The organism is Pseudarthrobacter sp. 10T415, assembly GCF_056394175.1.
The window spans coordinates 1-110,184 of sequence record NZ_JBFTHJ010000010.1; the positions used below are offsets into that span (position 1 = coordinate 1).

Annotated in this window: 110 protein-coding genes, 1 pseudogene and 1 riboswitch; of the genes and pseudogenes, 51 read left to right on the forward strand and 60 right to left on the reverse strand. The window is 67.9% G+C overall.

Translation table 11 applies throughout. The features are described 5' to 3' along the window. Positions 1 to 941: HNH endonuclease signature motif containing protein (locus AC1DBN_RS13565; protein ID WP_477723441.1), on the forward strand; the 941-nt coding region annotated here is incomplete at its 5' end. A gap of 143 nt (positions 942 to 1,084) precedes the next feature. Here the strand turns inward: AC1DBN_RS13565 and panC are convergent. The 15 genes from panC to AC1DBN_RS13640 all read right to left on the reverse strand — a co-directional run bounded on the left by panC (position 1,085) and on the right by AC1DBN_RS13640 (position 14,765). Further along, positions 1,085 to 1,990: a pantoate--beta-alanine ligase gene (gene panC / locus AC1DBN_RS13570; RefSeq protein WP_477723442.1), complete on the reverse strand. Its 906-nt coding sequence runs from the start codon at positions 1,988 to 1,990 to the stop codon at positions 1,085 to 1,087. A gap of 2 nt (positions 1,991 to 1,992) precedes the next feature. After that, positions 1,993 to 2,886, reverse strand: a complete 894-nt coding sequence (locus AC1DBN_RS13575) for a Rossmann-like and DUF2520 domain-containing protein (RefSeq protein WP_477723443.1) — start codon at positions 2,884 to 2,886, stop codon at positions 1,993 to 1,995. Then, positions 2,879 to 4,426 (reverse strand): PH domain-containing protein, encoded by a 1,548-nt coding sequence (locus AC1DBN_RS13580; RefSeq protein WP_477723444.1) that lies wholly within the window; start codon positions 4,424 to 4,426, stop codon positions 2,879 to 2,881. Before AC1DBN_RS13580 ends, AC1DBN_RS13575 begins: the two co-directional genes overlap by 8 nt. Positions 4,427 to 4,563: 137 nt before the next feature. Next, entirely contained in the window at positions 4,564 to 5,076 is a 513-nt protein-coding gene (locus AC1DBN_RS13585) for a PH domain-containing protein (protein ID WP_091717426.1), read from the reverse strand. Beyond that, positions 5,057 to 5,605 (reverse strand): DUF3180 domain-containing protein, encoded by a 549-nt coding sequence (locus AC1DBN_RS13590; protein WP_477723445.1) that lies wholly within the window; start codon positions 5,603 to 5,605, stop codon positions 5,057 to 5,059. Before AC1DBN_RS13590 ends, AC1DBN_RS13585 begins: the two co-directional genes overlap by 20 nt. Beyond that, the gene (gene folK, locus AC1DBN_RS13595) at positions 5,602 to 6,147 is read right to left on the reverse strand and encodes a 2-amino-4-hydroxy-6-hydroxymethyldihydropteridine diphosphokinase (RefSeq protein WP_477723446.1); all 546 of its coding nucleotides are present in this window, start codon (positions 6,145 to 6,147) and stop codon (positions 5,602 to 5,604) included. The genes AC1DBN_RS13590 and folK overlap by 4 nt, the downstream gene beginning before the upstream one ends. Further along, positions 6,144 to 6,551: a dihydroneopterin aldolase gene (gene folB, locus AC1DBN_RS13600; RefSeq protein ID WP_477723447.1), complete on the reverse strand. Its 408-nt coding sequence runs from the start codon at positions 6,549 to 6,551 to the stop codon at positions 6,144 to 6,146. Before folB ends, folK begins: the two co-directional genes overlap by 4 nt. A gap of 14 nt (positions 6,552 to 6,565) precedes the next feature. Then, on the reverse strand, positions 6,566 to 7,486 hold the full coding sequence (gene folP / locus AC1DBN_RS13605) for a dihydropteroate synthase (RefSeq protein ID WP_091717418.1): 921 nt from the start codon (positions 7,484 to 7,486) through the stop codon (positions 6,566 to 6,568). Positions 7,487 to 7,498: 12 nt separating this feature from the next. Then, entirely contained in the window at positions 7,499 to 8,143 is a 645-nt protein-coding gene (gene folE, locus AC1DBN_RS13610) for a GTP cyclohydrolase I FolE (RefSeq protein WP_477723448.1), read from the reverse strand. 9 nt (positions 8,144 to 8,152) lie between these two features. Continuing rightward, positions 8,153 to 10,216, reverse strand: coding sequence for an ATP-dependent zinc metalloprotease FtsH (ftsH, locus tag AC1DBN_RS13615; protein ID WP_091717414.1), 2,064 nt, complete (start codon positions 10,214 to 10,216; stop codon positions 8,153 to 8,155). A 164-nt stretch (positions 10,217 to 10,380) separates the two neighbouring features. Then, positions 10,381 to 11,427: a LacI family DNA-binding transcriptional regulator gene (locus AC1DBN_RS13620; protein WP_091717412.1), complete on the reverse strand. Its 1,047-nt coding sequence runs from the start codon at positions 11,425 to 11,427 to the stop codon at positions 10,381 to 10,383. Positions 11,428 to 11,429: 2 nt separating this feature from the next. Beyond that, the gene (locus AC1DBN_RS13625) at positions 11,430 to 11,801 is read right to left on the reverse strand and encodes a VOC family protein (protein WP_091717410.1); all 372 of its coding nucleotides are present in this window, start codon (positions 11,799 to 11,801) and stop codon (positions 11,430 to 11,432) included. 6 nt (positions 11,802 to 11,807) lie between these two features. Continuing rightward, complete coding sequence (gene hpt, locus AC1DBN_RS13630; protein ID WP_015935538.1) at positions 11,808 to 12,359, reverse strand: hypoxanthine phosphoribosyltransferase; 552 nt, start codon at positions 12,357 to 12,359, stop codon at positions 11,808 to 11,810. Positions 12,360 to 12,389: 30 nt separating this feature from the next. Beyond that, positions 12,390 to 13,445: a tRNA lysidine(34) synthetase TilS gene (tilS, locus tag AC1DBN_RS13635; RefSeq protein ID WP_477723490.1), complete on the reverse strand. Its 1,056-nt coding sequence runs from the start codon at positions 13,443 to 13,445 to the stop codon at positions 12,390 to 12,392. 189 nt (positions 13,446 to 13,634) lie between these two features. Continuing rightward, positions 13,635 to 14,765: a zinc-dependent metalloprotease gene (locus AC1DBN_RS13640; protein WP_477723449.1), complete on the reverse strand. Its 1,131-nt coding sequence runs from the start codon at positions 14,763 to 14,765 to the stop codon at positions 13,635 to 13,637. 234 nt (positions 14,766 to 14,999) lie between these two features. Here AC1DBN_RS13640 and AC1DBN_RS13645 point away from each other — a divergent pair, with 234 nt between their 5' ends. Further along, positions 15,000 to 15,182, forward strand: coding sequence for a hypothetical protein (locus tag AC1DBN_RS13645; protein WP_477723450.1), 183 nt, complete (start codon positions 15,000 to 15,002; stop codon positions 15,180 to 15,182). Between the two features lies 1 nt (position 15,183). On the opposite strand, the gene dacB is transcribed toward AC1DBN_RS13645, so the two are convergent. After that, entirely contained in the window at positions 15,184 to 16,713 is a 1,530-nt protein-coding gene (dacB, locus tag AC1DBN_RS13650; RefSeq protein WP_477723451.1) for a D-alanyl-D-alanine carboxypeptidase/D-alanyl-D-alanine endopeptidase, read from the reverse strand. Between the two features lie 154 nt (positions 16,714 to 16,867). Between dacB and AC1DBN_RS13655 the strand changes: the two genes are divergently transcribed. The 3 genes from AC1DBN_RS13655 to AC1DBN_RS13665 all read left to right on the forward strand — a co-directional run bounded on the left by AC1DBN_RS13655 (position 16,868) and on the right by AC1DBN_RS13665 (position 19,619). Continuing rightward, positions 16,868 to 17,356, forward strand: coding sequence for an inorganic diphosphatase (locus AC1DBN_RS13655; protein ID WP_015935533.1), 489 nt, complete (start codon positions 16,868 to 16,870; stop codon positions 17,354 to 17,356). Positions 17,357 to 17,501: 145 nt separating this feature from the next. Beyond that, complete coding sequence (locus tag AC1DBN_RS13660; protein ID WP_477723452.1) at positions 17,502 to 18,845, forward strand: carboxylesterase family protein; 1,344 nt, start codon at positions 17,502 to 17,504, stop codon at positions 18,843 to 18,845. A gap of 6 nt (positions 18,846 to 18,851) precedes the next feature. Next, on the forward strand, positions 18,852 to 19,619 hold the full coding sequence (locus AC1DBN_RS13665; protein WP_477723453.1) for a DUF429 domain-containing protein: 768 nt from the start codon (positions 18,852 to 18,854) through the stop codon (positions 19,617 to 19,619). 24 nt (positions 19,620 to 19,643) lie between these two features. Here the strand turns inward: AC1DBN_RS13665 and AC1DBN_RS13670 are convergent, their stop codons facing one another. Continuing rightward, positions 19,644 to 22,118, reverse strand: a complete 2,475-nt coding sequence (locus AC1DBN_RS13670) for a phosphoketolase family protein (protein ID WP_477723454.1) — start codon at positions 22,116 to 22,118, stop codon at positions 19,644 to 19,646. A 175-nt stretch (positions 22,119 to 22,293) separates the two neighbouring features. On the opposite strand from AC1DBN_RS13670, the gene AC1DBN_RS13675 reads away from it, so the two are divergent. After that, positions 22,294 to 22,857, forward strand: coding sequence for a hypothetical protein (locus AC1DBN_RS13675; protein ID WP_477723455.1), 564 nt, complete (start codon positions 22,294 to 22,296; stop codon positions 22,855 to 22,857). Between the two features lie 56 nt (positions 22,858 to 22,913). Further along, entirely contained in the window at positions 22,914 to 23,513 is a 600-nt protein-coding gene (locus AC1DBN_RS13680; RefSeq protein WP_477723456.1) for a hypothetical protein, read from the forward strand. A gap of 5 nt (positions 23,514 to 23,518) precedes the next feature. Here AC1DBN_RS13680 and AC1DBN_RS13685 read toward each other — a convergent pair whose 3' ends face one another. The 9 genes from AC1DBN_RS13685 to AC1DBN_RS13725 all read right to left on the reverse strand — a co-directional run bounded on the left by AC1DBN_RS13685 (position 23,519) and on the right by AC1DBN_RS13725 (position 33,611). Beyond that, positions 23,519 to 24,103 carry a histidine phosphatase family protein gene (locus AC1DBN_RS13685; RefSeq protein ID WP_314212178.1) on the reverse strand — a complete coding sequence of 195 codons (585 nt, stop codon included), beginning with the start codon at positions 24,101 to 24,103 and terminating at the stop codon, positions 23,519 to 23,521. A 129-nt stretch (positions 24,104 to 24,232) separates the two neighbouring features. Beyond that, entirely contained in the window at positions 24,233 to 24,619 is a 387-nt protein-coding gene (locus AC1DBN_RS13690; protein WP_314212182.1) for a hypothetical protein, read from the reverse strand. A 13-nt stretch (positions 24,620 to 24,632) separates the two neighbouring features. Further along, positions 24,633 to 25,502, reverse strand: a complete 870-nt coding sequence (locus AC1DBN_RS13695; protein WP_091717395.1) for an HAD family hydrolase — start codon at positions 25,500 to 25,502, stop codon at positions 24,633 to 24,635. A 287-nt stretch (positions 25,503 to 25,789) separates the two neighbouring features. Beyond that, positions 25,790 to 27,496 (reverse strand): dipeptide ABC transporter ATP-binding protein, encoded by a 1,707-nt coding sequence (locus AC1DBN_RS13700; RefSeq protein ID WP_477723457.1) that lies wholly within the window; start codon positions 27,494 to 27,496, stop codon positions 25,790 to 25,792. Next, positions 27,493 to 28,482 carry an ABC transporter permease gene (locus AC1DBN_RS13705; protein ID WP_091717391.1) on the reverse strand — a complete coding sequence of 330 codons (990 nt, stop codon included), beginning with the start codon at positions 28,480 to 28,482 and terminating at the stop codon, positions 27,493 to 27,495. The genes AC1DBN_RS13700 and AC1DBN_RS13705 overlap by 4 nt, the downstream gene beginning before the upstream one ends. Before the next feature lie 8 nt (positions 28,483 to 28,490). Next, positions 28,491 to 29,438 carry an ABC transporter permease gene (locus AC1DBN_RS13710; RefSeq protein WP_091717389.1) on the reverse strand — a complete coding sequence of 316 codons (948 nt, stop codon included), beginning with the start codon at positions 29,436 to 29,438 and terminating at the stop codon, positions 28,491 to 28,493. Beyond that, positions 29,435 to 31,096, reverse strand: a complete 1,662-nt coding sequence (locus AC1DBN_RS13715) for an ABC transporter substrate-binding protein (protein ID WP_091717387.1) — start codon at positions 31,094 to 31,096, stop codon at positions 29,435 to 29,437. Before AC1DBN_RS13715 ends, AC1DBN_RS13710 begins: the two co-directional genes overlap by 4 nt. After that, positions 31,093 to 32,505, reverse strand: coding sequence for an NtaA/DmoA family FMN-dependent monooxygenase (locus AC1DBN_RS13720; protein WP_091717385.1), 1,413 nt, complete (start codon positions 32,503 to 32,505; stop codon positions 31,093 to 31,095). The genes AC1DBN_RS13715 and AC1DBN_RS13720 overlap by 4 nt, the downstream gene beginning before the upstream one ends. An 11-nt stretch (positions 32,506 to 32,516) precedes the next feature. Beyond that, entirely contained in the window at positions 32,517 to 33,611 is a 1,095-nt protein-coding gene (locus AC1DBN_RS13725; protein WP_091717372.1) for an LLM class flavin-dependent oxidoreductase, read from the reverse strand. Positions 33,612 to 33,646: 35 nt separating this feature from the next. Further along, positions 33,647 to 33,755: riboswitch (SAM riboswitch) on the reverse strand. A 215-nt stretch (positions 33,756 to 33,970) separates the two neighbouring features. Between AC1DBN_RS13725 and AC1DBN_RS13730 the strand changes: the two genes are divergently transcribed. Both AC1DBN_RS13730 and AC1DBN_RS13735 read left to right on the forward strand, forming a co-directional pair. Then, positions 33,971 to 35,239: an LLM class flavin-dependent oxidoreductase gene (locus AC1DBN_RS13730; protein ID WP_477723458.1), complete on the forward strand. Its 1,269-nt coding sequence runs from the start codon at positions 33,971 to 33,973 to the stop codon at positions 35,237 to 35,239. A 40-nt stretch (positions 35,240 to 35,279) separates the two neighbouring features. Further along, entirely contained in the window at positions 35,280 to 35,657 is a 378-nt protein-coding gene (locus tag AC1DBN_RS13735; protein WP_091717368.1) for a rhodanese-like domain-containing protein, read from the forward strand. 93 nt (positions 35,658 to 35,750) lie between these two features. Here AC1DBN_RS13735 and AC1DBN_RS13740 read toward each other — a convergent pair whose 3' ends face one another. Then, positions 35,751 to 37,406 carry an MFS transporter gene (locus AC1DBN_RS13740; RefSeq protein WP_477723459.1) on the reverse strand — a complete coding sequence of 552 codons (1,656 nt, stop codon included), beginning with the start codon at positions 37,404 to 37,406 and terminating at the stop codon, positions 35,751 to 35,753. Positions 37,407 to 37,694: 288 nt separating this feature from the next. On the opposite strand from AC1DBN_RS13740, the gene AC1DBN_RS13745 reads away from it, so the two are divergent. Next, entirely contained in the window at positions 37,695 to 39,251 is a 1,557-nt protein-coding gene (locus tag AC1DBN_RS13745) for a PLP-dependent cysteine synthase family protein (RefSeq protein WP_477723460.1), read from the forward strand. Between the two features lie 431 nt (positions 39,252 to 39,682). Here the strand turns inward: AC1DBN_RS13745 and AC1DBN_RS13750 are convergent, their stop codons facing one another. Then, positions 39,683 to 40,225: a hypothetical protein gene (locus tag AC1DBN_RS13750; RefSeq protein WP_477723461.1), complete on the reverse strand. Its 543-nt coding sequence runs from the start codon at positions 40,223 to 40,225 to the stop codon at positions 39,683 to 39,685. Between the two features lie 313 nt (positions 40,226 to 40,538). On the opposite strand from AC1DBN_RS13750, the gene AC1DBN_RS13755 reads away from it, so the two are divergent. Further along, positions 40,539 to 41,042: a GNAT family N-acetyltransferase gene (locus tag AC1DBN_RS13755; RefSeq protein ID WP_477723462.1), complete on the forward strand. Its 504-nt coding sequence runs from the start codon at positions 40,539 to 40,541 to the stop codon at positions 41,040 to 41,042. A gap of 91 nt (positions 41,043 to 41,133) precedes the next feature. On the opposite strand, the gene AC1DBN_RS13760 is transcribed toward AC1DBN_RS13755, so the two are convergent. Both AC1DBN_RS13760 and serS read right to left on the reverse strand, forming a co-directional pair. Beyond that, entirely contained in the window at positions 41,134 to 42,189 is a 1,056-nt protein-coding gene (locus tag AC1DBN_RS13760; RefSeq protein WP_477723463.1) for a hypothetical protein, read from the reverse strand. Between the two features lie 151 nt (positions 42,190 to 42,340). After that, positions 42,341 to 43,621 carry a serine--tRNA ligase gene (gene serS / locus AC1DBN_RS13765; RefSeq protein ID WP_091717360.1) on the reverse strand — a complete coding sequence of 427 codons (1,281 nt, stop codon included), beginning with the start codon at positions 43,619 to 43,621 and terminating at the stop codon, positions 42,341 to 42,343. 90 nt (positions 43,622 to 43,711) lie between these two features. Here serS and AC1DBN_RS13770 point away from each other — a divergent pair, with 90 nt between their 5' ends. Continuing rightward, on the forward strand, positions 43,712 to 44,791 hold the full coding sequence (locus tag AC1DBN_RS13770; protein WP_314212208.1) for a diacylglycerol/lipid kinase family protein: 1,080 nt from the start codon (positions 43,712 to 43,714) through the stop codon (positions 44,789 to 44,791). A gap of 28 nt (positions 44,792 to 44,819) precedes the next feature. Here AC1DBN_RS13770 and AC1DBN_RS13775 read toward each other — a convergent pair whose 3' ends face one another. The 3 genes from AC1DBN_RS13775 to AC1DBN_RS13785 all read right to left on the reverse strand — a co-directional run bounded on the left by AC1DBN_RS13775 (position 44,820) and on the right by AC1DBN_RS13785 (position 46,439). Beyond that, positions 44,820 to 45,038 (reverse strand): hypothetical protein, encoded by a 219-nt coding sequence (locus AC1DBN_RS13775; protein WP_091717356.1) that lies wholly within the window; start codon positions 45,036 to 45,038, stop codon positions 44,820 to 44,822. Between the two features lie 94 nt (positions 45,039 to 45,132). Next, on the reverse strand, positions 45,133 to 46,113 hold the full coding sequence (gene pheA, locus AC1DBN_RS13780) for a prephenate dehydratase (RefSeq protein ID WP_314212212.1): 981 nt from the start codon (positions 46,111 to 46,113) through the stop codon (positions 45,133 to 45,135). Continuing rightward, positions 46,113 to 46,439 (reverse strand): rhodanese-like domain-containing protein, encoded by a 327-nt coding sequence (locus AC1DBN_RS13785; RefSeq protein ID WP_091717352.1) that lies wholly within the window; start codon positions 46,437 to 46,439, stop codon positions 46,113 to 46,115. The genes pheA and AC1DBN_RS13785 overlap by 1 nt, the downstream gene beginning before the upstream one ends. Positions 46,440 to 46,551: 112 nt before the next feature. Here AC1DBN_RS13785 and AC1DBN_RS13790 point away from each other — a divergent pair, with 112 nt between their 5' ends. From AC1DBN_RS13790 to AC1DBN_RS13810, 5 genes are all read left to right on the forward strand, one after another. After that, positions 46,552 to 47,961: an amidase gene (locus tag AC1DBN_RS13790; protein WP_314212215.1), complete on the forward strand. Its 1,410-nt coding sequence runs from the start codon at positions 46,552 to 46,554 to the stop codon at positions 47,959 to 47,961. Between the two features lie 118 nt (positions 47,962 to 48,079). Then, positions 48,080 to 48,310: a hypothetical protein gene (locus AC1DBN_RS13795; RefSeq protein ID WP_091717348.1), complete on the forward strand. Its 231-nt coding sequence runs from the start codon at positions 48,080 to 48,082 to the stop codon at positions 48,308 to 48,310. A 111-nt stretch (positions 48,311 to 48,421) separates the two neighbouring features. Beyond that, positions 48,422 to 48,625, forward strand: coding sequence for a hypothetical protein (locus AC1DBN_RS13800; protein ID WP_091717346.1), 204 nt, complete (start codon positions 48,422 to 48,424; stop codon positions 48,623 to 48,625). Between the two features lie 82 nt (positions 48,626 to 48,707). Then, on the forward strand, positions 48,708 to 49,112 hold the full coding sequence (locus AC1DBN_RS13805) for a hypothetical protein (RefSeq protein WP_091717344.1): 405 nt from the start codon (positions 48,708 to 48,710) through the stop codon (positions 49,110 to 49,112). 80 nt (positions 49,113 to 49,192) lie between these two features. After that, complete coding sequence (locus AC1DBN_RS13810; RefSeq protein WP_091723769.1) at positions 49,193 to 49,633, forward strand: LapA family protein; 441 nt, start codon at positions 49,193 to 49,195, stop codon at positions 49,631 to 49,633. 141 nt (positions 49,634 to 49,774) lie between these two features. Here the strand turns inward: AC1DBN_RS13810 and AC1DBN_RS13815 are convergent, their stop codons facing one another. From AC1DBN_RS13815 to AC1DBN_RS13825, 3 genes and pseudogenes are all read right to left on the reverse strand, one after another. Further along, entirely contained in the window at positions 49,775 to 51,292 is a 1,518-nt protein-coding gene (locus AC1DBN_RS13815; protein WP_091717342.1) for a carboxyl transferase domain-containing protein, read from the reverse strand. 1 nt (position 51,293) lies between these two features. After that, on the reverse strand, positions 51,294 to 52,520 hold the full coding sequence (locus AC1DBN_RS13820) for a CaiB/BaiF CoA transferase family protein (protein WP_091717340.1): 1,227 nt from the start codon (positions 52,518 to 52,520) through the stop codon (positions 51,294 to 51,296). 60 nt (positions 52,521 to 52,580) lie between these two features. After that, positions 52,581 to 53,949: pseudogene (locus AC1DBN_RS13825) on the reverse strand (SLC13 family permease). Between the two features lie 136 nt (positions 53,950 to 54,085). On the opposite strand from AC1DBN_RS13825, the gene AC1DBN_RS13830 reads away from it, so the two are divergent. After that, a complete protein-coding gene (locus AC1DBN_RS13830; RefSeq protein WP_091717336.1) occupies positions 54,086 to 54,784 on the forward strand; it encodes a FadR/GntR family transcriptional regulator in 699 nt (232 codons plus the stop codon). A gap of 104 nt (positions 54,785 to 54,888) precedes the next feature. Here AC1DBN_RS13830 and AC1DBN_RS13835 read toward each other — a convergent pair whose 3' ends face one another. Both AC1DBN_RS13835 and AC1DBN_RS13840 read right to left on the reverse strand, forming a co-directional pair. Continuing rightward, on the reverse strand, positions 54,889 to 55,461 hold the full coding sequence (locus tag AC1DBN_RS13835; RefSeq protein WP_477723464.1) for a DUF4190 domain-containing protein: 573 nt from the start codon (positions 55,459 to 55,461) through the stop codon (positions 54,889 to 54,891). A gap of 59 nt (positions 55,462 to 55,520) precedes the next feature. Then, positions 55,521 to 56,093 (reverse strand): LysE/ArgO family amino acid transporter, encoded by a 573-nt coding sequence (locus AC1DBN_RS13840; RefSeq protein ID WP_477723491.1) that lies wholly within the window; start codon positions 56,091 to 56,093, stop codon positions 55,521 to 55,523. A 94-nt stretch (positions 56,094 to 56,187) separates the two neighbouring features. Here AC1DBN_RS13840 and AC1DBN_RS13845 point away from each other — a divergent pair, with 94 nt between their 5' ends. Continuing rightward, on the forward strand, positions 56,188 to 57,135 hold the full coding sequence (locus tag AC1DBN_RS13845) for a LysR family transcriptional regulator ArgP (protein WP_091717330.1): 948 nt from the start codon (positions 56,188 to 56,190) through the stop codon (positions 57,133 to 57,135). On the opposite strand, the gene AC1DBN_RS13850 is transcribed toward AC1DBN_RS13845, so the two are convergent. Continuing rightward, on the reverse strand, positions 57,095 to 58,039 hold the full coding sequence (locus AC1DBN_RS13850; protein WP_091717328.1) for a nuclease-related domain-containing protein: 945 nt from the start codon (positions 58,037 to 58,039) through the stop codon (positions 57,095 to 57,097). The genes AC1DBN_RS13845 and AC1DBN_RS13850 overlap by 41 nt on opposite strands. Before the next feature lie 273 nt (positions 58,040 to 58,312). Between AC1DBN_RS13850 and pgm the strand changes: the two genes are divergently transcribed. Further along, positions 58,313 to 59,974 carry a phosphoglucomutase (alpha-D-glucose-1,6-bisphosphate-dependent) gene (pgm, locus tag AC1DBN_RS13855; RefSeq protein ID WP_197676728.1) on the forward strand — a complete coding sequence of 554 codons (1,662 nt, stop codon included), beginning with the start codon at positions 58,313 to 58,315 and terminating at the stop codon, positions 59,972 to 59,974. A gap of 233 nt (positions 59,975 to 60,207) precedes the next feature. On the opposite strand, the gene AC1DBN_RS13860 is transcribed toward pgm, so the two are convergent. After that, positions 60,208 to 60,813 carry a malonic semialdehyde reductase gene (locus AC1DBN_RS13860; RefSeq protein ID WP_012631002.1) on the reverse strand — a complete coding sequence of 202 codons (606 nt, stop codon included), beginning with the start codon at positions 60,811 to 60,813 and terminating at the stop codon, positions 60,208 to 60,210. A 238-nt stretch (positions 60,814 to 61,051) separates the two neighbouring features. Here AC1DBN_RS13860 and AC1DBN_RS13865 point away from each other — a divergent pair, with 238 nt between their 5' ends. Continuing rightward, positions 61,052 to 62,404, forward strand: a complete 1,353-nt coding sequence (locus tag AC1DBN_RS13865) for a uracil-xanthine permease family protein (RefSeq protein ID WP_091717325.1) — start codon at positions 61,052 to 61,054, stop codon at positions 62,402 to 62,404. Positions 62,405 to 62,480: 76 nt separating this feature from the next. After that, complete coding sequence (locus AC1DBN_RS13870; RefSeq protein WP_231994424.1) at positions 62,481 to 62,957, forward strand: hypothetical protein; 477 nt, start codon at positions 62,481 to 62,483, stop codon at positions 62,955 to 62,957. A 12-nt stretch (positions 62,958 to 62,969) separates the two neighbouring features. On the opposite strand, the gene AC1DBN_RS13875 is transcribed toward AC1DBN_RS13870, so the two are convergent. The 3 genes from AC1DBN_RS13875 to AC1DBN_RS13885 all read right to left on the reverse strand — a co-directional run bounded on the left by AC1DBN_RS13875 (position 62,970) and on the right by AC1DBN_RS13885 (position 67,461). Further along, the gene (locus AC1DBN_RS13875; protein ID WP_477723465.1) at positions 62,970 to 63,875 is read right to left on the reverse strand and encodes an SGNH/GDSL hydrolase family protein; all 906 of its coding nucleotides are present in this window, start codon (positions 63,873 to 63,875) and stop codon (positions 62,970 to 62,972) included. Next, positions 63,872 to 64,759, reverse strand: a complete 888-nt coding sequence (locus AC1DBN_RS13880) for a GAF domain-containing protein (RefSeq protein WP_477723466.1) — start codon at positions 64,757 to 64,759, stop codon at positions 63,872 to 63,874. Before AC1DBN_RS13880 ends, AC1DBN_RS13875 begins: the two co-directional genes overlap by 4 nt. A gap of 188 nt (positions 64,760 to 64,947) precedes the next feature. After that, positions 64,948 to 67,461: a beta-glucosidase gene (locus tag AC1DBN_RS13885; protein ID WP_477723467.1), complete on the reverse strand. Its 2,514-nt coding sequence runs from the start codon at positions 67,459 to 67,461 to the stop codon at positions 64,948 to 64,950. A 90-nt stretch (positions 67,462 to 67,551) separates the two neighbouring features. Here AC1DBN_RS13885 and AC1DBN_RS13890 point away from each other — a divergent pair, with 90 nt between their 5' ends. Continuing rightward, positions 67,552 to 68,139 (forward strand): TetR/AcrR family transcriptional regulator, encoded by a 588-nt coding sequence (locus AC1DBN_RS13890; RefSeq protein WP_477723468.1) that lies wholly within the window; start codon positions 67,552 to 67,554, stop codon positions 68,137 to 68,139. Positions 68,140 to 68,209: 70 nt separating this feature from the next. On the opposite strand, the gene AC1DBN_RS13895 is transcribed toward AC1DBN_RS13890, so the two are convergent. Continuing rightward, positions 68,210 to 69,430, reverse strand: coding sequence for an ROK family transcriptional regulator (locus tag AC1DBN_RS13895; RefSeq protein ID WP_477723469.1), 1,221 nt, complete (start codon positions 69,428 to 69,430; stop codon positions 68,210 to 68,212). A gap of 193 nt (positions 69,431 to 69,623) precedes the next feature. Here AC1DBN_RS13895 and AC1DBN_RS13900 point away from each other — a divergent pair, with 193 nt between their 5' ends. From AC1DBN_RS13900 to AC1DBN_RS13950, 11 genes are all read left to right on the forward strand, one after another. Continuing rightward, a complete protein-coding gene (locus tag AC1DBN_RS13900) occupies positions 69,624 to 70,727 on the forward strand; it encodes a Gfo/Idh/MocA family protein (RefSeq protein WP_477723470.1) in 1,104 nt (367 codons plus the stop codon). After that, positions 70,724 to 71,551 (forward strand): hypothetical protein, encoded by an 828-nt coding sequence (locus AC1DBN_RS13905; RefSeq protein WP_477723471.1) that lies wholly within the window; start codon positions 70,724 to 70,726, stop codon positions 71,549 to 71,551. Before AC1DBN_RS13900 ends, AC1DBN_RS13905 begins: the two co-directional genes overlap by 4 nt. A gap of 109 nt (positions 71,552 to 71,660) precedes the next feature. Further along, complete coding sequence (locus AC1DBN_RS13910; RefSeq protein WP_091717310.1) at positions 71,661 to 72,986, forward strand: ABC transporter substrate-binding protein; 1,326 nt, start codon at positions 71,661 to 71,663, stop codon at positions 72,984 to 72,986. A gap of 13 nt (positions 72,987 to 72,999) precedes the next feature. Beyond that, positions 73,000 to 73,962, forward strand: a complete 963-nt coding sequence (locus AC1DBN_RS13915; RefSeq protein ID WP_426765107.1) for a carbohydrate ABC transporter permease — start codon at positions 73,000 to 73,002, stop codon at positions 73,960 to 73,962. Then, positions 73,962 to 74,852, forward strand: a complete 891-nt coding sequence (locus tag AC1DBN_RS13920) for a carbohydrate ABC transporter permease (RefSeq protein WP_477723472.1) — start codon at positions 73,962 to 73,964, stop codon at positions 74,850 to 74,852. Before AC1DBN_RS13915 ends, AC1DBN_RS13920 begins: the two co-directional genes overlap by 1 nt. A 40-nt stretch (positions 74,853 to 74,892) precedes the next feature. Further along, the gene (locus AC1DBN_RS13925) at positions 74,893 to 75,645 is read left to right on the forward strand and encodes a sugar phosphate isomerase/epimerase family protein (RefSeq protein WP_091717304.1); all 753 of its coding nucleotides are present in this window, start codon (positions 74,893 to 74,895) and stop codon (positions 75,643 to 75,645) included. Then, a complete protein-coding gene (locus tag AC1DBN_RS13930) occupies positions 75,642 to 76,763 on the forward strand; it encodes a Gfo/Idh/MocA family protein (protein WP_477723473.1) in 1,122 nt (373 codons plus the stop codon). The genes AC1DBN_RS13925 and AC1DBN_RS13930 overlap by 4 nt, the downstream gene beginning before the upstream one ends. A gap of 31 nt (positions 76,764 to 76,794) precedes the next feature. Then, positions 76,795 to 78,006 (forward strand): Gfo/Idh/MocA family protein, encoded by a 1,212-nt coding sequence (locus AC1DBN_RS13935; RefSeq protein ID WP_477723474.1) that lies wholly within the window; start codon positions 76,795 to 76,797, stop codon positions 78,004 to 78,006. A gap of 2 nt (positions 78,007 to 78,008) precedes the next feature. Next, positions 78,009 to 79,010 carry a sugar phosphate isomerase/epimerase family protein gene (locus tag AC1DBN_RS13940; RefSeq protein WP_477723475.1) on the forward strand — a complete coding sequence of 334 codons (1,002 nt, stop codon included), beginning with the start codon at positions 78,009 to 78,011 and terminating at the stop codon, positions 79,008 to 79,010. Positions 79,011 to 79,013: 3 nt separating this feature from the next. Then, positions 79,014 to 79,907, forward strand: a complete 894-nt coding sequence (locus tag AC1DBN_RS13945) for a TolB family protein (RefSeq protein WP_231994423.1) — start codon at positions 79,014 to 79,016, stop codon at positions 79,905 to 79,907. A gap of 4 nt (positions 79,908 to 79,911) precedes the next feature. Then, on the forward strand, positions 79,912 to 80,925 hold the full coding sequence (locus AC1DBN_RS13950) for a Gfo/Idh/MocA family protein (protein WP_091717297.1): 1,014 nt from the start codon (positions 79,912 to 79,914) through the stop codon (positions 80,923 to 80,925). A 77-nt stretch (positions 80,926 to 81,002) separates the two neighbouring features. On the opposite strand, the gene AC1DBN_RS13955 is transcribed toward AC1DBN_RS13950, so the two are convergent. Together AC1DBN_RS13955 and AC1DBN_RS13960 are read right to left on the reverse strand one after the other, a co-directional pair. Continuing rightward, on the reverse strand, positions 81,003 to 81,359 hold the full coding sequence (locus AC1DBN_RS13955; RefSeq protein WP_091717295.1) for a hypothetical protein: 357 nt from the start codon (positions 81,357 to 81,359) through the stop codon (positions 81,003 to 81,005). A gap of 43 nt (positions 81,360 to 81,402) precedes the next feature. Continuing rightward, positions 81,403 to 82,317 (reverse strand): SDR family oxidoreductase, encoded by a 915-nt coding sequence (locus tag AC1DBN_RS13960; protein WP_091717293.1) that lies wholly within the window; start codon positions 82,315 to 82,317, stop codon positions 81,403 to 81,405. A 210-nt stretch (positions 82,318 to 82,527) separates the two neighbouring features. On the opposite strand from AC1DBN_RS13960, the gene AC1DBN_RS13965 reads away from it, so the two are divergent. From AC1DBN_RS13965 to AC1DBN_RS13975, 3 genes are read left to right on the forward strand one after another with little or no spacing between them, the layout of a single operon-like run. After that, entirely contained in the window at positions 82,528 to 83,040 is a 513-nt protein-coding gene (locus tag AC1DBN_RS13965) for a DUF6328 family protein (RefSeq protein WP_091717291.1), read from the forward strand. Between the two features lie 15 nt (positions 83,041 to 83,055). Beyond that, positions 83,056 to 83,718, forward strand: coding sequence for a DUF6766 family protein (locus AC1DBN_RS13970; protein WP_477723476.1), 663 nt, complete (start codon positions 83,056 to 83,058; stop codon positions 83,716 to 83,718). Positions 83,719 to 83,758: 40 nt separating this feature from the next. Then, positions 83,759 to 84,094 (forward strand): LuxR family transcriptional regulator, encoded by a 336-nt coding sequence (locus AC1DBN_RS13975; RefSeq protein ID WP_477723477.1) that lies wholly within the window; start codon positions 83,759 to 83,761, stop codon positions 84,092 to 84,094. 36 nt (positions 84,095 to 84,130) lie between these two features. Here AC1DBN_RS13975 and AC1DBN_RS13980 read toward each other — a convergent pair whose 3' ends face one another. The 5 genes from AC1DBN_RS13980 to AC1DBN_RS14000 all read right to left on the reverse strand — a co-directional run bounded on the left by AC1DBN_RS13980 (position 84,131) and on the right by AC1DBN_RS14000 (position 88,488). Next, positions 84,131 to 85,255: a glycerate kinase gene (locus AC1DBN_RS13980; RefSeq protein ID WP_477723478.1), complete on the reverse strand. Its 1,125-nt coding sequence runs from the start codon at positions 85,253 to 85,255 to the stop codon at positions 84,131 to 84,133. An 84-nt stretch (positions 85,256 to 85,339) separates the two neighbouring features. Continuing rightward, a complete protein-coding gene (locus tag AC1DBN_RS13985) occupies positions 85,340 to 86,149 on the reverse strand; it encodes an SDR family oxidoreductase (protein ID WP_477723479.1) in 810 nt (269 codons plus the stop codon). A 64-nt stretch (positions 86,150 to 86,213) separates the two neighbouring features. Next, positions 86,214 to 86,666: a hypothetical protein gene (locus AC1DBN_RS13990; RefSeq protein ID WP_477723480.1), complete on the reverse strand. Its 453-nt coding sequence runs from the start codon at positions 86,664 to 86,666 to the stop codon at positions 86,214 to 86,216. Between the two features lie 499 nt (positions 86,667 to 87,165). Beyond that, positions 87,166 to 87,966, reverse strand: a complete 801-nt coding sequence (locus AC1DBN_RS13995; RefSeq protein WP_172830026.1) for a class I SAM-dependent methyltransferase — start codon at positions 87,964 to 87,966, stop codon at positions 87,166 to 87,168. Positions 87,967 to 88,113: 147 nt separating this feature from the next. Further along, positions 88,114 to 88,488, reverse strand: coding sequence for a DUF7793 family protein (locus AC1DBN_RS14000; RefSeq protein WP_091723763.1), 375 nt, complete (start codon positions 88,486 to 88,488; stop codon positions 88,114 to 88,116). Positions 88,489 to 88,539: 51 nt separating this feature from the next. On the opposite strand from AC1DBN_RS14000, the gene AC1DBN_RS14005 reads away from it, so the two are divergent. The 3 genes from AC1DBN_RS14005 to AC1DBN_RS14015 all read left to right on the forward strand — a co-directional run bounded on the left by AC1DBN_RS14005 (position 88,540) and on the right by AC1DBN_RS14015 (position 93,041). Beyond that, entirely contained in the window at positions 88,540 to 90,255 is a 1,716-nt protein-coding gene (locus AC1DBN_RS14005) for an ATP-binding protein (RefSeq protein ID WP_407681231.1), read from the forward strand. 20 nt (positions 90,256 to 90,275) lie between these two features. Further along, positions 90,276 to 91,817, forward strand: coding sequence for a putative bifunctional diguanylate cyclase/phosphodiesterase (locus AC1DBN_RS14010; RefSeq protein ID WP_091717276.1), 1,542 nt, complete (start codon positions 90,276 to 90,278; stop codon positions 91,815 to 91,817). A 165-nt stretch (positions 91,818 to 91,982) separates the two neighbouring features. Further along, a complete protein-coding gene (locus AC1DBN_RS14015) occupies positions 91,983 to 93,041 on the forward strand; it encodes an EAL domain-containing protein (protein ID WP_231994421.1) in 1,059 nt (352 codons plus the stop codon). Between the two features lie 8 nt (positions 93,042 to 93,049). Here the strand turns inward: AC1DBN_RS14015 and AC1DBN_RS14020 are convergent, their stop codons facing one another. The 4 genes from AC1DBN_RS14020 to AC1DBN_RS14035 form a co-directional block, all read right to left on the reverse strand. Continuing rightward, positions 93,050 to 93,295 carry a DUF6480 family protein gene (locus tag AC1DBN_RS14020; RefSeq protein ID WP_091717274.1) on the reverse strand — a complete coding sequence of 82 codons (246 nt, stop codon included), beginning with the start codon at positions 93,293 to 93,295 and terminating at the stop codon, positions 93,050 to 93,052. A 126-nt stretch (positions 93,296 to 93,421) separates the two neighbouring features. Next, on the reverse strand, positions 93,422 to 94,252 hold the full coding sequence (locus tag AC1DBN_RS14025; RefSeq protein WP_091717272.1) for a glycerophosphodiester phosphodiesterase family protein: 831 nt from the start codon (positions 94,250 to 94,252) through the stop codon (positions 93,422 to 93,424). Positions 94,253 to 94,297: 45 nt separating this feature from the next. Further along, positions 94,298 to 94,546, reverse strand: coding sequence for a hypothetical protein (locus tag AC1DBN_RS14030; RefSeq protein ID WP_091717270.1), 249 nt, complete (start codon positions 94,544 to 94,546; stop codon positions 94,298 to 94,300). 125 nt (positions 94,547 to 94,671) lie between these two features. Next, positions 94,672 to 95,490: an HAD family hydrolase gene (locus tag AC1DBN_RS14035; protein WP_091717268.1), complete on the reverse strand. Its 819-nt coding sequence runs from the start codon at positions 95,488 to 95,490 to the stop codon at positions 94,672 to 94,674. A gap of 276 nt (positions 95,491 to 95,766) precedes the next feature. On the opposite strand from AC1DBN_RS14035, the gene AC1DBN_RS14040 reads away from it, so the two are divergent. After that, positions 95,767 to 96,300: a hypothetical protein gene (locus AC1DBN_RS14040; protein ID WP_477723481.1), complete on the forward strand. Its 534-nt coding sequence runs from the start codon at positions 95,767 to 95,769 to the stop codon at positions 96,298 to 96,300. Here AC1DBN_RS14040 and AC1DBN_RS14045 read toward each other — a convergent pair. The 5 genes from AC1DBN_RS14045 to AC1DBN_RS14065 are packed head-to-tail and all read right to left on the reverse strand — an operon-like array spanning position 96,272 to position 99,727. Beyond that, positions 96,272 to 96,847 (reverse strand): N-acetyltransferase family protein, encoded by a 576-nt coding sequence (locus AC1DBN_RS14045; protein WP_477723482.1) that lies wholly within the window; start codon positions 96,845 to 96,847, stop codon positions 96,272 to 96,274. The two genes, AC1DBN_RS14040 and AC1DBN_RS14045, sit on opposite strands and share 29 nt — an antisense overlap. Continuing rightward, positions 96,844 to 98,208 carry an FAD-dependent oxidoreductase gene (locus tag AC1DBN_RS14050; RefSeq protein ID WP_477723483.1) on the reverse strand — a complete coding sequence of 455 codons (1,365 nt, stop codon included), beginning with the start codon at positions 98,206 to 98,208 and terminating at the stop codon, positions 96,844 to 96,846. The genes AC1DBN_RS14045 and AC1DBN_RS14050 overlap by 4 nt, the downstream gene beginning before the upstream one ends. Positions 98,209 to 98,262: 54 nt before the next feature. Then, complete coding sequence (locus tag AC1DBN_RS14055) at positions 98,263 to 98,673, reverse strand: arsenate reductase ArsC (protein WP_056077134.1); 411 nt, start codon at positions 98,671 to 98,673, stop codon at positions 98,263 to 98,265. Beyond that, positions 98,670 to 99,380, reverse strand: a complete 711-nt coding sequence (locus AC1DBN_RS14060; RefSeq protein WP_091717261.1) for an aquaporin — start codon at positions 99,378 to 99,380, stop codon at positions 98,670 to 98,672. Before AC1DBN_RS14060 ends, AC1DBN_RS14055 begins: the two co-directional genes overlap by 4 nt. Continuing rightward, complete coding sequence (locus AC1DBN_RS14065) at positions 99,377 to 99,727, reverse strand: ArsR/SmtB family transcription factor (RefSeq protein ID WP_056077138.1); 351 nt, start codon at positions 99,725 to 99,727, stop codon at positions 99,377 to 99,379. The genes AC1DBN_RS14060 and AC1DBN_RS14065 overlap by 4 nt, the downstream gene beginning before the upstream one ends. 120 nt (positions 99,728 to 99,847) lie before the next feature. Here AC1DBN_RS14065 and AC1DBN_RS14070 point away from each other — a divergent pair, with 120 nt between their 5' ends. From AC1DBN_RS14070 to AC1DBN_RS14115, 10 genes are all read left to right on the forward strand, one after another. Continuing rightward, the gene (locus AC1DBN_RS14070; RefSeq protein ID WP_056077140.1) at positions 99,848 to 100,279 is read left to right on the forward strand and encodes a LexA family protein; all 432 of its coding nucleotides are present in this window, start codon (positions 99,848 to 99,850) and stop codon (positions 100,277 to 100,279) included. 26 nt (positions 100,280 to 100,305) lie between these two features. Next, positions 100,306 to 101,586, forward strand: a complete 1,281-nt coding sequence (locus AC1DBN_RS14075; RefSeq protein ID WP_172829894.1) for a Y-family DNA polymerase — start codon at positions 100,306 to 100,308, stop codon at positions 101,584 to 101,586. A 70-nt stretch (positions 101,587 to 101,656) separates the two neighbouring features. Further along, a complete protein-coding gene (locus AC1DBN_RS14080) occupies positions 101,657 to 102,709 on the forward strand; it encodes a D-2-hydroxyacid dehydrogenase (protein WP_091717259.1) in 1,053 nt (350 codons plus the stop codon). Between the two features lie 19 nt (positions 102,710 to 102,728). Next, positions 102,729 to 103,466 carry a fumarylacetoacetate hydrolase family protein gene (locus AC1DBN_RS14085; protein WP_056077146.1) on the forward strand — a complete coding sequence of 246 codons (738 nt, stop codon included), beginning with the start codon at positions 102,729 to 102,731 and terminating at the stop codon, positions 103,464 to 103,466. A gap of 112 nt (positions 103,467 to 103,578) precedes the next feature. Continuing rightward, positions 103,579 to 104,376 (forward strand): IclR family transcriptional regulator, encoded by a 798-nt coding sequence (locus AC1DBN_RS14090; protein WP_056077148.1) that lies wholly within the window; start codon positions 103,579 to 103,581, stop codon positions 104,374 to 104,376. 171 nt (positions 104,377 to 104,547) lie between these two features. Continuing rightward, on the forward strand, positions 104,548 to 105,897 hold the full coding sequence (locus AC1DBN_RS14095; RefSeq protein ID WP_056077150.1) for an MFS transporter: 1,350 nt from the start codon (positions 104,548 to 104,550) through the stop codon (positions 105,895 to 105,897). Further along, a complete protein-coding gene (locus AC1DBN_RS14100; protein ID WP_091717255.1) occupies positions 105,894 to 106,808 on the forward strand; it encodes an NAD(P)-dependent oxidoreductase in 915 nt (304 codons plus the stop codon). The genes AC1DBN_RS14095 and AC1DBN_RS14100 overlap by 4 nt, the downstream gene beginning before the upstream one ends. Continuing rightward, positions 106,805 to 107,575: an SDR family oxidoreductase gene (locus tag AC1DBN_RS14105; RefSeq protein ID WP_477723484.1), complete on the forward strand. Its 771-nt coding sequence runs from the start codon at positions 106,805 to 106,807 to the stop codon at positions 107,573 to 107,575. The genes AC1DBN_RS14100 and AC1DBN_RS14105 overlap by 4 nt, the downstream gene beginning before the upstream one ends. Before the next feature lie 179 nt (positions 107,576 to 107,754). After that, the gene (locus tag AC1DBN_RS14110) at positions 107,755 to 108,936 is read left to right on the forward strand and encodes an ABC transporter substrate-binding protein (RefSeq protein ID WP_477723485.1); all 1,182 of its coding nucleotides are present in this window, start codon (positions 107,755 to 107,757) and stop codon (positions 108,934 to 108,936) included. 230 nt (positions 108,937 to 109,166) lie between these two features. Then, positions 109,167 to 110,108: a matrixin family metalloprotease gene (locus AC1DBN_RS14115; RefSeq protein ID WP_231994419.1), complete on the forward strand. Its 942-nt coding sequence runs from the start codon at positions 109,167 to 109,169 to the stop codon at positions 110,106 to 110,108. The last annotated feature ends 76 nt before the right edge of the window (positions 110,109 to 110,184 follow it).

The window sequence follows — 110,184 nt, forward strand, 5'->3', positions numbered from 1 at the left end:
AATACCGCCCCGACGCCGACGGGATGGCAACAATTACCCTGATCCTGCCCGGGGACACCGCCTGCGCCATCTGGAACAAGACCACAGCCATCGCCCGCGGCCTCCAAGGCCCCGGCGAAACCCGCACCCTTACCCAGTTGCGGCCGGACACCGCAGCAGCGCTCCTCTTGAGCGCCCACACCGGCGCCGCTGCCACAGGCCGGTTGGACGGTGGCGAAGAACCTGGCACCGGGACCGACCCATACTTCGTTGACCTCAGCAAGATCCCCGCGCCGAAAGCCGACGTGCTGGTCACCATTCCGATATTTACAATGTTGGGCAGCACTGACGAACCGGCAGACCTCGACGGATACGGGCCCATCCCCGCCGCGATGGCCCGAAAACTCGTCGCCGACGGGGCCACCTCGTTCTACCGGGTCCTCGTCGACCCCCGTACCGGCGCACCGCTCGAGATCGGCCGGACCAGCTACCGATTGTCGGAGGCCATGAAACGCTGGATCAGGATGCGCGACGGCCACTGCACATTCCCCGGCTGCACCAACCCCACCACAGACAACGACACCGACCACCTCACCGCCTGGCAACACCACGGCACAACAGGAGTCAGCAACCTGGCACAGCTCTGCCCCAAACACCACCGCCTCAAACACAACAGCGGCTGGAACCCCACACCAGCCACCACAACCGAACCACCCGGCTGGACCTCACCCACAGGCCGCCACTACCCGGGCCAACACCCCGACCCCCAACCACCCCACTGGCCACCCCGACTCCTCGAACCCGAACAGGACCAAGCCCTGACCGGAGACATTGGCGCGGCCGAAGACGTTGGCGCCGCGGGCGAGTCTGGTGCGACCGGCGAATTGGGCGTGCCGGCAATCAACCAACCGGACGAACTAAGCCCACTCGAACGCGCACTCACGGACTACCTCGCAGCCTGAATCCAGGCATTCGCATGTGGTGTGTGACGTCAGGCGCGCGTGAACCCAGGAGTCTGACGTCAGGGGTGTGACGTCAGGCGCGCGTGAACCCCGGGGTGTGTGAACTCAGGCGCGCGTGAACTCGCGTGCTAATTCAGGAGCGCCTAGGAGCTCAGGGGTGCGTTGTCGATCAGCCGCACAGGACCTACCTTCGCGGCAATGAGCGCCAGGGCCTCGCCCCGGAAAGGGGTCTCGCGGCAGTTTTCAGCCAAAGGCTCCAACGTGGCCGGATCCACGACATCGAAGTAGTCCAGCTTCACCAGCGGCTGCGATTCCACCATCGCCAGGGCAGAGTCGAGGTCCAGCGGCTCATGGGCGGTGGCACGCTCCTCCAGCAGCCGCAGGGCACGGGAAAGGACCAGTGCTGCACCTCGTTCGTCGTCGGACAGGAAACGGTTGCGGCTGGACAGTGCCAGGCCCTCGGCTGAACGGACGGTGGGGACGCCCACAATGTCGACCGGGAAGTTGAGGTCGGCCACCATCCGCCGCACCAGCGCCAGCTGCTGGGCGTCTTTCTGGCCAAAGTAGGCACGGTAGGCGGGCAGCCCCGCCCCTCCGGCACGGCCGGCCGCCGGAATGCCATAGTGCAGCAGCTTGGCCACGACAGTTAGCGCACCGTCGAAGTGGCCCGGGCGGGATGCGCCCTCCCACTTCTCCCCCAGTCGTCCCGAAGTGACCCGCACCAGCGGCTCGCCACCCGGGTAAACCTCGTCGACAGAAGGAGCGAACGCGATATCGACACCCTGGGCATCGAGCAGTGCAAGGTCGGCGTCCAGGGTCCTCGGGTACCGGTCAAGGTCCACGGCATCGCCGAACTGCAGAGGGTTCACGAAGATGCTGGCAACCACCACGTCGTTCTGTTCGACGGCGGTCCTCGCCAAAGCAGCATGTCCCTCATGGAGGGCGCCCATGGTGGGGACCAACCCCTGCGATGCACCCTGTTTCTCCGCCAGGAGCCGCGCACTCTCGGCATGCAGCCCGGCCACGGTGGTGACAAGTTTGATGGCCATGGTCAGTCCTCCTTGGATCCGAGGGCCTGGTTCAGCCCTTCAAGCTGGTCGCCCTTCAGCAACCCGCGCGCCTCGGCCCGCCGGGCGGTGGCGCGTGCCATGGCAAGGTACGCCGCGAGGACATCGCCATGCCCGCCGCCGTCGTACTCCCGCAGGGCCTGCGCGTGCGCCTCCACCGTGCCCACATCGCCGCGGGCAACCGGCCCGGTCAGTGCCGACTCTCCGGACGCCAGCGCGTTTTCGAGGGTTGCCCGCAACAGGGGACCGAGCATGCGTTCGGGCTGGTCCACCCCCACCTCACGCAACAACTGGGACGACTGGGCCACCAGGGTGACCAGGTGATTGGACCCGTGCGCCAGGGCAGCGTGATAGAGCGTCCTGTCAGCCTCTGCGATGGCTACCGGTTCGGCCCCCATCTCCACGACCAGCGCCTGCGCAATGGGAAGCATGGCGGCATCGGCCGTGACGCCGAACGTGCAGTCGAGCAGGCGCGTCAGGTCCAGGCTCATTCCGGTGAAGGTCATGGCCGGGTGCAGTGCCAGCGGAACGGCCCCGGCAGCGCGCACAGGATGGAGCACGCCAACCCCGAACCGGCCTGATGTGTGGGCCACCAGCTGCCCCGGCTGCCAGGCGCCGAGCTTCGCCAGCCCGTCCACCAGGCCGGGGAGGGCGTCGTCGGGCACGGCGAGGAGCACCAGTTCGGCGCGCTCCACGATGTCCTGCACTTCCAGGACGGGAACGCCGGGCAGCAGGGTTTCGGCCCGTTCACGGCTGGCCTCGGACACCGCGGAAACACCCACGACGGCGTGCTCGGCGGCGCGCAGGGCAGCACCCAGGACGGCGCCCACCTTGCCCGCTCCAATGATTCCGACGCCGAGGCGTCCGGGCTTAGCCATGGTGGGGGCCTTCCTGTTGCTGGTGGGCTTCATTTCCGAACGGCCCGGTTTCAGCCGCCGGCGACTGAGGGTCAGCACCCGAAGGTGCAACCTGGCGGAGCCACTGTTCGGTGGTCTGCCGTTTCCGGGCCAGCCGGGCACGGGCCGACTGCTCATCGAAAAGCGCGCGCGCCTCGTCCAGCCCGGCCTGCGTCAGGCGCGGCACCACCGGACCGGCGGTGGTGTGCAGGACCAGGTCGGCCACCCGGAACCGCCGGGCCAGCGGCCCCTGGTGCAGCGCCATTGACTGGGTCCGCTGGTGCGGCACGAGCACCAGGTTCCGCCACCAACGCCCTGAACGGATGAGCAATGCAGTATCCGTGGCGGCGAAGCCGTTGCGGCGCCACCCCAACGGGGCCAGCAGCCGGGCGCGGCGCGGCGTGGTGACGAAGCCGCCGTCGGAATCCAGCCCGGTGAGGCCCGCGCCGAAAACCCTGGCAGGGCTGGACGTGCCGGGATCGGGCAGCACCAAAGCGAGCATGTTCATCGCATCCTCGAGCTTGCCGACGGGCAGGAGGGTGGTCCGGGATGACGCTTCCCCCGCGTTCTCCACCAGTCCATAACCTGCCACATTGACCTGCATTCGGTACCAGCCGAACGCCCGCCACAGCGGCGGCTGACTGATCTTCAGGGCCTGGATCCGCCCCGGCGGCAGCGTCTGCGCCTGGGTATCCAGCAATCCGTAACGGAGCCGGATGCCGTCCGGCGAGATGGCGGCCGTGAAGTTGTACCCCTTGTTGAACAGGTTCCAGTAGCTCGCCGCGAGGCCAAGCGCCGCGGGAATCAGGTAGAAGTAGAACGCCCGGTTGTCCGTAACGGCCGAGAGCACCACCGATGCCACACCGCCCACCACCACGAACAGGCTCTGCTCGCTCAGGAGCAGGGAACCGATAAGGCGCGACGGCGGCACGGACAGTACCGGATACTCCGGCGCCTCAGGTGCGGGGGCGCCAGGGTTGTCGGCATCTTCGTCGATGCCGGCGGCACGGGCCAGGATGGTGGCCCGCAGCTGCTGGGCGTCATCGATCTTCAGGTAAGCCAGCCGCACTGCCGATTCGCCGGCGTCGGCCACCTCGAACTTGAGTTCGGCCAGCCCGAAGATGCGGGCCAGCAGCGGCTGCACAATATCGATGGCCTGCACCCGGTCCAGCCGGGCCTGGCGCTGCTGCCGGAACAGGAAGCCTGTGTTGACGCGGACGTACCCGCCGGACACCTGGTACTTGGTGAAATACCAGGTGAGGACAAAGCTGAGGACCGCCACCAGCAGGACGGCACCGCCGCCGGCCACCAGCCAGGGAACCCGGCCAGCAAATCCGTCCTCGAACATGGGCCGGCCCTGCAGGATCCGTTCAAAGATGTCGCGGCCGAAGAAGAAGCCGATGGCGGCCAGCGCCACCCAGCCGCGTACAAAGGGTGACGCCGGGTGGACACGCAACCAGCCGTCGTCGGCCGTTGCGACCCCGGGACCCGCACCAGCAGCAACAGTTGATGGGGTGGGCACTGAGCCTGCGGGCACCGAGCCGTCTGAAACTGAGCTGGCGGGCACTGGGCCTGCGGGCTGTGAGCTGGCAGCCGCTGGGTCAGCGGATGCCGCACCGTCTTCCTGCACCCCGTGACGGGGGAACCGCCCGTCAGCGGTCACAGTCCTGCCAGCCTGGCCTCGCCGCGGGCCGCGAGCTGCTCACGGAGCCGCGCCCCCTCTGCCTCCGGCAGCCCGGGGATGTGCGCGTTGGTGCCGGGCGATGCGGTGTGCAGCTTGACCGTGCAGAGGCCGAGGCTGCGCTCAACGGGGCCTACGGCGACGTCCACGTACTGCATCCGGCCGTAGGGCACGGCCATGGTCCGCTGGAAGAAGATGCCGCTGCGGACCAGGAGGTCGTCGTCGCGCTCGGCGTAGCCGATGGCCCTGACCTGGCGCGGGATCAGCACCAGCCGCCAGAGGGCCACCACCAGCGTCACGGCGGGAACGGTGATGGCCAGCCACAGCGGCGGCCACCGCCACCACCCGAGCAGGACAAACACGAGCGGAAGGCTGAGGATTACGACGGCGGCAAGGTTGCCGAGTGCCCACTGCACCAGCCGAACGGTCACGAACTTCGGTGACACCCGGTGCCAATCAATGCCGGGCGGGTCAATCGCCTCGGTACGCATATTCGCCTTCCCCCGCGGCTTCTCCCCGTGGTGCGCGGCCCGGCTTGCCGTCCACGCCCTTCGTGTCGCCGTCCTCCGGCGGAATCTTGCAGAACCGCTCCACCACCAGGCCAACGATGATCATCACCAGGCCGCCGCCGGCCATGCCGAGCGCCAGCCAGGCGATGTCCTGGTGGCTGCGGAAACTCCAGATCCGCAGCTGGTCCAGGAAGATCCCCACGTGCCAGCCGAGCAGCACCGTTCCGGCGTAGGCACAGGCCTGGGCCAGGATGAGCGTGCGGGCGGCGAGCAGCGGATCAAGTGCTGTCTTCTTTGCGGTGCTGTTGGGCTTGATACTGTTCCGCCAGCGCAGGATGCGGATGCCGAGGACCAGTGTGATGGCCACGATTACGCCCATGGTGGCCAGCGCAGTGACCGGCAGCACCGGAGTGGCCATGCCGTAACGGCTGGTGATCACGGTTCCGGCCCAACCGGCCACGGTCAGGATGACGCCTATCAGCAGCAGCCGCAGCGGGTTGATGGGCTTCAACGGTCCGTCACCGCCCCGGCGGTCGGCATCCCGTCAAAGTCGCCGAAACCATCGAACGGGGCAAGGTCTCCGAAGTCCTCCGCCCGGGCCGCGAGGGCACTGATGCGCTCCCCCTCAAGGGTGGCGGCAGGGTCGATCAAGGACCACGGGTACAGCACGAAGGCCCGGCTGGCGGCGCGCGGGTGCGGCAGGGTCAGCACGGGGTCGTCGCTGCGCACGTCGCCGTAGGTGATGATGTCGACGTCGAGCGTCCGCGGCCCCCAGCGCACCTCGCGCACACGGTGGTGCTTGTTCTCCACCGCCTGGCAATGCTCCAGCAGCTCCTGGGGAGTCAGGCTGGTTTCAACGGTGAGGACCATGTTCAGGAAGTCAGGCTGCCCCGGCGGGCCGCCCACGGCTTTGGTCTGGATGATCGGGGACACCGCAAGGAGGCGGACCTCCGGCGGGTCAACGAGGTCAGCCACCGCGCTGGACAGGGTGTCGTTGCGTTCGCCGAGGTTGCTTCCCAGGGCCAGGACCGCCTTGGTGTAAACCGCGTTCACGGGGTGCCCCCGGAAGCGGGTTCCACCGGGCGGCCCGAAACAACGGAGGGCGGTCTCCGATGCACGGACACTGCCACGTCCCCAAAGGGCACCTCGATGGGCGCCTGGGGTTTGTGCACGGTGATGTCCACGGCCTGGAGGCCGAACTCGGACAGCAGGCCGTCGGCGATCCGGACCGCCAGCGCCTCAATGAGGTTCAGCGGCTCCCCGGAAATCCACTCGGTAATACGCTGCGCCACCTCGCCGTAGTGGGCGGTGTCGCTGACGTCGTCGGACGCCGCAGCGGCGGCGAAGTCGAGATACAGGACGGCGTCCACAACAAAAGGCTGGCCCTCGCGGCGCTCAAAATCAAACACACCATGATGGCCGACGGCCGTCACACCGGTCAGCGTAATCCTGTCCATGGGTCCCCCGGCGCTTACGGTGCTTTGGGTACTGCCGCCATGCGCGCGGCGACCTTGACGGCGTCAAGGCTGGATCCGACGTCGTGCACCCGCACGGCCCAGGCGCCGCGGGCGGCGCTGATCGCCGTGATGGCTGCCGTGGCCCCGTCACGCTCTTCCGGGGCTGCGGATTTGCCGGCAACCGTCAGGAGGGTGCCGAGGAAGCGTTTGCGGGAGGCGGCCACCAGGACACGGTGGCCCAGGGCCTCCAGCTGCTCCAGGTTCTGCAGCAGCTCCCAGTTCTGGGCGTCGTTCTTCGCAAAACCCAGGCCCGGATCGACGATGATCTGCTCAGCGCTGACACCGGCGGCATACAGCTTGTCCCGCACTCCGGCCAGTTCTGCCACCACTTCAGCGGCCACGTCCGTGTACTCCGCGAGGGAGTTCATGGTCCGGGCATCGCCGCGGCGGTGGGTGAGGATGTACGGCGCCTTGGACGAGGCCACGAGTTCAGCCATTTCGGGTTCGATGGTCAGCCCGGAAACGTCGTTGATGATGGCGGCGCCGGCCTTCAGGGCAGCGGCGGCGGTGGCGGCGTGGGTGGTGTCGATGCTGACCAGGGCACCGGCCTTGACCAGTGCTTCGATGACCGGGAGGACACGCTTTTGTTCCTCGTCCGGGGAGACGTCCTCAGCGCCGGGGCGGGTCGATTCGCCGCCGACGTCGATGATGTCAGCGCCGGCATAAAACATGCGCAGGCCCGCGGCGATGGCGGTGTCCGCCGTGGCGTGCTTGCCGCCGTCGCTGAACGAATCAGGGGTGACATTGAGGATGCCCATGACCAGGGTGCGGTCTGTGGGCAGGTCCTCGAAGCGCGCGGCCGGGCGCGGTTTGCGCAGGATGGGCAGCGGCGAGGTTGCGGGCCCGGTTCCCGGGGCTGCAGCTAGTGAGTCCATGGTCTTGTGTGGTTACCTTCCGAGGATGAGGCTCATGGCCTCGGCACGGGTGGCCGGGTCATGAAGCTGCCCGCGGACCGCACTGGTGACGGTCTTTGCTCCGGGCTTGCGGATACCGCGCATTGACATGCACATGTGCTCGCATTCGACAACGACGATGGCCCCACGCGGCTTGAGGTGGAGGACCAGCGCTTCGACAATCTCCGTGGTGAGCCGCTCCTGAACCTGGGGGCGGCGGGCGTAGATGTCCACGAGCCGCGCCAGCTTGCTCAGCCCGGTGACCTTCCCGTCATGGGAGGGAATGTAGCCAACGTGGGCCACACCGTGGAACGGCACCAGGTGGTGCTCGCAGGTGGAGTAGAAGGGGATGTCCTTCACCAGGACCAGTTCTTCATGGTCCAGCTCGAACGTGGTGGACAGGACGTCCGCGGGGTCGTGGTGCAGTCCCGCAAAAACCTCGGCGTACGCCTTCGCCACCCGCTTGGGGGTGTCGATGAGGCCGCCACGGTCCGGGTCCTCGCCGATGGCCAGGAGGATTTCGCGGACAGCCGCTTCAATCCTTGGCCGGTCCACCTTGTGGTGCGGGGAATGGGTGGAACCGTCCTCCGCCGGGTAGGCGGCGGAGGAGGAAACGGCGTCGTCGTCGAAGGAAGTCACAGGGAAAGCTTAGCCGCGAAGGGTGTCCGGCCCCGATTCGGGGACGCCTCCCTGGAACGGTGCGTCTTCCGGAACGCCCTGCGGATGCGGCGGCTGGGCGTCCAGCGGCTCCTCCAGGCGGGCCTGCTTGGCTTCCTCCTGGGCCTCGCGTTCTGCCCGCTCCTGGTGGGATTCCACGGGGCCCGCGGCCTGGACCGGACGGGATTCCTTGGACAGCCACACCTCGCGGAAATCGCGCTTGCGGATGTCACGGAATATGTCGGCGATTTCGGCCTGGTTAAGGGTTTCGCGCTCCAGCAGCTCAAGGGCGAGGCTGTCCAGGACGTCTCGGTTCTCGGTGAGGATGGCGTACGCCTCGTCGTGTGCCTGGTCGATCAGGCGGCGCACTTCCTCGTCCACCACGTAGGCGATCTGGTCGGAGTAGTTGCGCTCGTGCCCGGCGTCGCGGCCCAGGAACGGCTCGCCGCCGCCCTGGCCCAGGCGCACGGCACCCACGCGTTCGCTCATGCCGTACTCGGTGACCATCTTGCGGGCGGTGCCGGTGGCCTTCTCGATGTCGTTCGAGGCGCCGGTGGACGGATCGTGGAACACGATCTCCTCGGCCACGCGGCCGCCCATGGCGTACGCCATCTGGTCCAGGAGCTCGTTGCGGGTGACGGAGTACTTGTCGTTGTCCGGAACCACCATGGTGTAGCCCAGGGCACGGCCGCGGGGAAGGATGGTGATCTTGGTGACCGGGGCCGAGTTCCGCAGGGCAGCCGCCACCAGGGCGTGGCCGCCTTCGTGGTAGGCGGTGATCTTGCGTTCGTGTTCCTTCATGACCCGGCTGCGCTTCTGGGGGCCGGCCATCACGCGGTCGATTGCCTCGTCCAGGGCGCGGTCGTCAATGAGGTTGGCGTTGGAGCGCGCGGTCAGCAGGGCGGCCTCGTTAAGCACGTTGGCCAGGTCGGCACCGGTGTAGCCGGGGGTCTTCTTGGCAACAGCCTTGAGGTCGACGCCGGGAGCCATCGGCTTGCCCTTGGCATGCACCTGCAGGATCTGGTCGCGGCCGATCATGTCCGGCGCATCGACGCCGATCTGGCGGTCGAAACGGCCCGGCCGCAGCAGTGCGGGGTCCAGGACGTCCGGCCGGTTGGTGGCGGCGATCAGGATGACGTTGGTCTTGACGTCGAAGCCGTCCATCTCCACCAGCAGCTGGTTGAGGGTCTGCTCGCGTTCGTCATTGCCGCCGCCGATGCCGGCACCGCGGTGGCGGCCTACGGCGTCGATTTCGTCCACGAAGATAATGGCCGGGGAGTTGGCCTTGGCCTGTTCGAAGAGGTCACGGACACGGGACGCACCGACGCCCACGAACATTTCCACGAAGTCCGAGCCGGAGATCGAGAAGAAGGGGACGCCTGCCTCACCGGCAACGGCGCGGGCCAGCAGGGTCTTACCGGTACCGGGAGGGCCGTACAGCAGCACGCCCTTGGGGATCTTGGCGCCGACAGCCTGGAACTTGGCCGGCTCCTGGAGGAATTCCTTGATTTCCTGGAGCTCTTCGACGGCTTCATCCGAACCGGCGACGTCCGCGAAGGTCACCTGCGGCATGTCCTTGCTGACCATCTTGGCCTTGGACTTGCCGAACTGCATGATCTTGGAGCCGCCGCCCTGCATGCGGGTCATGAGGAACCAGAAGAGGGCGCCCAGCAGGATGACCGGGATGAGGAGGGACAGCAGGCCGGAGAACCAGTTGCTCTCGATGGGCTGGTCTGTGTAGCCCTGCGCCGGCTTGGAATCGGTGACAGCCTTAACCACGTCCGTGGCGCGGGCATCGACGAAGAAGAACTGGACGCTCTTGCCCTTGTTCTGGCCGTCCACCTCCAGGTCATCCTTCAGCGTGAGGTCAACGCGGTTCTCACCGTCGAAGATCTTGGCCTGCTCCACGTTGCTGCCGGCAAGCAGTTCCAGGCCCTTATCGGTGTCGATCCGCGACGCACCGCCGGGGGCCAGCGTTGCAAAGGCCACCAGGAGCAGACCGACAACGACGACGATCCAGATGCCCGGGCCCTTGAAGAAATTCTTAGCTTTCATCTGTTCGGGGGCTGGCCCCGTCCCTTCCGGTAGTGCTGCACGGCGTGTACTTTGCGCGCGTGATGGTGCTGCGTCAGCTTCTAGCTATACACCGTCCGGAGTACATCACGCATGATGAAAAGCAAAAGTTCCCTGTGGGCGTAGCGGACATCGTTGCAGGCGGGCTAGGGGTTCCGGGGTGCGGCGACGGACGCGCGGGTGACCAGCGGACACTCCAGCACCGTGGTCCCGGCGCCGGCGGAAGAACCGTCCCCTGCTCCTTCGAGCGCATCGATGAGGTGGTTGGCGGCCCAGGCACCCATTCCGTAGTGGGGCAGCGCCACGGTGGTCAGCCCGGGAAAGAGGCTGCCGGCCACCAGTTCCTGGTCGTCGAACCCGACGACGGAGAGGTCGCCGGGGATACTGAGGCCCAGTTCCGCGGCTGCCCGGTAGGCTCCCATGGCCATCTGGTCGTTGTAGCAGAACAGGCCCGACGGCGGGTGTCCGCTCCGCAGGATCCTCGCCGCTGCCTCGTACCCGCCCGCAGCGTCCGACGACGACGCCTCCACCGGTGCCAGGCCGGCGTCGAGCCCTGCCGCGGTGAGCGTGTCGCGGAAGCCGCGGAGCCGCTCCGAGGTGGATGGCACGTCCTGGACGTTGTTGATGAAGCCGATGCGGGTGTGGCCGGCGTCCAGCAGTGCGCGGACGGCGGCGCGGGCGCCGCCGTATTCGTCCGGGACGACTGAGGGAAAGAGCCCGTCAGCGGTGACGGCATCCACCAGGACGGTTGGCACCTTGCCGAGGTTGGCCGGCGCGTCCAGGACCCGGTGGTACATGGTGGCGTAGAGGATGCCGTCCACCTGCCGTTCCAGCACGGCCTCCACGTCGCCTTCCCGCGATGCGGCCCCGGCAGTGGCGGCGGTGTTGATAAGCATGAGCGTGTAGCCGCGGGCGCGGGCAGCGTCATCGGCACCCAGGATGATCCGGCCGGCATGCGGCGTGGTGGCCACATCCTCGCTGACCAGCCCCAGCACGCCGGTGCGGCGGTTGCGGAGCGCCTGCGCCACCCGGTTGGGTTCGTAGCCCAGCTGCTCCGCGGCCGCCTTCACCTTTTTGCGGGTCTCGGGGCTGATCCGCGCATACGTGACGTCGTTCAGGACGTGCGACACCGTGGTTGCCGACACCCCTGCGGCCACCGCGACATCCTTGATGCCAATATTCGACCTTGCCAAAATCAGACGTGCTGGTCCAGGTAGACGGGGTTGCCGTCGGGGTCAATCAGGATGGCACTCGCGGGCCCGGTGGTCTGCACGTCGGCCTCGGCGGCAAACGGGACGCCCTGCGCCCGCAACTGCTCCTGGAGCTCCCGCACGTCCGTGAAGGGTTCCGTCGGCTTGGCGTCCTGGTCCCAGCCCGGGTTGAAGATCAGCACGTTCTTCTCGAGCATGCCCTTGAACAGCCCGATGTTCGTGTCCCCGTTCTTCATGATGACCCAGTTCTGGTCCGGGTCACCGGCGTACTGCGTGAACCCGAGCTTCCGGTAAAACTCCATGGAAGCTGCGAGGTCCTGCACGGCGAGGCCTACCGAGAAACCGCCGAGCTGCATGGTGGCCTACTCGTAGACGTGCGGGGCCAGGGTGCCCACGAAGTCCAGGTTGCGGTACTTTTCCGCGTAGTCCAGGCCGTAGCCCACAACGAACTCGTTGGGGATGTCGTAGCCCACGTACTTGACGTCGATCTGGACCTTGGCGGCGGTGGGCTTGCGGAAGGCGGTGCAAATTTCCACCGACGCGGTGCCGCGGGATTCCAGGTTGGTCTTCAGCCAGGACAGGGTGAGGCCGGAATCGATGATGTCCTCGACGATCAGCACGTCCTTGCCCATGAGGTCCGTGTCCAGGTCCTTCAGGATGCGCACCACGCCGGAGGACTGGGTGCCGGAGCCGTAGGAGGACACAGCCATCCAGTCCATCGAGACGTGGCTGTGCAGTGCACGGGCCAGGTCCGCCATGACCATGACCGCGCCCTTGAGCACGCCCACGATGAGCAGTTCGCGGCCTTCGTAGTCCTTGTCGATCTGGGCAGCGAGTTCGGTGATGCGCTGCTGGATCTGTTCCTTGGTGTAGAGAACGTGCTTGAGGTCTGCCTGGACGTCGTTTGAATCCACCAATGGCTCCTGTGTAGATGCGGGGTGCGACTAATGTGTGGCCGGTTTTAGCGGCCGGAATACTAGCTTCCCACAGCGCGCGGGTTCGCGGGGACCGGTCCCGGGGCGGTCTGCGGTCGCGGGCCCTTCGAGTTCGGCCAGCGACAACCGGTAGGCGGCTACCCCGCCGGGCAGCTGCACCGGACCCGCCGAGCCCTGCCGCCGCAGCAGCGCTTCCGCCGCCACAAGGCGCCGATAGCTGGGCTGCTGGCCGCCGACACCGGCAGCGGCCTTGGCGATCACGCGGAACCGGATGGCCGGTGCCAGGGCGCGCAGGGCGTCTTCAGGAAGGCTTGCTTCGGCGCCATTCCACTCCACCAGGGACGCGTAGGTGCTTTCCGCCACATCCTCGAGGTAGTCGGCATCCAGTTGCAGGATAGAGGCGGTGCGCGCCAGGGATTCCGCGACGCCGGGGCCCAGTTTCTCCTCCAGATGCGGGAGGACTTCCACCCGGGTCCGGGAACGGGCGAACGCGGGGTCCGTGTTGGTGGGATCGTGCCAGGGGTCCAGCTCCTCCACCTCGCAGATCTCCTCCGTATCGGCCCGGCGGAGCCCCAGGAAGGGACGGAGCAGCACGGCGCTTCCGGCCCCTGCACGGGTGGGCCGCATGCCGGCGAGTGAACGGGTTCCGGAGCCACGGGCCAGGCCCAGCAGCACCTGCTCGGCCTGGTCATCCAGGGTGTGCCCCAGCAGGATGGCGCCGGCCCCCTGGCCCGCCGCTGCCGCTTCGAGCGCTGCGTGGCGGGCCTCGCGGGCAGCGGCCTCGGGCCCCATGCCGGCGCCTGCCACTGTCACGGTATGGACCTCGACCGGGGCGAGGCCCAGTTCCCGAAGGGCACTGGCGGTGTCAGCCGCCACGCGGCCGGAGCCTTCCTGCAGCTGGTGGTCCACCACCACGGCGCCGACCGTGACGGGATGGCCGTCAATGCTGCCGCGGCGGACGAAGTAGGCGGCGACGGCGGCCAGCGCCATCGAGTCCGGCCCGCCGCTGCAGGCCACCAGGACGTGCGCCGGATAGCCGGCCTGCGCCAGGGCGTCACCCAACATTTTGCGCGCTGCGCCGACGACGGGCGCCAACCGGCCGGGCCGGCGTCGTCCGCTGCGCTGTGCCGCGAAATCCTGCGGCCCGGAAGGCTGCAGCATGGAATCCTGCGGGGCGGAATCTTGCGGTGCGGGCCCGGAGAGCTGGGGCCCGGAAGGCTGTGGTTCGGAATGCGTGGGGGGAAGGTCAGCCAATTACAGCCCCATCCGCTCAAGCCACAGCTTGGCATCGTGGATTTCCGGCTCGGTGGGCAGGTGGTCAGCCGATTCCCAGACCCGGTTGAAGCCCTCCATGCCGGCCACGCCAACCACGGCGCGGACAAAGCGGGCGCCGTCGGAGTACTGCCGCATCTTGGCGTCCAGGCCCAGCAGGCTGCGGATGAACTTCTCCACTACCCCACGGTCCTTGCCGCGGTCGTTGAACCGCTGCCGGATGGTCTTGACGGAAGGGACGATGCTGGCATCCACGGCGTCCATCACCACGTTGGCGTGGCCTTCGAGCAGGCTCATCACGGCCGTGAGGTGCGAGATGGCGGCTTTCTCCTCCGGATCCTGCAGCAGGTCCAGGATGGCGCCGCGGCCGGGGGTGTTTCCGGTGGCGGAACGGTCCTTCAGCGAGCGCGCAGCCGCCGAGGCCCGGTCCATCAGCGAATCCACGTTGCCCAGCAGGTGTCCGCTGAGGTTATCAATCTGGTCCAGCATGTGGTGGCGCAGCCACGGTGCGGCGGCGAACTGGACCCGGTGGGTCTGTTCGTGCAGGCAGACCCACAGCCGGAAGTCCTCGGGCGCCACGTTGAGTTCGCGCTCCACGGAGACGATGTTGGGGGCCACCAGCAGGAGCCGCCCGGCGGCCGGGGCGGAGGAGTTTTCGGCCAGCGCCGCGAACGGATCGTACTGTCCCAGGACCTTGCTGGACAGGAACGCCAGGACGGCGCCCAGCTGGCTGCCGGTGATGGCGCCGCTGACGCTGGCGGCGGAAGGGCTCAACGACCCGCGCCGGTTCTCCAGCATCTTCTGCATGGCCGGCTTCAGCATCACCGCGAACGACTGCGTGTTTGCCTTGGCCCACGATGCCCGGTCCACCACCAGCACCGAGGAGTCACGGAGGTCCCGGGCAGCTTCCAGCCCGGTGATCTCGTGAACATGCGGAACGGAGGCGTCGGCGAGCCTGCGGAGGCTGTCCACGGCTTCGTTGATGGCTGCCGGCTTCAGGTCCGGCCCGGCAGGAGCCAGCCGTGCCGCCGTGGAAGCCGCCAGGTCCCAGTTGATCAGGGAAGCGGCATCAGCAGATGAGATGGGGGCGGACTGGGCTGCAGTGGACTCCATAGGTCCCATCAGAACACAGCGGGCCGGGGATCGTCCTTAAGTTCGCTCACCGGCGAAGCGAAGGCACCGGCGGCCCGCCACTCTCACAGCCGGAGCACAGGAGGGCAAAAGGCCAGGCCTAAGCTGCGGCGACATCGTGGGGGTACACCGCATCAGCGGCCCTTCCCCACAGAAGCGGCCCTGGCCAGCACAGTTCGTGCACCCCAGGGCCGCCCACCCCCCCAGGAGGACACCATGATCCCGTACCGTCCCATCGCTCCCCTGACGGCCGGCCCGAAGAAGGGCTGGAAGGCCGTGGTTGCCGCCGTCCTGGTTGCAGCACTCCTGGGGACCACTGCCCCCATGGCGGTGGCCGCAGAACCGGCAGCCTCGGCCGGCGCTGCATTCAGCGTTACGGATACCAGGGAAGCGCGATGACCTACCGGCAGCCGCACCCTGCGAGCGCCGTTGCCGCACGGTCCAGCGCCACCTTGTTGCCTGCGGCTCCGGGTGTCAGGCCGTTGCCGATGAAGGAGAACACCAGGAGCCGGCCGTCAGCGTCAACGACGTAGCCGCTGAGCGCCAGGACGGTGTTGAGTGTTCCTGTCTTGGCCCGGACCAGCCCCGCCCCCTGGACGGTGGACTCGTCGCCGTACCGGGAATCAAGGGTGCCGGTGAGGCCAGCCACAGGGAAACCGTCCAGGGCGGCCCGGAGCCTGGCATCGGTGCCGGTGGTGATGGCCCGGACCACGTCGGCGAATTGGCCGGCCGAGACCTGGTTGCCCATCGCCAGGCCGCACACATCCACCAGCGTCAGGGCGCCCGCCGCAATCCCCGCCTGGGCCAGCTGGCCGCTGACAGCCGCCGTGGCGCCGTCGTTGCTGCCCGGACCGCCGTCCGCAAGGGACGCCATCCGCCCCATGACCTCGGCCAGGTAGTTGTCTGATTCCTGCAGCAGCAGGTCCACCTGGTCCGCCACCGTGGCTGACTGCACCTCGGCCAGGACGTCGGGCCGTTCGGTTCCGGCAGCCGGGTCAGCCGAGCCCGCATCCGGTGAACGGTCGACGCCGGCCGCCACGGTCAGTCCCGCGGCGGCACCTGCGGCGCGGAGCCGGGCCGCGAATTCCTCCGCGGCGGTCTGCGCGGCGTCCTGCGGGCGTGGTCCCGTTGTCACGGCGGGGTCGTAGCGCGCCGAGTTCATGGCCAGCGGATACACGGGCGCCACTTCGCCTGCGGCAACGTCGCCCTCCTGCCAGGCCGGGTTCAGGGCCGGGCCGGTAAACAGGGAATCGTCCAGCAGGACCCTGATTTCCCCCGTTGCACCACTGGCCTGCAGGGATGCCACTGTCTGGGCCGCGAGGGTGGTGAGGCCGGCGCGGCCCATCACGTCGCCCGGCTTCGATTCACCGGGTCCGAGCAGGACGTCGCCGCCGCCCACCAGCACCACCTGGTTGGCGGCCGGCCCCTCCACCACGCGCGTGGCGAACGTATGGTCCGGGCCCAGGGCGCGCAGGGCGGCCACGGAGGTCAGCAGCTTCATGTTCGACGCCGGCACCCGGCTGTCGGCGCCGCCCCGGTCGAAGAGGACCTGGCCAGTCAGCGCATCCTGCACGATGCCCGTAAAAGTACCGCCGCCGTCGGTCTTTAACAGCGGGTCCACCCGCGCCGACACAACGGCGGGGTCCGGGACCGGGGCGGTGGATTGCAGCGGAGCCAGTCCCTGCGGGGAGGCCAGAGCTGACGGTTCGCGCTGCCAGGGCGGGGCCTCGGGCACAGGCGGGGGAGGCTCGGGGCCGAGGAATCCGGGGGCGACGAGTGCCGCCGCCGGGAGGGCAAGGACCAGCAGGAGTGCCGCGAGCAGGAGGAGGTGCCAGGGTTTTCCGGGGCCGGCGGACCTGCCCGGAAGGCCCAGCGCCGCGGCCTTCAGCGCACGGCGGTGCCACGCTTCCGCGCTGGTGGTTTTGGTCATGCCGGTGCCGGTCCTCCAGTCCTGAAATTTCCCCACAAGTTCCTGATTCCAGGGCCTCTCGCTATATCCTCAATAATAGTCGGCGGCACGGACGCTCCTTTTGTGGACCGTCAAGTGTGCCGCGCACCCCCTGTAATCGCTGAGGAGCATTCCCATGAAGCACGACGTGACCATCGAGATCCCCAAGGGATCACGCGTCAAGTACGAAGTCGACCACGAGACCGGCCGCGTCCGCCTGGACCGCGTCCTCTTCACCTCCATGCAGTACCCCACGCACTACGGTTTCTTCGAGAACACCCTGGGCGAAGACGGCGATCCGCTGGACGCGCTGGTGCTCCTGCAGGACTTCGACCTGCACCCCGGTGTCATCGTTGAATCCCGCCCCATCGGCGTCTTCAACATGACCGACGACGGCGGCGGAGACGCCAAGGTCCTCTGCGTTCCTGTTGACGCGCGCTTCGACCACATCCAGGAAGTCAGCGATGTCAGCGAATTCCTGATCAAGGAAATCGAGCACTTCTTCACCCGTTACAAGGACCTGGAGCCGGGCAAGTGGGTCAAGGCCGAGGGCTGGGGCGACCGCGCCGCTGCCGAAGCCGAGCTGGAAGCCTCCATCAAGCGTTACGTCCCCACCGGACACTAGTCCCCACCGTCTCCCTAGCCTCGCTTCGCTCGGCCAGGGAACCCTGACGGCGTGGGCCCAGTCATACGACCGACGGCGGGTGGCCGGCTTTTCGAAGCCGGCCACCCGCCGTCGTTGTCCCAGGATGGTGTGGCAAGGTGGGGCTGTGAATTCCGAGCCAGCCGTGACGTCCGAGCTTCTGTTCCATCCACCGTGCGGGCCTGTCAGCGGCTGGCGGGACGGCGACGTACTCCGCGCCACGGGTATCCCCTACGCCACGGCGGCCCGCTTCCAGCCTCCTGCTGCTGCGGCGGACTGGACCGAAACCTTCGCCGCTACCTCCCTGGCACCGGCGTGCCCGCAGGGTCCCGTCCCGTTCCTCGACGACGTCTTGGGCACCCGGTACGGCGAACTCCCCGGCAGCGAAGACTGCCAGAACCTGTCCATCACCATGCCCGGTGATCTGAAGCCCGGCGAGAAGCTGCCCGTGATGGTCTGGATCCACGGCGGCTCCTACACCACGGGGTCGGGGGACCTCGCCATCTTCGACCCCGCCCGGCTTGTGGCCGAGAACCGCGTGATCGTGGTGTCGGTGACCTACCGGCTGGGTTTGTTCGGCTTCCTGGCCACCCGCACCGGCCGGCCGGCGAACCTGGGCCTGCTGGACCAGCTGGAGGCGTTCCGATGGGTGCACCGGAACATCGCGGCGTTCGGCGGCGATCCCGGTTGCGTTACGGCATTCGGCCAGTCGGCCGGCGGGGATGCCATCGCCCACCTGATGGCCACCCCAGAAGCGCCGTCGCTGTTCCGCCGTGCCATCATCCAAAGTGCGCCACTGGGGATTGCCCGCGGCCGGGCTCGGATGAACCACGCCATGGGGATCGCCGCGGAATCGGTGACGGAGGAGACCCCGGCCATGGACGTGGTGGACCGGGAGGCGCAGGTGGCGCAGGTATCGCGAAAGTTCGGAATGCTGGCCGCCATGCCGTTCGGCACCCAGTACGGCCACGCCCCGCTGCCTGAGGAGAAGGACATCGCGGCCGCCTGGGACCGGTCTGCGCCGGGCATCGACATCCTGATCGGCCACACCTCGGAGGAAGCGCGGCTGTTCCTCCCCCGGAGTCCGTTCCTGATGCGCCTGCTCAAGATACCGGGAGTGGGGGCGGCCGCGGTGCGCGCCGTCGACTGGGTGGTCACTGAAACCGTCTATGGGTGGGCGTCGCGGAAGTTTGCGCGCCGCCACAAGCGTGCAGGAGGAAGGGCGCACCGTTACCTGCTGAGCTGGCATGCGCCGGACAACCTCTTCGGCGCAGCCCACACCATCGACCTGCCGCTGCTCCTGGGCAACCGGGGAACCTGGGACGGTGTGGGGCTGATCGCCGGCGCTCCGTGGGAGACGGTAGACATGACCGGACGGGCGGTGCGGGCGCTGTGGAGCTCGTTTGCCCGCGGTGACGATCTCGGCGAGGCCGGCGCTGTGGACGATGCGCTGCACTACCGGAGGGTCTGAGTCCGGATGAGGACCCTGGGCGTGGACTTGGCGGCAGCCTCCAAGAAAACCGCTGCCGCCGTCATCGAGTGGGACCTGGATTCCCAAGGAAAGGGCCGCGCCACGCTCGCCCATCTGGCCCTGGATGTGGATGACGAGGCGATTGTGGACCTGTTCGGCACCAGCGACATGACCGGCGTCGACTGCCCTGTCGGCTGGCCGGACGCGCTGATCCCGTTCCTCACCGGGCACCTGGACAACGTCGCGGCCCCGGTGCTCGAACACGACGGCATCGCCGGCCGGCGGCTCCTCGCCTACCGGGACACGGACCGTTTCTGCACCGCCCAGACGGGCCTGATTCCGCTGAGCGTTTCTGCGGACCGGCTGGCTCACCCTGCCATGCGCTGCGCCGTGATCCAGGCGAAGATCGCCGCCCTGCATGGCCCCCAGTCCCGGGATGGCTCCGGCCGGCTGGCCGAGGTGTATCCGGCGGCCTCGCTCAAGATCTGGGGCCTCAACGGCCGCGGCTACAAGGGCCGCGGCAGCACGGAAACCGAACGGCTCGGCGTGCTCCTTGAAGCCCTCCGTGAGCAGGCGCCGTGGCTGGACCTGGCCGGGCACGAGGCCCAGCTTGCGGCCTCGGACGACCTGTTCGACGCCGTCGTCGCCTCGCTGACCGCCCGGGCCGTGGCCCGCCGTCGTACACTCCTCCCCGATGAGGCGCACGCGCGGGCCGCCCGCAGCGAGGGCTGGATCCAGCTGCCCTCGTGCGGACTCAGCGGCCTCCCGGACTGACGTTCCCAGAAAGAGAGAAGAGGGTCAGCCGCCCAACTTCCAGTTCCGGATCTCCTCCGGGTCCTCGCCGTGGGTGCGGGTGTGCCCCCGGGCGCTGTCGCGGCGGTCCTGCAGCTCCTGCCGCAGGAGTGAGTACTTCTCGGCCAGGCCGGGCACCCGGTCCATGGCGTCGATGGCCAGCGTGAAGCGGTCGATCCCGTTGAGCATGGCCATGTCGAACGGGGTGGTGGTGGTTCCCTCCTCCTGGTAGCCGTGCACGTGCAGGCCCTCCTGGTTGGTGCGCTTGTACGCCAGGCGGTGGATCAGCGTGGGGTAGCCGTGATACGCGAAAATGATGGGCTTGTCAGTGGTGAAGATGCCGTCGAAGTCCCTGCCCGGCAACCCGTGCGGGTGTTCGCTCTCGTCCTGCAGGCGCATCAGGTCCACCACGTTGACCACCCGGACCTTCAGCCCCGGGATCCCGTTGCGCAGCAGTTCCGCGGCGGCCACGGTCTCCACGGTGGGGACGTCGCCCGCGCAGGCGAGCACGACGTCGGGCTCCTCGCCCGCCACTTCTGAGCCGGCGAACGTCCAGATTCCCAGGCCGCGGCGGCAGTGGTTGGCGGCGTCCTCCGGTCCCAGCCAGGTGGGCGAGGGCTGCTTTCCGCTGACCACCACGTTCACGCAGTCCGTCGACGCCAGGCAGTGCTCCATGACGGACAGCAGGGTGTTTGCGTCCGGCGGCAGGTACACCCGGATGACCTCCGCCTTCTTGTTCACCGCATGGTCGATGAACCCCGGGTCCTGGTGCGAGAAACCGTTGTGGTCCTGCTGCCAGACGTGCGAGGACAGCAGGTAGTTCAGCGAGGGCACAGGCTGGCGCCACGGCAGCCGGCGGTGCACCTTCAGCCACTTGGCGTGCTGGTTGAACATGGAATCAACAATGTGGATGAAGGCCTCGTAGCAGTTGAAGACGCCGTGCCTGCCGGTGAGGAGGTAGCCTTCCAGCCAGCCCTGGCACAGGTGCTCGCTGAGGACCTCCATCACGCGGCCGGACCGCGCGAGGTGCTCGTCGGCGTCGTCAATCCGGTACTGCCACACCTTGTCGGTGACTTCATAGACGGTCTGCAGCCGGTTCGACGCGGTTTCGTCCGGCCCGAACAGGCGGAAGTTCTCCATGTTCTGCGCGATCACGTCCCGCATCCACGAGCCCAGCGTGATCATGGGGCTCACGCGGTCCGTTCCCGCTGCTTCAACGTCGACGGCGTAGTCCCGGTAGGCGGGCAGCTTCAGGGCGCGCCGCAGCACTCCGCCATTGGCGTGCGGGGTGGCGCTCATCCGGAAGTCCCCGGTGGGGGCTGCCTCGGCGACGTCCGCACGGAGCCGCCCGTCGCCGTCGAACAGTTCTTCCGGACGGTAGGACTGCAGCCACTCCTCCAGCTGCTTGAGGTGTTCGCCGTTGGTGCGGACCTCGGACAGCGGGACCTGGTGCGCCCGCCATGTTCCTTCCACCTGCAGCCCGTCCACGGTCCGCGGACCGGTCCAGCCCTTCGGCGAGCGCAGCACGATCATGGGCCAGCGGTGTCCCGGGTGTTCCCCGGAGGTGTCCTCCCCGGCCCCGGTATGGGCGTTCCCGGCGTTGCGGTGCTCAGCCTGGATGGCGCGGATGTCCGCGAGGCATTGGTCCAGGACCCCGGCGAAGTCCTGGTGCGCCTGCCCGGTATTGCCCGGGTCCTGCACCGTGACGAAGTACGGTTCGTGGCCGTAGCCGCGCAGCAGCTGCTCCAGCTGTTCCTGGGGCATGCGGGCCAGCACCGTGGGGTTGGCGATCTTGTAGCCGTTGAGGTGCAGGATGGGCAGCACGGCGCCGTCCGCCGTCGGGTCCAGGAAGTTGTGCGAGTGCCAGCTGGCCGCCAGCGGCCCGGTTTCGGCCTCGCCGTCGCCGATCACGACCGCGGTCACCAGCTGGGGGTTGTCCAGCACCGAGCCGTAGGCGTGGGCCAGGGAATAGCCGAGCTCGCCGCCCTCGCTGATGGACCCCGGGCTCTCCGGCGCCGCGTGGCTGGGGATACCGCCCGGGTAGGAGAACTGGCGGAAGAGCTCCGCCAGCCCGGCCTCGTCGCTGCCCACGTGGCCGTAGATCTCCGAATAGGTTCCCTCCAGCCAGGCATTGGCCACGACGGCAGGGCCGCCATGGCCGGGACCTGCAATGAAGAGCATCTCGGCAGCGTCGCGGCGGATGACGCGGTTCAGGTGGGCGTATACAAAGTTGAGCCCGGGCGTGGTGCCCCAGTGGCCCAAAAGTCGGGACTTGGTGTCTTCCGGGCTCAGGGGCCGGCGCAGCAGCGGGTTGGAGCGCAGGTAGATCTGGCCGACGGAAAGGTAGTTGGCGGCACGCCACCAGCGGTCCACGAGCTCGAGTTCCTGGCGGCCCATGCTGCCTTGTGCAGCGGTTGCTTGTTCGGTTGCCTGCCCTGCGTTGCCGTTTCCCGTGACTTCATTCCCAGTGCTGCCGGTCATAACCATCCTCACCTTGGGGTTCGCGCCGTGCCCGGCCGTCCCTCCATCGCAACATTTCAGCGGCGCAGGCACAACCACCAACCACTGTCCACATGGGCAGATGTCCCCCTTGTTGCCGGTGCGGGGCAGGGTAGATTGAAGGTGTTTTGGACAGTTCAAATAGTGGGGGAACGGCGTGACCGACGTACACGGCACGGCAGCAACGCAGTCACGCGCGGAAGCAGCCCTGTGGAAAAGCGCCCGCCAGCGGGTCAAGACCCTGAGGAACGGGACCCGGGTGGTGGATTCCACCATCTGGCGGTCCGTCAAAGCCTGGGCCGTGGATTTCGGCATCGTGGCCATCCTGGCAATCACCGTCGCCGTCCTGGTGGGTACCTCCCTGACCGGGACCGCAGGTAAGGCCGCCGGCGCGGCTGCCGCCACCTGGCTCATCGCGCCCTGGCTGTACGGTTTCTGCTGCGCGGGCGGCCGGTCCCTGGGCTCGCTGGCCACGCAGACGGCAGTGGTCCGGATCAGCACGGGCGAAGGACCGGGGTTTTGGCGGGCCGGCTGGGTCATGTTCGCCCGGACCGTCCTGTTCACCGTGATGATCCTTGTGCTGTTCATTAGTACCGCGGAGGGCTCTTCACCTTCCGGCGCCGAGCCGAAGGGACGGCACCTCACCATCGACCGGAGGTTCCCGAAGCTTCCGGCGGGGGCTCCGGAGGTCCCGCCCTATGACCGGCCCGCGGCCGCTTGACCAGCCGTAATACTCCCCCTCGCACATTTCCTACTTACCGGTAGTGTGTACCCAGAATGTTCACGCTGACAATCAACCAGACGGACAGCCGGCGCGACGGTGACCGGGTGCCGCAGTTGCTAAAGGACCTGCGGCACATTCCCGCGCGCCTGGACTTCGACCGCTCGGTCGAGGACGAAGTCCAGGGCATCGTTGAATGCCCTGAACAGGCCGTGGAAGCGGCCCTGGTGGCCCTGCGCAGTGGCCAGTGGTACGTGGGAATCGGCGTCGGGCCGGTCAACGAGCCGCTGCCGAACCAGATCAAGGATGCTTCCGGCCACGGCCTGGTGTACGCACGCCGGGCGGTGGACCGGCTGCGGAACAGCAAGGAGCGCGTTCCGGTGGCCGTCGAAGGGCCCCTTGCGGACATTGCGCACGACGCCGAGGCGGTCCTCCGCCTGCTGGGCCACATCGTCCGGGACCGGTCAGGCGCGGAATGGCGGGTGCTCGACCTGCTGACGCCGGGTGTCCGCGGCCAGCAAAAGGCGGTGGCCCAGGAGCTGGGCATCACCACCCAGGCGGTCAGCAAGGCCGTGGCCCGGGCTCAGTGGAACGAGGAACACGCGGCCAGGCCGGCTGTTGCCCGGCTGCTGGCACTGATCCTTGAGGTGCGGTAGCGGCGCTACTTGGCTGTGGCCGCCATGACGGGCTCGCCGTTGAAGTATTCGAGCTGCCATCCGTCGATGGCGTGGTGGTGCGCCAGGTTCAGTGCGGCGTTGTCCACGCTGGGCAGGGTTTCGCCGATGGCCCGGCTGAGGCTGACGCGCAGAAGGGTGCCGTGGGTGACCACCAGGAGCCGCTGGCCGCTAAACTCCTTGGCGAGCGCTTCCAGGGCGCCGAGGCCGCGGCTGGCAGCTTCGTCCTCGCTCTCGGCCCCCTTGAAGCCGCCCGGGATCCGCAGCGCCTCCAGTTCGGGTCCGGCCTGCATGCCCTCGGCGGGCCCGAAGCTGCGCTCGGTCAGCTCCGGGACGCGCCGGGAGACCGTAAGGCCCAGCCCTTCGGCAATGAGGTCGGCAGTTTCCGCGGCACGGCTCAGCGGCGAGGAGACGATCGCATCCCATTCGTACGGCGAAAGGACGTCAGCGGCGTCACGCGCCTGGCCACGGCCCACCTCGTTCAGCGGAATGTCGGTGGACCCCTGCAGCCGGCGCTCGGCATTCCAGTCGGTCTGTCCGTGGCGGACGAGGGCAAACGTCGTAAGGGTCATGCCTTCCATTCTGCCTTGAGTGGGGACTGGCATCGGAACGTGGCTGGGCACAGCCGGCGGGAACAGGCTGCTTGCAACGAGGGGAACAGCCCGCGCGTACGACGGCGAAACCCGCCCCGGTGCCGTCCGTCAGTTGATTGCCACCACCAGGAAGAGTGCGGCGAGGACAAAGGCGACAGGAGCCATCACCAACCGCTCGGGTTTGCTGCGGGAGATCGCGTTCATGACGACGCCGAGGGCGAAGTATGCCGTCAGAACCCACATGGCCACCGAAGTGAACGCAGCACCGCCCAGCGGATCCGCGAGCCCTGCCTTCCCCAGGGCGACGTATCCGAACACTGCGTAAAGCAGGATGGACACCGCGCTGCCGATGCGCAGGTTCCTGGGGAGGACATCGTGCTGGCCGCCCCACGCGAACCTTCCGAGGGGCCGGCCGGTGATGAGGGCAGCCTGGAACACGGCCAGGGCGGCAAGGATGACGCAGGCGGCGATGGCCGCCGCATGTACCAGGACCATCCCGGCCTACTGCCTAGAGGAGGCTGCGCAGCACGTGCGCCGCGCCGTCGTCGTACACGGAATGGGTGACCTCGTCCGCGATGGCGATGACCTCCTCCGGGGCCTGGCCCATGGCCACCCCCCGGCCGGCCCAGCCGAGCATCTCGATGTCGTTCCTGCCATCGCCCACAGCCACCGTGCGGCTCGGATCGATGCCGAGCTGGAGGCGGAGGTTTTCCAGGGCGCTGGCCTTGGTCACCCCGGCGGCGGCGATGTCCAACCACGCCGTCCAGCCCACCGAGTAGGTGACGCCGGCGAGGCCGATGTGGTCGATGGCCTCGTTGAACTCCTCGGGAGTGTTCTCGGTGCTGAACACCACCACGCGCACGGCCGTGGCCTCGAGCATGGTCTGGAAGTCGACGCCGATGGCCTCGACGCCAAAGCTTGCATCCTGGAACCGCTCGGTGGAGAGGAAGTTGCCATCGGCGTCCTCGAGCGCGTACTTCGCTGAGGGGAGCCGTTCGCGGAGTGCCCGGAGGGCGGGCGCGGGATCGAAGGTGGCCTTGTGGATAATTTCGTAGCCGCCGTCGAGTTCGGGGTGCAGCCGCAGCGTCACGCCGCCGTTGCAGCACACCGCGTAGCCGCGTTCCACGCCGATCTTTTCGATAATGGGCAGCGTGGCGTTCAGGGACCGTCCGGTGGCGATCATCACCTCGTGGCCCGCTTCCACCACGGCCTGCGCGGATTCCCGGACCGCCGGGGACATGTGGCCGTCGTGGTCCACCAGGGTGCCGTCCACATCCAGGGCCACCATCAGTTGCCGGCCGTTGAGGGCGCTGTTGTTGGGTTCTGTGTTTCGCCGGTCATCGTTGCCGGCGACTGAGGTTTCAGTCAGGGTTGTCATTGTTCCAGTGAAACAGACGCCCCCAAACGCCGCTAGGACGCGCGCCACAGGTTTGTTGAACAGCCGGTAAATACTCACAGGTTGTCCACGCTGTGAATGTTTACCCGGGCACCGACCGTTTGGGCCGACAGCCGGGGCCGGGCTCGAATCCTAGGCTTGTTCGCAAATCCTGGCCCTAAGGGCTCTGATACGCGAACAAGCCTAGGAATTTGCGGGCGGCCAGACCCAGGCCCGCGAACAAGCCTAGGAATTTGCGGGCGGCAGCGCCCAAGCCGCCCCGTCAGGTCCTACACCTGCAGCGTCCGCCGGCCAGGTACTGCCGAGATCAGCTCCTGCGTGTACCCGTGTTCCGGCCGCTCCAGCACCGATTCCGTGGTTCCGGCCTCCAGCAGTTCCCCGCCGCGCATCACGGCCACGCGGTCCGAGATCTGCTGCACCACCGCGAGGTCGTGCGAGATGAAGAGGTAGCTCAGTCCGTCCTGCACCTGCAGTTCGGCGAGCAGCGCCAGGATCTGGGCCTGCACGGACACATCCAGCGCGGACACTGCTTCATCCAGCACCACCAGTTCCGGACGCAGTGCCAGGGCGCGGGCAAGGGCCACCCGTTGACGCTGCCCGCCTGACAGTTCTGCGGGATGCCGCCGCCCATAGTCGGCCGGCAGGTGCACCGCGTCCAGCAGCGCGGCCACCCTCGCCCGGCGGTCCGACGGCGTGCCCTCACCAAAGGCGCGCAGCGGTTCGGCCACGCTGTCCGCCACCGTGAAGCGGGGATCCAGAGAGGCGTAAGGGCTCTGGAAAACCACCTGGAAGCGGCGCCGGAGCTGGCGCAGCCGCTCGCCCCGCGCGGCGGTGAGGTCCTCGCCGTCGAACGTCACGGAGCCGCTGGTTGGTTTATCCAGCCGCAGCAGCAACCTGGCCACGGTGCTCTTGCCCGAGCCGCTCTCCCCTACCAGCGCCAGGGTTTCACCGCGCAGGATCTCCAGCGACACGTTGTTGACCGCGGTGAGGGTGCGCGGCCCCTTGGCAGTCCGCGGCAGGTGGAAGACCTTCCGCAGGTTCCGCGCCTCCACCAAGGGACCCTCGAAACTGGCAGTCCGAGGAACGGCCGCAGGAGCTGTGCCGTCCGGCCGGGCTACGCCGGCCACGGTTGGCCGGAGCCGTTTGGGACTCAGCCCTGGTGCGGCGGCGATCAGCTGCCGGGTGTAGGCGTGCCGGGGACTGCCCAGGACCTGCGGCGCTGAACCTGCTTCCACGATCTCGCCCCGGAGCATCACGATGATCCGGTCGGCGCGGTCCGCTGCCACGCCAAGATCGTGCGTGATCAGCAGGACGGCGGTCCCCCGCTCCGCGGTGAGCGCGGCGATGTTGTCCAGGATCTGACGCTGCACGGTGACATCCAGCGCGCTGGTGGGCTCGTCCGCGATCACCAGCCGGGGCCGGGCGGCGAGCGCGGAGGCAATCAGTACCCGCTGGCGCATCCCGCCGGAGAACTGGTGGGGGAATTGCCGGGCCCGGGATTCGGCGTCGTGAATCCCGCTCTCGGCCAGCAGCCCGACCGCGTCCCGGCGGGCGGCCTTCTTCGGTTGCAGCCGGTGGATGGTGAGCGCCTCGGCCACCTGCGCCCCCACGCGCTGCAGCGGATCCAGCGACGCCGTGGGGTCCTGCGGGATCAGCCCGATGTCCCGGCCCCGGACACCTTGCCATTCCTTCCGGGTGAGCCGGGAAAGGTCCGCACCGGCAAAGACCACGGAACCGGAATCCGTGCGGGCGTTACCCGGCAGCAGGTTGATGATGGCGTGCGCGGTGGTGGTCTTGCCGGACCCGGATTCGCCCACGATCGCTACCACTTCTCCGGCGTGGACCTCGAAGCTGACGCCGTGCACGGCTTCCCGGGGCGTGCCGTCCACCAGGTAGCTGACGCGAAGCCCCTCTACCTTCAGGAGCGGTTCGGCAGTTCCGGTGGGCGGGCTGTCCTGAGCAGGGGTAGCCGTCATGTCCTGTTCCTTTCGGGGTCCTGGAAAGCGTGCGAGATGCGGTTGGTGGAAAGGACGACGGCGGCAATCACCAGGCCGGGCAGGGTTACCAGCCACCAGGCAGCCACCAGGTAGTCGCGCCCGCCGGCCACCAGTGAGCCCCACTCGGCGGCCGGCGGCGGGGCGCCGAAGCCGAGGAAGCTCAGGGAGGAGATGGACAGCACGGCCATGCCGAACTCCAGGGCGGACAGCGCCAGCACCGGCCCGGCGGCATTTGGCAGGACATGCCGGAGCAGGATGCCGTGCCAGCGGACACCGGAGGACCGGGCCGCCTCCACGTAGACGGCCGATCCCACGCGGAGCGATTCGGCGCGCATGATGCGGGCGAAGTTGGCCACGCTGGCAATGCCCACCGCGATGGCGATGTTCACCGTGCCGAAGCCCAGCACCGTAATGAGCGCCAGGGACAGCAGGAGGCTGGGGATAGCGAGCAGGACGTCCATGACGCGCATGATGGCGTCGTCCACCCAGCCGCGCAGGAACCCTGCGAGGAGACCCAGCAGTGAACCCGCCACCAGCCCCACCGCTACCGCAACGGCTGTGGCCGCCAGGGACGTGGCGGAACCGTGCACCACCCGGGAGAACAGGTCCCTGCCCAGGCTGTCCGTCCCGAACCAGTGCTCGGCGGACGGCGGTTTGAGCCGGGCCGACGGAACGCCGGTGTCCGGCGGCCAGTGCGTAAAAGCCCCGGGGATCACGGCCCACAGGATCACCACGGCGATGACCAGGACGGCCAGGACCAGTCCGGGGCTTTTGGGCAGGACCCTCGCCGTGCGGGCAAGCCTGGCCACCGCAGACGGTGCTGCCTTACCCGGCACGACGGCGGCGGCCGCGGAGGTCTGTCCGGCGCCGGCCGCCGGTTCCCCTGCCTCCTCCCTCCCGGGGTAAGTCGCGCCAAGTGCGTCCGCTGCCGGTCCCGGGCTGTCCCGGAGAAGTTGCTGCGACATGCTGCCTCCTAGGCGGTGGCCTTGGCCGCGGTGTTGATGCGGGGGTCCACGAGCGGGTAGATCAGGTCAACAACCAGGCTGGTGATGACGAAGATGGCGGCGGCCAGTACCACGAGTGTCTGGACCACCGGGATGTCACGGCTGTTGACGGCCGTGACGGTGAGCCGGCCAATGCCGGTGCGCGAGAAAACCGTTTCGCTGACCACGGCCCCGGCCAGCAGGTTTCCCACCAGGATGCCCAGCATGGTCAGGGTGGGGATGGCCGCGTTGCGCAGGGCGTGGCCGAAGTGGATCAGCGCGTCGCTGGCCCCCTTGGCCCGGATCTGCTCAATGTACGGTTCGCCGAGGGTCTGGTGCAGGCTGCGGATGAGCAGCTGAGCAATCACCGCCGAGGTGGGGATCGCCAGGGTCAGCGCGGGAAGCACCAGGCTCTGGGCGCCGTCGTTCCCCAGTGCAGGAAACAGCCGGAGCCTGAAGGAGAAGAACTGCAGGAGCAGCAGCCCGATCCAGAAAGTCGGCACCGCGATGCCCAGCGGCGGCAGCGAGGCCACCAGCTGGCGGACCCAGCGGTTCCGGCTGAACGAGGCCGCGATGGCCAGCGCACTGCCCAGCAGTACGGCCAGCGCAAACCCGGCCGCCGCAAGCTTGATGGTTTCCGGCAGGACCTCCCCCACTGCCTGCGTGGCGGCCACACCGTTCTTGATGGACACGCCGAAGTCCAGCTGCAGGGCCTTGAACAGCGCTATCACGTACTGCTCGTGCAGCGGCCGGTCCAGCCCGTACTCGCTGCGCAGCTTGGCCACCAGCGCCGGGTCCACCGAGTTCTGTTCGTCCCCGCTGGCCATGATGCTCACGGCGTCCCCCGGGAGGAGGTAGAGGATCAGGAAGGACACGGTGTACGCGGCCCAGAGGACGAACGCCCCCTGCAGCAGCCGCCGGCCGACGTAGCGGATCACTGGGACAGCCAGGCGTCGTAGAAGTCCAGGCGGCTGGAGGCTTCGAACGCCAGGCCGTGGACCTTTTCGTTGGCGGAGATGGTGGTGGACAGTTCGTAGAGCGGGATCGAGTGGGCGTCCGTGATCAGGGTTTCCTGTCCCTGGTCCACCAGTTTCTGGCGGGCGTCCTTGTCCAGTGCTGCGGCCTGCTCGCCCAGGGTGTCGTCCACGGGAAGTTTCTCGCGCAGGTTGCTGCCGCCCCGGGCGGTGGTGGAAGCGAAGACGGTGCGCAGCACGTCCGGGTCGCTGCGGGTCAGGTTGCCGTAGGAGAAGTCGTAGTCTTTGCCGGCCTGCGCGGCGGTGACGTCGGCGATGGTGGTGAACTTCAGCTGAAGGTCCACGCCCACGGCTTTGAGCTGCTGCTGGACCAGTTCCAGGACTTCCTTGGGCGACTGCCAGTAGGTGACCTTGAAGGCGAGCTTCTCGCCGTTCTTTTCCCGGACTCCGTCCGCCCCGGCCTTCCAGCCGGCGTCCTCCAGAAGCTGCTTCGCGCCGTCGGGATCATGGGCCAGCAGCCCGCTGAAGTCCTTGAAGTACGGCGTGGTGTGGGACAGCACGCCCTTGGCGGGCTGGTCCTTTTCGGTCAGGAGAGTGGAGGTGATCTCCTCACGGTTGATGGCCTTGGAGATCGCCTGGCGGACAGCTGTTTCCTTGAGCTTGGGCGTGGACTCGTTCGGGTACAGGTTGTAGACGACGCCGGGGTTGGCCCTGGTTTCGTTCCAGAAACCGTTGCCGTTGAAGAGGGTGATGTCCGCCGCGGAGATGGCCGCCGTCGCGTCGATCTGGCCGGACTGCAGGCTGCCGGTGCGGTTGCCGGCCTCGGGAATGATCTTGAAGGTGACCGTGTCCAGGTAAGCCTCGCCCGTGTTGGTGTTGGTGGCGGCCGGCCAGCTGTAGCCGGCGCGGCGCTCCAGCACCGCTTCCTTGTCCACGGTGTAGCTCTTGACGTTGAACGGGCCGGACCCGGAGAACTTCCCGGCGCAGCGGTCCGCCTCGGACAGGGACGCTGACGACGGCGAAAGCAGTCCCAGCGTGAAGGTGGATGTTGCCTGCAGGAACTGGGCGTTCGGCTTGCTGAAGTCCACCACAACGGTCTGCGGGTCCTTGACGGTGATGGCACTGACGTCACTGAGGTAGGTGGAGCCCAGGCTCGCCTTGGCCCCCAGTGCCTTGATCGCTTCGAAGTTGGTCTTCACGGATGCGGCGTCAATGGCCGTGCCGTCCGCAAAGGTGGCGCCGGTGCGGAGAGTGAACGTGAAGCTGGTGGCATCGCCGTTGGATTCGAACTTCTCCGCCAGCCAGGGCACGATTTCGCCGGATGTCGGGTCCTGCGAGGTCAGCGACGCCACGGTCTGCCGGGCGATCGCGATCGCATCGTTGTTGCCCACCTGCTGCGGATCGATGCAGCCGCGGTCCACGGACAGGGCAAAGTTCAGGTTCCCGCCGGACACCGGGGTGGCGTCGGCGGTTTGCTGCGTGCCGGCGTCGGCCCCGCCTCCGCAGGCCGAGAGCAGCAGGGCTGCGGTTCCAAGGAGGCCGACGACGGCGGCGGGCCGGCGGAAGGGACCGGCGGGCAGGGTGCGGGGCTGGTTCGGGCGGGGCTGGTTGGAGCGGGTCATGCGACGTTTTCGCTTTCGGTCAGGCCGCCGTCCAGGGAGGCGCGGCGGGTCAGCGGGGCGCGGAGGCCCAGGTTTTCGCGGAGGTTGGTGCCTTCGTATTCGGTGCGGTAAACGCCGCGGTCTTGCAGGCGCGGGACGAGTTCGTTGACAATCTCGTCCAGCCCGCCGGGAACGATCCAGGGGGTGATGTTGAAGCCGTCAACGGCGCCGGCGTGGGCGTATTCGGCGAGCTTGTCGGCGATGCCATCGTAGGAACCCACCAGGCCGCGGCCGTTGAGCCGGGAGCGTGCGGCGACGAACTGGCGGATGGACTGGCCCTTGTCCTTGGCCTCCGCGCGCCACTGGGCCGCGAGTTCCTTGGCGCTTGCGCCGTGGAAGGCGTTGCCGCGGGTGGGGTTGGTGACGTCCACGACGGGGTCCGTTTCGGGAAGCGGACCGTCGGGGTCGTAATCGGTGAGGGTCCGGCCCCAGAACTGTTCCAGATACGCGATGGACGTCTCGGGGCCCACCTGCTGTTCGCGGACCCATTGGTGCTTCTCCTCCGCCTCGGCCTCGGTGGCGCCAAGGATGAACTCCTGGCCGGGGAAGATCTTCACGTCGTCGGCGGGTCGGCCAGCCTTGAGGGTGCGCGCCACGATGTCCTCGCGGAACCTTTTGGCGTCCTCGAGCTCGGCGTGCCGGGAGAAGATCACGTCGGCGTTCCGGACGGCGAAGTCCCGCCCGTCCGCCGAGTCGCCGGCCTGGAAGAGCACCGGATGGTGCTGTGAGGAGCGCGGCAGGCGGCCGGTGATGTCGACGTCGAAACTTGCGTCCGTGCGCCGGACGGGTGTGATGCTGCCTTCTTCTAGCCAGCGCCCGGCATCCCGGGACCCGGCGATTGCGCCGTCGGCCCAGGAATCCCAGATCGCTTTGGCTGTCTGGACGAAGGCCTCGGCCCGGATGTAGCGGTCCTCGTGCTTGAGGAACCCGCCGCGCCGGAAGTTGGCACCGGTCCAGGCGTTGTCCGTGGTGACGATGTTCCAGGCCGCCCGCCCGCCGGAGAGCAGGTCCAGGCTGGCCAGGCGGTGCGCCAGGTCTGCGGGATCGTTGTAGGTGGTGTTCTGGGTGGCCACCAGGCCGATGTTGGTGGTGACGGCGGCCAGGGCCGCGAGGGCTGTCTGGGCATCGGGGCGGCCGGCGACGTCGAGGTCGTGGATGCGGCCCAGGTGCTCGCGCAGGCGCAGTCCCTCGCCGAGGAAGAACGCGGAGAAGAGGCCGCGCTCCGCCGTCTGGGCCACCCGGCGGAAGGATTCGAAGTCCGTTTGGGACCCGCTCTCCGGAGTCTTCCAGACGGTGGTGTGGTTGACGCCCTGGAAGAAGACGCCGAACTGGATCTGGCCGTTGCCGGCGGGGCGGTGGTGGGTGCTCATGATGCTCTCTTTCAGGCCGCGGCGTAGCGGTTGGCGGGGCGGGGAAGGCCGAAGGTTTCGCGGAGGGTGGTTCCGGTGCGCGGTGCGGCCACACCGGCACGGCGCAGTTCCGGCAGCACCTGGGCGGCCAGTTCGGGCAGGTCAACGTCCAGGACGGCGGGGTGGAGCCGGACGCCGTCGGCTGCCCGGAACAGCTCGACCAGCAGCTCGACGAGCCCTGCCGCACTGCCGACGTACCTGGCGCCGCCCTGCCAGGGTTCGTACGCATCAAGCTCCGCGAGGCGCTCCGCCGCGGCCTGGCCACGGGAGTCGAGGACGACGTCGAGCTCCACCAGGGTGCGCGGGGTTCCGGCCGCTGCTGCCGCAGTCGCCGCGGCCGCCAGTCCGTCAACGGAACCGGCGGCGGCGAGCGCCACATCCGCTTCGACGGCGGGGATCAGGTCCGCCGGTGCGAAGACCACCAGCTGGCCCTGCAGCGGGCGGGGAATGATGGACGGGCCCTTCACGGAGAATCTGTCACCGTCAAAGTCGGCGTAGTGGAGCTTATCCCGGTCCAGGTAACGGCCGGTGGCTGCGTCCCGGATGACAGCGCCGTCCTCCCAGGAATCCCAGAGCCGGCGGCCGGCCTCCACCACGTCCGCTGCCTCGGCCAGGACATCGGCTTCGGCGAGTGCCTCGCGGCCCACGGACTGTGCCTCGGCGGGTTCGTTGGCGGCGCTGACCAGCCAGCCGGCCCGGCCGTGGGAGGAGTAGTCCAGGCTGGCCAACTGCGTGGCCACATGGAACGGCTCGGTAAACAGCGTTCCCGCTTCGGGAACCAGGCCGAGGGAGCGGGTCAGCGGAGCCGCGAAGGCCGCGCGCTGCACGGCGTCGATCCGGCCCGCGATGCCGGTGCTGCCGGCATCCAGTACGCGGGAATCGCGGAAGGTGGCCAGGTGGAAGCCTGCGATGTCCGCGGCCTGCACGGTTTCCCGTATCCGGCCGCCGCCCAGCAGGGCGCCGGGAAGGTGGGCGGCGCGGCGCCACGCAGCCGGGTGGGCGCCGTCGCCATCGAGCTCGAGCGCCACTATTTTGGAGCGCAGTTCAGGTACAGGTGTTGAAGCCATGGTTTCCTTCTTCAGGGCCGCAGGGCGGCCGGGACGACATTCACTTGCCGCGGGGCGGCCAGGTCTGTTTCCGGAGCACCCCGCCACAAAATGCCTGAGGGTTGCCGCAGCACCAGCCGGTCCTTGGCGTGCTGACTCTTGACCTATGGCTTGAATGTAGGAGCCGGTCCAATGCGTTGACAAACGCGGTTGTCGCGCGGCGTCAACGCAGGAAATCCCGCGTCAAACAGCGGTTTTTGGCGTCATCTGGGCTCTTCGGCCCACACCCGGAAGCGGGCTCCGTGACGGCCTGTTTCCCCGGGTTTAGCCCGGTGACAGGGCCGCTTGGGACCGGGTGGGCAGGCTCGTAGGGTCATGCCATGCCTACCGCTTCCGCTGTCCCCCTGTCAGTACTCGATCTCAGTCCAGTCCCTGCCGGGCAGTCGGCCGGTAACGCGCTGCGCAACAGCATTGACCTTGCTGTAGCGGCCGAGGGCCTTGGCTACCACCGCTTCTGGCTGGCCGAGCACCACCTGAACCCCGGCGTCGCCGGTTCCGCCCCGCACGTGCTCTCCGCCCTGGTTGCCGCGGCTACCCGGACCATCCGCGTGGGCACGGCCGCCACCATCCTGGGTAACTACCGGCCGCTGCAGGTGGCGGAGAACATCGGCACGCTCGCGGCCGTGTACCCGGAACGGTTGGATTTGGGGTTCGGACGGTCAGGGCAGCCCAGCATGCCGGCCGCGGATTCGACGGGTGCAGGACGGACGACGGCGGAGCCCGCCTCCGCCGTTTACGGCTCCGGCGCGGGTGCGGGCGGTGCTGGTGCTGGTGCGGACGGCACCGCGCTTCATGCGGGCTCAGCCGGCGCGGGCGCTCCGGCGCAACCGGACGAGGGAGCCCGGGTGGTGGACGGGCTCCTGGTCCCGGCGGCCCGGCGGCTCTTCAATTCCGTCCTCCCGCGGAAGTTCCGCCTCCAGGCCGAACTCCTGGGCCGCGAACCCGGCGACGCGGACAACTTCGAAAGCGACGTCCAGGACGTGATCGGGTTCTTCACCGGCGGCTTCCGGACCCGGCACGGCGAGGAAATCACTGTCACTCCGGCGCGGGGCACCACGCCCCAGTTCTGGATCCATGGTTCAACGGCCGGTCCCAGCGCCCGCCTGGCCGGGAAGCTCGGCCTGCCGTTCGGGGCGAACTACCACGTCTCCCCCGCCACCGTGCTGGATTCGGTGGCCGAGTACCGGGCCCATTTCAAGCCGTCGGCCGCGCTGGCGGAGCCATACGTCACCGTCTCCGCGGACGTCCTGGTGGCCGATGACGGGCAGACCGCCCGCACCCTTGGTGCCGGTTATGCCGCCTGGGTGCACAGCATCCGCACCGGCCACGGCGCCATCCCCTACCCCGCACCCAGTGACGGCGGCCGCCTGGATGCGCAGGCAGCCGCACCCGAAACCGGGGCTCCGGACCTCATCCGGGACCGGGTGGAAACGCGGTTCGTGGGCGGCGCGGCGCAGGTGGCGGACCAATTACGCGACCTGCAGCACGCCACGGGCGCCCAGGAACTGTTGATCACCACCATCGCCCACAACCACCGGCACCGCGTGCGCTCCTACGAACTGCTGGCTGCCGAGTGGGGCCTGGCCTGAAGTTTGTCCCATCACCATCCACACACGAGAAGGAAAAGTCATGACCACTGAAACCGAAACAGACACGCAGCTCGTCACGGCCGCAGAAGCCGCCCAACTGATTGCCGGCGGTGCATTGCTGGTTGACGTCCGCAGCGACGCCGGACGCAACAGCACCGGGGCAGTCCCGGGAGCACTGGTGGTGGACCGCGGGCGCGTGGAGGAGGATTTCGGCCCCGGTTCGGACAAACGCCTGGCGCAGGTTGAGGGCACGGACCAGAAGATCGTGGTGTTCTGCGGCTCCGTGAACGGCTCCGGCCCGGTTGCACGGAAACTTGAGCTGCTCGGTTACGCCAACGCGGTGCACGTTGACGGCGGTTTCCCCGCCCTGCGCGACGCCGGTGTACCGACCACCGGGCCCGTCGACACCGCTAGCTAGGCGTCCGCCGATTCCCTGGGCCGGGGAACCTGGCCCGGCACCGATCCCGGCACCGACAGGCGCCACCCGCCAAAGAACCTAGTCACTAGAAACTCAGTCGATAGGAACTGAGTCGACGGGAACTGAGCCGCGGGACACCGACGTGGCAGGCAGCGGTGCGCCGGGCACTGCGGCGCGGGCCGTCGTCGTACTTTCCTTTCCGGAGCGTGCGACGGCGGCCCTCGCCTTGCGTGCCGCCACAGCGATCCGCCCGGCGTCCGCCCCTCCGGCCAGCAGTGCGGCGGCCAGCAAGGCGCAACACAGCAGGATTCCCTGGTGGAAGGCCTCCCGGGCATTGCCACCGGAGGCACCCTCGCCTAGGAACATGCCAGCGGCCGCGGCGGAGCAGAGTGCGGCGGAGAAGCGCTGGCTGAGTTGGTAGAACCCCGCAGCCACGCCGGCCGCCCCTTGCGGGGCATGGGCCAGCGTGAGCGTTTGGTTGGGCGCCACCACCAGTCCTGTGGCCACGCCCTGCAAGAGCCCCACCCCGGCGACGATGGCTGCGGCAGCACCGGCGTCGAACCCCTGGACCGCCCAGTCCTTTGCCGGGAGGCAGGCCAGCCCCGCGGCGATGGCGGCCACGATTCCCGTCCTGCCGTACCGCGCAACGAACCTCCAGCTGAGGCTGGAGGCCAGCAGCATTCCGGCGGCCTGCGGTGCCAGGATCGCAGCAGCTGCCAGCGGCGGCAGGCCCGTTCCGGTCAGGAAGTACAGGGAGGTCACGGCCGCCATGGCCGCTCCGACGCCGAACTGGCACAGTGCCACCACCGTGCCCAGGAGATACCCGGGCGACCTCACCAGGGCCGGGCTGAGCAGCGGCGTGCGGCCGCGCCGGTGATAGAAAAACTCCCATCCCGCGAAGGCAAGTACTGCAACGGCACCCAGCGCTGCCCACAGGACTGCCACCGGGCCCGGACCGTAAATGGTGGGCACCAGCGATGCCACCACCACAGCACCCAGGAGCACTGCCCCGGGGACATCCACGGCGGAGCGGCGCGGTCCAGCCTCGCTTGAGCCGTGGACGCGGCTGGGGCTGTCTGAGCGGGCGGCGTCCGTGCCGTGGCTGCCTGTGCTTCCTGACCTGGCTTGGCCGGGCTGCGGCGTCGCCCGCGGAAGATAGACCAGGGCCAGCGGCACCAGGACCAGCACGAGCGGGACGTTGACCAGGAACAACAGCCGCCAGCTCAGGGCGGGATCGCCGGCGGACAGAATGATGCCGCCCACCACGGGGCCGCAGACGGCTGCCGTGCCACCGGCGGCCGCGTAGTAGCCCAGGGCCTTGGCCCGTCCGGAGCCGGTAAAGATGTCCTGGAGGAGGCCCAGCACCTGGGGATTCAGCGTGCCGGCACCCAGTCCCTGCAGCAGGCGGGCGGCGATGACGACGGCGGGATCCGATGCGAGTCCGCCGAGGAGGCTGAAGGCGCCGAACACGGCAATGCCGGCGATGAACAGTTTCCGGCGGCCCAGCAGGTCACCCAGCCGCCCGGCCGGGACCAGCGCGACGCCGAAGGCCAGGGAATAGCTGGCAAGGATCCACTGCACCTGCCCGCTGTCCGCGTGCAGGCCGGCTGCCATGGCAGGGACGGCCAGCACGAAGACCGATTGATCGAGCAGGCTCACGAACCCGGCGCCGAGGCACAGCCACAGCGCGGCCCGCGGTGACGGCGTGCCCCTGGTCAGTGGAGTGCTTGCCCCTGCGATTCGGCCCATATCGGGACCCTAAGCCCGGGCAGCAGGGCACTCCTCATCCGGCGTCGGAGCGTTAATCCCGGTGAAGTCCGGTTACCTGAGGCTTCCGTGAGGGGTCCTTGTGTGACAGGTCCCGTGACGCCGGCCGGGTGGGCGGAGCCGCAATTGCACATCGGGCGACATGCTGGGAAACGCGGCTCAAAACAGTTTGGGACGCGCCGCTGCGCGGTCCTACCGTGGCCGCATGACAGCCCTCCGCAGCACCCCCGCAGTCCATCCCCGCCCGGTTCCGGACGCGGAGGTGACGGCGTGACCGTCTTTGAATCCGTCCTGGACGGCATCGGGGGCACGCCCCTGGTCCGCCTGCGCCGCCTCGGGGCGCGATTCCGTCCAAGGATCTACGCCAAGTTGGAATTCCAGAACATCGGCGGCAGCGTCAAGGACCGGGCGGCGCTGTCCATGATCCGGGCCGCCGAACGCGAGGGGCTGCTCCGTCCCGGCGGGACGGTGGTGGAAGGAACCAGCGGCAACACCGGCATCGGGCTGGCCATGGTGGCGGCGCAGCTGGGGTACCGGGCCGTGATTTTCGCCCCGGCGGCAACCGCTGGGGAGAAGGTCCGGCTGCTGCGGGCCTACGGCGCCGAGGTGCATCTGGTGGCCGATTTCGTTCCGCGCGACCATCCGGGCCATCTGGCTTCCCGGGCTGCCGCGTACACCGCAGCCACCCCCGGCGCGTGGCTTGCCCAGCAGTACGACAACCCCGCCAACCCAGCTGCCCACTGGCACACCACGGGCCCTGAGATCTGGGATGACACGGAAGGGTCCGTCACCCATCTGGTGGCGAGCGTGGGAACGGGCGGCACGCTGTCCGGCACCGGCGGTTTCCTGAAGGACGCCAGCGGCGGTTCGGTGCGGGTGGTGGCGGCTGATCCGGAGCATTCCCGGTACGGCGGCGGCGACGGTGCGCTGAAGTACGGGGAAGGCGCCGGCCATGCCCTGCACCCCGAATCCGTGGAGGACATCTGGCCGGAGGCGTTCGACACCGGCGTTGTGGACCAATACATCCGGGTCAGCGACCGTGACGCGATTTATACCGCCCGGCGGGCAGCCCGCGAGGAGGGGCTGCTGACTGGAGCAACGGGCGGAACGGCGCTTGCTGCCGCACTGACCCTGGCGGAAGGCCTGGACGAGTCCCACACCATCGTGGTGGTACTTCCCGATTCAGGGCGGAACTACCTGTCCACCTATTTCGACGACGGCTGGCTCGCCTCGCTGGGCTTCCTCGAACCGGACAGTCCCCGGGGAACCGTGCGGTCGCTGCTGCCTTCCGTTGACGCCGAAGGACCGGCGCCCGGAGTGCCGCTTCTGCCGTCAGGGCAGGCTGTTGGCGAGTCGATAGCCCTCCTGCGCGCACGGGGACTGGGGCCCGCCGATCCCGCTTTCCTGGTCCTGGACCGCGGCGCGCGGCACGGCACTGTCCACCCCAGGGAGGTCCTGGCTGCCGTAACCCTCGAGTCGCTGCAGGCGCTGGAGTCCCAGGCCGGGCCATCGGCGGCGTCCCTCCTTGCCGCAGTGCCCTACCGTGCGGTGGGGGTTGGAACACCTGTGCCCGGCGCTGCGGGCGACGACGGCGTCGGTGGGGCCGACGAAGGGGTGGCTGGCGAGGACGTGGCTGGCGGGAATGTGGCTGACGGCGATGAGCCCACCCGGGGCGCGCTTGTTGCTGCAGGCACAGGCACGTCAGCCCATGAAGTATTGGCGGTCCTGGTTGACGGGCGGATCACGGCAGCCGTGCCTGCCGGCTGGCGGGCCGGTGTACGGGGCGCGGACGCCGCGGCGGCGGGCTCAGTAACCTTCAGCCGGTAATGGAACACCATGCCGTCCTCGTTCTCACGGCTCCCTGAGATGCCGGCGACGGCCATCGAGGGACCGGCCACGGCCTCGGCCCAGGCATGGGCTTCGTCCCAAAAAACTTCCTGGGGCCAGCGCGGATAGTCGAGCAGCATGGCCACGGACAATGTCAGCTGCGGCGGCCCGTAGCCGGCGCAGGTGCCGAACCCCAGGATGTCCACCGACGAGCCTTCGGTGAGGAGCGACGGGTGCCGGGGCATCGTTGTCACGGCGCTTTCAAGCCCGTCCGCGTAGACGTCCCGCTGAGCAAGGGAGCAGAGCCGGGCGCGGAAGGCGGCCAGGTCTGCTCCGCAGAGCATGTTGATCCTATGGGTGAGAGTGGCTGGCACACGGTCTCCTGTGGTGGCTGGTGTTGAGGCTGCTGTTTGCGGTCCGGACAGGTGGCGTCACGGCACCGCGGCCCTGCCGGTCAAGGTCGCCGGCGCTGCTGCCGTAGGTTCCGGGGTGGGTGGTTCTGGGGTGCCGGCTTTTGAAGTGACATCATTTGAAGCGACGGGTGTTGCAGTGCGCGGCAGGAGTACTCCTGCGTCTGCCGTCCGGCGAGCCAGACGGACTCCTTCGAGGTGGCCGAACATCCGGCGCGTGCCGGCGTCGCTCCTGATCCAGATCACGCCGGAATCGGCCGTCTTGGCGTCCACGGTTCCGTGAAACGAGAACCCGTCAGGCAGGTGGACGTCAACCAGGTGCCCCGCGTCGAAACCTCGCCAGTCCTGGCCCTGATCAGCGGCTTCCTCGTGTCCACGGGCTGCCTTGCCCCCGGAGGATCTGCGCGGCTTGGCGGAGGATCCCCGCCGCCGTCGCGATCCCTGTCGCACGTTCACATCGGTACTGGGCCCGGCCGCATCCTTGCGGTGTTCGTCGCCAGCAGTTGCTCCGCCGGCCACTTCTTTGCGTGCCGCCGGCGCCGGCGGCCCCGGGTTTGCGTCCATTGGTTTCCCCCTGTTGATGCCTGTGCCATCACACAACCACCGGGGTGGGGGCATCACAACACTGTCCGCAATGCGCCGTCGCGCAAGGCAAAACATGTCCCCGTGTTGCCCTAAGTGACTGCCGGAGACGCCCTGTTTCCCGCTGGTTGGATGCAGCCTGCCCCACCGATAGCCTGTCGGTTCAAGGACCGGTCCAGCGCCGGTTGGAAGCACCGACCGGAGGCGCGGGTTGGAAGTAAAGACGAGGCCGGCCGAACCCCACGGCGGAAGGGCAGGAACATTGACAGTCCCCACACAGGCATTGGAGACCGCCGTGATTCGCACGGTGCGGGAATCTGAATATGAGGCCGTCGGTGAGCTGACCTTCCGTGGTTTTGGGCACCACTTGCCGGGAGCCAAGCAGCCCGACGCCGAGCGGCTGGACCTGCTGGCGGACGCCGCGGCCCGGGCAGCGGCCGGCGAGCTGCTGGTAGCCGAGGACACCACCACCGGTGAACTGCTGGGCACGGTGACGGTGCTGCAGCACGGTTCGGCCCTGGCGCGCCAGGCAGAGCCGGGTGAAGCGGAAGTCCGGCTGCTGGCCGTGCTGCCCGAAGCCCGGCGCCGGGGACTCGGGTGGCTGCTGCTGGACCGGGCGTTGGAAATCGCCGTGGCACAGGGTGCAGAGCGGATCGTCCTCGACACCGGCGTGGACAACCACGGGTCCCAAAACCTCTACGAGCGGTACGGCTACGTGCGCCGCCCCGACCGCGAGAAGCCCCGGCCCGCACCCAAGGTCCAGCTCGCCGTCTTCACCCTGGACCTCGCAAGCAGCTAACCACTCCCCCGACTGGCCTGGCCGCAGAAGCCGCGCCTCCAAACCGCGCGCCGTCGAGCCCATTCCTAAGCTTCTTCGCAGAACCGCGCCTTCACGGTTCTGATCTGCGAACAAGCCTCTGACCAACGGCCACTGGCATCCCGGCACCCGGGCGAAGCCCGGCGGACAGCAGCTTCCGCCGGAGTTTGTCGGGATCCACCAGATCGGCCCACCGCCAGCGGACGAAGCCGTGGCACAGCGCGCGGATACGGTCCTCGCGGAGCTTCTCCCGGTAGACGGCTTCCTCTGCAGTCATCCCGTCCCGCTGCGCGGTCTCGACATACTTGCCCTTGCCGTCGAACTCCCCCACCACGCCGTGCCGCGGCCACCAGAAGTCGCTCCTGCCAATGAAGCCCGCACCGTCGTTGAAGACGTGCTGCAGTACGGGCTGCTCGAACCCGAGAAACTCAAAAACGGCCCGGCTGTAGGACTCTCCGACGGACTCGGGCAACGGGCTGGCAAGGGCAACCACACGTTGTGCGCGGCGCCGGCCAGCCGCCGTAGGAAGCTCTGCGATGCCGGCCGCAACTCCCGGCACGGTCAGCAGGCTGTCGCCGGGACCAAGGACGCCCGTCCCTCGAAGCCTGCGGGCAGCGCCGTCGGCAACCACCAGGGCCTGGTCCAACTCCTCGGCTGCCAGGACATCCAACGTGGTCCGGATCAGCCCTGAACACAGGAATTCCCCAGACCGGATGGGCTCCGGCACGGCTCCAAGCCGGTACCGGAGTGGGTAGGACCGCGTCCGCCGGACTTCCTCCGCCGCGCCGCTCTCGCCCAGGACCAGGACCGTGGATTTGCGGGTTCCGCTGCGGCCGGGAAGGGTCGTGGCCAGCTCAACGCAGGGCGGCGTCCCCAGCGTGGGCAGCCCACTGGCAACGGCTGCCGTTTGCCCGCACAGAACCGCACCTTTGACGGACCTGGCCACCGCCGTCGTCGTCCATGCGAAGCGTTCGGAAGGGCGCGCCCGCAGCCAGTCCTCAGTGTGCATGTAAAAGCCGCGCCGGATCCGGACCAGCTGACCCGCCCGGAAGGCTCGGTGCAGGGTGTCGGTGGTGGCGCCGGTGCGCAGGATGGCAGCGGTATCGATCAGCCCAGGCGGGATCTCCATCCCCACAGAATGCAGGTCAAACAGCCCACACGGCAGTCAGCGAAACCCCTATGTGGACAGCCGTCGGACCGCCTCGAGGGAGCCCTAAGCCTGTTCGCGGATCAGAACCGTAACGGTTCGGATTCGCGAACAAGCCCGGGAAAAACGAAACCTACAGGACCGGAAGGACCTCAAGGCCGCCCAGGTACTTCTGCAGGGCCTTGGGCACGTTGACCGAACCATCGGCATTCTGGTGGTGCTCCAGCAGGGCAACAATCCAGCGGGTGGTGGCCAGGGTGCCGTTCAGCGTGGCCACGGCGCGTGTGCCCTTGGCGACGCCCTCGGCGTTGACCGCACGCTCGCGGATGTTCAGGCGGCGGGCCTGGAACGTGGTGCAGTTCGAGGTGGAGGTCAGTTCGCGGTAGGCGCCCTGGGTAGGGACCCAGGCTTCGCAGTCGTACTTGCGTGCCGCGGAGTTGCCGAGGTCGCCGGCCGCGGTGTCGATGACCCGGTAGGGCAGCTCGCACTTGGCCAGCATTTCCTCTTCCCAGGCCAGCAGCCGCTGGTGCTCGGCGGCGGCCTCTTCAACAGTGGTGTAGATGAACATCTCCACCTTGTTGAACTGGTGCACGCGGATGATGCCGCGGGTGTCCTTGCCGTGCGATCCGGCTTCGCGGCGGTAGCAGGAGCTCTGGCCGGCGTAACGGATGGGGCCGGCGGAGAAGTCCAGGATCTCGTCGGCGTGGTACCCGGCCAGGGCCACCTCCGAGGTGCCCACCAGGTAGAGGTCGTCTTCAGCGAGACGGTAGATCTCGGCGTCGTGCTTCACGTCGAAGCCCGTGCCCTGCATGGTCTCCGGGCGCACCAGCGTGGGCGTGATCATGGGGACGAAGCCGGCATCGATGGCCTGCTCCATGGCCATCTGCAGCAGCGCCATCTCCAGCCGGGCACCGACGCCGCGGAGGAAGTAGAAGCGTGAACCGGAAACTTTGGCACCGCGTTCCATGTCGATGGCGCCGATCAGCTCGCCGATCTCCAGGTGGTCCTTGGGCTCGAAGTCCGGGAACTCGCGCGGCGTGCCGACGGTCTTGACCACCACGTAGTCGTCCTCGCCGCCTTCGGGAACGCCGTCCTCAACGAGGTTGGGGACGGTGCGCAGCAGTTCTTCCTGCTTGGTCTGCGCGGCGTCTGCCTCGGCGGACGCGGCCTTGACCGAGTTGGCCAGTTCCTTGACCTCGGCCAGCAGCGCCTGCTTTTCCTCGCCCTTGGCCTGCGCCACCTTCTTGCCGAACACGTTCTGCTCGGCCCGGAGGTTTTCGTAGCGGATCAGCGCGGCACGGCGGGCGGAATCCGCGGAGATGATCGCGTCCACCACTGATTCGTCCGCGCCGCGGGCGCGCTGGCTGGCACGGAACTTGTCCGGGTTTTCGCTGAGGTCTTTTACGTCGATCACCTGACAAGGGTATCCAATACAGCGCACGACGGCGGGCGGCCGGGACAGATGGGTCCGGCGCGCCTTCCGCCGGGCTACTGTGGAACCACCATGAGCGACTGGATTCTCTACCTGCTGACAGCGGTGGCCCTTGCCTTTGCCATCTCCAGCTGGTGGGGCGTACGCCGGCTGAAGGCCCTGCATATGCGCAGCGCCGTGGCCGGCGACGCCTATGATCCCGGCCTGGAAAAGCAGCGGGTGGCGGTGATCATCAACCCCATCAAGGCACGCGCAGCCGAGGCACGGGCGGCCATACAGCGGGCCTGCCTCACCGCCGGCTGGGATGAGCCGGTCTTTTACGAGACCACGGCCGAGGACCCCGGTTTCACCCAGATGCAGGCAGCCCTGGCCACCAAACCGGACGTCGTCCTGGTGGGCGGCGGAGACGGCACGGTCCGGGTGGTGGCCGAGGCACTGGCGCACACGGATGTGGCCATGGGACTGATCCCGCTGGGGACGGGCAACCTGCTGGCACGGAACGTGGACGTGGACGTCACGGACCTGCACGGCTCCGTCCAGACCGCGCTCTTCGGCCGGCAGCGCTCCATCGACACGGCCCGGATGGCCATCGAGAATTCCCGCACGGGCACCTATTCGGAGCACGTTTTCCTGGTGATTGCCGGGATCGGCATGGATGCAGAGGTCCTGGCGGATACGAACGACGGCCTGAAGAAGGCGGTGGGCTGGCTCGCCTACACCGAGTCCGGCATGCGGCACCTTCCAGGCCGGCGCAAAAAGGTGTCCATCTCCCTGGACGGCAGCCCGGAACAGGTCCGGAACATCCGCAGCGTGCTCTTCGCCAACTGCGGCCTGGTGCCCGGCGGCATCGACCTCATTCCGCAGGCCATGATCGACGACGGCATGCTGGACGTGGTGGTGATGAGCCCCCGCAGTGCGCTCGGCTGGCTGCTGATGTACGGCAAGATCATCTTCAAGCACAGCGGAAAGCTGCCGATCATGACCGTGTACCGGTCCGGCAGGATCGTCATCAAGTGCCCGGAACCGATGCCCACGCAGCTGGACGGCGACACGTCAGGTGAGGCAACCAAGCTCACGGTTCAGGTGCAGCCGGCGTCCCTGCTGGTGCGGGTCCGGGGGATTTCCGGGCCCGACGTCGGGACTGCCGCTTAGCGGATCAGCCGCCGGTGCGGGGCAGGACTCAGTGGTGGTCCGGCTTGGTTTCTTTGGCGGCCTCCGAGGCGGCCTTTGCGTGGGCACGTTCCTCTGACTGCTCGCGGATCATCGCCTGTTCTTCCTCGAAGCGCAGGCGGTCGGCGCGGTCGGCGTCGTCGCCGTCCCAGTCCTGGTTGTCGGCGGAGGGCTTGGGGTTGACGATCATCCCCTGGCCATCGTTCTCGGTGCTGCTGCCGGCTGACATGACCCGCTCCCTTCGTTAGGGGCCACTCTTCATGTGGATCAGGCAAGCATACGCACAGTGCAGAACCCGGGGAAGTACCCCGGGCGGCATTTACCTACGCTGTGGGCGAAGGTCCGGAACCGCTTTCCACCTGCAATAATTCCGTGTCCAGTATGGATTCCACCCAGTTCCGGGACGCCGCGAAGGCACGGTCCGAGGTGTGCGGTTGAACCTCGATGGGCTGCCGGTCCGCCCGTGGGTATGAGCCGAGGAAGCGGGTTGCGGGGCTGATGCGGTGGAGCCCGGCCAGTGCGTCAGCCATCCTTGCGTCGCCCACATGCCCGTCGGCGTCGATGCTGAAGAAGTAGTGGCCCAGGTACTGGCCGGTGGGCCTGGATTCGATCCGGCTCAGGTTCACGCCGCGGTTGGCGAACTGGTCCAGGATTTCCATCAGGGCGCCGGGACGGTCCTCAGGCAGCGGGACCGCCACTGTGGTTTTGTCTGCGCCCGTGCGTTCCGGAAGCTTTCCGGGACGGCTCACCAGTACGAAGCGGGTGACTGCGCCCGGGTTGTCGCCAATGTTCTCGGCCAGCACCGGGAGGCCGGGCTGTTCCTGCGCAACCAGGGGAGCGCAGATGGCGGCGTCGTAATGGCAGTCAGGCTCCAGCAGGCCCATTGCGGCAGCAGCCGTCGAGGATCCGGGAACGTATTCCGCACCGGGAATATGCTGATCCATCCAGAGACGGCACTGCGCCCACGCGTGGCCATGCGTGGAGATCCTGCGGACGTCGCCGAGGCGGGTGCCGGGACGTGCCACCAGCACGAAGCTGATGGGCACCAGCACTTCCCGGACGATCCGCAGTTCCTGGCCGCCGGCGATCGCGTCCAACGTGGCAGTGACTCCGCCCTCCACGGAATTCTCGATGGGCACCATGGCAGCATGGGCGGAGCCTTGCCGGACTGCATCCAGGGCGGCGTTCACGTTGGAAGCAGGCACCCGGACGGCGTCCCCCGCACCGGGCACCTGCATCAGCGCCGCTTCGGTGAACGTTCCTTCGGGGCCGAGGAACGAATAGGTGGGCACAGCGCCGGGCACTAAAGCACCATCGGCTTGAGCCCGTTGTCGGAGACCAGGGGCTTGCCCGACTCCAGCCACTGGTCCATGCCGCCCGAGACGTTGATCGCCGTATAGCCCTGCCCGGTCAGCCACTGCGCGGCACGGAAGGAGCGGCCGCCGGTGCGGCAAATGACGTAGACGTCAGCGTCCGGGTCGAGCTCGTCGAGCCGGGCCGGAATCTGGTCCAGGGGGATGTGCAGGGCACCTTCTGCGTGGCCGGCAACCCACTCGTAGTCTTCCCGGACGTCCAGGATGACGGCGTCATCAGGAACATCGTTGACGGGCACGGAATCGAAGTCGCTCATGGGGAATCCCTTCGTGGCAGATCGAAAGTCAGCTTCCAGCCTAGTGCTTGCACCCCGCCGAAGGGCCTGCGGCCGGGCACGTTACGCTTCTAGGAGACCCCCAGGAGGACCAGTGCCCGAAGAGCTCCACAGCCTCTCCGCCGTCCAGTTGCGGGATGTCCTGCGCGGCGGCCAGGTCTCGGCCGTGGAAGCTGCGGAACATTTCCTGGACCGGATTGGGCAGCGCAATCCGCTGCTGGGGGCCTTCATCACCGTGACGGCGGAGCAGGCCATCGAACAGGCCCGTGCCGCGGACGCCCGCCACTCCCGCTCCCGCACCGGCGAACTGCCACTGCTGCACGGGATGCCGCTGGCCTTCAAGGACCTGACCGATGTTGCCGGTGTGGTGACCACCCACGGCAGCGCCGCCCTTGACCACAAGCCGGCACCCGCGGATGCGCCCCTCGTGGCGCACCTCAGGGAAGCCGGCGTCATCTCCCTCGGCAAGACTCAGGTGCCCGAATTCGGCCTGACGGCCTACTCCGAAAACCGCGTTGCACCGCCGTCGCGCAATCCGTATGCCCCCAGCAGGAGCTCGGGCGGCTCCTCCGGCGGCAGCGCTGCCGCCGTGGCCGCCGGTCTGGTCCCCTTCGCTCCCGGGACCGACGGCGGCGGTTCCGTTCGGATCCCGGCGGCGGCCTGCGGGCTGGTGGGCCTGAAGCCGGGCCGCGGCGTGGTGCCCAGCGGGGAAAGCCAGGGCGATCCGGCCCGGCTGGTGGTCGCAGGACCGCTGGCCAGGACCGCCGCCGACGCCGCCCTGATGATGGACGCGCTGGTTCCGGATGCCGGCTACCTGGCCGCCCTGGAGCGGGAGCCGCGGAAGCTGCGCATCGGCGTCACACTGGACAGCCCGTGGTCGGCAACCTTCCCCTTCACGCCTGACCAGGAAGCCCTGGACGCCCTGGCGGCGGGCGAGCGGCTCCTGGAACACGCGGGGCATACGTTCGGTGAAGCGGCGATCCGCTACGACAACAGGTACCCCGATGCATTCACCACGGCCTGGACCGCCGGCGTAGGCAGCGCCCGCATTAGCCCGCACCGGGAAGCGCTGCTCGCGCCACTGACCCGCACCTTCCGCCGCCGGGCACAGCAGCGGAGCCCCGCCAAGCTGTCCGAGGCCCTAGCCTTCCTGCGGCAGTTCCAGCACGACACCGTGGCGCAGTACGCCGAATGGGACCTCATGCTGATGCCTGCCCTGGCGCAGACGCCCCGGCCGGTGGGCTGGTTTACCGGGACGGGCCACGGCGGCGAGCGGTGGCCGGCGGCGCAATGGCCAGGAGACGCCGACGGCGACTACCGGAAGCAGTGCGAATTCGCGCCCTGGTCTTCCATGATCAATGTGTGCGGACTGCCGGCCATCAGCCTCCCGGTCCACTGGACAGAAGGTACCCCGGGCCAGGGCCTGCCGATGGGAATCCAGCTGGTGGGGCCCATGGGCTCGGAACAGCTGCTGCTGCAGGTGGGGCACCAGCTGGGCCTGTAACGGTGCCCGTCCTGTTGATCTGCTCCTAACGCTCCCTTAACCCGCACGTAACCCGGCGGGAGCAGACTGGGAAGGCGTCACGTCCATCCAGCCACCGCTCGACGGGGAGTTGCCCACTATGAACGCCGAATACCCCACCACCACGGACGCCGGCATTTCCGGGCAAGTGGACGAAACCCGGCCCGACCTGAGCAACGCCAACGTCCGTGAGGACCTGGCGCTGACCGGCCGCTGCGCCCTGGTCCATCTGCCCTCCGGCAGGACCTGCCTCCTGCCCCTCCGCCACCCGGGGCCGTGCGATTTCCACGGGCCCGCCGAGGCTGCGGACGTGGTCTCCGCCAGCCAGTAGCCGCCCCCTCCAAAGTGGTGCCGCCCGGGCCCGGATCCGTTCCGTCCGGGTGTCGACTCCCCGGCTTTTCGGGAGGACGATTAAAGCGCAGTCACTGGAAGGAGGTCTGTGATGTGCTACGGATACAACAAGGATTTCGGGCGGAGCGACAAGAAGGAAACCAGCCGCAAGCCTGAAGCCAAGCAGGAAACCCCGGTAGGAACTCCGGAACCGCGGGTCAAGGCACAGGACTACACGTTCTGGGCCTTCCCGAGTTGGCGCAGGTCGCCAACACCCCGCACCCCCTCCGCAGAGCGGAGCGAGGAGCGGGTCTGACTCCGCAGCATCGGGACGGGCCTCCACGGCCCGTCCCGCCCCCGTTAACCGGCCGATGGGTTCCACAGGGGAGAATAGCGGTATGCGCGCAGCCTACGTCCACGCCGCCTCGCTCCGGATGGGGTACGACGGCGATACCGGGGCGTCGGGGGCGGCCATCACCTTGGCGCTCTGCGGACAGTGGGAGCACCCGCCGCCGTGCCCGCTCGCCGCCCACCACACGGCCACCACCCGCACGTCGGCGCAACAGAACGCCGCTCAGCAGCACGGCGTGCAGCAAGACGACATGACGCTGAACCTGCGGACCGTCTTCGCGGCCGAGCCGGAGCAGGAAGGCGAGGTCCGCCGTCGGATCCGCGCTGCACTGGCCCAGGGCTCGCAGACGGGCCCGGAGGGCACGACGTCGCGCTGGACCCTGCTGGCGGATGAAGCGGGTGAGTTGACGGCAGCGGAACGCATCCACGCTGAACGCCTTGCCGGCACCTGAAGCGATATCTGTTGTGCTGCGCGGATCCCCGCGGCTAGGGTTGGGTGATAAGCATGCTTAGCATCAGGAAGGGGATGAACATGAGCGCCGGACAGACCACGCCAGAATCCAACGGACGGCAGGAGCCAGGGGCCGGAACGCCCTCCCCCGGCCTCGCAGGCGGAGCCGACAGCACCGCCCCCTACAGCAATGCACCCTCATACTCCCCGGATACACCCGCCGCAGGCACCGCCACCGCGCCCACCAGCGGGCCGGCCCAGCGCCAGGTTACCCGGACCGGTGTCATCTGGGCGGCCGTGGTGGCCGCACTGGTGCTGCTGATCCTGCTGATTATCTTCATCCTGCAGAACCAGGAGCAGGCGCTGGTGAAGTTCCTGGGCCTGGAGGGATCCGTCCCGCTGGGCATGGCGCTGTTCATCGCCAGTGTGACCGGCGGAGTCCTGGTGGCGGCAGCCGGCGGCGCCCGGATCCTGCAGCTCCGGGCCAGCGCACACCGGGCACGGGTGCGGCAGCGCCGCTAAAGCAGTAACAGCAGAGCCGCGGCCGGCACTGCGTCGCCGGCAGGGCATCCTGGCGAGGCAGACCAACAAAAAGCGTCCAGCACACAAGCAGTACCGAACAGCGGCGGGCACCAGCACGGTGCCCGCCGCCGTCGTCGGGGCCTAACTGCCGAGGTTCCGGAATTTCCTTGCCCGCGACGCCACCAGTTGGGACACGGGCACCGCGGCAACGGACGCGAGCTCGTACTCAATGGCGTGCGCCATCCGTGCGCAGAAATCGCGCGGTTCGAGGGACGCGTCGTGGCGCTCGTCCACAATGTGGTCCACCAGCCCGTTGGCGTAGAGGGACGCCACGTTGACGCCCTGCGCCTGGGCCATCGCGGGGGCGAAATCCGTGGTGCGGTGGACAATCGCACTCGCGCCCTCGGGCGGCAGCGGCGACAGCCAGCTGTGTTGCGCCGCGATGGTCCGGTCCGCCGGCAGCAGGGCCAGTGCCCCTCCCCCGGCGCCCTGGCCCAGCAGGACCGAGACCGACGGCGATTCGAGCCCGATCAGTTCGTGCAGCGAGCGGGCGATTTCCCCGGCCAGGCCGCCTTCCTCGGCTTCCTGTGAGAGGGCTGCACCGGCGGTGTCGATAACCGTGAGCAGCGGCAGCCGCAGTTCCTCGGCCAGCTTGGCGCCGCGCCGCGCCTCGCGCAGCGAACCGGGCCCCATTCCGGCGGCGTCCTTCCGGAGCGGGCGGGCGTGGCCCAGCACGATGCAGGACTGCGTGCCGAACCGGGCCAGGGCCAGCAGCAGCCCGGGATCCTTTTCGCCCTGCCCGGTGCCGTTGAGCGGGAGGGCATCGCTGGCACCGTACTTGAGGAGCTGGCGGAGATCGGGCCGGCGCGGTTGGCGGGAAATCTCGATGGAGGTCCAGGCGTCCACCTCGGCGGGCCGGACGGCCAGCGTGGCCGGGGCCTCAGGCCAGGCAGCGGAGCCGGAAGCCCGGCGCGGCATCAGGATGTCCAGCGCCCTGCCCACCAGTTCTGCGAGCTTGCCGGGTTCCACCACACCGTCGATCAGGCCCTTGCTGAACAGGTTCTCGGCCACCTGGACGTTGTCCGGGAAGGCTTCGCCGTGCAGCGCCTCGTAGACCCGCGGGCCCAGGAACCCCAGCAAGGAGCCCGGCTCGGCCACGTTGATGTGGCCCAGGGATCCCCAGGAGGCCATGACGCCGCCGGTGGTGGGGTGGCGCAGGTAGACCAAGTAGGGCAGGCCTGCCTGCCGGTGGGCCCGGACGGCCGCGGTGATCTTAACCATGGACAGGAACGCCAGGGTGCCTTCCTGCATGCGGGTACCGCCCGAGGCGGTACCGGCCAGCAGCGGCAGGCCCTCCGCCGTGGCGCGCTCCACCGCAGCCACGATCCGTTCGGCAGCGGCGTGGCCGATCGAGCCGGCCAGGAAAGAAAATTCGCTCACGATCAGCGCCACCCGGCGGCCGCGGATCAGGCCGGCGCCGGTGAGCACGGATTCGTCAGTGCCGCTGCGTGCCCGCGCCCTGGCGAGGTCGGCCGCGTACTCCTCGCTCAGGGCCGGCTGCTGCGGTTCGGCGTCCCACGACGTGAACGAACCGTCGTCCACCACGGCGTCCAGCAGTTCCGCGGCGCTGAGGTGGCGCACCTTTTCCGACGTCGGCATGCTATTCCGCCCCGGCCGGCGCGTCCGCGGCAGCGACGGGAACCAGCCCCAGCCACTCCCTGATGGATCCGCCGTCGGCGTCCAGGAGCGGCGGCGCAGCGTGGTCCTTCACGGTCGTCTCCGCGGCGTCGCCCTGGGCGAAGAACCGCAGCGGCGGACCGGGCAGGCTGACCGTGCCAAGCAGGGGGTGTTCCACATCCACCACCAGGCCCTGCGAGGCCACCTGCTCCCAGGCGTACACCTCGTCCAGCGAGCGGACCTTCCCTGCCGGGATCCCGGCGTCGTTCAGCTTCTCCAGCAGTTCCACCGCGCCGTACTGGGCGAAGGCGCGTTCGACGGCGGCAATCACCTCCTGGCGGTTCCGCACCCTGTCGGCGTTGCTGGCGAAACCGGGCGCGGCAGGGTCAAGGCCGAAGGCGGCGGCGAAGGAAGCCCACAGCTTCTCGCTGCCCACGCTGATCTGGACGCTGCCGTCCTTGCAGTTGAACAGGCCGTAGGGCGCGATGGACGGGTGGTGGTTGCCCTGTGCCTGCGGGACTTCGCCGGCCACGGTGGCGCGCGTGCCCTGGAAGGCGTGGACCCCGATCAGGGAGGCGAGCAGCGACGTGCGGACCACCTTGCCCTGGCCGGTGCGTTCGCGTTCAACCAGCGCGGCCAGCACGCCGGTGGCGCCGTTCATGCCGGCCAGCAGGTCGGCGATCGGCACGCCCACACGCTGCGGATCGTCCGGGCCGGACCCCGTGAGGGACATCAGCCCTGCCTCGCCCTGGAGGATCTGGTCGTAGCCGCTGCGCTGGGATTCTGGGCCGTCATGGCCGAAGCCGGTGATGGAGAGGATCACCAGCCGCGGGTTGAGCTCGTGCATGGCGGCGGTGGAGAAGCCCAGCCGGTCCATGACGCCGGGCCGGAAGTTCTCGATCACCACGTCCGCCCGTTCCAGCAGCCCGCGGAGCACTGCCTGCCCGTCACTGCTCTTCAGGTCCAGGCTGATGGATTCCTTGTTGCGGTTGCAGGACATGAAGTAGGTGGACTGCAGGTCATCCTCGGGGCCCACGAAGGGCGGGCCCCAGCCGCGGGTGTCATCGCCGGTTCCGGGGTTCTCCACCTTGATGACGCGTGCGCCGAGGTCGGCCAGCATCATGCCGGCGTGCGGGCCGGCCAGGGCACGGCTCAGGTCGACGACGGTGTGCCCGGCCAGGGGGCCTTGCTGACGGTCAGCTGCATTCATGTGCTGGTTCCTTTACTGAAGTGCGTGGCGCGGAGCGCTGGCGGGGTGGAAATGTGGAGGCTACAGCCAGCCGGGGACTACCAGCGCCAGCCAGGCGAGGATTGGTCCGGCAACGATGACGATGCCGCTGTAGCCCAGGATCTGCTTGTAGAACTTGTCCTTGTCCACGCCCTCGGGCGCATTGGCCAGGACCAGGGCGCCGTTGGTGGAGAAGGGCGAGACGTCCACGATGGTGGCGGCGACGGCCAGTGCGCAGATGACGCCGACGGCGCCGATTTCGCCGGTGGACAGGAAGGGCACGGCGAGCGGGATGAGCGCGGCCAGGATGGCGGTGGAGGACGCGAAGGCCGAGACGATGGCGCCGATGAAGCAGATGAGGAGCGCTGCCACCAGGGGCATGCCCATACCGGCAACGCCGTTGGAGACGAATTCGATGGTGCCTGCTTCTTCGAGCACCCCAACGAAGGTCAGCATGCCGCAGATCAGCAGCACGGTGGACCAGCTGATCTTGTTGATGGCGCCCTTCTGGGCCGCGGGCGAGACGAGGGCCAGGACGATGGCGATGGTGATGGACACGAAACCGACGTCCATTTTGAAGCCCAGGGCGACGACGGCGAGCACCACCAGGCCGGCGATGGTCACCAGCTGCGGGATCCGCTGGGAGCGTTCCCTGGTGGCGGCAACGCCGTCGCCTGCGGGGTCGCGGGGGCCGTACATGCCGGAGCCGAAGCCCTTGAAGGCAACGTCCGTGCCGGCCTTGGCACCCACGCTGACGGACATCCGCGCTTCGGCAGCCTGCTCCACGAAGTGCCCCACGCGGGAGGACAGCAGCGCCCGGCCGCCCAGGACGGCGAAGAGCACCACGGCGATGACGACGTTGAAGATCAGGCTGCTCAAGAACAGCGCCGTGGGGCTGAAGGCGAGGTCCGTCTTGGCGATGATGCCGTTGACGGTGACGCCATAGACCGCGATGGGCGAGAACCCGCCGGCCTGGGCGCCGTGGATCACCATCATGCCCATCAGCAGCGGGCTGATCTTGTACTTGCCGGCAAAGCTGAGGGCGATGGGGGCAATAATCGCGACGGCGGCCGGGGACAGCGCGCCAACAGCGGTGATGACGGCGGTGATGGCAAACATGACCCAGGGAATGAGGGCAACGCGGCTGCCCACCAGCCTGACGGCGCCGCGGACCAGGAGGTCGATGGTGCCGTTGTTCTGCGCAATGGCGAACAGGTAGGTGACGCCGACAATCGTCAGGAAGAGGCCACCCGGGGAAGTTGGCCAGGATCTCGTTCGTGGACATGCCCAGCACCAGGGCGCCCAGCAGGAAGGCGCCCACGAAGGCGAGGGCTCCCATATTGAGGGGCAGCACGGTGGCTAACAGGAACATCGCCGCCAGGATGATGATCGATAGAACAGGAGCGGACATCGTTGGTCCTCCATTGGGGAAAGAAAAAGTGTGACGTGAGTTACTGGCTCACTGGACTAGCCTCTTAGACAGTGAGTCTATCTGTCAATAGCAGCGCGCTGTATTCTTAGGGGACCGACGATGTAGCGAGGGCTTTGTGGAGAAGACAGCACGGCTGGGACTGGAACGGGTTTCGCGGCCAAGGCTTTACGAACAGCTGGTGGAGCAGATCCTTGCCTACATCGAATCGGCGCAGCTGAAGCCCGGCGACCTCCTGCCGGCAGAGCGCGACCTCGCCGAACGGCTGGGGGTCTCGCGCGCCACCCTGGCCCAGGCACTCGTGGCGCTGGAAGTGCTGGGCGTCATCGATGTGCAGCACGGGACGGGAGCCGTGCTCGCCCGGCGGCCCAGCGTTGCGTCAGTAATCAAGGGCCTCCGCGAACACCGGAGCCGGCTGCCGGAAATCGTCGAGGCACGGAGCACGCTGGAAGGAAAACTGGCCGCACTGGCCGCTGCGAGGCGCACGGACGAGGACCTGAAAGCGATCGATCACGCTCTCGAGGTCATGGCCACGGAAATCAGCGACGGCGACCGCGGCACCCATGGCGATGAGCTCTTCCACGAGGCGATCACCGCAGCAGCGCATTCCTCGGTGCTGGCGCAGCTCATGGCATTCATCGCCGAAATGATCCTGGAAACGCGGATGGAGTCCCTCGGGCAACCGGGGCGGCCGGAACAGTCACTGGCCTCACACCGGCGGATTGCCGATGCCATCCGGGACCAGGACGCGGAGGCCGCAGCAGAGGCGATGCTGGCGCACATCGAGCTGGTGTCCGACGTCGAACTCCTCCGCTGACCCCGCTCCCCCATCCGCGGCTAAACGGCAGATGCCCCGTCAGATGGGTTCCTAAAACCGGGTTTCAGGAACCGGATCTGATGGGGCATGCGGGGTGGCGGCGGTCAGTACCCGTAACTTGAGGACGAGTACGAGGCCAGCCCGATGATGAGCAGCAGCCAGAAGCCGCCGTACCCCAGCAGGCAGAGGTAGCCCAGGACCAGTCCGGTGATGGACATGCCCTTGCCCGCAGGTTCGCGCTTGAGGGCCATGTGGCCGGTGATGATGGCGGCAAGCTGCGGAAGCATCAGCCATCCCATGATCACTGACGCGATGCCGCACACCATGCTGGCGATGCTGAGGGTCTTGGGCTCGGCCTGCATGCCGTAGTACGCCGGCTGTCCGTACTGGGCCTGCTGCCCGTACAGGCCCGGCTGGGCGTAGGGGCTGGCGCCGCTGTACTGGTTGCCGTACTGGTCATTGCCATACTGCGGGCCACCGTACTGGTTGCTGCCGTACTCCGCGGAAAGGCCCGGGTACAGCGGCGGCGGGGGGATGTCGGAGCCCGGCGCGGTGGTTCCGTGCAAAGGCACGAACGGCGGCGGTTCATACCCCGACGGCGGCGCGGGCGGAGTGCCGTCGCTGCCGGACGGGTTGTGCCACTGGGAGTCAGGGCGCTGGGAAGGCTGGTCAGTCATGGTTTTCCCCCTGGAATGTTGCTTCCAGCCTATCGCCTGCGGCGGCTTTCCGGGCGCCGTCAGTGCAGGACCAGCTTGACGGCCAGGCCAAGCATGACGATGCCGATTCCGAGGTCCAGGAACCGCCAGGTGCGCGTGCTGCCGAGCACCCCGGACAGCGCCCTGGCTCCGTACCCCAGCGCGGAGAACCACGCGATGCTGCCGGCAACGGCGCCGCCGGCGAAAACCCACCGGAGGTCCGAGCCCTGCTGGTTGGCCAGGCTTCCCAGGAGCACCACCGTGTCGAGGTACACGTGCGGGTTCAGGAACGTCAGCGCCACAGTACTGGCCACCACCGACCCCTTGGACCGGGGCGTGCCCTGCGCAAGGGCGGACGGCTTTAGCGCCGAGATGAAGGAGCGCACCGCGAACCAGGCGAGGTAGGCAGCTCCGCCCCACCGGAGGACTTCGAGGGCTTCGGGAAAGCGGGTCACCAGAGCGCCGATTCCGGCGGTCCCGCCCAGGATCAGGGCAGCGTCACCGGCCATGCACACGGCAACCACCGCGCCGATGTGCTCGCGGCGGACGCCCTGGCGGAGCACGAAGGCATTCTGGGCACCGATGGCAACGATCAGCGCCAGCCCCGTCAGCATCCCGGTGATTCCTGTCATCAACATGCATCCGACGGTACGGACCACAGGATCTAAAGACAAACGATTGATTCTTTGCCTACATTAGAATTTCTTCATGAACCTCGAGCATCTCCGCGCACTGATGGCCGTCATTGATGAAGGCACCTTCGAGGCCGCGGCCGATCTCCTGCGCGTCACTCCGTCCGCCGTCAGCCAGCGCATCAAGGCGCTGGAGGCTTCCACGGGGCAGGTCCTGGTGCGCCGGCGGGTCCCCTGCGTTCCCACCGACGCCGGAGTCGTGCTGCTCCGGATGGCCCGCCAGGTGCAGGTCCTCGAGGCCGAAGCGTCAACTGCGCTGGGCACCGCCACAGCCTCCCGCGCCACCCTGCCGGTGGCCATCAATGCGGATTCGCTGGCCACGTGGTTCGTGCCCGTCCTCGCCGTGGCGGCCACGTGGCAGGACACCACCCTGGACCTCCACGTCGAGGACCAGGGCTTCAGCAGCCAGCTCCTGCGCCAGGGTGACGTCATGGGTGCCGTCACCTCCGATCCCGCCCCCGTCAGCGGTTGCCGGGTGGAGCTGCTGGGCCACATGCGGTACGTCCCGGTGGCCGCAGCCGCCCTGCGTCAACGGTTCACCAAGGGCAGCTCGGTGGACTGGGCCCGGATGCCGGTCCTGAAATTCAATGCCAAGGACAACCTGCAGCGCGGGCTGCTGGCGGCGAAAGGCGTCGGGCAGGTTCCGCCCACCCACACGGTTCCGTCGTCGGAAGGGTTCCTGGCGGCCATCAAAGCCGGCCTGGGGTGGGGCATGCTCCCTGAATTGCAGCTCGGCAACGAGCTGGCCCGCGGCTCGCTGGTCCTCCTCGGGAAGAACGCCCACGAGGATGTGCCGCTCTACTGGCAATCCTGGTCACTGGACTCGGAGCGGCTCCGCCGGATGGGCGAGGCGGTCCGCGACGCCGGCCTTGGCAAGCTGCGCACAACCGCTTCGGAGAACGGCCGCAGTGCCGGCAGCAAACTCAGCGCATCCAGAACGGCAGCACGTAGACCGCAAAAATAACGAAGGCCGCCAGGAGCGCAAGCCTGCCCGCGCTGGTGCCGCCCCGCGCCTGCGGTTTCCCGTTTCGGTTCCGGCCGGCAGCGGTTCGGGCCGCTCCGCCGGCGCCTGCCGGCGGGACGGCACGCCCGGCGGGATGCCGGGAAACACTGCCGCTCCGGCTCCGGTCAGGACCGGTTGTCCGGTGATTGTCCGTGCTGCGACGGTCCGCGCCGGGAGCGCCCGTCCGCGGACCGGCGTTTCCTGGACCGGCCGGCGGGAGGCCGCCCGCAGGCCGCACCACGGTTCCCGGCCGGACATTCCGGAACGCCGTGATGCCGGGCTCCTGCTCGTGGGTAAGTTCCTCCCCCAGTTGGGCATAAAGTCCCACGACTGCCTGGTGGTCCAGTACCGGCGGCAGCGCCTCGATGGTAGCCACCACGCGCTGGCTGCCCGCGACGGCGACATCGGAGTTCGTCACGCCAAAGAGGTCAGGCTGGGCGGCCATGCAGATCAGCGGCCGGACCAGCCGGCGGTGCGGCGGCGCCAGCACGGAGGCGACGGCGGCGCACTGCGCCAGTGCGCCTTCCACTGCCTGGGTCCGCGCATACCGGCCCTGCCAGAGCACTCCCGATGCCACCCGCACCTCGCCGGTCCAGTTTTTGGAATCGACCACCACCACGCCGCCGGGCCCCACCAGGACGTGGTCCAGGTTGGCCTTGGGCCGGCCGGGCCAGTGCACGTCGTGCAGCACGTACCAGCCGTGCGGGACCAGTTCGCTGAGCTTGTCCGCCACCACGCGTTCGCCCACGGCCCCCGCATCCCACGCCTTTGTGGAGCGCTCGGCCGCATCCAGCCGGCGTTTGAGCCTGGCTACCCGCTCAGCGGCCAGCCTGGACTGTTCGGCTGCCCCGTCTCCTGCCCCCATGGTGCGTCCCTGCTTCCGTGCCGGACGGGCGAAAAGCGGCGGGCCGCCGTCGTCCCCTGCTGTGGTTGTTCGAGCCGGGAGGCTGTGGATAGCCTTCCGGATTTTTCGAAAGTAACAGCGCGCGCAGGGGCCGGTATATAGGTACTTTTCGGGGCATGTACTCAGGTTGGCTACTTGGTTAACGGCTCGTTTTCGATGACGTGCCGCCGTCACAGGGGCCGGAATGTGGGCCTGCCGTTTTGACTCCGGCGAGGTTCTGGCATGCTAGGTCCCATGGCTAGCCGCGCGGGTACAGTTGCCCAACCCCAGGACCTTGTTGACATCACAGCGCTCCTCGATGCGTACTACGACATCTCGCCGGACCTGGGTGACCCAGGCCAGCGCGTGGTGTTCGGCACGTCGGGTCACCGCGGATCGAGCCTGAAGGCCTCGTTCAATGAAAAGCACATCGTGGCCATCACCCAGGCCATCGTCGAATACCGGGCGGCGCAGGGCGTCACCGGCCCCCTGTTCCTTGCCAAGGACACCCACGCCCTGAGCGAGCCGGCACAGAACTCGGCCCTCGAGGTCCTTGCCGCCAACGGCGTCCAGGTGCTGGTCGACGCCCGGCACGGCTACACGCCCACCCCGGCACTGAGCCACGCAATCCTCACCTACAACCGGAACGCCGGTGCCGGCGCCCCGCAGGCGGACGGCATCGTGGTCACCCCCAGCCACAACCCGCCGCAGGACGGCGGGTTCAAGTACAACCCGCCGCACGGCGGCCCGGCAGACTCCGACGCCACGGGCTGGATCGCCAACCGCGCCAACGAACTGCTCGAAAACGGCCTGCGCGGCGTCAAGCGCATCCCGCTGGCCGACGCCCAGGCAGCGGACACCACGGGCAAGTTCGATTTCCTCTCCAGCTACGTGGACGACCTTCCGTCCGTCCTGAACCTGGACGCCATCCGCGACGCCGGAGTCCGGATCGGTGCCGACCCCATGGGCGGCGCCTCCGTGGACTACTGGGGCGAGATCGCCGAGCGCCACCACCTGAACCTCACCGTGGTGAACCCCACCGTGGACCCGCAGTGGGCCTTCATGACCCTGGACTGGGATGAGAAGATCCGCATGGACTGCTCATCGCCGTCGGCCATGGCCTCGCTGATCCAGCGGATGACCGTTGGCGCGGACGGGTCCACCGCCTACGACATCGCCACGGGCAACGACGCGGACGCGGACCGGCACGGCATCGTTACGCCGGACGGTGGCCTGATGAACCCGAACCACTACCTCGCCGTGGCCATCGACTACCTGTACCGCAACCGCAGCGGCTGGAACCCGGCATCGGTGGTGGGCAAGACCCTGGTGTCCTCCTCCATCATTGACCGCGTGGCGGAAAGCCTGGGCCGCAAGCTGGTGGAGGTTCCCGTGGGCTTCAAGTGGTTCGTCCCCGGGCTGCTCTCCGGCGACGGGGCGTTCGGCGGCGAGGAATCGGCCGGCGCGTCCTTCAACAAGCTGGACGGCAGCGTCTGGACCACGGACAAGGACGGCATACTGCTGGCCCTGCTCGCATCCGAGATCACCGCCGTCACCGGCAAGTCCCCGTCGCAGCTGTACAAGGGCCTCACGGACCAGTTCGGCGCACCTGTCTACGCCCGGATCGACGCCGCCGCCACGCGGGAGCAGAAGTCGGCACTCGGCAAGCTCTCGCCGTCGGACGTCACCGCTACGGAACTGGCAGGCGAGGCGATCACCGCCAAGCTCACCGAAGCCCCCGGCAACGGCGCTTCCATTGGCGGCCTGAAGGTGGTCACGGAAAACGCCTGGTTCGCCGCCCGCCCGTCCGGCACCGAGGACGTCTACAAGATCTACGCCGAGTCCTTCAAGGGCGAGGAGCACCTGAAGCAGGTCCAGGCCGAAGCCAAGGCCCTGGTGGACAGCGTCATCGCCTGACCCGCGTCCGCCCGCCTGTGCTGGCCCCAAGCCAAACGCGCGCTCACTAGCGGCGGTTAAAAGGCGAACGCCCGCTCACTAACGGTGGTTAAAACGCTAACGCCCGCTCACCTGAAGTGAGCGGGCGTTAGCTTCTTAAGCCCGCGGATGCGAGCGCGCGTTCGTGGGAAAGGCACCACATGTGAGCGCGCGTTCGCGGAAAAGGCACCACAAGTGAGCGCGCGTGAGCGTGGTTAGACGGTGCGGACGGCCTCGTCGTAGGAGAACTTGGGCTTGGCGGCGCCCCAGGCTTCCTCACCGGGCTGGCCGATGTTGACCACCAGGAAGCTCTTCTGGTCGCCGGCCGGGAAGAAGGCGGCGTCGATGGCGGCGAAGTCGGCGCCGGTCATGGGGCCTGCGGCGAAGCCGAGCGAGCGGACGGCAAGGATGAAGTAGCCGGCCTGAAGGTGGGCGTTGTTGTTGCCGGTACTGGCGGCCAGGGCGGGATCGGCGTCGTACATGGCCTTGGGGGCGTTGTAGCCGGGGAGGAAGCTGTCCCACTTGCCGGCCCAGTCAGTCTCGTAGCTGAGGATGGCCACCAGCGGAGCGGAGGCCGTCTTGGCCTGGTTGCCGCGGGAGAGGGTGTCCACCAGGGTGGCGCGGGCCTCGTCCGAGCGGACGTAGGTGACGCGCAGCGGCTGGGAGTTGAACGCGGTAGGCCCGAACTTAGTCAGCTCGTAGATGGCCTGGGCCTGCTCCTCGGTGACCTCACCGGTGAAGGAGTTGGCGGTGCGGGCCTGGGCGAAGATGGCGTCAACGGCTGCCGAATCGATAACCGCTTCTTCATGGGCAATGGTCATTCGCGTACCTTTCGCTGCGGCTCCCCCCGCCTGCCGGGGTGGGCCTCTGGTTGCTTTCCATAGTTGCAACTTCAACTGCTTGCCGCCTCTTCCCGTGACGGCAGGTGACGTTGGACACAGCGGATCCCCGGCTCTTCACGGCATGCTGCGGACGGCAGCCTCCCTGCAGGGCTGGCGGTATTCTTGAGCGAGTTGATCTTCGCCCCCTCGCGGCACCCCCTGAAAGGCATTCCTTCCCATGAGCATGCTCGGAATCAAATGGAAGCTGCACGGCACCGGAAAATCCATCAAGCCCGGCCAGGTGGTGGCCCCGGATGAGCGTTTGGCGTGGCCGCTGACCATCGGCGTGGGCATGCAGCACGTGGTGGCCATGTTCGGCGCCACGTTCCTGGTGCCCATCATCACCGGCATGCCGCCGGCCACCACGCTGTTCTTCTCCGGCATCGGCACGCTCCTGTTCCTGGTGGTCACCAAGGGCCGCGTGCCCAGCTACCTCGGCTCAAGCTTCGCGTTCATCGCACCCATCACCGCGTCCCAGGCGCAGTTCGGCATTCCGGGTGCCCTCGGCGGCGTGGTGCTGGCCGGTGCCACCCTGGCCCTGGTGGGCGCCGTGGTGCAAAAGTTCGGCGCCGGGTGGATCAACCGGCTCATGCCGCCCATCGTCACCGGCGCCATCGTGGCGCTGATCGGCCTGAACCTGGCGCCCGCCGCGAAGCAGAACTTCGACGCCGCCCCCATCACCGCCGTCATCACGCTGGCCACGATCATCCTGGTCAGCGTGCTGTTCCGCGGGATCCTGGGCCGGCTGAGCATCCTGGTGGGCGTGGTGGTGGGCTACCTGGTGGCCATGCTCCGCGGCGAGGTCAGTTACGAAAAGATGGACGCCGCCGCATGGGTGGGCCTCCCCCACTTCCAGACACCGGAGTTCCACATCGGCGTCCTGGGCCTGTTCGTCCCGGTGGTGCTGGTGCTGGTTGCAGAGAACATCGGCCACGTGAAGTCCGTGGCCGCCATGACGGGCCAGAACCTCGACGGCGTCTCCGGGCGCGCGCTGATGGCCGACGGCGCCGCGACGGTCCTGGCGGGCTTCGGCGGCGGATCCGGCACCACCACGTACGCCGAGAACATCGGCGTCATGGCTGCCACCAAGGTCTATTCGACGGCGGCCTACTGGGTGGCGGGCATGTTCGCCATCCTGCTCAGCTTCTCCCCGAAGTTCGGCGAACTCATCGCCACGGTCCCGCAGGGAGTACTGGGCGGTGCTGCCACCATGCTGTACGGCATGATCGGCATCCTGGGCGTGAAGATCTGGGTGCAGAACAAGGTGAACTTCTCCAACCCCGTCAACCTGACCACGGCCGCCGTCGCCCTGATCATCGGCATCGCCGACTACACCTGGACCATCGGAGACCTGAAGTTCACCGGCATCGCCCTGGGCTCCGCCGCGGCATTGGTGATCTACCACGGCATGCGTGGCATCGCGAAGGCCCGCGGAACCGTAGCCGAGCCCGAGACCGAGCAGGGCGGGCTGCCGCCGGCGGTCAGGTCTGCGTTGAACGCGGCGACCAAGCGCAGCCCCAAGAAGCGCTGAGCCGCTTGCTCAGATAGCCGTTCCCGGCACCCCATGTAGGGTGAAAGGACGTCAAGCACTACGTCTGGGGAATCAAATGCTTGAGAGTTTCATGCGCCTGCCGAAATCGACGCCGCCGGCAAACCACCGCCACGTCCAGCAGGGGGATCTGCCGTCCGGCCAGATCTACACCCTGGATCCGGTACCCAAGTCCCGCTTGGCAGGATGCATCCTCGCGGTCCTGCTCAGTGCCTGGATGCTGGCAGTGCCCATTGCCCTGATTGACCGCCTCAAGGATGCTCCCGGGCCAGGAACCGCCGTCCTGACCGGAGGCATTATCGCCTTTGCCTTGGTCACCGCGGGCCTCGGCGGTTTCCGCTTCTTCAACGCCAGGGACGTCCGAAAGCGGCTGTCCGGCGCCCTTATCGCGGCCCTGGCTGCAGCCGTCACCGCGGCAGCCGTCTCAGCGTTCTTGCCAAGATACGGGCTACTGCTCGCGGTTCCGGCCGCAGTGGCGGGAGTCCCGGCACTCATCTTGTTGATCCGGGACGCACGCCGGCCCTCTGCCCGCTAGAGCTGCCGCAGGCTAGGCGGCCTGCCCTTGCGGCGCCGGGCCGCCCGACATGCCGGGGTTCAGGCCCGCCACGGGGTGGCCGGGCGGGAACGGTCCCGGCCGGCCCAACCCGAAGATGGGCCCGGGCAGCGGACGCTTGGCGGTCAGCGATTCGTCCTCAGGATGCAGGATCCGCCTCAGGATCCAGGGGACGAAGTACTGCCGCGCCCACACCAGGTCCTCTGCCCGCGCGTGCTTCCAGCCCTGGTCCGGAAGGGGTTTGGGCTGGAAGGGCTGCAGGGTGTGCGGAACGCCCAGGGCGTTGAGCGTGGCCACGGCAACCGCGTGGTGGCCCAGCGGGGAAAGGTGCAGCCGGTCCGGATCCCACATGGCAGCATGCTGGAGCTCGGGCAGGCACCAGAGATCCACCATCACGCAGTGGTGCCTGGCACCGATGGTGTGGATGTTCTCGTTGTAGACAGCCACCTTGCCGCGGATGGTACTGAAGACGGGCGTGTTGCCCCAGTCCGGCCCGGCATAGAGGAGGACGGTGGCGCCGGTGGCGGACAGCACCCCGACGGCGGCATCCAGCTTTTCGGCCAGTTTGTCCGGGTTGCCGCGCTTGAAGAGGATGTCGTTCCCGCCGCCGGACATGGCAATCAGGTCAGGTTTCAGGGCAAGCGCGGGTGCCAGCTGACGGTCCAGGATCTGCCGCAGCAGCAGTCCCCGGACGGCCAGGTTGGCGTAGGCGAAGTCCGGCTGCCCGTCGCTGAGTTCCTCCGCCGCCCGGTCCGCCCAGCCGCGCAAACCGCCCAGGCTGCGTGGTTCGGGATCGCCAATGCCCTCGGTGTAGGAGTCCCCCAGGGCGACGAAACGGTGCCAGGGGTGCAGCACCTGGCCCTCGCCGGTCCTGTTCAGTCCACGATCGTCGGTGATCATGCCGTTCTCCTTCCCGCGGTTGGACGCGGGCGCTGCTTCCTTGCAGCCCCCGCCCTTGGGGCGCCTTGTGAGGCGTGCCCCAGCTCGGCCGCCGGCGCAGGCTGGAAGCCCGTGACGCCGTCGTACATCTCCGGCGGAGGTGCCGCCGGTGCCGGACCGGGACGTCCCATCCCGGCGTTGGGCGCGACGACGTTGAGCGCCGCGTCCCGGAGGTCCAGTTCGTGGTGGACCGCCTGGGTCTGCAGGAACCTCAGCGCGCCCTCGCGGCTCAGCCCGTATTCGTTCATGAGGCTGCGGACGGCCAGGTCCACCAGCACCAGCGAGCTTTGCACGACGGCGATGCCCGCCGTGGCTTCGGCACGTTCACCGACGCGTACTACCACGCGCAGCGCCCGGGCCACCTGGTGGACGTACGTGCGGCACCGGACAAGGTCGTCACTGGTGAAGGTATGCGCGGCGGCCGCGTAAAGGTTGATGGCGGCACTCGCCCCGCCTTCGGAGGCGATGGGCGCGGACAGCAGGGACTGCACGCCGTGCGCAGCGGCGGCACTGGAGTATCCGGGCCAGCGCCAGTCCCGGCTGAGGTCGGAGAGAAGGACGAACTCGCCGGTCCGCATGGCTTCCATGACGGGGCCGTCCGCGAACGAACACTGCTCGCGGTCCGCCTCCCGCGCCTGCTCGGTGCTCGCCGCGAGGGTGTGGGATTTTCCCAGCCTGAAGAGGGTGGCCGCCCAGCCGATGCCGCGCTGTTCACCCTTGACGTCGCGCATGAACTCATGGGTGACTTCCCAGAGATAGTTCTCGACGTCCTTGCTGTCGAAAACGGGCTCCGGGGGCGATGGAAGCGGTCCCCAGCCAACCTGCCCCGAGGGTTCAGCGGCCATGTTCCACGCCTAGGGTTGAAAAAGCTGCGGGCCCACTGCAAAACCTCCTCTAAGAATACGACCCGAAAGCGCCGTAAGGGGAGGTGCGGACCGCAGGTTTAGGGGAAGCCGCAGCCACCCCTATCCCTACCTGGTCCGAGGCGGGGTTGCGCGGTCCAGGCAGCTCAACGGCAGTGACGGGGCGTTCCCTAGCGCACGTCGATGTCCAGCACCTGGAACTCGTCCGCCGAATGCCGGCCCACCAGGATCCGGAACGTTCCCGGCTCAACCTGCCAGCCGCCGTCGTAATGGGCAAAGGCGCGCGCGGGAATCCTAACCTCAACGCTGTCCGTGCCGCCGGCGGCCAGATGCGTTCCGGCATAGCCGGCGAGCCAGCGCACGGGCCGTTCCACCGCTGATTCCGGGCGCTCGAGGTAGACCTGCACCACCTCGCGGCCGGCCCGCGTGCCGGTGTTGCGGACGGGGACGTGCACCACCACGTCCTTGCCGGCAGGAACCGCCTGGGAGGCGTGCGGCGTGCAGAGCTCGAACGTGGTGTAGCCCAGCCCGTAGCCGAACGGCAGCGCCGGGCCAGCCCCGCCGGCTGCCTGCTGCTTCAGCCAGGCCCGGTAGCCCACATGGATGCCCTCGGAATAGACCACCTTGCCGTCCACGGGGACGGTGTCCAGCACCGGGACGTCCGCCAGGGCTGCCGGCCAGGTGGTGGGCAGCCGGCCGCCCGGTTCCTCGGCACCGAGCAGGATGTCCGCGATGGCACGGCCGAATTCCTGTCCCCCGAACCAGCCCAGCAGCACCGCATCCACGCGGTCCAGCCACGGCATGAGCACCGGCGAGCCGGAGTTCACCACCACCACGGTGCGCGGATTCGCAGCGGCCACGGCTTCGACCAGCTGGTTCTGGTGGCCGGGAAGGTCGAGGTCTTTGCGGTCGAAGCCTTCGGACTCGATGGCTGCGCTGGTGCCCACCACCACTACTGCAACGTCCGCCGCCCTGGCTGCCTCTACCGCGGCGTCGATCTCAGCCTGCGGGTCCGCCACTACGGTTTCCTCGCCCAGGAGGATGGCGGTGAACGGGATGGCCTGCTCCGCGGGCAGTTCGAAGAGCGCCTCGATCCGGACCCGCTGACCTGCCCCGGTTTCGATGGCGTGGACGGTCTTGGGCGGATCGAAGAGCGCGGCGCCGAGGACGTCGGTATCGTCCTCGATGGTCCCGTTGAACACCTCGTCGCCGCGGAGTGAGAGGCTGATCCTGCCCACGGTACCCACGCCAAGGTGGTGCGTGCCCGCGGACGGTGCCGTCCAGTCAGTTTCCATCCGGATGGCGGCAGAGCCCTCGGGGATGCCGATCCCGAACCAGATCAGGTGGGATGCCAGCCGGTCCTCGCCGGAGAGATCCGTGCCGTCAGCTGCCAGGAACGTGACGCGCAGGCCGGGGACGTTGGACACCGGGTTGTGGAGCGAGGTCCGCGGGAAGGCCTGCAGGCCCTCGGCCACCTTGGCGCCGCGGTGGTAGGAGACGGTGACGCCGGCGGGCAGGGCCTCGCGCAGGCCGTCCAGCGGCGAGATGTTCTGCTTGGGCATGACGGTGGCGCTGCCGCCGCCTTGGGTCCGTGCTTCCTCTGCGTTGTGGCCGCTCACGGCCACGCTGCCCAGGGCAGCCGGGTCCAGGGGCAGCAGGCCGCCCCGGTTGCGGACCAGGACGGCGCCGCGGACAGCCACTTCGCGGGCGACGGCGGCGGCGTTGAGGGGTGCCGGCAGTTCCGTGACGGCGGGGCTGACGCCGTCGAGCGAACCTACGCGGGCGGCCAGCCGAAGGATGCGGACCACCTTGTCCAGGATGGCGGTGCGGCTGACGCGGCCATCTTCGACGGCGGCCAGCAGCTTGGGTCCCCAGTGACCCACAGGGCCCGGCATTTCCAGGTCCTGGTGGGCGTTGGCGGCGTCAACGGAGCGGACCCCGGTCCAGTCGGACACCACTACGCCGTCGAAGCCCCACTCGGTGGACAGCGGCGTTTCGAGGAGGGCGTTTTCGCTGGCGGTGGTGCCGTTGATGGAGTTGTAGGAGCTCATCACCAGCCAGGCCCGGGCCTCGGTCACGGCGTCCTCGAAGGCTGCCAGGTAAAGCTCCCGCAGGGGCCGCTCGTCCACCACGGAGTCGGCGGTGAAGCGGTCGGTTTCGGCTTCGTTCGCGAGGTAGTGCTTGGGGGTGGCCCCGACTCCCATGGACTGCACGCCGGCCACGTATCCGGCGGCGATGGTGGCCGTCAGCCGGGGGTCCTCGCTCATGCATTCGAAGTGCCTGCCGCCCAGCGGGGAGCGGTGCAGGTTGATGGTGGGGCCCAGGACGGCGTGGACGCCTTTGCGCCGGGCTTCCTGGCCCAGGACCTGGCCGTAGCGGCGGGCCAGGCTGACGCTCCAGGTGGCGGACAGGGCGGACGACGACGGCAGGGAGACCGAGTCGTGCCGCTCATCGAAGTCCTCGCCGCGGACGCCGGCGGGGCCGTCCGACATCACTATGCGGGACAGCCCGATGGCGGGAAGGGCGTGCGTGGACCAGACGTCCGCGCCGGTGAGCAGCTGGACCTGCTGTTCCAGGGTGAGGCTTTCCGCGAGGTCCCTGATCCGGGCTTCGGCGTCCGGGGAGCCGGCGGCTGGAACGGCGTCGGCTGGAACGGTGGCGGCGGCGGGCAGGGTGGGGTTCACGGGGGCTCCTTCAGGTAGTGGAAAGATCGTAGCCGTAAAAACCGAGTATGACTAGGCTTTCGCTGGGCGGGGTGAAATACACTGGCTTCCGTGACTCCGAACAAGCCGCGCGGACCGTACGCCAAGGGAGCGGAACGCCGCGAACAGATCATCCAGACTGCAACCGACGTCTTCGCCACCGACGGCTTTGAGGGCACCGCCCTCAAGCGGGTGGCCGAGCTGGTGGGCGTCAAAGAGGCCACCCTGTTCCACTACTTCAGGGGAAAGCAGGAACTGCTGACCGCAGTCCTGGCCGAGCGGGACAGGCGCGGGCTTGCGGACACCCCGGCGAAGGAGGCCGGGTTGGCACTGATGGCTCCGATCGCCGCCAGGAACCGGACACAGCCGGGGCTCACCACGCTCTACGCGGTGGCCTCCGCCACGGCCAGCGACCCCGGGCATGATTCCCACGGCTACTTTCAGGAGCGGTTCGCCTCCGTGGTCCGCTCCCTGGAGGACGACATCCGGGAACGGCAGGCGGCCGGCGGGGTCAGGTCCGATGCTTCCGCCACGGACCTGGCCAGGCTGGTGGTGGCGGTGTCCGACGGGCTGCAGCTGCAATGGCTCTATGACAAGGACGTGGACATGGCAGCCGGGCTCGCTACCTTCATCGACATCCTTCTCAAGCCGCCCGCCTGATCTTTTCCGGCGAGCCGGCCGGCACCCAGTGACCCAGCCAGCCGACCCACCCGGCGGCCCAGCCTCCGGCCTAGCCGGCGATGGCGTTGCCTGCGAGGGTGGCTTCAATGACAGCCGGGGAAAGCACGTGCTGGGTGACCATCTGGCTGGCCCCCAGGATCGCCGCCTGTCCGCCGGCCATGGAAATGCCGATGCGCAGGTGCGTCGTGGCCAGCGGCAGCGACCGCCGATACACCACTTCGCGGATACCGGCCACGAGGTGTTCGCCGGCCTCCCCCACACTTCCGCCAATCACGATCATGGAAGGATTCAGCAGGTTGACCACTGTGGCCAGCACGTCCCCGACGTCCCGGCCGGCCTGGCGCAGCGCCTGGATGGCCTGCAGGTTCCCTTCGGCCACCAGCCGCAGGACGTCGCCGCCGGTTTTGGCTTCCAGCCCGTGGGACCGGAGCTGGTGCGCGACGGCGGGACCTGACGCGAGCGCCTCCAGGCACCCGTAGTTGCCGCAGCGGCACAGCACGTCGTCGCCCCTGGGGACGCGGACATGGCCAAGGTCGCCGGCAGTACCGTTGGCGCCGCGCTGCAGCTCGCCGCTGCTGATAATGCCGGCCCCGATTCCCGTGGCCACCTTGATGAAGAGGAAGTTCTCGTGCTCGGGCCAGTGCGCGGTGCGTTCGCCGAGCGCCATGATGTTCACGTCGTTGTCCACCAGGACGGGAACCGGCAGCTGCCGCTGGACGTACGGGACGACGTCGAAGCCGTCCCAGCCGGGCATGATGGGCGGCTTAACGGGGCGTCCGGTGTCATGTTCAACGGGGCCCGGCAGTCCGATGCCGACGCCGGCGAGGTCGCCCGGCTCACGGCCCGATTCGGCCAGGAGTTCCTTACCGGCGGCGATCACGCGGCCCAGGACAACAGCCGGCCCGTCCGCCACTTCCTGCGCAAACCGGCGTTCGCCGAGAATGCTGCCGCCCAGATCGGTGACGGCAACAATCACATGGGTAGCGCCGACGTCGACCGCCAGCACCACGCGGGCCTCGGGCTTAAAGGCAAAGCGCGACGGCGGCCTGCCGCCGCTCGAATTCGCCTCGCCGGCCGGGCCCACAAGCCCGGAGCCGATGAGGGCGTCAATGCGTGACGCCACGGTGGACCTGGCAAGCCCGGTGGTGAGGGCCAGCTCGGCACGGGTCCGCGCCTGGCCGTCACGAAGAAGCTGGAAAAGGTCACCAGCGCGCGAAAGGTTGCCGGCGTCGGCATCCCTTGCAGGCAATTTTCCTGAGGCTGGAGTCATGTACAAGTCATAACACGGAGACTTGGCACTGTCACGAATGCAGAAGATTGATTCGACGCAAACAACTTTTGCTTGACTCTCGTCAAAAGTAGTCCTAGGTTGTGACGAGGAGCACATCGCCCTTGCCGATACAGCAGATTGACGGCATCGATCAACCTCCGAACCCGAGTCCGCCTACAAAGAGGTAACCGACTTGCCAAGCCAGACAACGCCCGCCGAAACGCCCCTGGGGGTCGGCATCCTGGGCGCCGGTCCTGTCACCCAGGCCATCCACCTTCCCGCCCTCGCCCGGCTCCGCGACATCCTCGAAGTACGCCACATCATGGATGTGGATGAGTCCGTGGCTGCATCAGTCGCCGCCCGCGTCGGTGCCACGTCCAGCAACAACATGGACGCCCTGCTCGGCGACGACACCGTGGATATTGTTGCCATCTGCAGCCCGCACCAGTTCCACGCCGACCAGGTCATCGCCGCCTGCCGGGCCGGCAAGAAAGCCGTCCTGTGCGAAAAGCCGTTCGCCATGAACGCCGAAGAGGCCGCGCGCATCTCCGAGGTCAGTGCCGAAACGGGTGTTCCCATCGTGGTGGGTGCCATGCACACCTTCGATCCCGGCTGGCTCGCAGCAGAAGGTCACTGGGAAGACCTGCCGGAGACGGCTCACACCATCCGTTCCTCCATCGTGCTTCCGCCCAACGCCCGCTTCGAAGACTTCGCCACGGAGATTCTGTCGCGCCCCGCCGCCGGCACACCGGACTACTCAGACATCGACGTCATCAAATCCATGATGCAGGGCGGGATCATGGGGCTCGCCATCCACGACCTCCCCCTGGTCCGCCGGTTCACCCCGGACTTCGACGACATCCAGGTGCTGCAGGCCCGGCACGTCCGCCCCTTCGGCTACGCCATCTCACTGCGGACCCCCACGCGCACCATCGAACTGCGTGCCGCCATGAACAGCACCTGGCAGCCTGAGTGGAGCTTCGAGGCCATTGCGGACCACAGCGCGCTCCGGATCGATTTCACTCCCTCCTACGTCCAGGCGGGTTCCGCCACCGCCATTTTCAGCCGGGGCACCGAAACCACCACCCTCGGCCCCTACAGCCACAACGGCTACGAGGGCGAGTGGCGCGAGCTGGCAGAACTGGCGCGCGGAAACAAGCAGCCGCCGTCTGCGCAGACCCTGATTGATGACCTCACCTTCGCCCTGGCCATCGCGGACGCCACCGTGGACAGTGTCGCCGCCGAGTATGCCCGCCGGCCCGGCGGGATCGCCGCAACCGCAGGAGCGTCAGCATGAGCGCCACCTACTCCGTCACGGCAACCCCCGGCGCCGAGGAAGCCGGCGCAGTCGCCCTGGCCGTGGCGTCGCTGCCGGCAACCTTCGGCCCGACGGCAGGCGCTGCCGCCACCCCTGACGTCGCCGCTATCGCCGGCGGACGGGGCTGGGCGGCCGAGGCCCTGCACGCCATCGAAGCCGGAAGCCGCGGCGTCCTGGTGGTCAACCCCGTCCCCGAGGACACCGCCCAGCTGTCCGCTGCCGCCGAAGCCGCGGGCACCGCCGTCGTCCTCGACCTGCGCTGGGCCTCCAACCCGGCGCTGGTGTCGCAGGATGGAGGCCCGGATGCCCGGGAGGCATTCCGGAGCGCCCTGGGCACGGCGGCCATGCTGGACAGCGTCGCCACGGCTGCCCCCGGCACGGACCCGCAGCGGCTCCTTGGAGAGCACCTCGCCGCGCTGCTGGAGGTGACCGGAACGCTCGACGCCGTGTCCCTGCTGCAGAGCGGGACCACCGGCTACACGTTCAGCGGACGGCTCGCCAACGGCGCCCCGATGTCCGCCCACGGCGTGCTGACCGCGGCCCGTCCCGCCGGCGTCGACATCCGGCTGTACACGGCCGACGGCGGCGTCAGCGTCCGGCTGCCCGAGCCCGCCGCCGCCTGGCCCGCCGAAGTCCGGGTCACCGGGCCGCACGGCGGACTTTTGCTGCCCACCCTGTATGAATCAGCCCACCGGACGGCGTGGCGCCGCCTCAAGGATCACCTCACAGCCGGCACCCGGCCGGACGACCTCACCCGGTTCGCCCGGCTGACCGAGCTTTACGCAACTTTCGCTGACACGTAACCAGCCCCTCCGATACGCAACCAACCAGCAGTCCAGTCCCACCTCCACTCTCAACGATGAGCAGGACCGCACCACAACGCATCGCGCGGCGGTCCCGAAAGGACACACCATGAACGCAAACACCCACCAGAGCCGTTCCTTCTCCCGCCGCGGTTTCCTGGGCCTGACAGCCGCGGCTGCATCCGTTCCCCTGCTGGCGGCCTGCGGCGGAGGATCGGCAAGCCAGGGCGGCGGAGGCGGCGCCGGGGGAACCATCAAGTTCTGGGATATGCCGTGGGCCACCCCCGCGTACAACGACGCCGCGAAGGTCGTTGCGGAGGGCTTCTCCGGTGCGAACGGCAGCAAGGCGTCCTACCAGATCATCCAGTGGGCCAACTTCTACCAGACCTTCTCCTCCGCCATTGCCTCCAAGACCGGCCCGGCAGTGTCCACCGGCGGCGGCTTCCAGGCGTTCCAGTTCGAGCAGCAGGGCCAGATTGCGTACGCAGACAAGGTCATCGACAAGCTCAAGTCCAACGGCCAGTTCGACGATTTCCTTCCGGGCGTGCTGGACCCGTTCAAGTCAGACAAGGGCTACGTGGCGGTGCCGTGGCAGCTGGACATGCGCGTCTTCTGGTACCGCAAGTCCCTGTTCGAAAAGGCCAACGTTGCCCTGCCCACTGACTGGCCGTCCCTCCTGGAGGCCGGCAAGGCGCTGAAAAAGGTCGGCGCGTTCGGCTTCACCACAGGTGCCGGCACCGGCAACAACTACGCCAACCACTCCATGATCATGATGATGGTCAACAACGGCGGCGGCGTGTTCAACAAGGACGGCGAGCTGGACCTGCTCAACGACCGCAACGTCGAGGCCATGGAATTCGTCCTGGAACTGGTCTCCAACGGCATCGTGGACCCCGCAGCGGTCAGCTACACCACGGACAACATGTCCGCCCAGTGGAAGGACGGCAAGGCCGGCTACGGCCTCTTCCAGGTCAACGTCCCGCAGCGGGTGGGCGATACCTCCGGCGACCTGCTCGTGGCGGATCCCATCACCGGCCCGCACGGCGACAAGGCCACCATCGTGTTCCCGAACAACATCATGATGTACACCAACACCCCGTCGCAGGACGCGTCCGAGGAATTCCTGGTCTACTACCTGGGCCAGCTCAAGCAGCTCTGGCAGAAGAAGCTCATGTCCGCCCTCCCCGTCTTCAAGTCGATCACCGAGATCCCCGAGTTCGCCGACGACCCCAACAACGTCAAGATCGTCAAGGAATGGCAGCCGATCGCGAAGACCTTCGCCTCGCAGGGCAACACCCTGAACGCCAACCTCGCAGCGCTCGACGGCGGGCAGGCACTGAACCAGTTCAGCCAGACCATCATCACCGGCAAGTCCGACGCCAAGTCCGCGCTGCAGGCCTTCCAGTCCGGCCTCGAATCCGTCCTGAAGAAGTAGGACAGGGCCCCCCATGTCCAGTACCACAGCACAGTCCGGCCTGGCCCGGGCCCGCCGGGGAGTCGCCCCCGGCGGGTCCGGGACGCTTCCCGGGAAGCGCAAGAGCAAGCTCTCGGCACAGGCAACCAGGACGTTCTTCTGGCTCCTGCTCCCGTCCGTCGTCCTGCTCGTCCTCATCCACGGCTACCCGCTGGTTTACGCGGCCGTCCAGGCCACCCATGACGGGAACCTGCTGCAGACCGGAAACTTCATCGGCGGGGAAAACTTCGCCACCGTCCTGACCTCGCCGGCGTTCTGGAAAGCAGCCCAGTTCACCCTCTGGTTCACCATCGTGGGTGTCTTTGGCTCCTGGCTGGTGGGGCTGGGCCTGGCGCTGCTCCTGCGCACCAAGATTCCCGCCGGCAACACGTTCAAGGTCCTCCTGCTCCTGCCCTGGGTGGTGCCCATCGTGGTCTCCTCCACGGCCTGGAACTGGCTGGTGGCCACCCCGGACAGCCTTATCCCCTCCATGTTCCGCAACCTCGGACTGGGTACCCCGCTGTTCCTGGCCGATCCCACCCTGGCCTCCATCACGGTGATGGTGTTCAAGGTCTGGGTGTCCTTCCCCTTCATGATGATGATGACCTCCGCGGCGCTGGCCTCGGTGGATGAAACCGTCTACGAGGCCGCCAGCATGGACGGTGCCAGCCGCTGGCAGCAGTTCACCCAGATCACCCTGCCGCTGATCGCCCGGTCCACGTACATCAGCTGGATCCTGATGACCATCTTCTGCGTCAACGACTTCCCCACCATTTACCTGCTCACCGGCGGCGGACCCGTCAGCGCCACCACCTCCCTGGTGGTCCTGGCCTACCGCACCGTCTTCCAGGACTTCGCCACCGGCCCCGGCGTGGCCATCGCCTTCCTCATGACCATGACCCTGGTGGTCATCTCCGTCATCCTGTACCGCCAGATCCGAAAGTCGAGCGTCGAATAATGAGTGCAGTCCTCCACGCCCACCCGGAATCCGGCCCCACACTCGGAATCGACGAGGGCAAACCACGCAGGGTCCTGTCCGAAGCCGGCATGCGCGGCCGCTGGTGGCGGTTCGTCCTGATCCTTGCCATCACCGCCGTTGTGCTGGTTCCCATCCTGGTCACCGTGATCCTGGCCTTCACCCCCGGACCGAACAGCACCGCCACCGGCTTGACCTTCGAGAACCTCAGCAACGTTTTCTCCAAGACCCTCGCCGCCACCTGGCTCAAGAACAGCCTCATCACCACACTGGCAACCGTGCTGGTGTCCGTGGCCGTCGCCGCTCCGGCCGGCTATGTCCTGTCCCGCGGCCGGTCCAAGGCAGTCTCCGGCTACTCGCTGCTCCTGTTCGTCATGCAGTCCCTGCCCATCATCACCTCCGTGGTGCCGCTGTTCATCCTGTTCGCAGGGATGGGCCTGGTGGACAACCTCATGGGCCTGACCATCATCTACGTGGGCTCCACCATGACCGTTGCCACCTGGATGATGGCCGCCTACTTCGACTCCATCCCCATCAGCCTGGAAGAGGCGTCCTGGATCGACGGCTGCTCAGTCTTCGGCTCCTTCACCAAAGTGGTGCTGCGCAACTCCCTCCCGGGAATCCTGTCCACCGCCATCTTTGCCTTCCTCCTTGCCTGGAACGACTACCTGGTAGCCATCGTGTTCCTGCGCTCCAACGAAATCTTCACCCTTCCCATGGGCGTGCAGTCCTTCTTCCAGCAGAACGCCACGGACTGGACCTCCGTGATGGCCCTCGCCGTGGTGATGATGCTCCCGCCCGTCATCGTCTTCGCCACCCTGAACAAGTACTTCAGCGTCGGCGGCATCGGCGGATCCCTCGCCGGCCGCTAACCTGCCCAACATCGTCGCCAACCATCCTGATAGGAAACCCATGTCTTATTCACTTCAGCTCTACACCCTGCGCAACGCCATCGCGGAGGACCTGCCCGGCACCATCAAGAAGGTTGCGGAGATCGGCTTCACCCAGGTTGAGCCCTACAACTTCGTCGCTACGGCCAAGGAACTCGGTGCCGCGCTGAAGGAGAACGGCCTCACCGCACCCTCCGGCCATGCGCCGCTGCTGTCCCAGGACCAGGACGAGATCTTCACCGCGGCGAAGGAACTGGGCATCAGCACCGTCATCGATCCCTTCCTGCCCGCCGAGCACTGGCAGGACGCCGAAACCATCCAGGCCACTGCAGCCAAGCTCAACGCCGCAGCGAAGAAGGGCGCCGAGTACGGCATCACCGTGGGGTACCACAACCACGCCTGGGAACTGCAGTCCAGCATTGAGGGACGCACCGCGCTGGAGTACTTCGAGTCCCTGCTGGACCCTGAGTTGGTCCTGGAGGTCGACACCTACTGGGTGGCCGTGGGCGGCCAGGACCCCGTGGATATCCTCACCAAGCTCGGTGACCGGGTGAAGTTCATCCACATCAAGGACGGCAACCTGACCACGGACACCAAGGCCCAGCAGCCCGCCGGACAGGGCAAGGTCCCCGTCCTGGACGTGATCGCCGCCGCAAAGTCCCTCGACGTTGGCGTGGTGGAATTCGATGACTACTCCGGCGACATCTTCGACGGCATCACCCAGAGCCTGGCCTTCCTCAACAACAACACCGCCACCGAAGGAGCCAAAGCATGAGTTTCACACCATCCACCCGCAAGGGACCGGTTGGCGTTGCGGTGATCGGCGCGGGCAACATCTCCAAGCAGTACCTGGACAACCTCACCGTCTTCCCGGACCTGAAGGTCCTGGTGATCGCCGACCTCTTCGAAGACGCCGCCGAGGCCCGCGCCAAGGAATACGGCATCGCTGAATGGGGCGGCCCGGAAAAGGCGCTGAACCACCCCGACGTCGAAATCATCGTCAACCTCACCATCCCCGCCGCCCACGTGGAGGTGGCCACCGCAGCGGTGAACGCCGGCAAGCACGTCTGGACCGAGAAGCCCTTCTCCCTGGACCGCGAATCCGGGCTTGGCCTGCTCAAGGCTGCCGACGCCGCGGGTATCCGGCTCGGCACTGCACCGGACACGTTCCTGGGCGCCGGGATCCAGACTGCGCTGCGGCTCATCCAGCGCGGCGACATCGGCACGCCGCTGACCGCCATGACCACCTTCCAGACCCCCGGCCCGGAATCCTGGCACCCCAATCCCGCGTTCCTTTTCCAGCATGGCGCCGGCCCCCTGTTCGACATGGGACCGTACTACCTCACCACCCTGGTCCAGGCCTTCGGCTCCATCCGCAAGGTGGCCGCCGTCGGGTCCAAGGCCAAGGAGGTCCGCGTCATCGGTTCCGGGCCCAAGGCCGGCGAGGAATTCACCGTGGAGGTGCCCACCCACGTCTCAGCGATGGCCCAGTTCGAATCCGGCGCCTCCTCGCACAGCGTCTTCTCCTTCGAATCCCCCCGCGCCCGGATGGGGTTCGTGGAAATCACCGGCACGGAAGCCACCATCTCCCTGCCGGACCCCAACTATTTCACCGGCGACATCAGGCTCTGGCGCGCCGGTGACGAAGACTGGACCACCATCCCCGCCACCGGCCCTGCCAACGGCCGCGGCATGGGTGCCCTGGACATGGCCCGCGCCATCCGCGCCGGCGTGCCGCACCGGGCCACCGGCGACCTCGCCTACCACGTGCTGGACAGCATGGTCTCGATCTCCGAATCCATCGACTCCGGAACCTTCGTGAACGTCGAAAGCTCAGCTCCGGTTTCCACAGCCCTCCCCGAGGACTGGGCCCCGGAAACCGCAACTCTCTAGCTCAGCCAGCAGGAAGCAGCAGGAACACGCCATGACCACTCCCGCACACCCAACCGCAACCCCGGCTCCCCCATCCCTCGGGGTGGCCGCCATCGGTTACGCCTTCATGGGCAAAGCCCATTCAAATGCGTGGCGGAACGTGGCAAGTTTCTTCGACGTCCCGGCCTTCGAGCAGAAAGTGCTCGTGGGCCGGGACGCCACCGCCGTGGCCGAGGCCGCCACCAGGTACGGCTGGGCGGAGTCCGCCACCGACTGGCGTGAAGTCATCGACCGGGACGACATCCACATCATCGACATCTGCGCCCCCGGCTGGATGCACGCCGAGATCGCCATCGCAGCACTGGAAGCCGGCAAGCACGTGCTGGTTGAGAAGCCGCTCGCCAACACCCTTGCCGAAGCCGAGCTCATGACCGCCGCCGCCGCGAAGGCACGCGCCAGGGGCGTTCAGTCCATGATCGGTTTCAACTACCGCCGCGTCCCCGCCCTTGCCCTGGCCCGGGAGCTCATCGCCGAAGGCCGGCTCGGCACCGTCCGGCACGTCCGCGCCGCCTACCTCCAGGACTGGCTGGCCGACGACCAATCGCCCATGACCTGGCGGCTCCGCAAGGAGACTGCCGGCTCCGGCGCGCTGGGCGACATCGCCTCCCACGCCATCGACCAGGTCCTCTACCTCCTGGGCGACCAGGTCACGGAGGTCACCGGCCGGCTCCATACGTTCGTTCCGCAGCGTCCCGGCGGCAATTCCGCCGGGGAAGGCCTGGAGGACGTCACCGTCGACGACGCCGCCTGGGCCACGCTGTCCCTCGCCTCCGGAGCCATCGCCTCAGTGGAGGTCTCCAGGGTGGCCACGGGCCAGAAGAACAGCCTCAAGCTCGAGATCTACGGCGACAAGGGCACCATCCTGTTCGACCTCGAAAACCTCAACGAACTCGGGTTCCTGGACGCCACCGCCCCGGTGCGCGAGCAGGGATTCCGCCGCATAATGGTGAACGAACCCGAGCACCCCTACCTCGAAGCGTGGTGGCCGCAAGGCCATATCATCGGCTGGGAACATACCTTTACCCACCAGGTCCGGGACTTCCTCACCGCCATCCAGGACCAAACCCCGCCCTCGCCGTCGTTCGAGGAAGGACTGAACGTGCAGTACATCCTCAACGCCGTGGAGGAATCCGCCGCCGCGAAGAGCGCCCTGATCCAACTGCCTGGCACCTCCCCGGAGACCAGCCCCACCGAAGGAGCCTGACCATGCCCCGCCCGTTTACCCTGTTCACCGGCCAGTGGGCCGATCTTCCGCTTGAGGAAGTCGCCAAACTTGCCTCCGGCTGGGGCTATGACGGCCTGGAAATCGCCGTCTCCGGAGACCACCTGGACGCCTGGCGTGTGGACGAACCAGGCTACGTCGAGTCCAAGCTCGAACTCCTGGACAAGTACAACCTCAAGGTCTGGGCCATCTCCAACCACCTCAAGGGCCAGGCAGTATGCGATGACCCCATCGACTTCCGCCACGAGGCCATCGTCGGCTCGCGCGTGTGGGGCGACGGGGAGCCCGAAGGCGTCCGCCAGCGCGCCGCCGAGGAACTCAAGCACACCGCCCGGCTCGCCCGTGCACTGGGCGTGGACACCGTCGTCGGGTTCACCGGCTCCTCCATCTGGCAATACGTCGCGATGTTCCCGCCCGTCCCGGAAAAAGTCATCGACGCCGGCTACCAGGACTTCGCCGACCGCTGGAACCCCATCCTGGACGTCTTCGACGACAACGGCGTCCGCTTCGCCCACGAAGTCCACCCCTCCGAGATCGCCTACGACTACTGGACCACCCAGCGCACGCTCGAAGCGATCGGCCACCGCGAAGCGTTCGGCCTGAACTGGGACCCGTCACACATGATGTGGCAGGGCATCGACCCCGTGTCCTTCATCTGGGACTTCAAGGACCGGATCTACCACGTGGACTGCAAAGACACCAAGATCCGCCAGACCGGCCGCAACACCGTCCTCGGCTCCCACCTCGCCTGGGGCGACCCCCGCCGCGGCTGGGACTTCGTCTCCGCAGGCCGGGGCGACGTCCCCTGGGAAGCGTCCTTCCGGGCCCTGGCCGCCATCGGCTACACCGGCCCCATCTCAGTGGAATGGGAAGACGCCGGCATGGACCGCCTCCACGGCGCCCCCGAAGCCCTGGCCGCCCTCAAGAAATACGACTTCCCCGCATCCCAAACCAGCTTCGACGCCGCCTTCAGCAGCAAGGACTAGCCTGTGGCCGACGCGATCCGCAGTCTCCGGCCCGGCCAGCGCTGTGAGGTGTGGGTCGCGTCGGTTTCCGGGCAGGCCAGCCTGCTTTTCAGCTCCGACACGCTCCTGCTGGAAGCGGCCAACTGGACCCTGGACGGCACAGCCCTTGTCCTGAACGGTAACGGGAAGTTGTGGAGGCTGGCCACTGAAGAACGGGCGCTCGGGGAAATACCGCTCACCGGAATTCCGGACCTCAACAACGATCACGTCCTGGCACCTGATGGCAGTGACATCTTCCTCTCAGCCAACGACGGCCACATCTACCGGGCTGCGTTGGACGGCGGCGCAGCCACCAGGATCACCAAAGACGACGGCACTTTCCATTTCCTCCACGGCGTCAGCCCTGACGGCAAGGAACTCGCCTACGTTGGCATCGAGGCGGGCGACTTCAAGCGGCCGGGTCACCTGATGACCATGGCGTCCGACGGCGGTGCTGCCGCCCGCGTCGATGTTGGTTCCGGCCATTGCGACGGTCCCGAGTACTCGCCTGACGGGACGTGGCTGTACGTGAATACGGAGTCCTTCAGCACAGTTCCCGGCCATGCCCAGCTTGCCCGCGTGCGGGCCGACGGCAGCGGATTCGAGCAACTCCTGCACAGCACCACTGTCGACTGGTTCCCGCACGTTTCCCCGGACGGCCGCTTCGCCACGTACATCCGGTTCCCCGCCGGAACCGAAGGCCACCCCGCTGACCTGCCGGTCGACGTCGTCCTTGTTTCCACGGATGACTGGACCACTCCCCTGTTCACATGGCCGCTGCTGGGCGGCCAAGGTACGCTCAACGTCAACAGTTGGTCGCCGGACTCCGACCACTTTGCCTTTGTGGCCTATCCGCTTTCTGACTCACCAAAGGACTGACTTCGTGACCTTGAACAACGGCACTTCCGACGGCACCATCCGCTGGGGCATCCTGGGCACCGGTTTCATCGCCGGACTGCAGGTCCCGGACCTGAAGGAGAACGGCTTCACCGTCCAGGCCGTGGGCTCCCGCACGGAGGAGTCCAGCAAGGCGTTCGCCGACCAGCACGGCATTCCCACCGCATACGGAAGCTACGAAGACCTGGTGGCCGATCCGGACGTGGACGTTGTCTACATCGCCACTCCGCACCCGTTCCACCATGCCAATGCCCTGCTGGCGCTCAACGCCGGCAAGCACGTGCTGGTGGAGAAGGCCTTCACCATCAACGCCCGCGAGGCGCAGGAGATTGTGGACCTCGCAGCGGCCAAGGGCCTGGTGGCACTGGAGGCCATGTGGACGAGGTTCCTTCCCCATATGGCCCGGATCCGCCAGATCATCGGCCAGGGAGCCATCGGCGAAGTACGCAAGGTGCTGGCGAGCCACAACCAGGACCTGCCCAAGGATCCTGCGCACCGGCTGAACGATCCCGCGCTCGGTGGCGGAGCGCTGCTGGACCTGGGGATCTACCCTATTTCCTTCGCGTTCGACATCCTGGGCGCGCCGCAGCGGATCCTGGCCAGCGCGTCGAAGACCGTCACCGGGGTGGACCGCCAGACCTCGGCGATCTTCGAGTACGCAGGCGGTGCGCAGGCGATCATTGACTGCGAGCTCGACGCCGCGAGCGCCAACCGGGCCCTGGTGATCGGGACCGAAGGCTGGATCGACATCGAGTCCACCTGGTACAACCCTGTTCCGTTTACGGTGTTCGACGCCGCAGGAAACGTGGTGGAACGGTTTGAGCAGCCGGTCAAGAGCCGCGGGATGCAATACCAGGCTGCTGAGCTGGAGCGGCTGGCGGGCACCGGCGCCACCGCCGGGAGCCTTCTTCCGCCCACCCAGACCGTGTCCATCATGGCAGCCATGGATGAAATCCGCCGCCAGATCGGGTTGGAGTACGACGCCGACACCCGGCTCTGACAGGGGGGACGGCAAAGGCCCCTGCCGCAGCTCCCTCAGGAACCAGCGGCAGAGGCCTTTGTGCTGAAGTGGTGCTGCTAGCCGGCGTTGAACTCTTCGCCGTCGTCGTCCTTCGGCGACTTCTCCTGCGGAAGGTCGTTGCCGCTGCCGTCCGGGACGCCCGCTGCTTCCTGGCCCGGTTCCGAGGAAGTGGGAGCGGACCCCTTGGAGTCGTCGTTGTTCTCGTCGATTTCGGCGGCGCTGGAGGGCAGGTCGACGTCGCGCGCCACCTGTTCCTCTCCGCTGGACTGCGGTTCGTTGGTGGCCGCGCCCTGGCCGCCCTGCGAACCCTGGCCCGCCTGCTGGTCCTGCCCGCCCATTTCCTGCTCAGCCGTGGGAGTGCCGTAGCCGCCCGGGTCGGTCTCGGGTGCAGCGTGCTGGTTGTCCTGGGTCATGGTTCCTCCTGTTTGCGTTGCGGTTGATTCGGTGTGAAGTGGGCTAAAGGCCCTTGCCCCCGGTCACAGGCAGTACTGCCCCGGAAATGTAGGAGCCGTCCTCGGAGGCGAGCAGCACGTAGGCGGCTGCCAGTTCGGCGGGTTGGCCGGCGCGCTCCAAGGGTGTGTCCTGGCCGAAGGACGGCAGCTTGTCCGGCCATTCGGTGGCCGGAATCAGCGGCGTCCAGATGGGGCCGGGCGCAACGGCGTTGACCCGGATCCCCTTGGGCCCCAGTTCCTGGGCCAGTGCCTTGGTGAAGGCCACCTGGGCTGCCTTGGTCATGGCGTAGTCGATCAGGCCAGGCGACGGGTTGAAAGCCTGGATCGAAGCGGTGGTGATGATGGAGGCGCCCGCCTTCAGGTGCGGAACGGCCGCCCGCGCCGTCCAGAGCAGCGAGTACAGGTTGGTCTTGAACACCCTGTCGAACTCTTCGGTGGGCAGCGACTCGAGGCTGTCCCGGTTCTTTTGGTAGGCCGCGTTCAGCACCACCACATCAAGGCGGCCAAATTCGCTGGCGGCCTCGTCCGCGATCCGGGTGCTGAACTCCTCTTCGCGCCCGTCGCCGGGGAACAGCAGGGCGCGGCGCCCCGCCTTGCGGATCCATTCCGCGGTGTCCTGGGCGTCCTCCTCCTCTTCCGGAAGGTAGGAAATGGCGACGTCGGCCCCCTCACGGGCGAAGGCGATGGCCGCGGCCTTGCCGATGCCGGAGTCGCCGCCGGTGATCAGGGCTGCCTTGCCTTCAAGCTTTCCGTTGCCCTCATAGGACGCTTCGCCATGGTCCGGCTTGGGGTCCATGGGCGCCGTCAGGCCGGGCTGCTTCTGCTCCTGTTCAGGGAACGGCCCCGAATGGTAACCGCCCCGCGGGTCCTTGGGCTGGTCTGTCTGCTTGCCTGTGTCCTGCTTGTCTGTACCGCTCATAGTCCGCCTACTCAGTTGTCGGTTTCCGAAGAGCTTCGCCGGTATACCGGCTCTTCGAAGCTATCCCCCACGAAGGAACGAAGTCCACCGTTCAGAACCAATAATCAGTAAACTTATCAAATACTGGTGTTGGCGCAACGTTGCCTTGTTTCTGGGTAGGTGGAGAGTAGGAAGGAAACAGGGGGCTGGCCGGGATTGGAGGACGCAGCAATGTCAGAGGTGGAGGATTACACCGGCAGGACCGGGCGGAATGAAACCCGCGAGGAACAGCTGGACCGCAACTGGGCCGAGCTGCTGCAGGAGCTGCGGGTGCTGCAGACCGGTGTGCAGATCCTTGCCGGATTCCTGCTGACGCTCCCCTTCCAGTCACGCTTCGAGGACCTGGACAGGTTCCAGGTGACGCTTTACCTGGCCAACGTCGTTGTCGCCGCCCTGACCACCGCCTTCATCCTCCTCCCGGTCAGCGTCCACCGCCGGCTGTTCCGCAAGCGGCTCAAGGAAACGCTGGTCTCCAGCGCGGACTCCATCACCAAGATCGCGCTGGGCGGGATCGCCCTCCTCAGCGCCGGGACCGCCGCGCTGGTCTTCGACGTCACCGCGGGGCGGCAGGCCGGGCTGACCGCCGGAGGGGCACTGATGGCGGTAATGGTGGTGTTGCTGGTCTATGTCCCCATCCATCTCAACCGGAAGGCCGACGCCGGCAAACTCGACCGGAAGCTCTAGGGAACGGAGTAGGAAATGCGCAAATGGGCTAAAGAGCACGGGCTGCTCCTGGCAAACCTGGCCCTCTTCCTGGTGTTCTTCGGAGGCATGATCCTTTCAGGGGCTGCCTCCTACAGTGAAGACCAGCAGGCCCATGGGGAGCCGCCCGTCACCGTGGTCCAGTTCCTCGGCAGCGGAGAATTCGTGGAGGCCACCTTTGAAAACTGGGAGTCAGAGTTCCTGCAGATGGCCATGTACGTGGTGCTGACCGTTTTCCTGTTCCAGAAGGGTTCGTCGGAGTCGAAACCCCTGGACAAGAAAGCGCCGCAGGACGAAGACCCCCGCCACGCCGCCATCAGGAAGGCAACGCCCTGGCCGGTGAAGCGCGGCGGGATAGCGCTCGGATTCTATAAGCACTCGCTGTCTATCCTCCTCTTCGTGCTGTTCCTTGCGTCCTTCACCATGCACGGGGTGGGCGGCGCGGCGGCGTACAGCGAGGACCAGCAAAGCCATGGCCAGCCTGCCGTGACCTTCCTGCAGTACCTGGGCACCAGCCGCTTCTGGTTCGAGTCGTTCCAGAACTGGCAGAGCGAATTCCTGGCCGTCGCCGTCCTGGTGGGCGCCTCCGTCTACCTGCGGGAGAAGGGCTCCCCGGAGTCCAAGCCTGTAGCTGAACCGCATTACGAGACCGGCGCCTGAGCTCCCCGACACCTAGAACCATCCACTACGAGAGGAACACATGAGGACCGCACTGAAATCAGTCCTGCTCGCCCTGCTTCTCCTGGCCGCCCCCGCACTCTCAGTCGGCGCGGCCTCGGCCGCCCCGGCGCCAGCCGCCGCTACTGCGGCGCTTGGATTCAGCGCCGGAGCCGCGGTGCCGGCGGGAAACACTCCCACCCCATCGCCCGGTGACACGTCGTCCACCGGCCCGGCCAACCCCGGAACCGGCGAATCGACGCAGAGCGAATCCACGCGCGTGAACTATGCGCCCTGGGTTATCGGCGGGATCGTGGTGGTGGTTCTGATCGCAGTGCTGATCTGGAGCCGGCGCCGCAACAAGCCCTTCGTCGGCTGATCCACGTAGCCGCCTGCACTTGGGGAGGGGCGTTGGCTAGGCCCCTTCGAGGACCTGGCTGGTTGCCCAGGTGAGGTACTTGCCGGCGTTCGCGATGGCGTCTTCCGGGCTTGAGGCAACATCCAGCAACTGGGCCGCGGCCACCACACCGTGCCCGCTGAGGTCCTCAAGGCTCACCAGGATCCGCCCGGCCACCACGATGACGGGGATGCCACGTTCGCGGGCAGCATCGGCGAGCGCGATGGGCGCCTTGCCGGTCAGCGACTGGGAATCCATGGACCCTTCGCCCGTGATCACCAGGTCCGCGCTCGCCAGCTCGCCTGCCAGGCCGGTGAGGCCGGCGACCAACGCGAAGCCGCCTTCCAGCGTGGCGCCGGTGAAGGCGAGGAACGACGCCGGGAAGCCGCCGGCGGCGCCTGCGCCGGGGACGTTCACGTCCCGGCCTGTCGCCTCCCGCAGGACTGAGGCCCAGTTGCGGAGCCCGGCGTCGAGCAGTTCAACCGCGTTGTCATCCGCACCCTTTTGGGGCGAGAAGACATGCGCGGCGCCGGTGGGCCCGTAGAGCGGGTTGCGGACATCCACGGCGATCCGGAAGGTGGTGGCGGACAGCCGGGGGTCGAGTCCGCTGGCGTCGAGCGAGACGACGTCGGCCAGCGAGCCGCCGCCGAGCGGCACCACGTTGCCAGCGGAGTCGAGTGGCTTGAGGCCCAGCGCACGCAGGGCGCCGCTGCCGCCGTCGCTCATGGCCGAACCGCCCAGGCCGAGCACGATCTCGGTGGCACCTGCCTCAAGCGCCGCCGCGATGAGCTGGCCGCAGCCGTAGCTGTGGGCACGGAGCGCGTTGTCCGGCGTCGGTTCCATCTCCGCCAGGCCGGAGGCCTGTGCCGTCTCGATCACCGCGGTGACCTTGCCGGCGTCGTCCTTACGGATGGCCCACGCGGCACCCAGCGGAGCGAGGATGGGACCCACCACGGCGTTGAGCCGCTCCTCATAGCCGGCTGCGACAGCCGCCTCCAGGGTTCCCTCGCCGCCGTCGGCGATGGGGAACTGGGTGGCCACGGCGTCCGGGTACACGCGCAGGGCGCCTTCGGCGATGGCAGCAGCAGCCTCAGCCGCGGTGAGTGAACCCTTGAACTTGTCCGGAGCGATCAGAATGCGCATGCGCCCATCATGCCAGCCTCGGCCCGGAAAGCGCTTGCCCAATCCGTCATGCGGACAGCGCCTGCACCGCCACTGCAGGAACGCTTAGGCTTGGCGCCAGTCGTGGCCGGTCAGATGCGAACCCGCCTGCGGCCCCATTTGCAGCATGCCGCCGTCCACTGCCCAGGAGGCGCCGTTGACGTAGCTGGCAGCAGGAGAGGCGAGGAATGCGATGACCGCGGCAACCTCGCGGGCATCTCCGGGCCGGCCCAAGGGAACGCCCGGGCGGTCCTTCAAGGCCGGATCCTCGTTGTCCTGGCCTGTCATGGGGGTGGCAATCTCGCCGGGCGCTACGGAATTGGCGGTGATGCCGTGCTCGGCGAGCTCGAGCGCCAGGGTCTTCATCAGGCCACCCAGCCCGTGCTTGGAGGCGTCGTACGCGGAGGCGCCGACGCGCGGCTGGAATTCGTGCACGCTGGTGACGGCGATGAGGCGGCCACCCCTCCCGGCGCGGACCATGCGCCGGGCGGCCGCTTGCAAGCACACGAATGCGCCGTTGAGGTTGGTGTCCAGCGTCCGCATCCAGGTGTCAACGTCCAGGTCAAGGAACCTGGTGCCGTCACCGGCACCGGCGTTGTTCACAAAGACGTCCACGCCGCCAAGTCCGTCAGCCAGCTCATTGATGGCCGCCGCGGCGCCCTGGAAGTCCGTGGTGTCGAGCTGCCGGACCATTGCCTTCCGGCCCAGGGCACGGACCTCGTCGGCCGTGCCCTCGGCACCGGCTTTGTCCGAGTGCCAGGTGACCCCGACGTCCAGCCCTGCCCGGGCCAAGGCCACCGCAGTGGCCTTGCCTATTCCGGAATCTGATCCGGTGACGATTGCGGTGGCGGGTGCGAACGGGCTGGCGTCCTGCATTCGGCGGCCTTTCGTTGGGGGTTTGGCGGTCCTGCCCGGCGGCGGGCTGTCAGGGGGCGGGCTGTCAGGCGGGCCGCCGCAGTTCCTGCGGTGTGTAACCTTCGTCGGAGCTGCCGCCCGCGGCGTCGGAGGCGTCCGCTGTGTCGGCATCGTCCCGGGTGTCCGGAACGGCCATCAGGGGAACGGCAAAGGTGACCACGGGGCGCGCTCCGGCGTCGTCAGCGGAGCGGATGGTCAGGCTCCTGGTGCCGGGCGGCACGGAGGGTGTGAAGACCTGGAGGTTCCGTGACCCCAGCGTGGCGGAGTCGCGGAGCGTGTACTCGGTTCCGAAGTGGTCCTGGAGGATGATGCGGGGCTGCGGGCCGCCGTCGGCAGCCATCTGGATGGTGACCACCAGGCCGGTGGCCCAGATCTCGACGGAGAGGACGGTGAACGCCGTGGCGTCGGTGATGTGCCGGCCGTACGTGGGCGGCAGGAGCATCCCGCGAAGGGTGCCGGAGGGAATTATTTCTCGCATTGTTTTTCCTGTGGGTCTTGCGTCCACTGCCGCCGGACCGGCCCGGAATGGTATCCCGGTGCTGCCTGTGCAGGGATGCGGGTGCGGCTTGGGCACTTCCCGGGCCGGTTTTTCCGGCCGGGGAGTGGCTGCCTTTCGCTGCGCGGTTCCTGGTTGATGGAGGGTGGCCTGCCGTTTCGGTGGACTGGAAAGCCCCGTTAGGCAGGGATGGCGGAACCTCGCGATTCCGCTGCTGAAATCAATGCGGAGTGCTCCCGGCAGCCGCCGCGGCGTACTGTCCGGCATCTCCGCCACCTGTTGCGCATCGCGTTCCCCCTGCCATACGTTGGCCGCCCTTTCCATGGGCCTCAACAGCCCCAGCTGAGTAATAAGTCTACTTACCAGCAAGCCTCCGATGGCAGGCCGCTGTCAAGGGGATGGCGGGGTTTCGGCGGGAACCCACAGCTCCCGCAGCACGCACGGCACGGGCAGGCGCGCGCCGGGAAGCATGAGGGATGTGTCAGTGGCGCGTTTCCCCGGGGTGCTGCGGGGCCGCTCCGGACAGGCGCCGCGGGCGCAGGGCGGCCACATAGCCGGGCACCCGGCTCTGGCCCTCGACCCCGGTAACGGGGTTGGTTTCGATGGCGGCGGAGCCCTCCTCCAGCAGCTCCCAGGACGCAGGCGGCAGGGCCCGCGAGCGCTCCTTCGGGCCGAAGTGGCCGGGCATCGGCAGGCCGCGGATGGCACGCTCCAGCGGAGCCGGGATGCTGCGCTGCGTGGCGCCCAGATGGGTCACGTACTCCACGGGGTTCCCCTGGAAATTGGTTTCCGCCAGGAACACCGTCCCCCGGCCCCCTGCCAGGACCCGCAGGTTGTCGGCCAGGGCCGCCTGGTCTGCCGGCGCCAGGACGTGCAGCACGCCGCGGACAAAAACGTTGGCCGGCCCGTCCACCAGGCCGGCACCGGCGCCGGGCGCCGTCATGTCACGGACCTCGAAGCGGACGTTGCCCGGGTTGCCCGGCTCCGCTGCGGCGCGGGCGGCGGCATGTGCCGAGATGTCCACGCCGATGGCCTGGGGAAAATGTGCAGCGAGGGCACGGGTGAAGCTGCCGTGGCCGCACCCCACATCCACCACCGGCAACCCCGGGTCAAGGTGGCGGAGGATGAGGTCCCGGTAGCCAAGGAATTCATGGTCGCTTCCGGCGTCCCAGAGCACTTCGCCGCCCGGCCCGGTTGCTGTGATCCCCGCCCAGTAACGGTCCCAGGCGAGCGGCCTGTCCTTGGGTGCGGAACGGGACAGCCGGATGAGCCGGGGAAGCATCAGGTACTTCCGCCAGCCGGTCTTCACGGGTTTTGCGGGGGTAGGCACGCCCCAAATATATGTCCTGAAGCAACTACAGCCGCCGGGACGTGCAGTGTCGGCGCGGCCGCGTACGGGGGCGGATGCCGCATGGGGACGCGGTATGGGTCAGGTGTCGCGCGCCAGCCAGGCCATCGCATCGGTCCGGGACGTGAAGAACCGCGTGGGGCACGGCAGCCTGCTGACGCCCAAGGCGAAGTTGGCCATGACCTTGTCCACGGGCGACGAGCCCAGGAGGGCAATCCTGGAAGCCTGGCACGGCCGGCCGAACACGGCCCGGGCGCCGCGGCTGACCTTCTCGGTAGTGGCCATATCCACCAGCATGGGACGCCGGGTGGACCCGCACATCTCGTTGACCCGATCCATGGCGCTCTGCGCATCGGTCTCGCTGATCGATGCGCCGCGCGGCCACCGGAGCTGCAGGATCCCGCCCTCATCGATGCTGAGATCCCCTTTGACGTGCTCGGCTGGCTGGTGCGTCACTTTGTCCTCCCCGCGATCTTTCTGGAGCCCCACGCCCCTCGTCCCCCTACAATGTACTCAACTGGGAGGGAAGGGGTGGTTGTGGCGTCTGACACGCCCGAGGTTTCGAGCGCGCCCCGCACCGTCGTCGTAGCGGATCCCGACGCCGGGAGGCTGGCTCAGAACACTTCGGCCCTCCGCGGTGCCGGCTACGTAGCGCACGCCGCGGGCGATGCTGCCAGCCTGGCCGGACTGCTGGCGGAAGGCGAACCGGCAGCCATCATCACGGACGCCACCCTGCTGCCCGGCCTGGAGACCGAGGCGCCCCTGCTGGTCATGGTCGACCTGGACGATCCCCGGCAAACATCCGTGCGCCCGCCGGGTATCCACGACTGCATCACCAAGCCAACCTCGCCGCGGGAGCTGGTGCACCGCACCACGGCCCTGATCGACCAGGTGGCACGCCGCAGGGCGTCGCGGCAGGACGCCGAGGCCCTCCGCGAGCAGCTCCGGCTGGTTTCGGCCGCCGTACGCGCCACCAACGATCCCCAGGAAATTGCGCGCTGCGTGGTCGAAGGGTTTGGCCGGACCTTCAAGGCGGACCACGTCCTGCTGGAAACCTTTGAGGACAGCCGCGTTCCGCGCATCACCGCCGCGTGGGACAGCGAAGGGCTGGAACCATTGTCCGACGACGACCTGCCGGACGAGGATTCCGCGCGGCGGACCGCGGACCTGCTGTGGGCCGGCGCCGAGACCCTGTCCACGGATGCCGGGGACGCGGACGACGCCGAGCCCGCCCGGGCACGCGCCGATGGCGGGCAGGCGGCGGACGGCGAGGTTCCGGCGTCGGGCATCTCCAACGCGGCATCAACGCTGGCGGTGCCCATGGGCGAGGGAAGCTCCTCGCTGGGCATCATCTGGATCGCGTCCCTGGACAAACCACGGAAATGGTCGCGCGCAGAACTCGGGCTGATCCAGCACGTGGCGGGCAACGCGGCCCACGGCCTGATCCAGAGCCACCTGATCAGCAGCCAGCAGCAGGTGGTGAAGCAGCTGCAGCAGCTGGACAAGGCGAAGACGGACTTCCTGGCCACCGTGAACCACGAGCTCCGGACGCCGCTGACGTCAATCATGGCCTACCTGGACATGATCCAGGAGAGCACCGAACAGCCCGGCTCGGCCGAGATCCACCAGATGCTGGACATCGTGGTCCGCAATACCGAGCGGCTGCGCACCCTCATCGAGGACATGCTCAGCGTCTCCCGCAACGGCCTCGACGACACCCTGATGCACCTCACCCCGGTCCGCCTCGGCCAGACCCTGGACCTGGTGGCCTCCGCGCTGCGGCCGCTGGCCAAACTGCAGAACGTGACCATCGCGCTGGATCCGGTTCCGGAAGACCCGGAGATCCTGGCCGACGAAATCCAGCTGCAGCAGGTCTTCACCAACCTGGTCTCCAACGCCATCAAGTTCACCCCCAGCGGCGGACGCATCGAGGTGGGCAGTGAATCCCACGCAGCTGCGGACGGCAGCCGCTGGGCCACCGTCCGGGTTGCCGATAACGGCATCGGCATCTCCAGTGACGAGATCGACCATGTGTTCACCCGGTTCTACCGGGCGTCCAACGCCATGTCCGGTGCTATCCCGGGAACGGGACTGGGCCTGGCCATCACCAAGGACATCGTGGCCCGCCATGGTGGGACGATTGATGTGGCCTCCACCCTGGGCGCGGGGACCACTGTCACGGTCAGCCTCCCCCTCGATGCAGACCGCACCCAGTCCAACTGAGCGGGGGAAGGAAGAATCCGATGTTCGCGGATGACGATCCCCGGCTCACCCAACTGCTGGACCACATAGTCCGGATCGCATCGGGTGACCTGGGCTCACGGGTTGAGGTTTCCCCTGCCCGCGATGAGCTGGATGCGATCATCATGGGCACCAACCTGCTGGCCGAAGACCTCCAGATCATCTACGAGGAACTGGAACAGCGCGTGCAGGTCCGCACCCAGATGCTGCACGAGGCACACCTCAAGATGCAGAAGATGGCCATGCAGGATCCGCTGACCGGGCTTGCCAACCGGTCCGCGCTGATCGATGCGCTCAGGGCCGCCCTGGATGCGGACACGGCATCAGGGGAAGGGCCGGTGATCCTCCTGATGGACCTGGACGCCTTCAAGTCCATCAACGACTCCATGGGGCACACTGCCGGGGACCAGGTGCTCATCACGGTGGGCCAGCGGGTGCGGAACGCTGTGCGGGCCACGGACGTGGTGGCGCGGCTGGGCGGGGATGAGTTCGCCATCGTCATGCCCGCCGTCGCCCCTGACCAGGCGGCCATTGTGGCGCACCGGATCCTGGCGGCGCTGAGCGAGCCCATCGAACTGCCGGGCAAGAGCGTGCGCTGCGGGGCCAGCATCGGGTTGAGCGTCGGCTCGCCGGGCCAGACCCCGGAAGAGATGCTGATGGAAGCCGACGTGGCCATGTACGCCTCGAAAGCCGAAGGGCAAAACCGGCTGCACCGGTTCGAACCCGGGCTGCTGCTGGTCCGCAGGCTCCGGAGCCAGCTGGTGGAAGACCTGCGGGCGGCCATCAGGAACGATGGCCTGATGCTGTACTACCAGCCGGTGGTGGACCTGGTGTCCCGCCGGCTGGAGGGCGTGGAAGCCCTGGTCCGCTGGAGCCACCCCACCCGGGGGTTCATCATGCCCGACGAGTTCATTCCGCTGGCCGAAGAGGCCGGCCTGATTTCGGAGCTGGGCAACTGGGTCCTCCGCACCGCCGTGCAGCAGCTGCGCGCCTGGATCGACGATTCACTCGTGGACGGCGACTTCTCGGTCCGGATCAACATTTCCGCCACGGACCTGCAAAGCCTGCAGTTCATCGAGGACGTCAGGAACGTCCTCCGGGAAACGGGCGTCAAGCCTGAACAGGTGGTCCTCGAACTGACTGAAGTGGCCATCGTGAAGGGCAACGAGCTGGACCGCTACTCCCTGGCCGGGCTCCGCGGGCTTGGCGTGGGAATCGAGATTGACGATTTCGGCACGGGCTACTCGTCCATCAGCTACCTCCGGCGCCTGCCGGTGGACCGGGTCAAGGTGGACCGGTCGCTGATCTCCGGTTTGGGGACAGACCCCAGCCAGCCGGCACTGGTGGCAGCCGTACTCCAGCTGGTCCGCGCCTGCGGCCTGGAAGCCGTGTGGGAAGGCGTTGAAACGGCGGAGCAGGCGGACATCCTGCGGGAACTTGGCTGCCAGAGCGCGCAGGGCTATTACTTCAGCAGGCCCGTTCCGGCGGACGACATCCCCGCATTGCTCGCTGACCAGCAGGAAAGCGCTCACCGGCAGCCGTAAAAGTACTGCCTTTTTCACCTCACCCGATATACGATCATCGTGCGGGGGACGGTTTTCCGGCACCGCGGAAAACCGCCGTTGTCAGCACCAAACGTTAAAGGCGTTTTAGAAATTGAACATTAATGGGCCAATGGGTCATTACTTCGTCAACTGGGGGCGTAGCTAATGTCGGTTCGTGTACAGGCATGGGGAATCATCGCCGCGGTCCTGGCGGACACTGATCCGTCCGGAGCCGCTGTCCGCCAGCGCCTCAGCAACAGCCTCGACGAGAATCCCGGCGTGCCCGAGCGGGCGCTGCTGGAGTACCTGCTCGAGACCCGGCGCAGCGACGCCAACACCGAAGAGACGCTCGAGAGCGCGCGGCAGATGCGCTTGGCGCCGAACTCCATGCCGCCGAAGTTTGCGGAGCAGTTGGATGCCATCCGCAGCGTGTCCCGCATCAGTGCGCTCCTGGAAAACCAGATGCTGATGACGGCGTTCCAGCCCATTTACGGGCTGGCGGACAAGAGCGTGGTGGGAGTGGAGGCGCTCTCCCGGTTCGTCAGCGATGACGGCGCCGCCGCCGAACTCTGGTTCGCAGAGGCAGCCGCCGTAGGCCTCGGCGCAAACCTTGAGTTCTCGGCACTGGGTTCGGCTGCCGCCGCGGCCAGGGACCTGCCGGCGGACCTGTACGTCTCCCTCAACATTTCGCCTACGTCCTGCCTGGACCCGCGGCTGCCGGAACTGTTCGCGCACATCGACCTTCCCATCGACCGGGTAGTCCTCGAACTGACCGAAACCATCCCGGATGAGGAGTATGCGCAGTTCATCGCCGCCATTAACCCGCTCCGGGACAAGGGCCTGCGGATCGCCATTGACGACACGCACTCCGGCGCCGGGGCACTGAGCCGCATGGTGCACCTGCGGCCGGACTTCCTCAAGGTTGGCCGGGACGTCTTCGGCAACGTGGACAACGACGGCCTCCAGCGGGCACTGACCACCTGCCTGGTGGACTTCACGGACCAGATCGGCACCACCCTGGTGGCGGAGGGCATCGAGACCGTGGGCGAGCTGAAGGTCCTGACGGAACTGGGCATCGACGCCGGGCAGGGGTACCTGCTGGGCCGTCCCTCCGTCCGCCCGCAGGACTGGGCGTCCTGGAACACCCGGCAGGACGCTGATGGCCTCAACCGCCAGCTGGCCGAGCCCGCCGGGCGCAGTCCGCAGGAGAACGAGTCCGCCTAAGCCACTGCCTACTCGGAGTGGCCCTGGTCCCGGCTCATCTGGCCTTCAGCCGGCGGGGTCTCTCCCGGCGGCACTCCACCGCCGGGCTCCAGCCCGGTGATGTTGCCTTCGGCCGGATCCGGGTTGGGCGAGTCCCCCGCTTCAGTGCTGCGCTGTTTCGCGAGGTCGTCCTGGGCCGCGCCGACGTTGTCGGCACTGTCTTTGCCCGGCTTGTCCGGGTTGGCGGGGTCGTTCTCCGGATGGTAGGTGCTCACGGTCCTTCGTCCTTCCGTTCGGGCTGCGGTCCAACGCCCCAGCTCTGGACTAATTGTAAGCATGCTGATGATCCCGCCGGGTAAGGCCGGGCCCGGCGAAGGCCCTGCGAACGGACGGAGACGGTACTAGCGATTCCGGCCCTCTTCGGCAGCGCCCGGGCCGGGCCATTCGCCGCGCTCCATGAGCACCTGGCGCAGCAGGTCCGCCCGGTCGGTGACGATGCCTGCCACGCCGAGCTCCAGGAGCCGGCGCATCTCGGCGGGGTCGTTGATGGTCCAGACGTGGACCACCAGTCCCAGGGACTCCGCGCGGCGCAGGAAACCGGGCGTAACCACCGGCACCGCGCCGTAGCGCACGGGCACCTGCAGCGCGTGCACGTCCCGCAGGACCCTCCGCATCAGCCAGCGGAACGCCGGACCGGGCAGCACGGGGCCCAGCAGCGCGAACAGGGCGTTGGATACGACGCCAGCGGACGAGGCAACCGGGCGGCTGAGCTGCTTCAGCACGGCCCGCCGCCGCCGGTCCGAAAAGCTGGCGATCAGTACCCGGTCGTGGACAGCGTGGCGTTCGATGGCCTCGACGGTGCTGCGGACCGAGCCCCAGTCCTTGACGTCCAGGTTCAGCCGCGCGTCCGGCAGGGCCGTGATGAGTTCTTCGAAGGTGGGAATAGGTTCGCGCCCGCCGATCCGGGCACCGGCAACATCCTGGGCGGGAAGGTCGGCTACGCGTCCGCTGCCGTCCGTCACGCGGTCCAGGGTCCCGTCGTGGAAGAGGAGGAGCACGCCGTCGGACGTGGTGTGGACGTCCGTTTCGAGGTAGCGGCAGCCCAGCTCAGCGGCGGCGCGGAACGCCGCCATCGAGTTCTCGAGTCCGTCCACGGAAAAGCCGCGGTGGGCCATGGCGATGGGAAGCGGGGCGCCATCGGCGCCGGCGTGGTCGAAGAACGGCAGGCTCACAGAGTGAGCGTACCGGAGCCGGCCCACCCGCCCATGGCGGTGGCGTCAGTCCCCGTACGGAAGGATTTCCACGCCGTCGCTGCAGTGCAGCAGCGTCCGGCCGCGGCCACCATCGAGGTGGACCCACACGGCCGAATGGTCAGCCGTGATGGCATCCACCACGCCCGCGGCATCGAATCCGGGCGCGAGCTGGACGCGGACGCGGTCCCCCTGCCGGAGCTTCTTCCAGTGCGGCGCGGGCGTTGCCCTGCGCAGCGGTGCTTCAGCGGTCTGGTGTTTTGCGCTTCGTGCCATGTTGTCCCCTTTGCCGGCCGGAGAGGTGCCTGCCCTCCGCGCTTCACGCTACGGAACGAAGGTGAACGGCAAGTGAGCGCAACCTGTGAAAATGGCGGCAGGTGCACCACACGGGAAGGCCGGCGTCAGGAGTGCTGCACCCCAAGGGAAGCGAGGCGTTCCTCCAGGACCTGGGCGACGCCGTCGTCGTCAAAATGCGGTGCCTGCTGCCCCGCAGCACGGATGGCCTCGGGGTGGCCGCTGGCCATGGCGTAGCCGTGCCCGGCCCAGCGGAGCATCTCGATGTCATTGGGCATGTCGCCGAACGCCACGACGTCTGCGGCGCCGATTCCCAGCGCGGCCGCGTACTCGGCGAGGGTGACGGCCTTGTTGACGCCGGGGAGGGACAGTTCCAGCATGGCGACGCCGGGCGAGGAGTGCGTTGCTGCGGCAAGGTGCTCGACGGCGGGGGCCACCTCGGCGAGGAAGTCGTCGGGGGTGCCGTCGCGGACGATGGCAAGGAACTTGACGACGGCGTCATCCGCCGTGAGCGTCTCGCGCAGCGGCGCCGGGGTGAACTGGGTGAGCAGTTCGCTCGATTCGTTCTCGATGAAGCCGGGCTCAAGGTGGAATCCGCTGAGGGTTTCGGCGGCGAACAGCGCGGCGGGGCGGAGGTCCTTGATGATGCGGCGGATTTCCAGGACCGCACCGATGGCCAGGGTGCGGGCGGACACCAGGCGGTCGGCTTCCAGGTCCCAGACCACCGCGCCGTTGGAGCAGATCACGCGGCCGGTGTGGCCCAGTTGTTCCTCGAGCGGGTGCAGCCAGCGGGGCGGCCGGCCGGTCACGAAAACGAGCTCCACACCGGCGGTGCGGCAGGCATGGAAGGCGCGGATGGTGCGGGGGCTGATTTTCCCGTCGTGCCCGAGGATCGTTCCGTCAATATCGCTTGCCACCAACCGCATGCTGCCAGTCTACGTGGATTGCGGGGAGGCGCCTGCGCTGGGGGTTTGGCCGGGAGTCCCGTGGTTCCCCTACTACCGGCCCGTAGCGTAGCGCGGCGTTCCGGGGCAGGAGCATACTGGAAACGCCGCCCAATGAGAGGACGCTCGGCCTTGCGGGCGGCACTGTCACCGGCACTCCCGGGAAATCTGCCGGCATCTGGCGAAGGCGGGACATCCCGTTCCCGCGCTGCGCATCCCTGAGGAAGACACAGGTCTCGGAGGGGCAGAAGATCAACGATGAACCGCACCAAAAATGGGGTACTGTCCATAGCCGCAGCGGCACTTGCGCTGGGGCTCGCACCGGGGGCTGCCGTGGCACACGGCGGGTCCGGGCACGAGGGCTCCGACAAGGGTGACGACTGGCGGAACAACGACGACCAGCGCCGGCTGGTCAGGGTACTGCGCCACGTCACGGACGACTACCGCTGGCTGGAGAACGCCGAAGCCGACGGTTACAAGAAGATCACCGAGTGCATCGACATGAAGGGCGTGGGGGCTATGGGATTCCACTACGCCAAGCAGGAGCTGATCGATGACAAGACCCAGGCCCGTAAACCCGAGGTCCTCGTCTACATGCCGGACCGGAACGGGCGGTACCGGCTTGTGGCTGCCGAGTTCATTTCGACCGCGAAGAACCGGCCCTCGATTGCCGGGCTGAAGTTCGACGACGGCCCGTTCCCAGGTTCCTTCGCACTCCATGCGTGGGTCTGGCGGGACAACCCGGACGGCATGTTTGCGGCATTCAACCCTGACCTGAGCTGCCCGAAGTAACGGGCTGAGAAGGACTGCCGGCGGCACCCGCCGGGCTGTCCGGGCTGCGGTGCTCGATCAGGACGGTGTCACGCCAGATGCCGGCGTGGGGCCCGTAGACCATGAGTCCGATGCGTCGGCGGGTGCCGACGATGGTGAATCCGTGGCGCTGGTGCAGTGCGAGAGAGGCAGTATTTTCGGGGAAGACGTTGGACTGGATGGTCCAGACCCCTGCGGCGTGGCAGTGACGGATGAAGGCGGCAAGGAGCCGGGAGCCGTGTCCGTGACCGTTAACGGCCGGGCTGATGTAGATCGAGTGGTCGATGACGCCGGAGTAAACGGGTCGGGAGGACACGGGCGATCCGGCTGCCCACCCGATGACGGTTCCGTGGTCTTCGGCGACGAGGCGCAGGTCCGGCCGGCGCCCCGCGTCGAAGTCTTCCCAGGACGGCGGGGCCTGCTCGAAGGTCGCGTTTCCGGTGGCGATGCCCTCTGCCCAGATGTCCTTGACGACGGTCCAGTCGTTCCTGGTCAGTTCACGGATCCTCAACCCGGCGCCTGGGGTCACAGGGGTGCTGCTTGGTTGGTGCGGCCGTGCTGCAGGCCAGTGGAAAATCCAACCGACACAATGACAGGCTCCGGGGTTGCGCAGCAGGAGTCCGCCATTACCGCGTCGTTGTCGGGGATGCTGGTGGAGCAGACGCCGGTTTCGGGGAGTTCGAGTTCGACCGTGTCCGCGGCCATGCTGTTTCCGGCGAGGGCGGCGGCGATTGAGCGGACCTGTTCGTAGCCGGTGGCCATCAGGAAGGTCGGGGCGCGGCCATAGGACTTCATGCCGGCCAGGTAGAAGTCCTTCTCCGGGTGGGTAAGGATCCTGGCACCGTGGGCCGGGACGGTGCCGCAGCTGTGAAAGTCCGGGTCGATCAGCGGGCCTAAGGCTTTGGGTGCGTCGACGGCGGGGTCGAGGTCGAGGCGCAGCTCGGTGAGAATGGACAGATCGGGGCGGAACCCGGTCGCCGGGATCACCAGGTCGGCCTCGACACGGCGGCCGTCAGCAGCGATGACCGTGACCGTGCCACCGTTCATGTCAATGCCGTTGGTGTGGAAGCCTGTGAGGAGTTGGACGGCCCGGGTGTCGACGGCGGTGCGCAGCCGCGTGCCGAGCTGGCCGCGGGCGGGAAGCTGGTCAGCGTCTCCGCCGCCGTAGGCGCGGGCAGGGGTGTTGGCGCGGATGGCCCAGAGGACTTCGGTTCCGGGATTGGTCCGGGCGGTTCGGGCGAGGTCCAGGACCATGTTCGCGGCCGAGTGTCCGGAGCCGATGACCAGGGTGCGGCGTCCCGCGAACCCGTCACCGGAGACGTCAGGCAGCGGCCCGGTGATCAGCCCGGCGGCCCGGGCTTCGGCCTCACCGGGCGCGGGCAGCCCCCCTGATCCAAGGGGCGCAGGGGTGGTCCAGGTTCCGGAAGCGTCGATGACGGCGCGGGCCAGGATCTCTGTGGTGTCGCCGCTGGTGTGCCGGATGCGCAGGAGGAACGGAGCCTGGTCGCGGCCGGCGCTACGTCCTTTGTCCATGCCCTGCCGCGTGACGGCAACGACTCTGGCTCCGGTCCGGATCCGGTGTTTGAGTGCAGTGGTGGCGGCCAGGGGCTCGAGGTAGCCGGTGACGATCTGGTGTCCGTAGGGCAGTGCGGTTGGACGGGGCGCTTCCCAACCAGTGGCCTCGAGCAGCCGGACGGCGGCGGCGTCGAGGTTGTACTGCCAGGTGGAGAACACCCGGACGTGGCCCCACGCGCGCACTGCGGCTCCGACGGTGGGGCCGGCTTCGAGGACGAGCGGTTCAAGGCCGCGTTCGAGCAGGTGCGCGGCCGCTGCCAGGCCGACGGGTCCGGCACCGATCACGGCGACCGGCAGGGAGTCCTGTGCTGTCATGCTGTCCTCATTTCAATCGTCGGCGCGCACTTACGGTGCCGTTCGGGTGACGGGTTATGCGGTAGCCGGGGTCAGGGAGGCGATCAGCGCCTCGACCCGGGTCTTGATCTCGTCGCGGATGGGCCGGACGGAGTCGACGCCCTTGCCGGCGGGGTCTTCCAGGACCCAGTCTTCGTAGCGCTTCCCCGGGAAGTAGGGGCACTCGTCACCGCAGCCCATGGTGATGACGACGTCGGAACCTTTCACGGCCTCGGTGGTGAGGATCTTAGGGATCTCGGCGGACATGTCGATACCGACCTCGGCCATCGCCTCGACCGCGGCGGGATTGACCTTGTCCACGGGCTGGGACCCGGCGGAGCGGACCTCAATCTCACCCTTGCCCAGGGTGGCGAGGAACGCGGCGGCCATCTGGGAACGGCCGGCGTTGTGGACGCAGACGAACAGGACGGAGGGCTTGTGGCTCACGAGAGCACCTTTCGATCAGCCGCGACCGCCGCGGCAGCGGTGGAAGCAGCAAGGGCGGGGTAAAGGAATCGGACCAGGGCGTAGCCGGCTGCCCCGCCGGCCAGCTGGGCGAGGATGAAAGCGGGAGCGGACGACGGGGAGATCCCGGCGAAGGTGTCCGTGATGGTCCGGGCGATCGTGACGGCGGGGTTGGCGAAGCTGGTGGAGGACGTGAACCAGTACGCTGCCGTGATGTAGCCGCCGACGGCGAACGCGACCCGGTCGGTCCTCCCGGAACGGACCGTGCCGAAGATGACCAGCAGCAGCCCGATGGTGGCGATGACCTCGCCGAGCCAGAGGCCGGCCCCGGCTCTTTCACGCGTGGAGAACGTGACGGCGTCCAGGCCGAACATCAGGTTCGCGGCAAGGGCGCCCACCAGGCCGCCCAGGAACTGGGCGCCGATCAGAGCCGCCGATGTTCTGGTGTCAATCATGCCCAAGGCGCGTTCGACCAGGGTGACGACGGGGTTGAACGAGGCGGAGACCGGCTGCAGGGCGACAATGAGCGCGACCAGGGCGGCGCCTGTGGCCACGCTGTTCTGCAGAAGCTGCAGCCCGACGTCGTCCGGGGACAACCGTGACGCCATGATCCCGGAGCCCACGATGGCTATCACGAGGAATGCCGTACCGACGAGCTCGGCACCGGCTCTGCGCGCCAGGACGCTCACGTCGCCTGTCCCCCGATCAGTGTGGCGAGGTTCTGAAGGGCCTCGGTGCGGGCCCGGTAGTAAACCCAGACGCCACGCTTCTCCCGGTCCAGCAGACCGGCCCCGTGCAGGATTTTCAGGTGGTGGCTGATCGTCGGCTGGGACAGCTCGAAGGCGTCGTTCAGGTCGCAGACACACGCCTCACCGCCCTCATGCGAGGCGACCAGGGACATCAGCCGCAACCGGACCGGATCCGCCAGGGCCTTCAACAGTGGCGCGATTCCCTCAGCCTCGGGCAGGGACAAGGGCTCCCGCGCCAGCGGGGAGCAGCAAGCAACCGTTTGGACCGCGGTCAATTCCAAAGACATAGACACACGTATATATTTACATTCATCTATGTCATAGCGCAATGACCCAACGCCGGGCTCATTGTCGGCGTCCGGCGCTACACTGAACTTATCGAACAAATATTCGAATAAGGGTGTGTTGTGGGCGTTATTGTCGGGCCTCGCGTGATAGATGCAGGCGCGTCGCTGTTCTCGGTATTGATCTCTCCCGTGGCAGTCGCGGCCGGCTTTCCATCGCCGGCACAGGACTACTTCGACGGGCGGATCGACCTGAACGCACACCTGATCAAGGACATCACCAGCACCTTTGTTGTCAGGGTCACCGGAAACTCCATGGAGGGTGCCGGCATCAGCGACGGGGACGAGCTGATCGTCAACCGCGCGCTGGAACCCAAGGACGGGTCCGTCGTGATTGCCGTGCTGGACGGTGAACTCACCGTTAAGAGGCTGCGCATCACGGCCACCGGAATCGTCCTGCAGGCGGAAAATCCCCGGTACCAGGACATCAAGGTATCGGCGCTTTCCGAACTGACCATCTGGGGAGTCGCCACAAGGTGCCTGCACCATGTCTGAGGCCCGCCGTGGCTAAACCTGCCCTCATGCGCCACATGCCGCAGATCGCCCACGTAGACGTCAACTGTTTCTACGCGTCCGCGGAACGGGCCTTCGACCCCTCGCTGGAGGGCCGCCCACTGGTGGTCCTGTCCAATAACGACGGCTGCGCCGTTACCCGTTCCCCCGAGGCGAAGGCACTCGGCATCACCACCGGTGAACCCTGGTTCAAGCTCGCGCCGCGGGCAAAGGAGTGGGGCCTCGTGGCGAAATCCAGCAACTACGAACTCTACGGCGACATCAGCGCGCGGGTCATGGAGCTGCTCGGCAGGTACTCGGCCTGGTTGGAGGTCTACAGCATCGACGAGGCGTTCCTGGGGGTCAAGGGGGACGCCGGCACCTTGCTACCCCTCGGACGCACCATCAAGGACGCCGTCCGCAGGCATGTGGGCGTTCCCGTATGCGTGGGCATCGCACCCACCAAGACGCTCGCCAAGCTCTGCAACAAGTGGGCCAAGAACAACCCGGCCTTTGACGGGGTCTGTTTATGGGAGGCGGTCCCCCACGATGTCCGGGACAGCCTGCTGGCCCGGCTGCCCGTGGACGAGATCTGGGGCATCGCCGGAAGGCTGACCAAGCGGCTCAACGTCCTGGGGATCTTCACGGTCCAGGACCTGGTCCGCGCCGATGCGGTGATGATCCGGGACAGGTTTTCGGTGGTGCTGATGCGCACCGTCCTCGAGTTGCGGGGCACCCCCTGCATTCCCATGGAGGAGGAGCGAATCGGCCGGGACCAGCTGATCTTCTCGCGATCGTTCGCCACGCCGGTCGCCAGTGCGGACGGCCTGCGGCAGGTGCTGAGCATTTACGGGCAGCAGGCGAGCGCCAGGCTGTCCAAGCACGGCCTGCAGGCGAAAGTGCTCACGGCATTTGCCGCCACGTCACCCTTCCGCCAACAGGAGCAGGCGTACCCGTCCGTATGCGTTTCGCTGCCGATGCCGACGGCGGACCCGCTGCTGCTGACCAGGGCGGCACATGCCCTGCTCCCCCACATCCGGGACGGCCTCAAATATGCCAAGGCGGGGATCATGCTGACCGACCTGCGGCCCAGCGGCAACCAGTCGCCGCTCGAACTGTTCGAGAACCGGCATGAGGAACGCGGCATCGGCCCGCTGCTTGACGATGTGAGCCGGCGCTTCGGGCGCGGGGCCATCGGGCTGGGACATGCCGGCATCAAGTCCGGCCTCGACTGGACCATGAAGCGTGACATGCGCTCGCCCCGGTACACCACCCATTGGGACGAACTTCCGGTGGTCAAAGCCGCATGACCCGGCTGCAGTGACAGAAACATAGTCCAAACTGTTCAGCATGCTAGCCAGCAGACAGTATAGTGAACAGATGACTTCTCCCAAGACTGTGGCCATCGCCGTCCCGCTCGAAGCAGAGCTCGTGGACCAGATCCGTGCCGTCGATCCGTCCATCACCGTCCTGTACGAGCCCGGCCTCCTCCCGCCGGAGCGCTTTCCCGCAGACCACGCCGGCGATCCCGCTTTCGAGCGCACGCCCGGGCAGGAGGAACGCTACTGGGCCATGCTCGGCAGGGCCGAAGTGCTCTACGGCTTCCCCAATGAGAGCCCTGCGGGCCTGGCCCGCATCGCCCGGGATAACCCCGCACTCGAATGGATCCATGCCATGGCGGCGGGGGCAGGCGGAGCGGTCAAGGCATCCGGGCTCGGCCAGGACGTCCTGCAGAAATTCCGGATCACCACCTCCGCCGGAGTACACGCGCTTCCCCTCGCCGAATTTGCGGCGATGGGAATCCTGAACGGCTTCAAACGGAGCGCCGAGCTGGCCCAGGACCAGGCCGCCAAGGCCTGGCCCGACCTGCGGGTACCCACCCGCCTGGTCAACGGCTCGAACCTGGTGATCAGCGGCCTGGGCGAAATCGGGCTGGAAACGGCCCGGATCGCCAGGGCGCTCGGCATGAACGTCAGCGGCACCAAGCGGACCGTTGAGCCCATCGAGGGCATCCACCAAGTGGTGGACAACGCGGGCCTGCCCGGACTCCTCGCCACGGCAGACGCCGTTGTCAACACCCTGCCCGGAACCGAATACACAGAGAAACTCTTCAACCGGGAACTGTTCGCGGCCATGAAACCCGGCACCACCTTCGTCAATGTTGGCCGAGGCACCGTGGTGGATGAGGATGCGCTGCTGGAGGCGCTGGAGAACGGCCAGGTGGGCTACGCCTGCCTGGACGTCTTCGCCGTGGAGCCGCTGCCCCGGGACAGCCCCCTGTGGAGCCACCCCAGGGTTATGGTCTCGCCCCACACGTCAGCCCTCAGCGCCGCCGAAAACCGGCTGATCACCGAGCGGTTCTGCAGCAACCTCCGCACCTTCCTCGACGGCGGCGAGCTTCCCCACCTCGTGGACACCGTCCACTTCTACTAAGCCAGTACCGGGAGAACCAATGCGCATCGCCAGAATCAACACAGCGTCCGGGACCCGGCACGCGGTTGAACGGGCCGGATCATGGCACCACATCGTCGACCCGTTCGAGGCACCGCTCCGCTTCACGGGCGGCACCACCCCCGCAGGTGAGGCGGAGCTCCTCGCTCCCGTGGCCCCGGCGGTAGTGGTAGGCATCGGCCACAACCTGACCCTCAACGACCACCCACTGCCCATCCAGGCATGGCATAAGTCCGTCCACACAGTGGCCGGACCTGGCGACCGGATCGTCGCCGCACGCGGCCGCGGCACAGTGAACGTAGAAGGTGAACTCGCCGTGGTGATCGGCAAGCAGGCAGCTGACCTGACCGCAGAGAACGCCCTGGACCACGTCCTCGGCTACACCTGCGTCAACGACGTCACCAACGTGGATCAGAACGCGGTGGACGAGCGGAACTTCCAGGGCAAGGCCGGCGTCAACTACACGCCACTCGGACCGTGGATAGAAACCGCCCTTCCGGATCCCGAGCGGGCTGGCATCGGCGTCTTCGTCAACGGAGTGCCCAAGGCCAACTCCGGGACGTTCAACCTGCCCTCCTCTGTGGTGGACTGCCTTGTCTACGTCACCTCCTGGCTGACCCTTGAGCCCGGGGATGTCGTCATGACTGGCGCGCCCGGCACCGCGGTGCCGGTGGAGCCGGGCGACCGCGTGGACATCGTGGTGGAGGGCGTCGGAACCCTGACCAGCGCGGTGGGTTGACGGGCCGCTCCCGTATTCTTCGGGACCGCACATTCGCCGGGGCACTTATGATGGATAGCGTTCAGTTGACTGAACGGACACTGCAGTCAGTCCCGGCAACCTAAGGAGAATCATGGCCGATTCCCGCACCCCCGCTTCACCGGACAAGTCGGGAGCCGCCTCGCCGGCGCCGGCAGTCACGCGTGCGGCCGCCGTCCTGGATGCGCTGGCGGCTTCTGCAACGGGGCGGCTGACCCTCAGCGACCTTTCGCGCGAAGTGGGGATTCCCAAGTCTTCCACCTCCAATCTCCTGCTGGCGCTCGAAGAAGCCCGGCTGATCACCCGGCAGGGAGCGGAATTCACCCTGGGCCGCAAGCTGGTGGAACTCGGCGCTGCCTACTTGGGCCGGATGGACGAGGTCCAGGAGTTCTACCGCTACTGCGAACAGGCCTCCGTCCTCTCCGGGGAGACCGTCCGGATCGCCATGCTGGACGGAACCAACGTTATCTACCTCGCCCGCTACGAGGGCCACCCCGCAGTCCGCCTGACCTCCAATATCGGCGACAAGATGCCGGTATCCCTCTGCGCCGTAGGCAAGGCGCTGATCGCCCGGCTCAACGTGCACGACATCGAAGGGATGTTCCCTGACGACGCCGAACTGCCGGTCCTCACGCCCAAGTCGCTGCGCACCGGGGCGGAACTGAAGTCGCAGCTGCGCGAAATCCGCGAGCAGGGCTACGCCTTCGAGGACGAGGAAAGCACCACCGGCGTGGTGTGCCTGGCCGTGTCTGTTCCCACGCGCGGCGCCCACGGTCCCAGCCTGGGCCTGTCCGTCACCGCGCTGAAGGCCACCTACACTCCGGAACAGGGCTCGCAGATGGTCAAGGAGCTCAAGGAGCTGGCGCACTCGCTGGGCAACCCTATGGGCTAAGCGCGGCCGCGGACTCCAAGCCGCAGAGGAACGCCGCTTCTCAACAAAACAAAAAACTGTTGCCAGTTGTTCAGCTTGCTGTATTGTGTTCAGCATAGTGATCGACACAACAGGTGTTGTCGCTATCCCACCAGGCCAACGGGGGCCTGGAGTGCATTAGAGGGAGTTCTCGTGACAACTCGTACTAAATCACCGCAGACCGATGCGGACGGCGCCGTCGTCGATCCGGAGCAGCTGCGAAGGGCAACTCTTGCCAGCTCCGTGGGTTCGGCCCTGGAGTACTACGACTTCTACATTTACGGCCTCGCATCGGCCCTGATCTTCGGCCCGCTGTTCTTCGCCCCGCTGGGCGAGAGCGGCGCCGTCATCGCCTCCTTCGCCACCTACGGCGTCGGCTTCGCGGCCCGGCCGTTCGGCGGCGTGGTCTTCGGGTACATCGGGGACCGGTTTGGCCGCAAAATGGTGCTGATCCTGACCATCGGCCTGATGGGCATGGCCAGCTTCGCCATCGGGCTCCTCCCCACCTTTGAGCAGGCGGGGATGCTCGGGGCGGTGCTGCTGGTTGCCCTGCGCATCCTCCAGGGCCTGGGCGCCGGAGCCGAGCAGGCAGGCGCCACAACGCTGATCTCCGAGGTGGCCCCGCGCCGCCGTCGCGGTTTCTTCGCCTCACTGCCCTTCGTGGGCATCCAGCTGGGCACGCTCCTGGGCGCCGGCACCTTCGCCCTGATGGCCCTGGCGGACAAGGAAGTCCTGCAGGGCTGGCTCTGGCGCGTACCTTTCCTGGCCAGCGTCATCCTGATCATCATCGCCGTCTTCATCCGGCTCAAGCTCAAGGAGACCCCGGTCTTCCAGGAGCTCGAAAAACACAAGGCCGTGGTCAAGAACCCGGTGGGCCAGATCTGGAAGCACTCCAAGAAGAACGTGCTGGTGGGCATCGGCCTGCGGATGGGTGAGAACGGAAACTCATCGATCTACTCGGCGCTGCTGGTGTCCTTCATCAGCATGCCGGCCGGCGTCTTCGCCGGCGACAAGTTCATCGGCCCCACCGGCCTGCTGATCGCCGCCGGATTCGCGGCGGTCCTGGTGGTCACCTTCGGTGCGCTGTCCGACCGCTTCGGCCGGGTACCCGTCTACCGCTACGGCGCCCTGTTCCAGGCCGTCATCGCCCTCCCGGCCTTCTACCTGGTCACACTGGGCAACGTCACCCTGGTCTGGGTGGTCATGGTGGTTGGCATCGCCCTGGGCGTCCAGTCCATGCTCGGCCCGCAGTGCGCCCTGCTGCCGGAACTCTTCGGCTCCCAGCACCGCTTCACCGGCGTCGCCCTCAGCCGCGAAATCTCCGCAGTGCTCGCCGGCGGCTTTGCACCGATGATCGGTGTGGCACTGCTCGCAGCTACCGGCCACTCCTGGCTGGTTCCCGCGATCTACTCCCTGGTGCTGGCGTCAATCTCTTTCGCCACCACCTTCTTCACCCCCGAAACGAACGGCCGCGACCTGCTGGTCGTGGAGGACGCCAAGTGACGCACGGCTCCGTCGGCTTCGTGGGGCTCGGCCTCATGGGCGCCCCGATGGCCGCCAACCTGCTCGGCGCCGGGTGGCAGGTCAGGGGTTGGAACCGCTCCCCCGCAGCCGTCCGGGACCTTGAACTCCGGGGCGGGTCCGGCGTCGACACCGTCGCCGACCTGCGCGGCGAGCCCGTCATCATCTTCATGCTCCCCGACCTCCCCTTCATCGAAGAGTCCGCCGCCGGCCTCCTGGCGGCATGGCGGACGGAGCCACCCGCGCCGGGGACGCTGGTGGTGGTCATGAGCAGCGTGTCACCGGTGGGGGTGCAGGCGTTCGGCCTTGCGGTGGCTGAGGCGAGCGCCGGGAACGCCTCCGTGCTCGATGCACCGGTCAGCGGCGGCACGGACGGCGCGCGCCGGGGAACCCTGGCCATCATGGCCGGCGGCTCCGAGGCGGACTTCGCACGTGCGCTGCCGGTCCTGGAGGCCATGGGCGCGGCGGTCCGGCGGCTGGGCGGGCTGGGCGCCGGCTCCCTCGCCAAGGCATGCAACCAGCTGGTGGTGGGAACCACGACGGCGGCACTCGCCGAAGCCGCGGAGCTGGCCGAACGCTCGGGCCTGGACGTCCACGCCCTCTTCGAGGTGCTCGCCGGGGGCTTGGCGGGCAGCCGCGTGCTGGACCAGGTGGGACCCCGGCTGGCGGCCAAGGATTACACACCCACAGGGCCGGCCAAGTTCATGCGCAAGGACCTGTCCTTCGTACTGGACAGTGCACGCAGCGCGGGTACCGCCACACCCATGGCGTCCGCCGGAATCGAGCTGTACACCGAGCTGGTGGCGCAGGGCCTGGGAGACCAGGACCTTGCGGTGGTGCGGCAGGCCGTCGCAAACCCCAGCGCCGCCGGCGCCGGAGAGGCCCGGCGATGAGCCAGTTGTTTGACCTGACCGGACGCACCGCCCTGGTCACGGGTTCCAGCCGCGGCATCGGCAACGCACTCGCCCGGGCACTGGCGGAGGCCGGCGCCACGGTGGTCCTGAACGGGATCAATGCGGAGCGGCTCGCAGCGGCTGAGGCGTCGATGGCAGCGGATTTCGCCCCGGGCCGGATCCGCAGCTGCGCGTTCGACGTCACCCGGGACAGCGACGCCGCCCATGGCGTTGCCTGGGTGGAGGAGAACGTTGGCCCCCTGGAAATCCTGGTCAACAACGCCGGCATCCAGCACCGCGTGGCCATGCTGGACCTCGACGTCAGGGACTGGGAACGGGTCATCAGCACCGACCTGACCAGCGCTTTCCTGGTGGGCCGGGCCGCAGCCCGCGTGATGGTGCCCAGGGGCCGCGGCAAGATCATCAACATCTGCTCCGTCCAGACGGACCTGGCCCGGCCCACCATCGCACCCTACGTTGCCGCGAAGGGCGGGCTGCGGAACCTGACCCGTGCCATGACGGCGGAGTGGGCGTCATCAGGGCTGCAGATCAACGCCATCGCTCCCGGCTACATCCACACGGAGATGACGCAGAACCTGGTGGACGACGAGCAGTTCAACTCATGGATCCTGGGCAGGACACCGGCCCGGCGCTGGGGTACCGCCAGCGACCTGGCCGGCCCTGCCGTCTGGCTGGCGTCGGACGGTTCGGCCTTCGTCAACGGGCAAACCATCTTCATCGATGGCGGCATGACGGTGGTGGTTTAACGGGAGCCTGCACCCGGATTTCCGGGCGCGGGGAAGACGCCGTGCGACCTTCCGTGACGCTGCACGACGCCGCGTTGCGGCTGCGCGTCGTCCCGTTAACGCCTGCTACGGGAATCATTGTGGCCCTGCTGGGCGCTCCGTAATCTCGTCTCAGCACCCGCCCCAGCAAAGGAATCCCCATGGCAGACCCCCAGGACACCAGTCCGCAGAACCCCGGAAAATCCACCCGCATCGTCGCCGGCCAGGCCGCTCCGAAGCGCCCCCTGGGCCTGAAAATCGGCATCGCCGCTGCCGTCCTCGCCCTCGTGGGCGGCGGCGCCGCCGTCGCCTCCGCCGTCAACGCAAACAACACCGCCACGGCACCCGCCGCCGAAGCCGCCCCCGCCGGGAACCCGGCCGCGGAACTGAAGCTCGGCTACTTCGGCAACGTCACCCACGCCCCGGCCCTGGTGGGTGTCAGCAAAGGCTTCATCAAGGACGAGCTCGGCGATACCAAGCTCAGCACCCAGGTCTTCAACGCCGGTCCCGCCGCCATTGAGGCGCTCAACGCCGGAGCCATCGACGCCACCTACATCGGCCCCAACCCGGCCATCAACTCGTTCGTGAAGAGCCAGGGCGAATCCATCAACATCATTGCCGGCGCCGCCGCAGGTGGAGCGCAGCTCGTGGTGAAGCCGGAGATCAACTCCGCCTCGGACCTCAAGGGCAAGACCCTCGCTTCCCCGCAGCTCGGCGGCACCCAGGACGTGGCCCTCCGCGCCTGGCTGACCGCCCAGGGCTACAAGACAAACGTGGACGGCAGCGGCGACGTGGCCATCAACCCCACCGAGAACGCCCAGACCCTGAAGCTGTTCCAGGACGGCAAGCTCGACGGCGCGTGGCTGCCCGAGCCCTGGGCCTCCCGCCTGGTGCTGACCGCCGGTGCCAAGGTGCTGGTGGACGAGAAGGACCTGTGGGACGGTTCGCTGTCCGGCAAGCCCGGCGAATTCCCCACCACCATCCTGATCGTCAACCAGAAATTCGCCGCAGACCACCCGGACACCGTCAAGGCGCTCCTGAAGGGCCACGCCAAGTCCGTTGAGTGGCTGAACGGTGCCGCCGCGGATGAGAAGGCCACCGTCATCAACGCAGCACTCAAGGAAGCGGCCGGCGCCGAGCTCAAGGCCGATGTCATCGACCGGTCGCTCAAGAACATCGTGTTCACGGTGGATCCGCTGGCCGGAACGTACCAGAAGCTGCTGGCCGATGGCGTCACGGCCGGAACCACCAAGCAGGCCGACATCAACGGCATTTTCGACCTGCGGGCCCTCAACGAGGTCACCGGCGAGAAGACCTCCGCCGCCAACCTCGGCAAAGAATAGCCGCCAACCACCACAGGGCGCCCGCCCGGCAGGAACGGCACCAGCGCTCCGGCCGGGCGGGCGCTTTTAACTTGTGGAAATCCTGCGCTTAGCCGCCGGAAACAGGCGCCTCGCCGCCCCTAAGCTGAAGAGGATTCATCGGCAGGCGGCACGGGGGATGTTGGGTGGGCGGTTCAGGCAGGGATCATGGCACATGGCCGGGAGCGCCCGACGGCGGCCCGTTGCCAAGGGTGCGCCGGTCACCGAGCGGAAGGATCCCGCAGTGGGCCATCGACGAGGCGTTCGGCCGGCAGGCACAGCAGGCTCCGTGGCGCGCACCGGAACCGGCGCCCGCAGGACGGCCGGCGTTTGGCGGTTTCCGCCGGCCGTACCGGCCCCGGCAGCGGAAGCGGCGGCTGCTCCCCGCGCTCGGCCTGGCGCTGGTCATCTGCCTGTACTTCACGCCGTCGTTCTTCAACCGCGTTGTCCTTCCCTTCGCGGCACCGTACCTGCCGGGGGCAACGGTTCCGCCGCCCGGGTTCGAGGCCGCGTCCTCGCCCCTGGGGACTCCCCCGGCCAGCACCGGCTCCACGGCTTTCGTCCTGCAGGACTCGCCCGATCCCGGCCAGCGGTTCGCCGCATACGATCCGTGCCGTCCGGTCCACTACGTAGTGCGTCCTGACTTCGCCGTGCCGGGTGGGGACGCGCTGATCCGGGACGCGGTAGCAGCGACCTCCGCGGCCACCGGCCTGCAGTTCATCTACGACGGCACCTCAACCGAAGCGCCGGCAGATGAGCGGGAAGCCTTCCAGCCGGACCGCTACGGCAAGCGCTGGGCCCCGGTGCTGATCGCATGGTCCACCCCGCAGGAGTCACCCGGCCTCGCCGGCGACATCGCGGGCGACGGCGGCAGCACCTTCGTCCAGGCACCCGGCCAGCCGATGGTCCTCGCCGCCGGCCAGATCCGGCTGGATGCGCCCGACCTCGCGGGCATCCTCGCCAGCCGCCCGGACGGAACGGACCAGGTGCGGGCCATCATCATGCACGAACTCGGCCACGTTGTGGGCCTGGACCACGTCAACGATCCGGGCCAGCTGATGCATGCGGCCAACATGGGCGTGGTGGATTTCGCCGCCGGGGACCGCGCCGGGCTGGCCCTCCTGGGCAGCGGCCCGTGCGTTCCCCAGCTCTGACCCCCGGCGCAAGACAGGGCGTGCCCGGGGGCGCGGATAGGGTATGCAAACCTGCGTAGCAGGGGACCGCTGCCGG

What these genes read in the sequence shown, in the direction of transcription:
- panC (WP_477723442.1), bottom strand. Translation starts at nt 1,990, where the DNA reads ATGGCCATCAAACTTGTCACCACCGTGGCCGGGCTGCATGCCGAGAGT.
- AC1DBN_RS13575 (WP_477723443.1), bottom strand. Translation starts at nt 2,886, where the DNA reads ATGGCTAAGCCCGGACGCCTCGGCGTCGGAATCATTGGAGCGGGCAAG.
- AC1DBN_RS13585 (WP_091717426.1), bottom strand. Translation starts at nt 5,076, where the DNA reads ATGCGTACCGAGGCGATTGACCCGCCCGGCATTGATTGGCACCGGGTG.
- folB (WP_477723447.1), bottom strand. Translation starts at nt 6,551, where the DNA reads ATGGACAGGATTACGCTGACCGGTGTGACGGCCGTCGGCCATCATGGT.
- folP (WP_091717418.1), bottom strand. Translation starts at nt 7,486, where the DNA reads ATGGACTCACTAGCTGCAGCCCCGGGAACCGGGCCCGCAACCTCGCCG.
- ftsH (WP_091717414.1), bottom strand. Translation starts at nt 10,216, where the DNA reads ATGAAAGCTAAGAATTTCTTCAAGGGCCCGGGCATCTGGATCGTCGTC.
- AC1DBN_RS13625 (WP_091717410.1), bottom strand. Translation starts at nt 11,801, where the DNA reads ATGCAGCTCGGCGGTTTCTCGGTAGGCCTCGCCGTGCAGGACCTCGCA.
- tilS (WP_477723490.1), bottom strand. Translation starts at nt 13,445, where the DNA reads ATGTTGGGTGACGCCCTGGCGCAGGCCGGCTATCCGGCGCACGTCCTG.
- AC1DBN_RS13640 (WP_477723449.1), bottom strand. Translation starts at nt 14,765, where the DNA reads ATGGAGTCCACTGCAGCCCAGTCCGCCCCCATCTCATCTGCTGATGCC.
- AC1DBN_RS13645 (WP_477723450.1), top strand. Translation starts at nt 15,000, where the DNA reads ATGATCCCGTACCGTCCCATCGCTCCCCTGACGGCCGGCCCGAAGAAG.
- dacB (WP_477723451.1), bottom strand. Translation starts at nt 16,713, where the DNA reads ATGACCAAAACCACCAGCGCGGAAGCGTGGCACCGCCGTGCGCTGAAG.
- AC1DBN_RS13655 (WP_015935533.1), top strand. Translation starts at nt 16,868, where the DNA reads ATGAAGCACGACGTGACCATCGAGATCCCCAAGGGATCACGCGTCAAG.
- AC1DBN_RS13665 (WP_477723453.1), top strand. Translation starts at nt 18,852, where the DNA reads ATGAGGACCCTGGGCGTGGACTTGGCGGCAGCCTCCAAGAAAACCGCT.
- AC1DBN_RS13670 (WP_477723454.1), bottom strand. Translation starts at nt 22,118, where the DNA reads ATGACCGGCAGCACTGGGAATGAAGTCACGGGAAACGGCAACGCAGGG.
- AC1DBN_RS13680 (WP_477723456.1), top strand. Translation starts at nt 22,914, where the DNA reads ATGTTCACGCTGACAATCAACCAGACGGACAGCCGGCGCGACGGTGAC.
- AC1DBN_RS13685 (WP_314212178.1), bottom strand. Translation starts at nt 24,103, where the DNA reads ATGACCCTTACGACGTTTGCCCTCGTCCGCCACGGACAGACCGACTGG.
- AC1DBN_RS13690 (WP_314212182.1), bottom strand. Translation starts at nt 24,619, where the DNA reads ATGGTCCTGGTACATGCGGCGGCCATCGCCGCCTGCGTCATCCTTGCC.
- AC1DBN_RS13695 (WP_091717395.1), bottom strand. Translation starts at nt 25,502, where the DNA reads ATGACAACCCTGACTGAAACCTCAGTCGCCGGCAACGATGACCGGCGA.
- AC1DBN_RS13700 (WP_477723457.1), bottom strand. Translation starts at nt 27,496, where the DNA reads ATGACGGCTACCCCTGCTCAGGACAGCCCGCCCACCGGAACTGCCGAA.
- AC1DBN_RS13705 (WP_091717391.1), bottom strand. Translation starts at nt 28,482, where the DNA reads ATGTCGCAGCAACTTCTCCGGGACAGCCCGGGACCGGCAGCGGACGCA.
- AC1DBN_RS13715 (WP_091717387.1), bottom strand. Translation starts at nt 31,096, where the DNA reads ATGACCCGCTCCAACCAGCCCCGCCCGAACCAGCCCCGCACCCTGCCC.
- AC1DBN_RS13720 (WP_091717385.1), bottom strand. Translation starts at nt 32,505, where the DNA reads ATGAGCACCCACCACCGCCCCGCCGGCAACGGCCAGATCCAGTTCGGC.
- AC1DBN_RS13725 (WP_091717372.1), bottom strand. Translation starts at nt 33,611, where the DNA reads ATGGCTTCAACACCTGTACCTGAACTGCGCTCCAAAATAGTGGCGCTC.
- AC1DBN_RS13730 (WP_477723458.1), top strand. Translation starts at nt 33,971, where the DNA reads ATGCCTACCGCTTCCGCTGTCCCCCTGTCAGTACTCGATCTCAGTCCA.
- AC1DBN_RS13735 (WP_091717368.1), top strand. Translation starts at nt 35,280, where the DNA reads ATGACCACTGAAACCGAAACAGACACGCAGCTCGTCACGGCCGCAGAA.
- AC1DBN_RS13740 (WP_477723459.1), bottom strand. Translation starts at nt 37,406, where the DNA reads ATGGGCCGAATCGCAGGGGCAAGCACTCCACTGACCAGGGGCACGCCG.
- AC1DBN_RS13750 (WP_477723461.1), bottom strand. Translation starts at nt 40,225, where the DNA reads ATGGACGCAAACCCGGGGCCGCCGGCGCCGGCGGCACGCAAAGAAGTG.
- AC1DBN_RS13760 (WP_477723463.1), bottom strand. Translation starts at nt 42,189, where the DNA reads ATGGAGATCCCGCCTGGGCTGATCGATACCGCTGCCATCCTGCGCACC.
- AC1DBN_RS13770 (WP_314212208.1), top strand. Translation starts at nt 43,712, where the DNA reads ATGAGCGACTGGATTCTCTACCTGCTGACAGCGGTGGCCCTTGCCTTT.
- AC1DBN_RS13775 (WP_091717356.1), bottom strand. Translation starts at nt 45,038, where the DNA reads ATGTCAGCCGGCAGCAGCACCGAGAACGATGGCCAGGGGATGATCGTC.
- AC1DBN_RS13785 (WP_091717352.1), bottom strand. Translation starts at nt 46,439, where the DNA reads ATGAGCGACTTCGATTCCGTGCCCGTCAACGATGTTCCTGATGACGCC.
- AC1DBN_RS13795 (WP_091717348.1), top strand. Translation starts at nt 48,080, where the DNA reads ATGAACGCCGAATACCCCACCACCACGGACGCCGGCATTTCCGGGCAA.
- AC1DBN_RS13800 (WP_091717346.1), top strand. Translation starts at nt 48,422, where the DNA reads ATGTGCTACGGATACAACAAGGATTTCGGGCGGAGCGACAAGAAGGAA.
- AC1DBN_RS13805 (WP_091717344.1), top strand. Translation starts at nt 48,708, where the DNA reads ATGCGCGCAGCCTACGTCCACGCCGCCTCGCTCCGGATGGGGTACGAC.
- AC1DBN_RS13810 (WP_091723769.1), top strand. Translation starts at nt 49,193, where the DNA reads ATGAGCGCCGGACAGACCACGCCAGAATCCAACGGACGGCAGGAGCCA.
- AC1DBN_RS13815 (WP_091717342.1), bottom strand. Translation starts at nt 51,292, where the DNA reads ATGCCGACGTCGGAAAAGGTGCGCCACCTCAGCGCCGCGGAACTGCTG.
- AC1DBN_RS13820 (WP_091717340.1), bottom strand. Translation starts at nt 52,520, where the DNA reads ATGAATGCAGCTGACCGTCAGCAAGGCCCCCTGGCCGGGCACACCGTC.
- AC1DBN_RS13835 (WP_477723464.1), bottom strand. Translation starts at nt 55,461, where the DNA reads ATGACTGACCAGCCTTCCCAGCGCCCTGACTCCCAGTGGCACAACCCG.
- AC1DBN_RS13840 (WP_477723491.1), bottom strand. Translation starts at nt 56,093, where the DNA reads ATGCTGACGGGGCTGGCGCTGATCGTTGCCATCGGTGCCCAGAATGCC.
- AC1DBN_RS13845 (WP_091717330.1), top strand. Translation starts at nt 56,188, where the DNA reads ATGAACCTCGAGCATCTCCGCGCACTGATGGCCGTCATTGATGAAGGC.
- AC1DBN_RS13850 (WP_091717328.1), bottom strand. Translation starts at nt 58,039, where the DNA reads ATGGGGGCAGGAGACGGGGCAGCCGAACAGTCCAGGCTGGCCGCTGAG.
- pgm (WP_197676728.1), top strand. Translation starts at nt 58,313, where the DNA reads ATGGCTAGCCGCGCGGGTACAGTTGCCCAACCCCAGGACCTTGTTGAC.
- AC1DBN_RS13860 (WP_012631002.1), bottom strand. Translation starts at nt 60,813, where the DNA reads ATGACCATTGCCCATGAAGAAGCGGTTATCGATTCGGCAGCCGTTGAC.
- AC1DBN_RS13865 (WP_091717325.1), top strand. Translation starts at nt 61,052, where the DNA reads ATGAGCATGCTCGGAATCAAATGGAAGCTGCACGGCACCGGAAAATCC.
- AC1DBN_RS13870 (WP_231994424.1), top strand. Translation starts at nt 62,481, where the DNA reads ATGCTTGAGAGTTTCATGCGCCTGCCGAAATCGACGCCGCCGGCAAAC.
- AC1DBN_RS13875 (WP_477723465.1), bottom strand. Translation starts at nt 63,875, where the DNA reads ATGATCACCGACGATCGTGGACTGAACAGGACCGGCGAGGGCCAGGTG.
- AC1DBN_RS13880 (WP_477723466.1), bottom strand. Translation starts at nt 64,759, where the DNA reads ATGGCCGCTGAACCCTCGGGGCAGGTTGGCTGGGGACCGCTTCCATCG.
- AC1DBN_RS13895 (WP_477723469.1), bottom strand. Translation starts at nt 69,430, where the DNA reads ATGACTCCAGCCTCAGGAAAATTGCCTGCAAGGGATGCCGACGCCGGC.
- AC1DBN_RS13905 (WP_477723471.1), top strand. Translation starts at nt 70,724, where the DNA reads ATGAGCGCCACCTACTCCGTCACGGCAACCCCCGGCGCCGAGGAAGCC.
- AC1DBN_RS13910 (WP_091717310.1), top strand. Translation starts at nt 71,661, where the DNA reads ATGAACGCAAACACCCACCAGAGCCGTTCCTTCTCCCGCCGCGGTTTC.
- AC1DBN_RS13915 (WP_426765107.1), top strand. Translation starts at nt 73,000, where the DNA reads ATGTCCAGTACCACAGCACAGTCCGGCCTGGCCCGGGCCCGCCGGGGA.
- AC1DBN_RS13920 (WP_477723472.1), top strand. Translation starts at nt 73,962, where the DNA reads ATGAGTGCAGTCCTCCACGCCCACCCGGAATCCGGCCCCACACTCGGA.
- AC1DBN_RS13925 (WP_091717304.1), top strand. Translation starts at nt 74,893, where the DNA reads ATGTCTTATTCACTTCAGCTCTACACCCTGCGCAACGCCATCGCGGAG.
- AC1DBN_RS13930 (WP_477723473.1), top strand. Translation starts at nt 75,642, where the DNA reads ATGAGTTTCACACCATCCACCCGCAAGGGACCGGTTGGCGTTGCGGTG.
- AC1DBN_RS13935 (WP_477723474.1), top strand. Translation starts at nt 76,795, where the DNA reads ATGACCACTCCCGCACACCCAACCGCAACCCCGGCTCCCCCATCCCTC.
- AC1DBN_RS13940 (WP_477723475.1), top strand. Translation starts at nt 78,009, where the DNA reads ATGCCCCGCCCGTTTACCCTGTTCACCGGCCAGTGGGCCGATCTTCCG.
- AC1DBN_RS13955 (WP_091717295.1), bottom strand. Translation starts at nt 81,359, where the DNA reads ATGACCCAGGACAACCAGCACGCTGCACCCGAGACCGACCCGGGCGGC.
- AC1DBN_RS13960 (WP_091717293.1), bottom strand. Translation starts at nt 82,317, where the DNA reads ATGAGCGGTACAGACAAGCAGGACACAGGCAAGCAGACAGACCAGCCC.
- AC1DBN_RS13965 (WP_091717291.1), top strand. Translation starts at nt 82,528, where the DNA reads ATGTCAGAGGTGGAGGATTACACCGGCAGGACCGGGCGGAATGAAACC.
- AC1DBN_RS13970 (WP_477723476.1), top strand. Translation starts at nt 83,056, where the DNA reads ATGCGCAAATGGGCTAAAGAGCACGGGCTGCTCCTGGCAAACCTGGCC.
- AC1DBN_RS13975 (WP_477723477.1), top strand. Translation starts at nt 83,759, where the DNA reads ATGAGGACCGCACTGAAATCAGTCCTGCTCGCCCTGCTTCTCCTGGCC.
- AC1DBN_RS13980 (WP_477723478.1), bottom strand. Translation starts at nt 85,255, where the DNA reads ATGCGCATTCTGATCGCTCCGGACAAGTTCAAGGGTTCACTCACCGCG.
- AC1DBN_RS13985 (WP_477723479.1), bottom strand. Translation starts at nt 86,149, where the DNA reads ATGCAGGACGCCAGCCCGTTCGCACCCGCCACCGCAATCGTCACCGGA.
- AC1DBN_RS13990 (WP_477723480.1), bottom strand. Translation starts at nt 86,666, where the DNA reads ATGCGAGAAATAATTCCCTCCGGCACCCTTCGCGGGATGCTCCTGCCG.
- AC1DBN_RS13995 (WP_172830026.1), bottom strand. Translation starts at nt 87,966, where the DNA reads ATGCTTCCCCGGCTCATCCGGCTGTCCCGTTCCGCACCCAAGGACAGG.
- AC1DBN_RS14005 (WP_407681231.1), top strand. Translation starts at nt 88,540, where the DNA reads ATGTACTCAACTGGGAGGGAAGGGGTGGTTGTGGCGTCTGACACGCCC.
- AC1DBN_RS14010 (WP_091717276.1), top strand. Translation starts at nt 90,276, where the DNA reads ATGTTCGCGGATGACGATCCCCGGCTCACCCAACTGCTGGACCACATA.
- AC1DBN_RS14015 (WP_231994421.1), top strand. Translation starts at nt 91,983, where the DNA reads ATGTCGGTTCGTGTACAGGCATGGGGAATCATCGCCGCGGTCCTGGCG.
- AC1DBN_RS14030 (WP_091717270.1), bottom strand. Translation starts at nt 94,546, where the DNA reads ATGGCACGAAGCGCAAAACACCAGACCGCTGAAGCACCGCTGCGCAGG.
- AC1DBN_RS14035 (WP_091717268.1), bottom strand. Translation starts at nt 95,490, where the DNA reads ATGCGGTTGGTGGCAAGCGATATTGACGGAACGATCCTCGGGCACGAC.
- AC1DBN_RS14040 (WP_477723481.1), top strand. Translation starts at nt 95,767, where the DNA reads ATGAACCGCACCAAAAATGGGGTACTGTCCATAGCCGCAGCGGCACTT.
- AC1DBN_RS14050 (WP_477723483.1), bottom strand. Translation starts at nt 98,208, where the DNA reads ATGACAGCACAGGACTCCCTGCCGGTCGCCGTGATCGGTGCCGGACCC.
- AC1DBN_RS14065 (WP_056077138.1), bottom strand. Translation starts at nt 99,727, where the DNA reads ATGTCTTTGGAATTGACCGCGGTCCAAACGGTTGCTTGCTGCTCCCCG.
- AC1DBN_RS14075 (WP_172829894.1), top strand. Translation starts at nt 100,306, where the DNA reads ATGCGCCACATGCCGCAGATCGCCCACGTAGACGTCAACTGTTTCTAC.
- AC1DBN_RS14080 (WP_091717259.1), top strand. Translation starts at nt 101,657, where the DNA reads ATGACTTCTCCCAAGACTGTGGCCATCGCCGTCCCGCTCGAAGCAGAG.
- AC1DBN_RS14085 (WP_056077146.1), top strand. Translation starts at nt 102,729, where the DNA reads ATGCGCATCGCCAGAATCAACACAGCGTCCGGGACCCGGCACGCGGTT.
- AC1DBN_RS14090 (WP_056077148.1), top strand. Translation starts at nt 103,579, where the DNA reads ATGGCCGATTCCCGCACCCCCGCTTCACCGGACAAGTCGGGAGCCGCC.
- AC1DBN_RS14105 (WP_477723484.1), top strand. Translation starts at nt 106,805, where the DNA reads ATGAGCCAGTTGTTTGACCTGACCGGACGCACCGCCCTGGTCACGGGT.
- AC1DBN_RS14110 (WP_477723485.1), top strand. Translation starts at nt 107,755, where the DNA reads ATGGCAGACCCCCAGGACACCAGTCCGCAGAACCCCGGAAAATCCACC.